The organism is Nocardiopsis synnemataformans, assembly GCF_965343085.1.
Taxonomy (GTDB): Bacteria; Actinomycetota; Actinomycetes; order Streptosporangiales; family Streptosporangiaceae; genus Nocardiopsis; species Nocardiopsis alborubida.
In genome coordinates this window covers 56,167-171,509 of the sequence record NZ_CBDRFA010000003.1, presented here as the reverse complement: position 1 = coordinate 171,509, position 115,343 = coordinate 56,167, and the positions used below count along the sequence as shown (strand labels likewise).

Sequence of the window (115,343 nt, the reverse complement as noted above, 5' to 3'; positions counted from 1 at the left end):
GTGGACGCCGTCCGCCAGGTCGGCGTTGAGCTTCCCCATGTGCCTGTCGAGGTCGTAGAAGAAGGTCAGCACGAACATGACGAGACAGAGCGCCAGAGGGCCGAGGGAGTACAGGGCGATGATCGCGCTCTCGGCCGCGGGCGTCTGGGACTGCGCCGTCCCGTCGTAGGCCACCAGGCCCATGACGGCTCCGACCAGCGCGGGGGCCAGGCCCGCTCCGACCTTCCCGCAGAAGCCGACCACCGAGTTGGCGGCCGCCTCGATCCGTTTGCCGGTCTTCCACTCGCTGTAGACCATCGTCTGGATGACGAAGAAGCCCACGAGCATGGTGATGATGCTCGCCATGCTGCCCATCAGGTGGCCGCCGATGACGGCCGCGGGAACGCGGGGGAAGAGGTAGACGATCGCATGGCCGATGATCGCCACGACGAGGCCGATCCGGACGAAGCCGATCCCGCCGATCCTGCGTACCGCGAGTGAGAACAGCAGGAAGGTGAACGGCACGATGAGGGTGCCCAGCGCACCGAAGCTCAGCAGGCCGATGTCGCCGAGGATGTACTTGAAGTAGTAGGTGCCGACGATGCTGCCGCTGTGGACGACGATGTTGGCGACGAGGACGATCGCGGCGAGCAGGAAGGCGTACTTGTTGCTCAGCGCCGCGACGAGGATGTCGCGCACGCTCGGCCGCTCCTCAAGGCCCTTCGTCCCGTCGACGGGGAGCTCCTTGATCACGAGGAACCGCACCAGGCCGAGAACCATCATCGGGACGCCGTAGAGGACGGAGATGAGGGTCCACCCGCCGGGCTCGTTGCCCCAGTTCGCGATGAGCTGGGGCAGCAGGACGTTCGCGCCACCTGCGGCGAGGGTGATGAACAGGCCCTGTCGGCCCAGGACCTTGGCGTAGCGCTCCTCGCCGTGCACGGCCCTCTTGAGGTAGACGGCCTCACATCCGTTGAGGGCGGTCTGGCACACCGCGCTGATCAGCGTGAACAGCACGAAGATGTAGGTGGCCTGCCAGAACGTGTTCATCTCGGGCGTCGAGAAGATGGCGATCGTCAGCAGCCAGATCGGGACGATGAACAGCTCGTACGGTCGCGCCTTGCCCCAGCGGCTCTTCGTACGGTCGATGAGGACACCGATCGCGAGGTCGGTGAACGCGTCGAAGACCTTGGAGACGAGGAAGAGGGTGCCGACGAGTGCCGCGGGGAGGCCGAGGGTGTCCGTCGAATAGAACGTCAGCTGCATCATCACGATGGTGTTGACCGCGAGCGCGACACCACGCGTGGAGAAGACCAGCGAGAAGAACGGCGGAAGCGCCGTGCCCTCCTTCTGCCGGGGGTCGGGGGACTCCGGCCCCCCGTCGGCGGTGGCCACGCCCAGGGGTGGTGCCGTGTCGGGAACGCCGCCCGCCCGCCGCGAGGCGTCGTCAGGGTGTTCGGTCATGCGGATTGCTCCTCGCGTTGGCGCGGCACCCCCGTACACAGGGCGCTAGTAACGCGCGTTAACGGATGCTACACCCAAAAGTAACGCGCGTCACTAGGGCCAGTGACGTACTCATCCAGATGAAGGGGATAAACCCGCCGGGCACATCCACCCCTACGGACTCCCCACCCCCACCGACACACGTCCGCATCACACGACGCGTCGGGGCGCGTGCCGGACCCGGGTCCGGCACGCGCGCTCAGACCCGGGACTCCCACCCCAGCCGCCACCCCATCACTGGTTGACGGGTACCACCCGCTTGCATAGGTTCAGATAACGCGCGTTACTAGAGTTCGGTCCGGACACCCGGGTCCGGTGCGTGGTGGCTCCCCCTGTCAGCGCCGCCAGCGCCGGGGCCCCGGCCGACCGGTGGAGACGGTCATGTGCGGGTCCGTGCCAGGCGCGATCCGCCGGGGTCCGGACACAGCGGGCCCATGGCTTCCCCCCGCCCCCGCACACTGACGCACTCCACGAAGCCCCTGGGAGGATTCATGACCACGTTCGTCAGCGGGCCCCGGCCGTCGGCCGGTGACCCCGCCGTCTACTTCCGCCGCCCCTTCGACGTCGGGGCCGGACTGGTCCGGGCCACGTTGCGCGTCACCGCGCTCGGCATCGTCGTGCCGTACCTGAACGGCGAACGCGTCGGTGAGGACGTGCTCGCGCCGACCTGGACGTCGTACCGTCACCGGGTCCACCTCTCCCGTTACGACGTCACCGAGCGCCTTCGCCAAGGGGAGAACGTGTTCGGCGCGGTCGTCGGCGAGGGCTGGGCGGTCGGCCCGCTCACCTGGGACCTCAAGCCCCACAACTACACCGACCGGCCCGCCCTGTACGCCGAGCTCACGATCGAGTACGCCGACCGCACCGAGGTCGTCGGCACGGACGGTTCGTTCCGCGTCGGTTCGGGCGCGGTCCGCGAGAACGGCGTCTACGCGGGCGAGTCCTACGACGCCCGGTTGGAGGAGCCGTGGTCCGAGCCCGGCTTCGACGACCGCGGTTGGGAGACGGCGCAGCCGTTCGAGTGGGACCTCACCGCGTTGGAGGAGGGGGCCGCGCCGCCCGTCCGCCGTGTCGAAGAACTGGAGCCGGTCTCGATCACGACGAGTCCGGCGGGGCGGACCATCGTCGACTTCGGCCAGGTCCTCTCCGGTTGGGTGCGGATCACCGTCTCGGGCTCGGCGGGCGACACCGTCACTCTCTCCCACGCCGAACTGCTCACCTCCGAGGGCGAACTGGAGCGCGAGACTCTGCGCAAGGCCGCGGCGGTCGACCGCTACACGCTGCGCGGAGGCGCGAGCGAGACGTGGCAGCCGGAGTTCACCTTCCACGGCTTCCGCTACGTGCAGGTCGACGGATGGCCCGGCGAACTCACTCCCGACGCGCTGCGCGCCGTCGTCGTGCACACCGACATGCGCCGCACCGGCTGGTTCGAGAGCTCGCACGAACTCGTCAACCGGCTGCACGAGAACGCCGTGTGGTCGATGCGCGGCAACTTCGTGGGGCTCCCGACGGACTGTCCCCAGCGCGACGAGCGCCTCGGATGGACGGGCGACATCAACGCCTTCGCACCGACGGCCGCGTTCCTGTACGACGTGCGGGACGCCCTGGGATCCTGGCTGCGTGACCTGGCCGCCGAACAGGCCGCGACCGGCTCGGTGCCCTGGACCGTGCCCGACGTGATGGACATGCCGAACATGCCCACGGCGCTGTGGAGCGACGTCGCGGTGAGCCTGCCGTGGGAGCTCTACCAGGAGTACGGCGACGCCGAGATCCTGCGGCGGGCGTACCCGTCGATGACCGCGTTCGTGAGGCAGGTCGAGGGGCTCCTCGACGAGGGCGGGCTGTGGTCGAAGGGCTTCCAGTACGGTGACTGGCTCGACCCCGACGCGCCGGCCGACAACCCGGCGGGCGGCAAGACCGACCCCCACCTCGTCGCGCAGGCCTACCTGTGCAGGACGACCCGCGAACTGGCCGACACCGCCGAGGTACTCGGTGAGGGGAAGGACGCGGAGTACTACCGCGAGCTCGCGGAGCGGGTGCGGACCGCCTTCCGGGACGAGTACGTGAGCCCGAGAGGGCGCGTCACCAACGAATCGGCCACCGCCTACGCCCTGGCCATCGTCTTCGGGATCCTCGACGAGGCGCAACTGCCCGTCGCGGGCCGACGGCTCGCCCAGATCGTCTCGGCCGCCGGTTACACGATCCAGACCGGCTTCGCCGGCACTCCGGCGGTCACCGACGCCCTCACGCTGACCGGCCACACCGACGCCGCGTACCGCCTGCTGTTGCAGACGCGAAGCCCGTCGTTCCTCTACCCCGTGACCATGGGCGCGACGACCGTCTGGGAGCGCTGGGACTCGGTGCTGCCCGACGGCACGGTGAACAGGACCGGTATGACCTCGTTGAACCACTACGCGCTCGGGGCCGTCACCGGCTGGCTGCACCGTGTCGTCGGTGGCCTGCAACGCCTGGCGCCGGGGTGGAGGCGCATCCGGATCGCTCCCCGCCCCGGCGGTGACCTGCTGCACGCACGCGCGACACACGACACCGTGCTCGGGCGGGCGGAGGTGCACTGGCGCGTGGAGGAGGGCACGACGCGGATCGACGTCACCGTGCCGGAGGGTGCGACGGCCGTGGTCGAACTGCCGCTGCACCCCGAAGGAACGGTCGAGGAGGTCGGTGCCGGGCGGCACACCTGGGAGTACCCGGCGCCCGAGGGCTACGGTTCCTCGACTCGACTCACGCTCGGTTCGACGCTCAACGACATCGCCGCGGTCGACGGCGCGTGGGAGGCGGTGCGGAAGGTGATCCTCCAGGCGCATCCGGACATGCCGATCGACGCGGGCCTCCAGCACGCAGGCGACGCCACACTCGACAGCCTGCTCGGGCGTCTGCCCGGAGACGCGGACCAGGTCCGCGCACGCCTCCAGGACGCGCTCGCCGCCGCCCAGGCGTGACACCGGGCGACGACCGGTCGGTCATGGACCGAGGGCCTTCCGTGCGTGTGCCCCCGCCCGTGTGAGAGCGGGCGGGGGCACGCCCCTCGACGGCGCTTCTCCGGCCTCGGAGCCGGTCCCGAGCCGTGGCGAGGCTCGGGACCGGCTTCTCCGACGGGAGGCCACGGATCGGGCCGTCACCACTAGGCGACGCCCTTGAACACGTCCCCCCACGGTGTTCCGTCGGCGACGGCTTTGCGCCAGGCGCGCAGGGCTCTGGGAGAAATGCCTACCGCCAGGATGCCGGTGAGACGTTCACCCCTCCGGTAGGCGGCGACGAACCCGTCCGGGCCGAGTTCGCCGTCGACCACCGCGACCTCCTCGTGCCCCCGCAGGTAACCGTAGGCCTGGATCTTCATGTCGTACTGGTCCGACCAGAAGTAGGGCACCGGCGCGAACGCCTTACCCCCACCGGGTGCCAACAGGTTGCGTGCGGCGGCCATGCCCTGCTCGGCCGCGTGCGTGCGGTGTTCGACGCGCATGGAGACACCGAACAGCGGGTGCCGCCAGCGCGCCACGTCCCCGGCCGCGTACACGCCGGGGGCCGCCGAGCAGTGGGAGTCGCAGACCAGGCCGTCGGCGACCTTGAGCCCGCTGCCCTCCAGCCACTCGGTGTTGGGCGTCGAGCCGACCGCGACCAGGACCTCGTCGGCCGCGACCACCTCGCCGCCGTCCAACACCACTCCGTCCGAGCGGACCTCGGCCACACCCACGCCGGTGCGCAGCCGGACTCCGCGGTCGACGTGGACCTGGGACAGCACCCGTCCCACCGCTTCGCCGACCGCGTGGGCCAGCGGCACCGGGGCGGGCTCGACCATGGTGACCTCGCACCCCAGCCCTCGGGCCACGGCCGCCACCTCGGCGCCGAGGAACCCGGCTCCGACCACCGCCAGGTGACGCTCCGGCGCCAGGCGGGACCGCAGTGCCAGGGCGTCGTCCAGGGTGCGCAGCACACGGCCGCTGTTGCCGGGCAGCCGCCGCGGGCGCACACCGGTGGCCACGACCAGGCCGTCGTACTCCACGTGACCGCCGTCGGACAGAGCCACGGTCCGCGCCGCCGTGTCGAGCCCCGTGGCGGCGACGCCCAGACGGATACGGACTCCGAGGCCCTCCAGGTCGGCCGTCGAACGCAGCGGGAGCCGGTCGGGTTCCCAGTCCGCGGCCAGGATCTGCTTGGACAGCGGCGGCCGGTCGTAGGGAGGGTACGGTTCGTCGCCCAGGAGCGTGACCTCACCCTCGAACCCCTGTCGTCGGAGCGTCTCAACCGCCGCCAGTCCGGCGGCCGAGGCTCCGACGACGACGATGCGCCTCACTCCCGTACCAGGCGCAGGGCCGCGGCCGGGCAGACCGCCACGGCTTCACGCACCTCGTCGAGTTGGTCCTGGGGAGGGTGCTGTTCCAGGACGACCGCCACTCCGTCCTCGTCCCTCTGGTCGAAGACGTCGGGGGCGGCGACCACGCACTGCCCCGAGGCGACGCACTTGGGTTCGTCGAGTTCCACACGCATGCGGATCTCCTCCTCACTGTTCACCTGGCTTCCCGGAGGATGCCCCGGCCTTCAGGCCAGGGAGGAATCCGGAACATGGCTTACTCATACAGCCAACACCTGTAACTTTGGGTGCATGCGGACGGCGTACAAGTGCCGGGCCTACCCGGACCCCGAACAAGCGGCCCAACTGGGCCGCACGTTCGGATGCGTGCGCCTGGTATGGAACAAGACCCTCGCCGAACGCCACACCGCCTACCACCAGCGCGGCGAGAAAACCTCGTACCAGCAGACCGACGCCGCGCTGACCCAGTGGAAGAAAACCGAAGACCTGGCGTTCCTGGCCGAGGTGTCCTCGGTCCCCCTGCAGCAGACCCTGCGCCACCAACACAGCGCGTTCGCGAACTTCTTCGCCCAACGCGCCCGCTACCCCCGGTTCAAGTCGCGCGACGCCCGCCAATCGGCGCACTACACCCGCAGCGCGTTCCGCATACGCGACGGACGACTGTGGTTGGCCAAACAGGAAGCGCCACTTCGCCTGGCCTGGTCCTTCGACGACGTCGACCTCGCCTCGCTGAAGCCGACCACCGTCATCGTCTCCCGCGAGGCGGACGGGCGCTGGTACGCCACCTTCGCCGTGGAGACCACCGACCCCGAACCCGCCCCACATACCGGGCGCGAGATCGGCCTCGACCTGGGCGTGAAGGACTTCGCGGTCACCTCCGACGGGGAGAAGATCGCCAACCCCCGCCACCTGGAACGCAAAGCCAGGAACCTGGCCCGCTACCAGCGCCGCATGGCCCGCAAGCGGCGCGGGTCGGCCAACCGGCGCAAGGCCAAGGCCAAGGTCGCCGCCGCCCACCGCAAAGTCCGCCACGCGAGGCAGGATTTCCTGCACAAGACCACCACACGGCTGGTCCGCACAGCGGACCTGATCGCGATCGAGGACCTCAACGTCGCGGGCATGGTCAAGAACCGGCGTCTCGCGCGCGCCATCTCCGACTGCGGGTGGGGTGAGTTCCGCCGCCAGCTGGAGTACAAGTGCGCGCGGGCCGGTCGCACCCTGGTGGTCATCGACCGGTGGTTTCCCTCCTCCAAGACCTGCTCGGCGTGCGGATACCTGCTGGCCACACTCTCTTTGGGCACCCGGCATTGGACGTGCCCTGCCTGCCGCACCCGACACGATCGGGACCACAACGCGGCCAAGAACACCCTTGCGGCTGGTCGAGCCGCAGCCCGGGAGACAGTCTCGGGTGATGCCTGCGGAGCTGGTGTCAGACGGCAGGGGTCCTCCCTTCCGCGGTCGGCGAAGAAACAGGAAACCGCTGTCGTGAGACAGCCCGCGTGAGCGGGACCGCCCCGTCAGGGACGGTCGGAATCCCCCTCCTTCAGGAGGGGGAGAAAGTCAAGGGTAGGGCGGTCACCAGGTGACGGGCAGGGAGTGCAGGCCGTAGGCGACGCCCTCGAAGGCGAAGCCGACCTCCTCGAAGGGGACGGCCAGCCGGAGTGTGGGGATTCGCCGGTACAGGGTGCCGTAGACGACCTGCAACTCGACGCGGGCGAGCGTCTGTCCCAGACACTGGTGGGCCCCGTAGCCGAAGGCGTGGTGCTGACGGGCCGCGCGGCCCAGGTCGAGCCGCTCGGGCTCGGGGAACTCCGACGGGTCCCAGTCGGCCGCGGACAGGTCGAAGACCACCCCGTCCCCGGCACGGATCACCTGGTCGCCCACCTCGATGTCCTCCAGGGCGATGCGGCGCACCCCGGTGTGCACGATCGTCAGGTAGCGCAGCAACTCCTCGACCGCCTTGGCGATCGTCTTGGGGTCCTGCGCCGAGCGCAGCGCGTCGAGCTGCTCGGGGTTGCGCAACAGGGCGAGCGTGCCCAGGGAGATCATGCTGGCACTGGTCTCGTGTCCGGCGATGAGGATGGCCATGCCCATCGAGAGCGCCTCCTCCCGCGCCATCTCACCGGAGGCGACGTAGGCCGCCAGCTCCGAGAGCACGTCGTCGGCGGGCTCGACCGTCTTCTGGTCGAGAAGCCGGCTCAGGTAACCGCCCAGGGCGCCGCCAGCTTCGGCCATCTGTTCCTCGGTCGCCGCGTGGCTGACCATGACGTTGCTGTTGCGCTGGAAGAACGCGTGGTCCTCATAGGGGACACCGAGCATCTCGGTGATGACCAGGGTGGGGACCGGAAGGCCCAGCGCCGTGACCAGGTCGGCGGGCTTGGGACCCGCCAGCATGTCGTCGATCAGTCCGTCCACGACCTTCTGGATGGCGGGACGCCGCGCCTCGACGCGCTTGACCGTGAAAGGGCCGTTGACCATACGGCGCAGCCGGGTGTGCTCGGGTGCGTCGGTGTTGGTGATCAGCGGCGGCGTGTGCTTGGCGGCCTCGGACCTGCCGCGGGTCATGTGCGGGTAGTTGGGCAGCTTCTCGTTGATGCTCAGTCTGGGGTCGGTGAGCAGGCTCCGCTGGTCGGCGTGGCGGGTGATCAGCCACGGTGTGCTGCCGTCCCAGATCCGCACTCTGGCCGCGGGGGTCCCCTCCGTCATTCGCCGCACTGTCGCCGGCGGGTGGAACGGACAGCGGCTCTCCCTGGCCTGGGGGTACTCGGGGACCGGTTGTTCGTCCCCTTCGGCCGGTGCGCCGATGGTCTCAGCCACGTGTGTCTCCGTCTCGTGGTCGTCACAGGCAGGTGGGGGAATGCCTAGGGTCTGTTTTTTGAACCGGCCCTCAGCCCGTGGGGGTTGGTTCGGGCGTCCACGGGGTTCTGGAGGTGGCGGAGGCGGGTTTCCGTGGGAGGACTGCGCCGTAGGCGTCGGTTGAGGGTGGTGGTGGGTGACGGGTGGGCACGAGCGAACCCGCTGGAGACACCACCGTGCCTGCTACAACCCGATTCCCGTGCTTCGGGCGCCCGAACACAAGAAGGACCGCGCCGTAGGCGTCCGTTGAGGGTGGTGGCGGGCGACGGGTGGGACGAAGCGAAGCGGAGGTCCAAAAAACACTGCCTAGAGGCAACCAGTGCCGCCTGACCCGCCCCGGACTCACACCTGACAGGGAGCTGACATGGCGCACGTCACACGAGGGGCCCGGAGTACGCTCCCGGTCTCGGGGCAAAGCGCCTGTTCGGTCCCAGGACGGGGCACGGAGCTGGGGCGACGCTCCCGTCAAGAGCGCACCGCGGCGTATCCCCGCTCCGGAACGAACCGGCGCGGAGCCGGGCACGCCTTCGGCCGCTGCCTCCCTGGGGAGGCCCGTTCGTTCTCAGCGCCGCGGACGGCCGATGGTGTAGCCGAAGCCGCGGTGGGTGCGGACGAGTTCGGCGCCCGTGTCCCCCACCTTGCGCCGCAGGCGCGAGATGAGGCGTTCGATCGCGTTGTCGCCCCGGTACTCGCCCCACAGGTGGTGGGCGATGTGCTCCTTGGACAGGACCCGGCCCGTGTTGAGCAGCAGGTACCGGAGGAGGCGGTACTCGGCGGGGGTGAGGACGAGTTCGCTGTCGCCCCGCCAGGCCCGGCACATGGTGTCGTCCAGGAACAGTTCTCCGTGGCGCAGAACCGGTACCGGCCGGCCCTCACCGCGGCCACGGGTCAGGAGCCAGACCCGGGCCAGGAAGTCGGTGACGCGGAACGGCTTGGTGACGTAGTCCTTCCCGGCCAGACTGACCTCCGGCAGGAGCACCTCCAGCGAGGTGCTCTCGGCCAGGAAGAGCATGGGCGTGTCGTTGTTGCCGTGCCTCCGGCGCGGGATGTCCAGCAGGTCGGAAACGGTCACGTCCACGACGATGAGCCCGTACGGAACCAGTTCCATCCGTTTCAGCGCGGCCGAGGCCGTGGCGACCGTCTCCGCGCTGTAGTGGGCCAGGTCCAGGGTCGGCTCGGCCAGGCCCACCGTGTCGGCGTCGTCCGACACCAGCAGCACACGCACTCCGTCACCGCAGGACAGCGGCCACTGACCGCCCCTGCCCGTGTCGGTGGGAGGAGGATGCGCGGAGTCCGCCGGTCGGCTGGGGGGCGGGGCGTCGTTGAGCCGGTCACGTCCTGGAGCACGGTCGGAGGCGGTGGACGGTACGGCCCGAAGGGGTGCTCGGGTGCGGGTTCCCATGGCAGCCTTTCCGACGAGGTGGTGAGACCCGTGGACGCGACGCCAGCGCCCGCTGAGGCGTTGGTGGCACGGGGGCGCTCCGGCGGAAACGCGACGGGGCCGCCGTGGTTCCCGCAGAGGACGGGACAACTGTAGTGACGACGTACCCGACCGTACGAACGTTCCCCCTCCCGACGCCGATCCCTGTGCACGGAACGGCCGTGTCCGCCCCGCGCGGCTCTCCGCTCGATCAAGGGCGGAGAGCCGGACTTCGCGAAGGCGGGCACGGATCACGGGCGCTCACTGCGCCGTCCCTGTGCTTCCAAGCCCCGTCGTCAGGTCATGAGACCGTCTGCGGGGGTTGGGGAGAGGAGACCGGCCGCCTGAGCACCGCGATGGTGCGCAGGAGATGGGCAACGCTCTCCCGCAACCGGTCGAGCGGCAGGCGACCCGAGGCGACGGCCTCGACGATGGGCCGCGTGTACGTGTCGTCGCGGCTGCCGGGGGTGATCCAGTTGTTGCCGCCGAGCACCATGTCGACGACGTCGCACGTGTCGTAGGACCCCCAGTCGGTCATGACCGCGCCGTCGAACCCGAACTCCTCGCGGAAGACGCCCTCGATGAGTTCGGGGTCCGCGGCGGTGTGCACGCCGTTGACGGCGTTGTACCCGGTCATGATCGTCCTGGCCGGGTGGATACGCATCGCGACCTCGAAGGCCCTGAGGTAGAGCTCGCGCAACGCCCGCTCCGGGATGACCGACTGGTTGCGCTTGCGCGAGGCCTCGGCGTTGTTGGCCGCCACGTGCTTGTAGCAGGCCCCCACACCGGTCGACTCCAGGCCCTCGGCGTAGGAGCCCGCCATGACGCCGGCCAGGATCGGGTCCTCGGAGAAGTACTCGGGGTGGCGACCGTTCAGGGGGTGCCGGTGCAGGTTGAGCGCGGGCGCGAGGATGACGTCCACGTCGAACGCGCGCGCCTCCTCGCCCAGAATGCGGCCGACCTCGCGCGCGAGGTCGCGGTCGAAGGTCGAGCACAGGACGACCGTGGTCGGGAAGCCGATGTTGGGCGTGTACACGTTGACGCCGGAGTTGCCGTCGGCGACCTGGAAATGCGGGATGTCCAGACCCTCGGGTTGGAAGACGATGCCAGCGACACCGGTGCCCTCCATACCCCAGCCGTCCTGGGCGCAGACGGCGAGGCGGGCGAGCTCCTCCACACTGAGGCCGTCGGCGAACACCCCGGCCAGGTCGGGGGCGGAGCACACGTCGGCGAACGTCACCGGTCCGTCGCCATCGCGGGCGGGGCGGGGAGCGGGCTCGAACGGCGGGAGAGGACGTGCCGGAGTGAAGCCCGTCGCGCCCTCCTTGACGCCCGAGCGCTCACCCGTGGGAAACGTGCCCTCGGGGTCGTGCTTGGAGAGCACCGTCACCGGTTCGACCGGCAGCATGCGGTGTTCGACCTCGCGCACGACGACGGGGGCGTCGAGCGTGAACCGTCCCGCCTCCGCGGTGTCGGCGACCGACCTGCCGACGCGGACCACGTACTCCCCCGCGGGGGCCACGAAGGCCGCCGTCGACTCGTCGTAGCTGGTGAGCGTGTCCGCCGGGACCGTGAAGGAGAGGGTTTCGGTCTCGCCGGGGCCGAGCGGGCCGGTCTTACCGAAGTCGACGAGTTCGAGCGCGGGCTGTTCGATCGCGCCGTCGGGCTTGGAGACGTACACCTGCACGACCTCGCGCCCGGCGACGCCGCCGGTGTTGGTGACCGTGGCGGTGAGGCCCAGGGCACCCAGACCCGCGTCCCCGAACGCCGGGGCCGCGAATCCGCCCGACTCCACCGAGAACGTCGTGTAGCTCAGCCCGTACCCGAAGGGGTAGGCCGGTTCGACGTCGAAGGTCGAGAAGTAGCGGTATCCGACGTAGATCCCCTCCTCGTAGACCGTGTCGATCCACACCTGGCTGTCGGCGGTGTAGCGGGGGCTGCCGTCGGCGCAGTCGTGGAAGTTGCGGCTGGCGGGGATGTCGTCGTACGCCCTGGCCCACGTGTCCGGGAGCCTGCCAGAGGGGTTGACCGTGCCGTCGAGCACACGCAGGAGCGCGGGTCCGGCCAGCATGCCGCCGACCCCGGCGAGCACCAGCGCGTCGACGCCGTGGCGGGCGACGAAGGAGGTGTCGATCGGATAGGGCGTGTTGAGGATGACGACCGTGCGGCCGAAGGTCCGCGTGACGGCGCGGACGAGGCGGTCCTCGTCGTCGGACAGGTGGAACTCGCCAGGGGCGGAGCTGTTGTCCATGTTCTCGCCGGACGCCCGGGTCAGGACGACGACGCCGACGTCGTTGGCCGCCTTCGCCCTGGCCAGTACCTCCCCGTCCGGCACCGCGTCACCCGCCGTCTGGTAGAACGCGGACAGTTCCTCGTTGAGCGTGAAGCGCTCGCTGGCCCGGACCGCCTCGCGGAGGCCGATGACGTACCGGGCGTTGATCTTGCCCGCGCCCACCACCGCGGTGCGGTAGGCGTGCAGGGCGTGGCCGAAGACGTTGAGCTGCCCCGGAGCGAGCGGCAGCGTGCCCTCGGCGTTCTCCAGCAGCACGACGCCCTCTTCGGCGACGCGCAGGGCGACCGCCTCGTTCCCGGCGAACGCCGGGTCGGGCTCGCGTCGAGGCCGCGTCCGGATCGTGAGGTCGCGGGGTTCCATGCGGTTGCCGTCGGTGTCGGTGAAGCCCTCGACGCGGAGCGCGTGCTCCCTGCCCGGCACGATCAGCCGTCCGAAGACCTTCACCGCCAGCATCCACAGGCCGCCGACGTGAGCGACGGACTTCAGCGCGTACTCGGCGGGCTCACCGTCGACGGTGACGGTGCCGCGCACCGACGGGTCCATGGGCTTGGAGAAGCTGACGGTCACCGCTCCCCCGAAGTCCCGGTCGAGCATGAACAGCCGCCCGTCCACGTCGTCGACGTCGAACTCCAGCACGGGTTCGCGGGTCAACAGGATCGGGGCGTCGTCCCGCCCGCGCGGGATCGCGGAGAGGAAGTCCATCATCTTTCCCTCTGTTTCTTTCGGTGCTACGGCGAGCGGTGTCGGCTCTGACCTTATTAACGCGCGTTACTAGCAACGTATCGCGCGTCACTTCCCTCCGCAAGCGCTCGTAGGACCGCGCTGCCTCGGGAGATCACCTCCTGCGGGAAGGCATGAGGCCACAGGTCAGACAGGCGTGGTGTTGGCGAGGGGGCGCACGTGCGCCCCCTGGCGACAACGGCCAGCCCGGCGACAAAAGCTCAGAGAGCCTGGGCCTTTGGAAGGAGGGTTCTGACGTCGCGCCGATGATCTGCCCGCAGCCTGACCGCTACCGGCCTGTGCAGGGGTTCGTCTCCCAGGCCGGACGCCAGAGCCCGACGCACGGACGGCTCGGCGTCCGAAGCCAGACGCTCCCCCAAAAAGGGCCACAGATGGGAAACCCGAACCCAGATCACGGCTGAACCGGCACGGACATCGCGGTCGGTGTGAGCGGACAAGAGGGAAAGATCCGTCCGAAAGAGTTCGGCCGGCAGGCGGCTGAGGGTCACGGCGAGCCGATTGCAGGTGAGGCTGTCGGCGTCCCGCAGGAGTGGAGAACGGCGTTCTTGAGAGTGGCGAACTGTCCTTCGTCCGAAGCGAGTGTTTCCGCGGTCTCCCGTGCCTGAGCAGCCAGGGGCGATGGACTCGAGGTGGTCCGAACGAAGGCCGGAGGATCCGCAGAGGAGGCTTCTCGACAGCTCCGGGTCCTCGTAGAGCAGCCGGAGCCCTTCTCCCAGTGCTTCTCTCCCTGTGATGTCTCCCAGAAGAACACCCCGGCATATACACCGAAGCGCCTCCGTCTTGAGGCGGGGGTGAGCACGTGCTGTCACCGCAACCGCCCTCAGCAGCTCCTTGTCCCGCTTGTGGTTCTTCCCCTTGGGCCGATCCAGGCGTGAGAAGGCGTAGTCAAGACAAGCTCGCACGCCTTCCTCAGGCAAGGCGTCCACCAGGGCGGCCACGAGGTCTCCGGTGTTCAGTTTTCTGGTCGATGAACCATCCACCGGAGACCTCACCTACTTCACGGTCACGGCACGTCCGTCACACCGGGCTTCCAGGCGGACCCGGATACCTGGTGCCGAGGCGTAGCTGGTGAGCGTCAGAGTGGGTTGAGGCAGACCTGAGCAGGCAGAGCTCATCGCCTTCGGGGTCAGCTAGGACATGCCACTGCTCCTGCCCCTCCTGCCCGATGTTGACCGGGCGCGCACCGAGCTTCAGGAGGCGTTCGGGCTCTGCGTTCTAGCCGCGGCCGGTGGCGTTGACGTTGATGCCTCGCGCGAGGAGATGTTCGACGGTCAGGCGGCCGAGGCGTCAGGTGGCCTCGGTGACGGCGATGGTCACTTGATCACGCCCAGTCCGCCGGTCCAGCCGATCTGCCCGGTCGCGGCGAGGGACAGTTGCAGGTAGCCGACGGCCTCGAGCTCGCGGGCGCGCGCCAGAGGGCCGGCGTCGGTGGCGTGCACGCCACCCGCAATGATTGCCGTGGTCAGTGCCGTCTTGGCGTCGGCGTCGTCACCGGCGACCAGGACGGTGGTGGTCGTCGCGCCGACGGTCTTGGTGGCGAGCGTCGCGGCGAAGTTCGTGTTGAAGGCCTTCACGACCTTTGACTCCGGAAGCTTGGCGGCAAGGTTTGCAGCACCGCTGCCCGCGGCGAACTCGACCGGAGTGAAGGTCGCGAAGTCGACCGTGTTGGTGATGTCGACGACCGTCTTGCCCGCGAGGTGCGTGCGGTGCTTCTCCGCGATCTCGGGCAACGCCGTGTAGGGGACCGCGAGAACGACGATGTCACCGGCGAACGACGTGGGCTCATCAGAGTGCGCGATGGATTCCACGGTGGCGCCGCCGTCGACGAAGATGCCGGCGATCGCCGTTCCCATGTTGCCGGTACCGAGGATGCTGATGCTGGCCATGATGCTCCTTGGATGGTGTTGTGATGGAGCGCGGGCGTTGTCAGCGCTTGATCGCGCCAAGGCCGAAGAACACGGCGGCGGCGACGACGACGTGCATGAGGGCGAGCGAGATGAAGCCGAGAGCGGCGAAGCCACCGGCCGCCGTCATCGCGATGGTGACGATGGCGAGAACGGATCCCACCCATTGGCCGACGGTGAGCAGCCGCGGCCACCGGCGCGCCAGTAGGGCCGCGACGCCCATGCCGATCAGCATGGGCGCGATGGTCATGAGCAGGACGTTCCCCACTCCGACCGGCGCGGGCATGGTGGAGGCCTCGTAGCTGGCGCCAGCAGCCGCGAACGCGAAGAAGATCGCGACGTTCACGACGGCGGAGGCGAGGATCGCGATAGCGATCGGCAGGACGGCGCCAGGCCGTTGCGTGGCGGTCGCTTCGGGGGTGGTGGTGTGAGACATGATCTCTTCCCATGATTGGTTTGTTTCTGCGGAAAGTAACTATGCCTGGTCCTTAGTTTCCGTGTCAAGTAACATGGGGGCATGAGCCACAACCAGCACCAGCAGCCGAGATGGCTGGGCCAGGAACAGTCGAAGGCGTGGATCGAACTCGCCGGGATGATGATCGCGCTCCCGAGCACCCTGGACGCACAGCTCCAGCGCGACGCCGGCATCAGCCACGTCGAGTACCAGGTGCTGTCCTGGCTCTCGATGTCTCCTGAGCGCACGGCCCGGATGAGCCAGATCGCTGAAATGGCCCACGTCAGGCTTTCACACCTCTCGCGCATAGCGTCTCGGCTCGAGGGCCGTGGCTGGCTCCGGCGGAGGCCGGACCCCGATGACGGCCGAGCCACCCTCGCCGTCCTGACCGACGACGGCTGGGACAAGGTCGTCGCCACCGCTCCCGGCCACGTCGAGGAGGTGCGGCGTCTGGTGTTCGACAACTTGTCGGCGACCCAGGTGCGCCAACTCCAGCAGATCGGCCATCGCGTACTGGAGGCCATTCAGCCGGGCTACTGCCCTCGGCTTCCTCCGGCCACTGCCGACGGGGACTGAGAACCGGCACGGACTCCTAACCGACACGGGCCCCTACCGACCTGCCCGCACATGCGTGCCCACGGAGCAGGCGAGACGACGGCCGGGCAGGGCTCGCTCGAACGGGTAGGTCACGGATCGCGCGGGGGCTCTTGGTGATGTTGTCCGCCCCGTCCACCTTCAGGACGCCGCTGGCCAGGTTCCGCGGGGCCGCCATCGCGCCAGGCGCGCTCCTGCGGTGAACTCGTGGTGGGTGCGCGACTGCCCGACCAGGGGTGGAAGGGTGAAACGAAGGCGGTGAATTCTCGGCTTCAGGCTATTTCGAAGGACCTTTTGGAGAAACCGGACATGTAGCCCTCGATGACGGTCCGGGCGGGCCTTTCGGGATTTTCCGCGGCGCCAAGAGTGATGAAGATCGGGAGGAAGTGGTCCGGGGTGGGGTGGGCGTAGGGCATGCCGGGTGCGCGGGTGGCGTAGGCGGCGAGTTCGTCGACGTCCGCGCGGGCGAGGGAGTCCGCGGTCCACGCGTCGAAGTCGGAGGACCAACTGGGCACGACACCTTCGAACAACATCTCGGGGGTGGCGAAGCGCAAGCCGTGGGTCGTGAATCCGGAGCCGACGACGAGAACGCCTTCGGCACGCAGGGGGGCCAGGCGGCGGCCGAGCGCGAGGAGTCGTCCGGGATCGTGGGTAGGCATGGACATCTGGAGGACGGGGATGTCGGCGAGCGGATACATGGCCATCAGCGGAACCCAGGCGCCGTGGTCCAGGCCCCGGGAGGGGTGCTGGTACAGGGGCTCGCTGTCGGGCATCATCGCGGTGATGCGAGCGGTGAGGCGGCTGGCGTCGGGGGTGCCGTAGCGCATCTGGTAGTAGCGGGGATGGAAACCGCCGAAGTCGTAGACCAGGGGCGTCTGGGCCGCGGGGGCGGACAGCAGAAGCGGGGCGTCCTCCCAGTGCGCGGAGACGATGACGATGGCCTTGGGTTTGGGCATCGACTGGGCCCAGTCGAACAGTTCACGGATCCAGACGGCGTCGTCGAACAGCGGCGGGGCGCCGTGGCTGAGGTAGAGGGAAGGCAGGGGGCCGTCGGCCGGGGTCCACTCCGGTTGGGTGGCCGCCCGGGTGAGGGCTTCGGGGAGGAAAGCGTCATAGGCGCCGGCGGGTGTCTCGGGGCGGAACGGGTCGGTCACGGTGGTCTTCCCCATCTACTGAGGGCACATGTGTGCGGTGGTTCGGGTCTGCTGCATGGTGAGGACTGGTCCTCGTGGCTTACGCTCCGTCGACCGACGGCCGCGCCGGTCAGGTCGTACCCGCTCCCGGACAGGTGCTCTGGGGGCCGATCGCGTTGTTGACGCGGAGGCTGATCTCCCTCAGCTGTTTGTACTGTGCCTTCGTCAGTGAGTCGATGAGGAGGCGTCGTACCTCCGCGACGTGTCCGGGTGCGGTGGCGACGACCTTGTCCCAGCCCGCGTCGGTCAGGACGGCCAGGGTGTACCGGCCGTCCTCGGGGTCGGGCGTGCGGGTGAGCCACCCTTTGCTCTCCAACCGCCTGGCGGTGTGGGAGAGGCGGGAGAGGGAGGATTCGGCGAAGTCGGCGAGATCGCTCATCCGAAGAGTGTGTTCGGGAGCCATGGAGAGGCCCGCGAGGACCTGGTAATCGAAGTGGGAGATACCCGCGTCGCGCTGGAGTTGGGAGTCGAGAGCGGCCGGGAAGCGGACCAGCATACTGGCCATGGCGAGCCAGGTCTCCTGTTCCTCAGCGTCAAGCCAGCGGGGCTCGTCAGGATTCATACCCTTCACCCTAACTTGACAGTTCAAGTCCCACGTGGGTCTGGTCCGAGCCCTGCCCTGCGGACTCGCACCTGCCGCGGAGGCGAACATCCCGTTCTTGTGCCGGGCTCGCCCGCCGGGGCGGGCCCGAACGGCTCTGCCGGGTCTCAGTTGACGAGCGCCTCGGCGAGGGTCTCGCGGAGCGGGGTGGTGGGCCGGTCGATGAGCCGGGACAGGTCGCCGCTGGTGTCCGCCAGCGATCCGTCGGCAGTGCTCGCGTCCATTGCCGCGAACATCTGTGCGACCTCTGGGGGCAGACCGGCCTCCACGAGGGCCTTCACGTGGGTCTCGGCGGGGACGTCGCGGTAGACGACCGAGGTGCCGGTGATCCCGGTGACGTCGGCGGCGAGGTCGGCCATGGTCCAGGAGGTGTCCCCGGACAGTTCGTGGACGGTGTTGCCGTGACCGTCAGAGGTGAGGACCACCGCTGCCGCAGCGGCGTAGTCGGCGCGCGAAGCCGAAGCGACCCGACCCTCGCCCGCACTGCCGATGATCGTGCCGGACACCGTTCCCTGCTGGGCGGCGGGGATGTAGTTCTCGCTGTACCAGCCGTTGCGCAGCAGGCTGTAGGACAGACCGCTGGCCTTGATGGCTTCTTCGGTGGCTTTGTGCTCGGCCGCGACGGCGAGGGTGGAGGTGTCGGCGTGCAGAACGCTGGTGTAGGCGAGCAGGGAGACCCCGGCGTTCCTGGCCGCGTCGATGACCGCCTGGTGCTGCGGGACCCGGCCGCCGATCTCGCTGCCCGAGATCAGCAGGATCCTGTCGGCGCCGGCGACTGCGGCCTGGAGTGTCTCGGGGCGGTCGTAGTCGGCTTCGCGGACCTGCACGCCGCGCTCGGCGAGGTCTGCGGCCTTCGCGGGAGTGCGAACGGCCGCGACGATCTGTTCGGCGGGGACCTTGGTAAGCAGGTTCTCCACGACGAGGCGGCCGAGTTGGCCGGTGGCTGCGGTGACGACGATCATGGTGGAAGGTTCCTTTCGCGGGTCTTGCCCTCAGTCCGCTCCGCGGTCGGGGCGGACTGCGTACTGTCCGGTATCGGACGGGGGTGCGCTCAGTCGTTCACGCTGAAGACGGTCCTTCCGCGCGCGGAGCCGTCGGTGGCCTCGGGGACGGGCGGATCGGAGACGGCGGACCTGGCCTCGCGCGCGGGAGCGTTGCGTGCGCGCACGACAGGCTCCAGAAATCGGTCCTGTGCCGCTCGGGACGTGGTCCTGTCAGGATCAGAAGGAGTAGGGGCCGAACCTGCCCCAGGCCACGACGGCCGCCAGGAGCAGCAGGACGGCGTTCACGGCGACCATCTGGTTCTCCTTGCGGCGGGCGTGGACGATCGCGGCGCCGAGCATCATCACTCCCAACCCCGCAGCCGCCAACGGCGCCAGGATCGGCACGACGCCCAGGACCGGGGGAAGGACCAGCCCGATCGCGCCGAGCACCTCCAGAACACCGATCCCCTTCACCGCACCGGCGGAGAAACCCTCCGTCCAGGCCATGCCCGAGGCGGCCAGCTTCTCCTTCGACTGGATCACCTTCATCAGCCCGGCCAGCAAGAATGTGACGGCCAGCAGACCAGCGATGACCCACAAAACGACGTTCACGAGTGTCGACCCCTCTCCGAATGACTTGAAGCTTCAACAGAAAACTAGAGGAGTTCACTTGAACTGTCAAGTGACTCCTGTCGACACCGCGGACGAGATCCCCGCGATCCACGTGTGCACGTCGGTACGCGGCGACGGGGACACCAAGACCCGACGGTCACGGTGCTCCCGGATCTGCCCACCATCGCCGTCACGGCGGTCAACGCCCATCGGGTGACGCAGGCCCGTGAACGCCTCGTGGCGGCCGGGGGCTGGTGTTCTGCACTGGCAACGGAACACCGCTGGATCGCCACAATGTCCTACGGGATCTGAGAAGGATCAGCAGAAGGGCAGGACTCAACGACAAGGAATGGACCGCGCGCGAGCTGCGGCACACGTTCGTGTCCCTGCTGTCGGACCACGGTGTGAGCATCGAGGAGATCTCACTGCTCGTGGGACACGACGGCACCGACACCACCGAACGCGTCTACCGCCACCAGCTGAGACCGGTGCGCCGCTCCGCAGCTAAGGCCATGGACAACGTCCTCAACGACGTGGGCTGACGGTCCGCATGCCCCGGTTACAGCCCCGCTTCCACCCCACCGGGAACGCAGAAAGGGGCCCACCTTCCGGTGGACCCCTCGCTGACCTGCTACTTCTTTGTCGGGACGGCGGGATGTGAACCCACGACCCCTTGACCCCCAGTCAAGCTGCACCAAGCCGCTGGGGGGCGGGGAAGGTCGCTCGACAACACGAAAAACCCGGCCAGGACGCCGCGAGTCCTGTCCACCGGACAACGGGAACGGTCACCGAGGGGCGCCCACGGGCGTCCCTCTTTCAACCCCACCTCCACCCCACCAGGAGTTCTCCTGTCTTCCACTTGGCGGGCAGAGGCCTCATGGAACGCTGCGTCATGCGATGGGTGACAGTCGAGGGTGACCGAGCGGCCCTGGCACACCTGTCATCCCGTTATGCCTGCGCAGAAAGTGCTCAGACGTCCCCGCGGGGCGGCCCCGTCCTGCCAGACCGCCCACAGCCAGACCCGTGCTGCTCCACCAGAGCCCCTCAACAGGTTTTCCCACCTCTCCGACAGCGTCTCTAGGGCTTGAGGCGGCGGATCGCCAGCACGGATCCGTCTGGCCGCACAGAGACCGCACCCTCCCAGGACCGGTCCCACCGCGCGTAAGGATGACGCTCGTACTGGGCATCGACTTCGCGTCGGTACTTGTCCACGCGGCCCTGCGCAAGGGCGTTGAACAGGTCTTCGGCGAGTCCAGAAAAGGCCTCGACGCGGTCACCGTTGAGGCGGAACACGTGTTCGGTTCCCACACAAGGGATACCGAGAAGCGTGTCTTTTATGTTTCGGACACTGCTGATAGCGGCATGCGACTGCCGTGTGTAGTACTCACGCCCCTGATGCTTGGTGAGGTGGGGCGCGGTAGCACTACTGTCACCGGTGAAAGCCACCAGTCCGGCGGCGTCCGTACGGGCCAGGACCGTCCGGAACCACCCGGTGTGCTGGGAGAGCACGTGAAAGCCGGGCAGACCTTCCTCCGGGGTGCCGCCTTCGGCTGGTTTGGTGATCTGAGGGGGCATGGAGCGGTCACGCGACGAGGAGTTCAACTCCTCCTCCCCTGCCGGAAGGACTCCCCCGTCGCCGTCCGCGGCAAGCGCGTGTACGACGATCGACCCCTTCATGCTCAGTTCCGTGCTCAGAACCAGGGCCGGGGTCTCGTTCCACGGGCCGATGTGCACCGCCTCCACGTGGGCCGAAGCGGAGGCCAGTTGCGGATACGAAGAACTCTGACGACCGTGGTGCCCCTTGCAGACGACGGGGAGGACCTTGGCCCGCTCCCCCGGCCTCCACACCTCGGCGAAGAAACGAGGACGGTACCGCAGACCCGTCAGCGGCCATCCGGCACGCAGGGCGACTTCCGCGGGGACGATGGAGACACGGTGGTCTCGATAGCGCTCCCGGAGGATGTGTTCGGCGGCCACGACCCCGAAACCGACGCCGAGTTCGTGGGCCTGGACTGTCTTGTGCTGGCGCTGGGTGGACCGCCCCTCCGATGACAGGGTCATGTGGTCCTGCTTCCGGCTCCCGTCCAGTGCCAGCACGTACTTCAGGCAGCCCCAGTGCTCGGCGAGCCCCCGGGCCGATCCCTGCCTGTCCAGAGAGATCGCCCTTCCCAGAGCATGGAGAACGCTCAGAGGAGCCACACCAACGGATGCCCTCTTCATCTGGGGAAGAGGGGCGAGTCGTGGTTTCCGGCGCGGCGGTTCCTGTTGCTTTTCCTTGTGGCGCTCGTCGTCCCGGGTGATCGCCGTTCCCACCTTTCCAGCGAGGTGGTCCCCTGAACTCACTGCCACGGACGACGAATCAACAAGACGTCGCAGGGTCGCTTCCAGCTCAGACAAAGAGGCTCCTGACGCGCTACCGGTTCACCAGCTTCAGAGCGAGATTATGTGACCGACAGCAGGAATCCACAAGAGCAGACGAGGAACATAACCCGCATAAGCAATGGCCCATATTGAAGTATGGCCAACTTCAGACTACTTCCGCCCCTGCAACACCATCAGCCTCATGCTTCTCAAAAGCTCATTCCGAAGTCTCTGTTGGGCGATGCCTCGAGCGATTACTCACGCCGTGGCATCTATACGGCACGAAGTCCCCAGTCAGCCCACTAGAGGCATGACTGGCCGACATCCAGGAATTATCCACCCATGTCATGACAAGGCAGCATTGATGTCTCATCATGAAGACCGCTGCGCTCTTTGATGGCCGTGACATACAGGGTTATGGCCGCTGTCACGCTAGAAGCACTGCTTCACAGTAACCAAACAGAGAACTCCCATAGAAATAGACTGCGATTTCCAGCCTTCCACGAAAAGACGACAGTTCGCCACCTACTCGCGCTGTTCAACTGCGAGGAATGACTCCGCGGCGCACCAGACAGAGACGAAAGGGCCACTCTTCGCACTGGCGAGAAACGCTCTCTCTCCATCCAGAGCACATCAGGCATCCATGAGCAAGCTTCCCGCCTTGCTATTCCCTGAACGATTTCCGCAGAGATCAGCGCGAGCGCCTTGGCGCTGCCCCTGTTGTTTGACCAACCGACCCCAGCGCTCCTTACGCTCGAAGCGCGCCGCGATCTCTCGACCGCTCGGCAACTCACCCGTTTCCCGTTGGCGTTCCAGAGCCCACCGCCATGCCCGAGCCTGGAACGGCGACAGGACCGTCTCCTCAGAAACCGCGGCATCTCTACCGTGCAGGACTTGGAGATCAGCGCTCCGCGAAGTACCCGATCCGACAGCGGTGTGTTCTTCCGGAGCCTCCGTCCCTGAGGCCAACGAGCGAGCCTGCTCATCGTCTGTGGACCCAGTGCGTACGCTCCGCGCCACGGTGCGGAACTCGCGCATGAGCAGTTCGTACGCACCGATCAGCGCGAAGCTCGGCCAGGCGTGGATGATCCTAGACCACAGTGTGGGGTCGGCCACCGCGACATTGGCAGCCAGGGAGGCGCCCGACCCGACGATCAACAGAGTCCACGGCAGCAGACCGCCCTTGCGGCCGTTGCGGGCGTCGCTCAACAGCGTCATCGACGCGCCCACGATCATCCCGTCCACCGACAGCGGAAACAGGGCCGCGCGCCACTCGGGCTCACCATGACGCAGCGCGAGTTCGTACATGTGGGAGTAGGACACCACCGCGGCGATCAGTGCCAGGACCAGCACCGCGCCCACCGTGACCCATCGCGACCATGTGGAGGCCGCCATCGTCATTCACCATCCCTCACAGGTCAGGGACCGTGTGAGGGAGCCATTCGCAAGGTGAGTACTACCTTGTTGGGTCTGTCCCTGCCCTTTCCGGGCCGGGATGGAGACAGCCGCACCGCCTCCACACCATGGAGACGAAATGGAGACCGCAAGATCTCCCAACCGCTCCTAACAGCCTCGAACGGCTCCCGGGGACGGCCTCTGAACTGCTCATACGCGGAATGGCGCAGGTCACCCAAACCCCGAACCTACCTTGACACGGTAGAGGTCACAGGTTCGAATCCTGTATCGCCCACCAGCATCACCCCGGGTCAGAGGGTTATCTGACATGTAGGTAAAGAACGTTCGGCCCAGACTGGGAGATGTCTGGGAGATCGTCTTCGAAGCGGGTTCCTCTCGGAGCCCGCTTTCGCTGTTTCCACGGTAGAGCTCTTCGAGGGCGCCTTCAGCAAGCCCCTGGGTTGACGGGTGCTCCGCCCGGGGACGGGCCCCGACCCCACACGGGTGGGCGCGGCTCGGTGTTCGGGAAGCGTGAGCCCGATCGTGGGAGGGAAGAAGGAACCGGGGACACTCGTGGCCCGTCCCGCCCCCTGGAAGGAGCCACTTCAACATGACGAGAAGACGACGGCGCTTCGCCGGCATCGTCCTGGGCATCGTGGTCCTCGGAACCCTCATGGCGGGGATCTCTCTCATCCCGGACCCCTCGGGGATCTGGCCCTACGTGATCGCCGGTGCGGCGTTCCTCGTCGCCCTGCCCACCCAACCCCTGGGCACCCTGTTCGAGGGATGGATGGAACGCCGTCGCAAGGAGATGGAGACCGAGCGCAGGGCTGAACGGGTCCCCGAACGCGACCGTGTCCGGGACTGGACGGACGGGTGAGCGCTCGGGGTGCGCAGGGCGAAGCAGTCCGGCGCGCGGGAGGAGCCGATGCCCTCCTACGTACCGCGCTCCTTCGACGCGGCGCTGGACCGCGCGATCCTGGCGGGCGGACTGGTCGTCCTCGAAGGCGAGTCCGTGTAGGGCAAGACGCGGTCGGCCTACGAGGCGATTCGCCGGACCGTCCCCGACCGCCGCCTGATCGTCCCGAGCGACGAACAGTCCCTGACGGCCATCGCCGATCTGTCCGCGTCGCCCCGGAACACGGTGGTGTGGCTGGACGAGGTGGACCGCTACCTCGCCGCAGGCTGTCTGTCCCGCGTGGGCGAGAGGACCTACGAGCCATTCCACCACCTGGTCTCCCACGTACTCCAGGAACCGGACGCGGCCGAGGTCCCCGAGGTGGTGTGGAGCCTGATCCCGCACCGGATCCCGTTGGCGTACCTGTCGACCTTCGGCTTCGCCGCCTACGAGACCGAACGGTTCACCGTCGCCGAGCACGCCTGGGCGCGGTTCCTCGAACGCTTCCCGAAGCACCCGGAGGCCAACCTCGGCAAGGCCCTCCTGACGTTGAGGTCGGGTGACCGGTCGGGGGCCCTCCCCTTCCTGCGGCAGGCGGTCGCGGACGAGGATCCCCGGGCGATGGCGCGTCTGGGTGCGGTGCTCGCGCGGATCGCCCTGGACGGAGAGGACCCTTCCGCGGCGGACGAGGCCGGCGACTGGCTGCGCCGGGCCCACGACGCGGGAGAGAGGACAGAGGCCCACCTGGCGGGGCTCCTGGCCTACCGGGCGTGCGACGAGAGCGGGGCGCTGTTCTGGTTCGACGTGGCAGCCGAACAGGGCGACGGGAACGCGATGTTCCTGCACGCCTGCTTGGAGACGTGGGGGGTCGACGAACGTCGGCTCCTGCGGCTGCTCGACGAGTTCCTGGGCGAGGAGGACAGGCCCGAGAAGCTCCACGAACTCCTCGCGGGCCTGCCCCATAACCGGGCGGAACGTTCAGGCGACCGGCTCTCCTTCCGGAAGAGCAGGTGGGGAAGCAAGGCCGCCGCTGGAAACGTGCACGCTATGTACCTGATGGGCCGCTCCCTGGAGGCCAGAAGACGTTGGAAGGGCGCGCTCATCCTGCACCAGAGGGCGGCGCAGAAGGGATCCCTCGCCTCGGCCCGGCGCGTACCCCCCGTCTACAGGGCGTTGAACCAGCATCAGCGCGCCAGCGCCTGGAGGGAGGCCGTCTCCCGTACTGCCGCCACGGGCGCGGCGGTCAGCGGTGTGGGCGCTCTCGCCGAACAGATCTTCCATGAGTACGAGAACTCCGGTTCCAAGGGCGGCGCGGAGACGATCACTGTCGCCGACGCGGAGGAGTGGACCGCCGGGCGCGCGGGGTGGGGTGGTGGGACCCCGTCGTACCCGGGTCACCGGTCGTCCAGGGGTTCCTCGGTCTCCGGCGACTCCTCGCACAGTTCGCCGTACGCCTCCGACAGCTCCCCGTTCCACGAATCCCCGTACTCCGGCGGCTCCTCGTCCCGCGACTCGTCGTCCTCCTCCGGGGGTTCCTCGTCCTACGGAGGCGATGACTACTGAGCCCTGCTCCCCGCGAGGGGAGCGGAACCGGGTCCGCCCGGGGCACGCTGGGCGGACGTGCCCGACCATCATGAAAGGCCCCGCGACGGAACGGCGGATGCTCATCGGCACCGGCCCCTCCCCCGGCCGGTCAGGACAGGCGCGGGGTCCGGGGCGGCTCCTGACGGCGGTTCCCGGTCGCCTCGAAGGCCGCCGCGATCCTGAGCAGGCGCGCGTCGTCGTAGGCGCGTCCGGCGAAGGTCAGCCCCACCGGCATGCCCGTGTCGGGCATCGTGCCCATCGGCACCGTCACCGTGGGGATGCCCAGGTGGCGCCAGACGAGGTTGCCGTTGGCGACCCACACACCGTTGCGCCACGCGATGTCGGCGGACTCGGGGTTCACGTCGGAGTCGGCCGGCGCGACGTCGGCCACGGCGGGGAAGGCGATCGCGTCCAGCCCCAGGCGGTCCAGCCAGTCCTCGAAGTCGACCCGGCGCGTCCTCTCCAGGCCTCTGAGCCCCTCCTCCAGGTGCGGGATCTCGGTGAGGGAGGTGGTCCCCGTACGGCGCGCGAACTCCGGATAGACGGCGATGTCGTCGTCGAACCCGTCGTAGCGGTCCGGGAGGGTGCCCGGCTCGTGCGGGAAGATCCGGGCGCCGTCGACCTGCTTCAGGTCGTTCAGACGGGGGTCGCCGTTGGCGCGCAGGAAGTCCTGCCAGGCCCAGGCGGAGAGGTCGAGGATCTCACGGTGGAGGTACTCCGGGCTCACCAGCCCGCGGGTCCTGATGGTGGGGGCGCCCGGCCGATCCCCCTCGTAGTTGGTCACCACGGGAAGGTCCGTCTCCCGCACGAGGGCGCCGAACCCCTCCAGGTCGGCCCGCGCCCGTTCCCACAGCCGCAGCACGCTCGGCCGGGTGAGCACCGGTCGTCCCGTGGGACCGCCGATGCCGGGGTGCTCCGCGGTGCCGGCCGCGGGGTCCTCGCCGATGTAGAGCCGCGGGGCTCCGATCCGCAGGCCCTCCAGGACCGTCCGCGCCCGCTCCGGGCCCTCGCAGCCCAGGTCGGTGAAGGACTCCGGCCGGACCCGCGAGGCCGCCGGGACGTCGATCCAGGGCTGGCTGCGCCAGAAGTCCCCGCGCGGTTCGGCGTCGTCGGCGACGATCACCTCCAGGAGCTCCAGCATGTCGGTCATGGTGCGGGTGTGGGGCACCACGACGTCCATGGTGGGCACCAGCGGCCAGTTCCCCCGGATGGAGATCACCCCCCAGGACGGGGTGTAGGCGCAGAGGGCGTTGTTGGAGGCGGGCGCGCGCCCGGAGGACCAGGTCTCCTCCGCCAGCCCGAAGGCCGCGAAGCTGGCGGCCGTGGCCGTGCCCGAGCCGTTGGAGGAGCCCGAGGCGAAGGCCGAGGTCAGGTAGTCCCCGTTGTAGGGGCTCTCGGCACGCCCGTAGACACCGCGCTGCATGCCCCCGTTGGCCATGGGCGGCATGTTGGTCAGTCCGATCAGCACGGCCCCGCTCTCCCGCAGGCACTGCGCCGTGAACGAGTCGCGCTGGGCGACGAGGTCCTCGAACGCGGGCGACCCGGCCGCGACCGTCAGCCCGCGCACCTGGTAGCTGTCCTTGGCGGTGTAGGGAATCCCGTCGAGCGGCCCCAGGGTCCGCCCGCGCGCCCGCCGGGCGTCGGAGGCACGGGCCTCCTCGATGGCACGGGGGTTCATCACCACCACGGCGTTGAGCGTGGTCCCGGCGTGGTCGTAGGCGGCGATGCGCGCCAGGTAGCAGTGCACCAGCGCCTCACTGGTGACCCGCCCCCGCTCGAGGTCCTCGCGCAACCGCGGGATCGTGGCCTCGACGACGTCGTAGGGCTCCATCAGAGTGTCCTCCCCTGCTCGCGGCTGGTCGGCTGTTGTTGGGTGATGCAGTGGATGCCGCCGCCGAAACGGAAGATGTCGCGGGCGTCGACCTGTGCGATGTCGCGCCCCGGGTAGGCCTCGGCCAGGATCCGCGCGGCGTCCTCGTCCCGCGGGTCGTCGAAGGCGCACAGCACCACGACCCCGTTGGCGACGTAGTGGTTGATGTAGGACCAGTCGACGAACTCCCCGTCCTCGTCGGTCAGGGTCTCGGGTGCCGGCACGTCGACGACGCGCAGCGGGTTGCCGCGCCCGTCGACGGCGCCTTCCAGGACCCGGCGCAGGCACCGCGTGACCTCGTGGTCCGGGTGTCGGGGGTCGTCCTGCCGGTGGAGCAGCACGGTGCCCGACTCGGTGAAGCTCGCCACGATGTCGACGTGTCCCCTGGTGCCGAACTCGCCGTAGTCGCGGGTCAGCCCCCGGGGCAGCCAGACGGCGTGACCCGTGCCCAGCCTCGCGTAGACCTCCGCCTCGATGTCGCCCTTGCTCAGCCCCGGATTGCGCGCCGCGTCCAACTGGACGGTCTCGGTCAGCAGGACCGTGCCGGAGGCGTCGACGCAGAAGCCGCCCCCCTCGTTGACCAGGCTGCTCGGGATCCGGGGCACCCCGGCGAGCTCGGCCATCCCGCGTCCCACGAGCCGATCCGACTCCCAAACCGCCCACCGCTGGGCGCCCCAGCCGTTGAAGGTCCAGTCGACGCCGAGCACCCGCCCGTCGGGACCGTGGACGAAGGTCAGGCCGGTGTCCCGGAGCCAGGCGTCGTCCAGGGGCACCACCGCGGTGTCCACGCCCGGACCGAGCAGCGCTGCGGCCTGCTCGGCGTCCCCGGGCGCGACCACCACGGTCACCGGCTCGTACCCGGCGACCGTGCGGGCCACCGCCGTCCAGGCCGCGCGCGCACGGCTCAGGGTCTCGCTTCCGGGCGGGCCGAAGGTCTCGTTGGCCGGGGGGAAGGCCATCCAGGTGCGTTCGTGAGGCGCCCACTCCGGGGGCATCACCGTGGCGGACGGCTCCTCGGCGCAGCTGTGAGCGAACATGTCAGTCCTTGTCGTCGAACGGGGCGCCGGAGCGGTGGGGTCCGGGCCGGGGCGTCAGTCCTGCGTGGGGTACTCCGTGGTCACGAACCGGCGCCGGAAGAACTCGGGGCTGCGCAGGTACTGGACGACCATGGCCACACCCCCCAGGGCGAAGATGGCGACGCCCAGGACGAACACCAGCCCGACGCCGCCGATCTGCGATCCGGAGCCGTAGGAGGGGTCCATGGAGTCCCAGGCGGTCTGGAAGAAGAAGACGAGCAGCAGGAGCCCGCCGAGCAGGGGTGCCACCAGCTTGGTCACCAGGCTGCCCAACGACGCGGTCGCCTCGCGTCGGAAGTACCAGACGCAGGCGAGGGCGGTCACCCCGTAGTAGAAGCAGACCATCATGCCCAGCGTGGTGATCGTGTCCCACAGGACGTTCTCGGAGAGCACCCGCATGACCGCGTAGAAGACGGAGGCGATGACCACCGCCACGACGGTGGCGTAGCCGGGGGTGCGGTGCACCGGGCTGACCCGCGCGTACCTGGGGGAGAGTGCTCCGTAGTGGCCCATGGCGAGCATCGTCCGCGCCGGCGAGATCATCGTGGACTGCAGCGAGGAGGCCGACGAGGACAGCACCGCCAGGGACATCAGGACGGCGAAGGGGCCCATGACCGGGCCGGCCAGCGCGGCGAAGACGTTCTCCTGGATGTCGGGGTTGCCCAGCCCGAACTCACCGGTGGAGACCCCCGCGAAGGAGAGCGTGGCCACGGACACCACGGTGTAGAGGGCGACGATCACGAGGATGGTGACGATGGCGGCCTTGCCCGGGGTCGTCGTCGTGCCGCGGCTCTCCTCGTTCATGGTCACGACCACGTCCCAGCCCCAGTAGACGAAGACCGAGAGGGCGACACCGGCGGCGAAGGCGGAGAAGGACTCGACGCCGAACGGGTTGAACCACTCGAGCCGCACGGCCGTGGCGTCGAACCCGGACCCGGAGGTGGCCTGGGCGAGCGCGGCGACCGAGAACCACACCAGCACGACGACCTGGAACGAGACCAGGACGTACTGGAACGTCTTGGTGGCCTCCAGCCCCCGGTAGGAGATCCAGGCCGCGAGGGCCATGAAGGCCAGGCAGGTCACGATGTTGACCGGGACGTTGCGGGTGAGGCCGGCGATCCACTCCTGACCGCTCAGCTGCGAGATCGCCAGGTAGAAGAAGTCGACGGCGATCCCGGCGAGGTTGGACAGCACCAGGATGGTCGCTGCCAGCAGACACCAGCTGGCCATCCACCCCACCCAGGGGCCGAAGGCCCGGGAGGCCCAGGTGAAGGTGGTGCCCGAGTCGGGCATCGCCCTGTTGAGCTGGCGGTAGCCGATCGCCACCAGCAGCATCGGGACGAAGCCGACCAGCAGGATCGCGGGCAGGTGCTCACCGACCGCGGAGGCCGTGGGGCCCAGGGTCCCCGAGAGGGTGTAGGCCGGGGCGATGGTGGAGACGCCGATGACCAGGCCTCCCAGGAGCCCGATCGCTCCCTTGCTGAGGCCCTTCTGGTGGGTCGGGGCGTCGCCGCCCGCCTTCGCGGGCTGTCCTGTCGTGTCCGTCATGGGTTTTCCTGTCGTCGCCGGAGTCGGTCTCGGCGCCGGTGGGCCGGCGCCGCGGGAACCGGTGAGCCGCGCGGAGCGCGCTCACCAGGGGGTGGGGTTCGTGCGCGGTGCGCCGGCCCCGGGAGCCGATCACCTGACCGGCGCCGCACCCGCGCCGAGGGGAGCACCGAGGACCTCCTCGGCCGCACGCCTGCCCTGGCGGAGGGCGCCGTCGACGTGCTGGTAGCCCTCGGCCGCGAGGTCCGAGCAGGCCCAGTGGAGGGGGCCCACGGGCTCCCTCTGGTCGGCTCCGTAGCGGTGCAGGCCTCCGAGGTCGAAGCTGGCCGCGTACGCGCCGCGGGTCCACTCCTCGGAGGCGAAGTCGGACTCGAAGTAGACGAGGGGCTCGAGCGCCTCGTCGCCGAGGTAGTTCGCGAGCGAGCGCAGGATCGCGCTCCGGCGCTCCTCGGCGTCCTGACGCAGGAGGCCGTCGGCGAGCTCGTCCGAGACGAAGGCGACCAGGGTCCCGCGCGTGTCCCCGTGGTTGGTGTTGTCGTAGACCTCCTGGCACAGCTCCTTCGCGCCGAAGCCGGTGCCGGAGAGCCCCCGGTCCCGCCAGAACGGGGTCTCGTAGACCGCGTGGACCTTGATGACCAGGCCCATCGAGGTGTGCTGGTGCATCTGCTGCTGCAACCACGGGAGCGCGGGCTCGAAGGAGATGCGCGAGTAGAGGTTGGGCGGCACGGCCACGACCACGCGGCGGGCCCGCACGGTGACGCGGTCGGACCAGACCGTGACCCGGCCGCCGTCGTCCCCGTCGTGCCCGGCGCCCTCGCTCCAGCGGATGGTCCTGACCGGACTCTCCAGGAACACCGTGCCGTCCTCGAGCGCGTCGGCCATCGTCTCGGAGACGGACTGCATGCCCCCGACGACACGGCGGTCGAGGATGAAGTCCTCGTCCACGAGGTGGGAGAAGGATCCGGCCGAGGCGGCCATGAGGACCGCCTGCAACGCCGAGAACGCGTGGGCGGGCTTGGTCAGCATGCCCCCGGCCATGAAGATGCCGATGTTCTCCCGGGCGGCCTCGTCGTCGCTCTGGCGGCGCAGCCACTCGGTGAAGGAGACGGTGTCGAGCTCACGGGCGCGGGGGTGGTCCCAGGGGCGCTCCGCGCCGATGTCCGCGGCGAGCTCGTCCAGGGCCGCGATGATGCGCTTGGTCTCCGCCACGGTCGCCTCGCCCGCGGGGAACATGTCCCCCGTGTACTCGTGCCGGGAGCCGTCCGGGGCGAGGTAGACGTTGGCCCCCTCCCGGTGGCGCGGGAAGGTGCTCATGCCCAGCTCGTCGAGGAGGCCGAGCAGCTCGGTCTGGTCGGGCGAGACCCACTGTCCCCCCACCTCCAGGAAGGCGCCCTCGACCTGCCGGGACCATGTGCGGCCGCCCACGCGGTCTCGGGCCTCCAGGACCGCGACGGACCGGCCCGCGGCCTGGAGTGTGCGCGCGGCCATCAGTCCGGCCGGTCCGGCGCCCACGACCACGACGTCGCGTTCGAGCGTCTCGGCGCTGCCGATGACGTGTGTGCCACTCATGGGTGTGTTCCTCCGTACATCAAAATGAACATGATTCATTAATGGACAAGACGGCTCCGCTGTCAAGAGGTGTGAGCCGAAGAAAACGGTCGATGACATGGGCCGATGGCACGGGTTGGCCGCCGGGCGCGGTCATCCGACCGCCCAGACCCGGTGTGGTTACGGCGCTTCTAGACTTGGGGAGGACCGTTTCGGTGCCCCACGGCGACAACAGAGGGAAGGCGTCATTGAGTCAGCAACCGCCCAGCGGACGAAGCAGGGGCAGACCTTCCTCGCCGATCCTGTCCCGCGAACGCGTCGCGCAGGACGCGATCCGCATCGTGGTCGACCGGGGCTACCAGCACCTGACCATGGCGTCGCTGGCGCGTGAGCTCGGGGTCTCCGCCTCGGCGCTCTACAACCACGTCTCCTCCAAGCGTGACGTGCTGGTGCTGGTCCAGGACCGCATCAACGAGCAGATCGACTGCTCCTCCTTCGCCACGAAGTCCTGGGACCAGGCGCTGCGGGACTGGGCGCACTCCTACCGGCTCTGCTTCGCGCAGCACACCGAGCTCATTCCGCTCATGGCGGTCCTCCCCGTCGCGGACTCGCCCCAGACGCTGCGGATGTACGAACGGGTCGCCCGCGGCCTGAGTGAGGCCGGGATCGTCGGCGCGGACGCCGTGGACATCATCGTCGGCATCGAGGCGCTCGTCTTCGGGGCCGCCTACGACGCGTCCGCACCGACGGACATCTTCGACCCCGGCGACCTCCAGGACCTGGCTCCGACCTTCACCCGGTTCGTGGCGCAGCGGCCGCGGGACCCCCGCGCGGCCGCCGACCGGGCCTTCGAGCTCGCGCTCGACGCGCTGATCGGCGGTCTGCGCGAGAGGTTCGCCGACGCCACCGGCTGAGGGGCGGTACCGCCGCGGGCGTGCCGTCTCAGACCTGGAGCGCGTGCATGACGTGCTTGACCCGGGTGTACTCCTCCACCGAGTACAGCGAGAGGTCCTTGCCGTACCCGGACGACTTGAAACCGCCGTGGGGCATCTCCGCGGTGAGCAGCACGTGCGTGTTCACCCACACGCAGCCGAAGTCGAGCGCGCGCGTGAGGCGCATCGCGGTGCCGTGGTCGGAGGTCCAGACGCTGGAGGCCAGCGCGTAGTCCACCCCGTTGGCCAACGCCACGGCCTCCTGTTCCGACTCGAAGGCCTGCACCGTCAGGACCGGGCCGAAGGTCTCCTCCTGGACCAGCTCGTCGCTCTGGCGGACACCGGTGACGACCGTCGGCTCGAAGAAGTAGCCTTCGGCGCCGTCGACCGGTCCTCCCCCGGTCACCACGGTGGCGTGGTCGGGGAGCCTGCTCAGCTTGTCCCTGACCGTCTCGAAGTGCCTCGCGTTGTTCAGCGGGCCGAAGTCGTTCTCCGCCTCGTCGGCGTGCCCGGTGGCGGTCCCGCGGGCCGCGTCCGCGAGCAGCTCCACGAGCCGGTCGTGCGCGCTGCCCTCGACCAGCACACGGGTGACGGCGGTGCAGTCCTGTCCGGCGTTGAACGTCGCGAATTCGACGAGCGCCTTGGCCGTCGCGGGCAGGTCGGCGTCGGCGAACACCACGGCGGGCGCCTTGCCGCCGAGTTCGAGGTGCCCCCGCTTGAGGCCCTTGGCCGCGGACGCGGCCACCTGGCGGCCCGCGCGCACCGAGCCCGTGAGCGAGACCATGGCCGGTTCGGGGTGCTCCACCATGAGCTCCCCGGTGCCGGCGTCGCCCAGGACCACGTTGACCACCCCCGGGGGGAAGATCTCCCCGATGAGCCGCGCCAGGACCAGCGTCGACTCGGGGGTGGTGTCCGAGGGCTTGAGCACGACGCAGTTGCCCGCGGCCAGCGCCGGTCCGAGCTTCCACACCGCCATGAGCAGGGGGTAGTTCCACGGGGTCACCTGCGCCACGACGCCGACCGGCTCCCGTCGGACGTAGGAGGTGTGGCCCTCCATGTACTCCGTCGCCGCGCGCCCCTCCAGCGTGCGGGCGGCGCCCGCGAAGAAGCGCAGGTGGTCCACGCCCATCCCGACCTCCTCCTCGGAGATCACCCGGCGCGGCTGGCCGGTGTTGCGGTGCTGGGCCTCGACGAGCTCGCCGGTGTGGGCTTCCACCGCGTCGGCGAGCTTCAGCAGCAGGCGCTGCCGCTCGGCCGGAACGACGTCCCTCCAGCCGTCGAAGGCGTCACGGGCCGCGGCGAACGCGCTGTCGACGTCGACGTGGTCGGAGACGGGCGACACCGCGACGACGCTCCCGTCCGACGGGTTGACGACGTCGATGCTCCCCTGCCCGTGGGCGTCGACGAACCCACCGTTGACGTAATTCCTGAGACGGCTGCCCATGAGGTCTCCTCGGCCGCGTAGAAAAATGATCCTCGTTCATTTTAGGGGCGCGCGGAGTGATCGGCAACACATCGTCCGGTGCGGATCAATCGTCACCCGTTCGCCGGACCGGGCAGGCAGGGCACGAAACAAGGCCTGGGGCCTCTACCTGACCCACGCCTGAGCCGCCCGCAGACGGGCCGGGCGCCGCTGGGAGGCCGTACCGGCGCGTCCGGGACGACAGTGTGGTTACACGCGCGGCCGGAGGGTACACGAACACCACCCCGACCCCCCGGAGGCAACCGTGTTCGCCACCATCGCCGCCGTCCTGTTCGGACTCGCCCTGCTGCTGGAGCTGCTCGGAGAGAACATCCAGGACCTGGTCACCACCACGACCCTCACCCTCGCCGGGCTGCTGTTCCTCGCGCTGCACGCGGGGGGCTACGGCTCGGGCTGGGGACGCAAACGCCGGTGAGACCGCGGGACCGCCGGGGCCCCGGGGCTGACGACCCACGCGGCGGCGGCTAGCGCAGCGAGGTCACGGTCCTGCGGACGGGGCGGCGGGGCTGTCCGTCCGAGAAGAACTCCGGTGACGCGGCCCGGATCCGCCCGACGTCCTCGAACACCGCCCGCAGGTGGGAGCGCAGCGCCTCCACCGCCGTCCCGGTGTCCCCGGCCTCGATCGCGTCCACGACCAGCGTGTGCTGGTCCACCAGCTCCCCGATCGGACGCGTGTCGATCAGGCTCAGCCGCCGCGCCCGGTCCAGGTGGGCCTTGGCCGCGTTCACCGTCCGCCAGGCGCTCTCGTTGCCCGCCAGCGCCAGCAGCGAGCGGTGGAACTCCTCGTCGAGCTCGAAGAAGCGGTCGTGGTCGCCGTCGCCGCCCGCCTTCCGCTGCGCGCCGAGCAGGACGCGCAGGTCGCTGACGTGGTCCGCCGAGAAGGGGGGCCGGGCCTGGGCGAGGGAGGTGCACTCCACCGCCTCCCGGATGAACTGCGCCTGCCGGACGCGCTCGGGGTCCACGAGTGAGACGAACGTGCCGACCTGGGGATAGACCTCCACCAGCCCCTCCTCGCGCAGCAGGATGAGGCTCTCGCGCACGGGTGTGCGGCTCACCGCGAGCTCGGTGGCGAGCTCGTTCTCCGACAGGGGCGTCCCCGGCTTGAGTTCCAGGGTGATGATCGCGCGGCGGATGGTCTCCAGGGTGCGGTCCCGCGCGGACAGCAGGGGTCCCCCGGACCGGTTCTGGTCGGCCATGAGGGGAGTCTACCGGCATTGACGCCACTGGTATGGCAGTGCTTGTATGTCAGTTGCCAACATGTTCACGTACGGTTTCCCCGATACTTCTTCGCAGGTGGAAGCCCTTCACAAAGGACCGGCCGATGACCGAACAGGCACCCCCCGCGCCAGCCGGACAGGGGGAACGCAGCACCCGGGACCTCACCAAGGCCTCGGTGTCCGGGTGGCTGGGGACCGCCATGGAGTTCATGGACTTCCAGCTCTACTCCCTGGCCGCCGCCCTGGTGTTCAACCAGATCTTCTTCCCCGACCTCAACCCCGCGGTCGGCCTGATCGCGGCGATGGGCACCTACGGCGTCGGGTACGTCGCCCGGCTCGCCGGAGCGGTCTACTTCGGCCGCATGGGCGATCGCCTCGGCCCCAAGAAGGTCCTGTTCATCACCGTCGCCCTGATGGGCGTCTCCACCACCCTGATCGGTGCCCTGCCCACCTACCAGCAGGTGGGCCTGCTCGCCCCGGTCCTGCTCGTGGGGCTGCGGCTGCTCCAGGGCTTCGGCGCGGGCGCCGAGATCGCGGGCGCCACCGTGATGTTGGCCGAGTACGCCCCGGCAAGACGGCGGGGGTTCATCGCCTCCCTGGTGTGTCTGGGCACCAACTCCGGCACCCTGGGCGCCTCCGCGATCTGGGCGGTGCTGGTGTTCGCGCTCTCCGAGGAGCAGCTCCTGACCTGGGGCTGGCGCCTCCCCTTCCTGGCGAGCTTCCTCCTGCTGCTCCTGGCACTGTGGATCCGCTTCTCCGTCAAGGAGAGCCCGGTCTTCGAACAGCGTGAGGACCTCGTCGACGGTGTGGCGATGTCCCGGAGCGAACTGGCCGCGGCCGCGGTGGAGGAGGACAGGAGCGGTCTGGAGACCGCCCTGCGCCAGCGCAAGGGCCGCGCCTTCCTGCTCGCCCTCGGCCTGCGCTTCGGCCAGGCGGGCAACTCCGGCATCGTCCAGACCTTCCTCGTCGGCTACCTCAGCGCCAACCTGCTGCTGAACGACGCGGTCGGCACGTCCGCGATCGTCTACGGCTCCCTGCTCGGCTTCGTCACCGTCCCCCTGGTCGGCGTGCTCGGCGACCGCTTCGGACGCCGCCCCGTCTACCTCTTCCTCACCGTGGCGAGCATGCTGTTCGCCGTGCCCATGATGCTGATGATCGAGACCGGCGACACCGTGCTCGTGACCGTCGCGATGGTCGTCGGGCTCAACCTGTCGGTCCTGGGCCTGTTCTCCGTGGAGAGCGTCACCATGGCCGAGCTGTTCGGGGCGCGCACCCGGTTCACCCAGCTGGCCCTGGCCAAGGAGATCGGCGGCGTCCTGGCCACGGCGATCGGCCCGGTGCTGGCCGCCACGCTCACCGCCGCCACCGGCTCCTGGTGGCCGCTGTCGGCGATGATCATCATCTACTCCCTGATCACCCTCGTCTCCGCCTACCTGGCCCCCGAGGTGCGCGGACGCGACCTGGTCCGACTGGAGGACGCCGTATGAGGGCCGTGACCGTCCACGGAGCCGGAGACCTGCGCGTCGACGAACTCCCCGACCCCGTCCCCGGCGAGGGGGAGGTCGTCGTCGCCGTGGAGTGGGGCGGGATCTGCGGGTCCGACCTCGCCTACTGGCGCCACGGTCGCTCGGGAACGGCCGTGCTGCGCGAACCCCTCGTGCTCGGCCACGAGATCGCCGGACGCGTCGCCCGGGTGGGCCCCGGCGTGACCGGCGTCGAGGAGGGGCGGGCCGTCACCGTGCACCCGGCCGAACTGGTCGGCGACGGGCGCATGCCGGAGCGGCTGGCCGGGCGCACCAACCTCTACCCGAGGGTGCGCTACTTCGGGTCGGCCGCGTTCTCACCGCACACCGACGGCGGCTTCTGCGACCTCAGGAAGGTCGCGGCCCGGCAGCTGCGGCCCCTGCCCGAGGGGGTGGACACCCGCAGCGGGGCGCTGGCCGAACCGCTCGCCGTGGCCTGCCACGCCGTCAACCGGGCAGGGAGCGTCGTGGGAGGTGGCGCAGAAGGTGCCGCGAGGGGCGCGGGAGGTGTCGCGGGCCGGGACGTGTTCGTCAACGGCGCGGGACCGATCGGCTCGCTCGTCGTCGCCGCGCTCAGGCACGCGGGGGCGGCGCGGATCACCGTCGCCGACGTCGGGCAGGCCCCGCTGGAGGTGGCCCGGGCCATGGGCGCCGACGACACGCGCGACCTCTCGCGCGGGGACACGCTGCCCGAGGACGCCGAACTGGTCTTCGAGGCCTCCGGAGCCCCCGCCGCCCTCGGCGGGGTCCTGCGCGCGACCGCGCGCGGCGGCACCCTCGTCCAGGTGGGCAACCTCCCCGGAACGCAGGCCCCGGCGGCGCTGGGCGAGCTCGTCACCAGGGAGATCACCTGGATCGGCTCCTACCGCTTCGTCGAGGAGATCGACGAAGCCCTGGCCGCGATGGCCGCGGGCCTGGACGTCACCCCGCTCATGACCCACTCCTTCCCCGTCGGGGAGGCGCACGAGGCGATGCGGACGGCGGCCGATCCCGCCTCCGGCAGCAGCAAGGTCATGCTGCGCTTCGCCTGAGCCGTGCCACGGACGCCTCCCGCTCCCCACCCGGGAGCGGGGGCCTCCCGTGCCCTGCCGGAGCGGGCGCTTCCCATCCATCCCAGAAAGGGCATTCCGTGAAGATCACCGACGCACGTGTCGTCGTGTCCTCACCCGGCCGCAACTACGTCACCCTGGTGGTCGAGACCGAGGACGGCGTCACCGGCATCGGCGACGCCACGCTCAACGGCCGCGAGCTCGCGGTCGCCTCCTACCTGCGCGACCACGTGTGCCCGCTGCTCGTCGGACGCGACGCGCGGCGGATCGAGGACACCTGGCAGTACCTGTACAAGGGCGCCTACTGGCGCCGCGGCCCGGTGACGATGACCGCGATCGCCGCCGTGGACGTGGCGCTGTGGGACATCAAGGGCAAGGCCGCGGGCATGCCCCTCTACCAGCTCCTGGGTGGGGCCTCGCGCGAGGGCGTCCTGGTCTACGGGCACGCCAGCGGCACGACGCTGGACGCCCTCTCCGAGGACTTCCAGTGCCACCTGGACCTGGGCTACCGGGCGATCCGGGTCCAGGCCGCGGTCCCCGGGCTGGAGAAGACCTACGGGATCGCCCCGGCGGGCGGCCGGGTGTACGAGCCCGCCAGCGGCCACCGGCCCCAGGAGGACACCTGGGACACCCCGGCCTACCTGGACTTCGCGCCGACCATGATCGCCCACGTCCGCGAGCGGTTCGGCTACGGCGTGCACCTGCTGCACGACGTGCACCACCGGCTCACCCCGATCGAGGCGGGCCGCCTGGGCGCGGCGCTCGAACCGTACCGGCTGTTCTGGATGGAGGACCCGACCCCGGCGGAGGACCAGTCCGCGTTCCGGATCCTGCGCCAGCACACCACCACCCCCGTGGCGGTGGGCGAGGTGTTCAACTCGATCTGGGACTGCCAGCAGCTCATCACCGAGCGGCTCATCGACTACGTCCGCGCCTCGGTGTCGCACACCGGCGGCATCACCCACCTGCGCCGCGTGTTCTCCCTCGCGGAGCTGTACGGGGTGCGTTCGGGCTCACACGGCGCCGGGGACCTGTCGCCGGTCGCCATGGCCGCGGCGCTCCACCTCGACCTGGCCATCCCCAACTTCGGCATCCAGGAGCACATGGGGCACACCGGCCCCCACGCGGAGGTCTTCCGCACCTCCTACTCCTTCTCGGACGGGTACATGCACCCCGGAGACGCCCCGGGCCTGGGCGTGGAGTTCGACGAGGAGGCCGCGGCCCGCCACCCCTACGAAGCCAGGTACCTGCCGGTCAACCGGCGGCTCGACGGAACGGTGCACGACTGGTGAGCGAGCACGGACCGGTGAGCAAGTACAGACCGGTGAGCAAGCACGGACTGGACGTCGTCGTCCTCGGCGAGGTCCTGCTGGAGGTGGCCACCGACGTCCCCGTCGCGCACGGGGTTCCGGCCAGGCTCGGTGTCTCGGGCGACGCCCTGAACGTCGCCGCGGCGGCGTCCCGGGCCGGGGCCAGGGTCGGTCTGGCCGCCATCCTGACCGACGACGAACTCGGACGGGCCGTCGCCGACCGCGTCGCGGAGCTGGGCGTGTCCACCGACATGCTGCGCTTCCGCCCCGGGCAGCAGGGCGTGTACCTGGTGCACAGCGACCCCGAGGGCGAACGCGCCTTCGCCTACGCGCGCACCGGGAGCGTGGGCTCGACCCTGTCCCCGGAGGACCTGGACGAGGAGACGGTCGGTGCGGCGGGGGCGGTCGTGGCGGGCGGCATCGCCTGCGCGGTCTCCGACAGCGCGCGCCGGGCGGTCCTGGCCGCGGCGCGCCTGGCACGCAGGTTCGTGTTCGACCCCAACCACCGGCCGCGGCTGGCCTCGCGGGAGGAGGGCGCCACGACCCTCGCGGAGCTGGCCCGGCACGCCTACCTGGTGACCCCCTCCCACCCCGGCGAGACCTCCGCCCTCCTGGACAGCGCCACCCCCGCGGAGGCGGCCCGGCGCCTCCTGGAGGCGGGCGCCCGCAACGTCGCGGTGACCTGCGGGTCGCGCGGCGTCCACCTGGCCACGCCGGAGGAGGAGTCCTGGATCGACGCGGTCCCCGCTCCCCGGGTCCTGGACCAGACCGGCGCGAGGGACGTGTTCGTGGGTACCCTGACCGCGCGCCTGACCCTGGGCGACCCCCTCGCTGAGGCCGCGCGCCTGGCGGCCGCCGCGGCCAGCCTGAGTGTGGGCGGGCGCGGCGGAACCGGTTTCCTGCCGACCCTGGAACAGACCCGCGCACACGCGCGGGGAAAGAAGAAGGAGGCGACGCGATGACCCGGCTGGACCTGGCAGCGCTGCGGGCCGCGGGACGCACCACCGCCCTGGACCGCGCCGACCTGCGCACCGGGGTGGTCCACCTCGGGATCGGCGCGTTCTACCGCGCCCACGGCGCGGTCCTGACCGAGGAGGCCATGCTCGCCACGGGCGAGACTGCCTGGGGCATCAGCGCGGTGACCGGGCGCTCGGCCCGGGTGTGGGAGCAGCTGGCCCCGCAGGACGGACTGTTCACGGTCACCGAACGCGGTGGGGGCGCCCGCCCCGTGCGGGTGGTCTCCTCCGTCCGCGAGACCCTGTCCGGTCCGGCCGACCCGTGGGCCGTGGTGGAGCGCATCGCCCACCCCGACACCCGGATCGTCACCCTCACGGTCACGGAGAAGGGGTACCTGGCGCACCCGGTCACAGGGCGCCTGGACATCGGCGACCCCCGGATGCGCGCCGACCTGGACGGCGGCCCGCCACTCACGCCGGTGGGGCAGATCGCGCGCGGCCTCCAGCTGCGCCAGCTCCGGGACGCCGGTCCGGTGACCGTGCTGTCCTGCGACAACCTGCCCGACAACGGTGATCTGACGGCCGCGCTGGTCGCCGACTTCGCCGACGCCCTGCCGGGCGCGGAGGGCGAGCGGCTGCGGTCCTGGGTCGAGGCGCACGCGGCCTTCCCGAACACGATGGTGGACCGGATCGTCCCGGCCACCACACCGGCGGACCTGGACGCGGTCGAGGCGGAGCTGGGCCTGCGCGACGAGGCCGCCGTGGTCGCCGAGCCCTTCCACCAGTGGGTGATCCAGGACCGCTTCGCCGGTCCGCGCCCGCGGTGGGAAGCGGCCGGGGCGACGATCACCGACGACGTGCGGCCGTGGGAGGCGGCCAAGCTGCGCGTGCTCAACGCCAGCCACTCCCTGCTCGCCTATCTCGGTCTGTCCGTGGGCCACACGACGATCGCCGCGTGCGCCGCCGACGACGCCGTGTCCGCGGCGGCCCACCGTCTCGTCCACGAGGAGGTCCTGCCCTCGCTCACTCTGCCTGACGGATTGGACGGCGAGGCCTACGCCGCGTCGGTGCTGCGCCGGTTCGCCAACCCCGCGCTGGGACACACCACCGCCAAGGTCGGGGCCGACGGCTCCCAGAAGCTGGGGCCTCGTGTGCTTCCCACGGTCCGGGACGTGCTGGCCGGGGGCGGCGAGCCGCGGTGGAGCGCCTTGGTGGTGGCGGCGTGGATGCACCACATCGCCACGGCCGGTCCCGGGGTGGAGGACCCGCTGGCCGACTCCCTGCACGCGTTGCTGCCCGAGAGCGGCGGGGCGCGGGAGGTGGTCGCCGCGCTGCTGCGTTCGGAGGTCTTCCCCGGGGACCTGGCGTCCCATCCCGTGCTCACCGACCTGCTGGTCCACTGGTACGGAGTCGTGTCCGCCGGGGGCGGCGCGCTGGCGGCGGAGGTCGCCCCGTGAACGAAGGACATCCCGTGAGCGAAGGACACCCCATGAGCGGAGGCAACAGGGACGACGGAAGCGACGGCGTCGGGGCCGTGCTGGCGCTGTCGCCGGTCGTTCCCGTGGTGACGGTGGACTCCCCCGGACGCGCGGTTTCCCTGGCGGAGGCTCTGCTGGCGGGTGGAGTGGGCGTCGTGGAGATCACCCTGCGCACGCCCGGCGCCCTGGAGGCGGTCCGGGCGGTCGCGAGGGAGGTGCCGGACATGGTGGTGGGCGCGGGAACCGTGCTCTCCCCCCGCCAGGCCGACGAGGCGGCGGAGGCCGGGGCGCGTTTCCTGGTCACGCCCGGCACCACGGACCGGATGCTGCGCCATCTGGTCGCGAGTGGGATCCCCGCCCTGCCGGGGGTGGCCACCGTCAGCGAGGTGCTGGCCGCCCGCGAGGCGGGGATGCTCGCGCAGAAGCTCTTCCCCGCGTCGGTTCCGGGAATCCCGTTCCTGCGTTCGGTGGCGGGCCCGATCCCCGACGTCGTGTTCTGTCCCACGGGCGGGATCACGGCCGCCACGGCCGCCGACTACCTGGCTCTGGACAACGTGGCGTGTGTCGGGGGGAGCTGGCTGACCCCCGAGGACGCGGTCCGGGCGGGGGACTGGGCGCGGATCACCGGGTTGGCCGCGGAGGCGGTGCGCCTGGGCGGAGGCGCTGTCTAGGTCGGCCGTCCCAGCCGTCTGTGGTCATGCGTCAGCCCGGGCTCTACGGGTGCCTGGTTCCCCATCAGCCCGGGCCCTACGGGTGCCTGGTTGCTGACGCAGGGATGCTCTACAACGTGCGGACCCCCTACGACGCCCGGTCACGTGCGGGGCTTGGTGGCTGATGCTGGTCTGGACCGTGTTGCCCCCCTTTCCGGGTGGCTGAGGGGTCACTCCCGGTGGGCGCTCCACCTGGCACTCTCCCGAACCCCTGAGTGGCGCCCACCAGACCCCTGAAGTGACCGGAGACAAGGGATCTCCTTCGCCAAGTTCGCTAGGCGAACTTGCCCTCAGTCGGTCCCCGCCCCCAACACTGAACCCTGTAGCCAGAACCCACCACGACCACCCACCCCCCAGGGGCGAACGGGGAACCCGCACGCTCTACGGGTGCCCGGTTGAGGTCGTCTGGAGAGGGGCACCGCCTGGGGCGGAGCGCTGCTGTGCGCTCTACGGGTGGACGCCTGAAGAGGGGCGCCCCCACGGTGCCGGTGTACGCAGACGCGCGGCCCGTGAGATGGGCCTGACGGGTGTTCAACGCCGACACCGTGCTGGAGGTGATGCTGGACCTGTACGCCCCCTGATCCAGCAGCAGGTCGACGCCTGCGCCGCCCAGCCGAGCGAGCCGTGACCTCGCCGGGGCCTCCGTCTGGTAAGCCGGACGGTGTGAACAGCGCGAGAGAGTTCGAAAGACGGGGCGAGCGGCGGGCCGCGTCGAGGGAGAGGATCGTCCAGTGGCTCTGGCCGCTGACGGCCGTGGTGGTCGTGGTCGTGGGCATGGTCCTCGGCTACGCGTTCTTCAGCTGAGTCCGGCGGAGCCCTCCGGTCTCAGGCGCCTCCCAGGGAGGTGCCCGGCAGACGGGTGGCCACCCACTGGTCGTCGGAGTCGCGGCGCATCTCCAGGGGGCCGTGGTCCTCGCCGGGGTAGACCAGGGCGACCGTGGCGATGGGGACCTCCCCCTCCAGCTCGGTGTTCATGGTGACCTCGCCGACCTCCATGCCCTCGCCGCCCTGGAGCGACTCGGCGTAGAGGGGGAAGGCCGCCGGGCAGTCCTCGGCCCCGTGCGCGTCGGCCACCACCGTGCGCGCGGCCTCGTCCATCAGCGCGCAGCCCGCCTCGCCGTCGGCGGCCATGAGGGAGGCGAGGAAGCCCTCCGCGGCGCGCCGCACGTGGGTCTCGGCGTCCGGGTCCACCGCGGCGGCGCTCTCCTCGGCCTGCCCCTCGGTCTCCTCGCCGGAGCAGGCCGTGGCGGCCAGGAGCAGGGCCAGCAGCGGGGCGGACAGCGGAAGTCGTCTCATGGCGGGCGCCTTTCGAGGGGGCGGGGCGTCGTCCGCACCATTGTTACCGTATCGGCCCGCTCCGTGACCAGCGGTGTCCACGCGGCTGGGCGTCATGGCGAACCCGGGGGTTGTCGGTGGGGCCGGGCTCTGGTGATATGGGAACGCGGTCCCCTCCCGACGGAACCGCTCCGGACTTTCTGGCGCACAGAGCACGCGCGGGCGTGCCACGGGCGGCTCCGCCGTGCGTCCGCGCCGGAGGTGACATGACCTACTCCCTGCGGGAGAGCCGTCCGACGGACCCGTTCGCCCGTATACCCCCGGAGCTGGGCGCCCGGCTGCGCCCGCTGGTGCCGTCGCTGGCGGAGGAGGCCCTGGAGGGCATCCGGCGCCGGGCGGAGCTCCACGCCGCGCCCCTGGAGCCCGCCGACGCCGAGGGTCTTCGGCGGACGGTGGAATCCGGACTGCGCGCCTTCCTGGACCGGGTGGAGGGCGGCGGCCGCTCCCCCGGGCACGTGGACGCGCTGGCCGCCGAGTTCCGTACCTTCGGTGCGGGCGAGGCCCGGCACGGGCGCACCCTGGAGTGCCTGCACACGGGGATGCGTACGGCGGCGGCCGTGGCGTGGCGGCGGCTGGCCGACGCGGACGCGCCCACCCGCGACCACATGGCGGTGCTGGGAGAGGCGATCTTCGTGTTCCAGGAGGAGATCTCGACCGCCGCGGCCGAGGGCCACGCTCGGGTGCGCGGTGCCGGGGTGGACGCGCTGCGCAGGCGCCGGGCGCGGCTGCTGGAGGTGCTGCTGGCCGAGACGGGCGCGCGGCAGGAGGCCGGGTCGGTGCCCGCGCTGGCCCGGGCCGCCCGGTGGCGGCTGCCCGAGCGGGTGGCGGTGGCGTTGCTGTACCGGGGCACGGACGGCGCGACGGGGGCGTTCTCGCATCTCACCGCGCTGCCGACGGACGTGCTCGTGGGCCTGGACCGCGTGGAACCGTGCGCGGTCGTGCCCGACCCCGGGGGACCGGGGCGACTGCGGTCGCTGGAACGCTCGCTGCGCGGGTCCTGCGCGGTTCTGGGGCCGAGCGTGCCCCTGGATCGGGCGCCGGTGTCGCTGGCCCGGGCCCGGGACCTGGCGGAACTCGTACGGACGGGCGTGGTTCCGGGCGGGGGCGTGGTGCGGTGGGACGACCACCTGCCCGCGCTGCTGCTGTCGCGCGACCCCGGACTGGTCGCGGAGATGGCGCGGTCCCGGCTCGCTCCGCTGGCGCCGCTGCGTCCGCCCCAGCGGGAGCGGATGGCCGACACCCTGCTGGCCTGGTTGGAGTCGGGACTCAACGCCAACGAGGCGGCGGAGCGGTTGAGCATCCACCCGCAGACCGTGCGCTACCGGCTGCGCCAGTTGGAGGAGCTGTTCGGCGACCGGCTGCGCGAGCCCGGCGAGCGTTTCGAACTGGAGCTGGTCCTGCGGGCCCGCCGCCTGCTCGGTCCCGTGGAGGAGGGTGCGGCGCGACCGGACGGCGGGTGACGGGCGTTTCCGCGTCACGGAATCACTGCCAGGTGGCTGTCTCCGGGTCGATCCCGTGAGTGCGGGCGCACTCGTCGACGCTCTGCCGAAACCAGGAAGCCAGCCCGGACCGGATTCCGTCGTAGTGGGAGGAGAAACCGGGGTCGGACTCGAACATTCTTCCCAGACACACCTGCATCTGCCGCGTGAGCGGGAAGAAGTCGGAGAACACTTCGCGATGGCGTTCGACGAGCGCGTCCGCTTCCGGGCTGCCCGGGACGACACCCCGGTCGAGAGCGTCGCCCAGATCGCGCTGCAACGTGGACATCGCCGAGGAGAGCGACCGCCACTGCTCCCGCGTGCGGGAGGCGGACCGCTCGGCGAACTGCGCCCATTGCTCGGAATCCCCCCACACGGTGCGGGCCTTCCGGGATCGGTGAGCGTCCCAGTCCGCCCCGAAGACCTCCGACTGCGCTTCGTCGTCGAGAAGGATCCCCCGCTCGTGAGCCTCGGTCATCCGTTCCAGGCGCTCGTCGAGCCGTCGCAGGTCCTGGATACGCTCGGCGAGCCGGGCGCGCTGCTCACGCAGGGTGGCGCCGATCTCCGCTGTCCGGTCGTCGAGGACCTCACGCACCGCGTCCAGCCCGAGACCGGCCTCCCGGTACGCGACGATTCGACGGAGCCGTTGCAGGTCCGCGTCGGTGTACTGGCGATAGCCGGCGGTGGTGCGCGCGGACGGCGACGCCAAGCCGATCTCGTCCCAGTGGTGGAGCGTGCGGACGGTCACCCCCACCAGCCCAGCGGCCGCGCCCACCGTGACACCACCACGGATGTCACGCTCGCGTTCGACCATGGACACCATTGTGGCCCTCCTCCTTCGATCCCGGGGCGACGATTCCGACCGAGGCGAGATCACGCGCCTCCTGGCTGTCAGGATCGAACTCCTGTGCCGCGGTGAACACGACCCGCACTCCCTCAGGGGTGGTCACCTCGACGTCGCGGGTACGCCACGGTGTGTCCCGCGGCCCGGTCACGCTGCCCGGCACGAGATCCGAACACGCCTCGACGAGCGGATCGACCTCGCTCAGCACGCACAGGAAACTCACGCTCATCGCCGGTGCTCCGGGCGGCTCGGCACCGGCCTCCGCAGGGACGAGCAGGACGTCCTGGAACGCCCACCGGCGCAGGTGGACCACCTGCCCCGGGACGCCGAACAGTTCGACGAAGCCGAACCCCCGTACCCAGAAATCCGTCGACGCCGCCAGGTCCGACGTCGGAACCGTCACGAACACCGGCATCGCGTAGATACCGCGGAACACCTCTGGCGCGACCGCCTCCGGTCCACGCTCGGATACGGGTCCCATCTCGAACGCGTTGAAGAAATCACTCATGTGGACCACCGTCCTGCCTCACGCGGCGTGAGGGTCAAGCCCGACCCGTGAACCCGACGACATCAGGCGGTGTCGCCGTCGTCGACCGAGCCGCTGACGTCCGCGACGCCGGCCTCACCCGGACACGGCGGTGACGGGCGCTCCGCGCGCCCGTCACCGCTTCCGGGGGCGGCCGTGCGGTTGTCCACAGGCGAAAGACGGGCCTTCCTCGGCGGATCCGCCGAGGACTAGCGTGGTGAACGGGGGGTCCCCGGGGCCCTCCTGCCTCGTGCTGCCCGCACCCCGGACCCTCAGTCCCGCGGCGCCAACGCCCGCACCACCGCGGCCGGGTCCGCGTTCGGCGGGCCGATCGGCGCGATCACCGGGGTGGTCACCCCGTTGTCGGCGTAGGCCCGGATCCGCTCACGGCAGTGCTCGGCGGGGCCGTGCACGATGAGCTCGTCCACCACCGAGTCCGGGATCGCGGCCAGCGCGCCCCTGCGGTCCCCCTCGTCCCACGCCTTCCACATCGGGGTGAGCTCCTCGCGGCCCAGCCACTCGTGGAACGCCCGGTAGACGGGGACGTTAAGGTAGGCCGAGATGGCCCACCGGCCGATCCCGCGGGCGGTGTCCGGGTCGGCGTCGGGGACGGCGAAGATCCGCGCGACCACCTCCTTGTCCTCGCCGTACTGGCGCACATGGGGCACCACCGTGCGCACGTCCTCCGGCGAGAGCCAGTTGATGACGGCACCGTCGCCCTCGCGTCCGGCGAGCCGGAGCATGCCCGGCCGCAGCGCCGCCACCAGCAGCGGAGGAGCCTGCTCGGGGACCGCGCCGAGCGTGAAGCCGTTGACGCTGAAGGTGTCGTAGCTCTCCTTGACCTTCGCTCCGGTGAGCGCGGCGCGCAGGAAGCGCACGGTGTCGCGCACCTTCTTGTACGGCTCCTCGAAGGGGATGGAGTTCCACCGCTCCACGATCACGTTGGAGGACGTGCCGACGCCCAGCGCGAAGCGGCCCGGCGCGGCGGCGGCCAGGGCTGCGGCGCTCATCGCCAGGGTGGCCGGACCGCGCGTGTAGGCGGGCACGATCGCGGTGCCCAGGCGCAGCCGGGGCGCCCACACGCTGGCCAGGGCGAGGGGGGTGAAGGCGTCGGTGCCGTTGGCCTCGGCCGACCAGACGTCGGTGTAGCCCAGGTCCGGCAGCTGCTCGACGAGGGTCCGCTGCTCGGAGAGCGGGACCCCCTCCAGCGGGATGGTGATGCCCCAGCGAGTGGTCATGGCGACTCCCTGTCGGTGTGGAACCGAATCCGGTTCTTGTGCCGTGCTGGCAGCACCGTACCGCCCGGTCGGTCTGTCGTCTCGGGGCGCCTCCCTCCTTCGCGCCGTCGGCACCGGCACGCCGCCCTCCTCCGGACCGGCGCACTGCCGCCGCCCTCCGACACGGCCCGCCACCCCGGGACGCGCGTGCCCGCTGGGGCGTATGTTCGTAGGGCCCGGACCGGAGTCCCGCCAACGGCGGGCGCCCCCGGCCGGGCCGCACGAGCGCATCCCAGACGAACGAAGGAGGCCCCTTCGTGGCCACGCCATCCTCCCCCTACGACTTCCTGCCCCAGGTCGCGTCGTTCACCGTCACCAGCAACGACGTCACCGACGGACAGACCCTTCCCCAGGCCCAGGTCAGCGGGATCATGGGCGCCGGAGGCGGGGACGTCTCACCGCACCTGTCCTGGAGCGGTTTCCCCGAGGGGACGCGCAGCTTCGCCGTCACCTGCTTCGACCCGGACGCACCCACCGCCAGCGGCTTCTGGCACTGGTCGGTGGCCAACATCCCGGCCGACGTCACCGAGCTGGCCACGGGCGCCGGGGACGGCTCCGGCCTCCCCGAAACGGCCGTGACCCTGCGCAACGACGCGGGCGGACACCGCTACGTCGGCGCGGCCCCGCCCGCCGGGCACGGCCCGCACCGGTACTTCTTCGTGGTGCACGCGGTGGACGTGCCCCGCCTGGAGGTGGACGAGTCGGCGAGTCCGGCCTTCCTCGGCTTCAACCTGTTCTCGCACGCGCTGGGCCGGGCGATGATCACCCCCGTCTACGAGGTGAAGTAGCCCGCGAAGGCAGCGCGAAGCCCGGGCCGGGAACAGGACCCGGGGCCACGGGAGACGTCGAGGGCGGGCCGTGCGCGGCCGCGCCGCACCGCTCGCCCTCGGCCCTCTCCTCCCGGGGCCGAAGGATACACGCGCAGTGGGCCCTTCCGGTTGTCCTGACAACCGGATTCGGCCATTTCCGGGCCATCGGGCACCCCGCGGTCTAGGCTCGGTAACCATCCCCCAGTCCGCCGTCCACGTCGGAAAGGGTTCGACCGGTGCCACAGCAGCCTGCGAGCAAACCAACCGTCGTGGTCACGACAGCGGGATCGGCTCCCACACCCGGGACCATCCTCCACCTGCGGGAACAGGGTTTCCGCGTGGTGGCGACCGATGTGGACCCCGCCGCGCCGGGCCTGTACCTGGCCGACCGCGGGTACCTGGTGCCGCCGGGCGACAGCGAGGCCTTCCTGCCCAGGATGCGGACGCTGTGCGCGGACGAGGGGGCCGTCGCGGTCATCCCCCTGGTCGACGAGGAACTGGTCCGGGTGGGCGAGCTCGCCAAGGACGGCGTGGAGGTGCTGCTGCCCCGGCTGGACTTCGTCACCACCTGCCTGGACAAGTACGTGCTGATGCGGGAGCTGGAGGACGCCGGGATCGGCGTGCCGCGCACCTGGCTGGCCTCGGAGTGGCCGAGTGGTGCCGCGGACTCCGCGCCCGGCGGCCTCATCGTCAAACCGCGCTGCGGACGCGGGAGCCGCGGGGTGGTGGTCATCGACTCGGTCCGAGACATGGCGCGGGTGGTGTCCGAGGGCGGCTACGCGGCGGACGAGCTGATCGTGCAGGAGCTGGTCGGCGGCCCCGAGTACACGGTGTCCGTGGTGGTGTGGCGGGACGGCGGGGTCCAGGCCGTGGTACCCAAGGAGGTCGTCCTCAAGCAGGGCGTGACCAAGTACGCGGTGACCAGGCGCCACCGCGAGGTGGCCCGCGTCTGCCGGGCGGTCCAGGCCGCGCTGCGCGCCGACGGCCCCTTCAACGTGCAGTTGTGCCTGGACGCGGACGGCAGGCCGAGGATCTTCGAGATCAACCCGCGCTTCTCCTCCACCGCCTCGCTCACCGCGGCGGCCGGGGTCGACGAGATCACCGGACTGCTGCGGCAGGCCGTCGCGGACGGGCCCCGCCTGGAGGACGACTGGCGCGAGGGGGTGGCGATGGTGCGGCGGTGGACGGACGAGTTCGTCAGCGAGGCGGAGTTCACCTCCCACGGCATCTCCCCCGCCCCCGCGGGCGCCCCGGAGCTGCCCCGACAGCTGTCCCCCGGTGGCACGGGCCCGATTCCCGTCGTTCCGGTGCGTGTGCGGTGACGGGCCCCGGAACCGGGGCCGGTGGCGGCGGGGTCCGCGGTGACGGGGACACCCCCGGGTCCGCCGGAACCGTGACCGTCGGCGGTGTGGATAAGGACGGTGCGCTCGGGAAGTCCGGTACGAACGGTGCTGTCGGCACTGCCCGTACGGACGGTGCGACTGGTGCTGTTGAGGCTCCCGGTGGCGCCGGTGCGCACCCGCTGGCCGAGGCGATGGCGGCGGCGGTCGTGGAGGTCGGCGGCCTGCTGCGCGGGTGGCGCTCCGACGCGGACGCGCGTAGCGGGGTGTGGGAGGGCAGCCAGTTCAAGGCCCGGGCCGACGCCATGGCGCACCGGGCCCTGTCCGAGCGACTCACCGCGATCGACGGACGGATCCCGGTGGTCAGTGAGGAGGACCCCGAGTCGCTGCGCGGGGAGCGGCCGCCCCGGTACTGGCTGATCGATCCCGTCGACGGGACCGCCAGCTACGTCCACGGGTTCCCCGGGTACGTCACGCAGGTCGCGCTGGTGAGCGGGGGACGGCCGGAGGCGGCCGCCGTGTTCGCCCCCGAGACCGCGACCCTCTACACGGCCGCGCGCGGCCGTGGCGCGCGCCGGGACGGACGCCCCCTGCCTCCCCCGATGCCCGCCCGGCCGGGAAGGGGCGTGCTCACCGACAACACCCCGCGGCCGGAGGGGGTCGCCCGCCGGGTCCGCGACCGCTTCGGCTACGGCGGGTACCTGGAGAGCGGCAGCATCTCGCTGAAGCTGTGCCTGGTCGCCGAGGGGTCCGCGCACCTGTTCGTCAAGGACGTGCCGGTCCGCGACTGGGACGTGGCGGCGCCCGCCCTTGTCCTGGAGGAGGTGGGCGGCCTGGTCACGCGGCTGGACGGCAGCCCGTTCGACTACCGGGGGTCCTACGAGCACACCGGGCTGGTGGGCGCCGCCGACCCCGCCGCGTGCCGGGCCGTCTCCGCCTGGCTGGCTCCCTGAATCGCGTCCCGCGGGCCGTCCCGGGACCGCGGACCCAGGGTGGCGACTCACTTTCCGTGTATCCCTTTTCCACACCGGGTGCGGCGCGTATCGTGTGGTCACCAACTCGCGCCTTTGGGGGTGGGAAGTGGAGGACGAACGCCTGCCGCTGCACCAGATGCGCGCCTCGGACGCCGAACGCGACCTCACGGTGGACCGCCTCACCACCGCGTTCGTCGAGGGCCGCCTGGACCACGAGGAGTACGACCGCCGGGTCGGTCTGGCACTGGGCGCGCTGCTGCTCGGCGAACTGCGCCCGCTGACCGCGGACCTGCCGGTGTCCCCGTCTTCGGTGCACGGGGTCCCGTCCGCGCGGACCGGCGCCGATCCGCGGCCCGTGCCCCCGTCCGGGGCGGCCCGCACCGATCCGGGGTCCCAGCGCGGCCTCCGGGACGGCCACGAGCCCCCCGACGCGGGCGACCTGTCGCTCCTGGGCGCCCCCTGGCGCGAATGGGGCGACGAGTGGCGCTGGTGGACGGGTGTGGCGGTGATCCTGACGAGCGTGTGGGGCGTGGTCAGCCTGATGGGCGGCGAACTCGTGCCCTACTGGCCGCTGGTGCCGCTGGGCATCTGGGCCGCGGTCCTGCTCGCCTCCGCCATCTGGCCCAGTGAGGGGGAGCCGCCCTGACGCGGCACGGTCCCCGCCCCCCGTGGGCGGCCGACGCTTCGCGCGCGGCCGGGCCCGCGGCGGAAGGGGGTCAGCCCGCGGCGTGGAGCCAGCGCACCGGAGCGCCGTCGCCCGCGTAACGGAAGGGTTCCAGCTCCTCGTCCCAGGCACGGCCGGTGAGGCGTTCGATCTCGGCGGCCAGCTCGGTGCCGTCGGCCGCGGCCCGCTCCACGGCCATGCGCAGTCGGCCCTCGGGCACGAGGACCTCCCCCGCCGCACTGGTGAGGGCGGTGAACATACCGAGGGACGGCGTGTAGCTGTAGCGCACGCCGTCGCAGCCGGGCGACCCCTCCTCGGTCACCTCGAACCGCAGGCGCTGCCACGTGTTCAGCGCCGAGGCCACCGAGCCCGCGGTGCCCGGCTTCCCCTGCCAGTTGAGCTCGGCGCGGTGGTTGCCGGGTGCCGCCGGTTGGGCGACCCAGTCGAGTTTCACGGGTACTCCAACGACGCCCGCGACCGCCCACTCGACGTGTGGGCACAGCGCCGCTGGCGCGGAGTGGACGTACAAGACGCCACGTGCGGACACCGAACCTCCTGATACGAACGAGTGCGCTTCCCCGACGCCCTCGTACCACGAGAAGGTTGCATACCCGCCTGAATGCTTTTGCCCCATTGTGCCCCAAGGGCACCTTGAGAACCAGCGATCACTTTGCTTTTTCCAGCGTTCCTCCTACCTCCTGGAGCCCCAGAAGCTAGCGTGAGCCCCGGCGAGCGGGAGTCTGATCATAGTGGGGGCGGGTGTGCCAGACCAGTCACACGAGGACATCCATGACAGCCAGACACCTCCTCAAACCGTACTTTCGACCTTTTCTGGGGAGGAAGCACCCCCACCTTTGCCGGTTCCGGCCACAACCGGCGGTGATACAGCCGGGCCCAATCCGGCCAGGGACCACGGCGAGGCCGACGCGGCCGCTCCCAGCGACGCCGAGCTCGTACGGGGCGCCTGCCGGGGCGAGCACAGGGCGTGGGAGGCCATCGTGGACCGGCACCTGCCGGTCGTGAACGCGATCGCGCGCTCCTACCGCCTGTCCGCCCCGGACCGGGAGGACGCGGTGCAGACGGTGTGGCTCACCCTCAACCAGCAGCTGCCCCGCCTGCACTCCCCCGAGCGGCTCCGCGGCTGGCTGCGCCGGGTCGCCCACGACGCCTGCGGCCGACAGCGCCGCCACAGCGCCCGCGACCAGCCGGTCGATCCCCAGAGCCTCACCCGGGTGTCCCTCGCGGAGGTCCCGGGCCCCGAGGCGCAGTACCTGCGCAAGGAGGAGCACGAGGAGCTGCACCGCGCGATCCGGCGGCTCACCGACCCGGGAGAGCGGCGGGCCGCCCTGCGCTACCTCGACGGGGCCGCCGGGCTGCCCGTGCCCTCCACCCCCTGCGACCCGGAGGCCGCCGACGGCCTGGTCCACCCCCGGACCGCCGCGAACCAGCGCCGCCGCATGCTCCGCAGACTCCGCCGCCTCCTGGAGGAACCCACATGAGCGACCACGACGACCCGGCCCGGGCCCTGGCGGGGCGCGCCGCCGCCCTGGCCGCCTTCGACCGCGGCGACGACGGCGCCGACGTGGCGGCCCTGACCGGGGAGAGGGCTCCGGCGGGCGAGGTGCTGCGCTCGGCGGACGAGGGCGCGAACGGCGTGCTGGTCACCTCCCTGCGTTTCGAGCACGGGGACCTCACCGTGGACCTGCGGGTCCACACGCACGGTCGGCTGCGCTCGCTGTCGGGGCTGGCCACGGGGGAGTACGACCACGCGGTCCTGCGCGTGCGCCGCCCCGGCTCCGGGGAGGACCTGCGGATCGGCGATGACGGCGGGTTCGCGCTGTCCGGCCTGGCCCGCGGCCCGATCAGCCTGGCGCTGTTCAGGGCGGGACGCCCGCCGGTGGTGACCGGCTGGTTCACCGTCTGACCACGCGGGCTGCCGGGGCACCGGTGATCCCATGCGTCACAGAAAAGGGAAAGGCCGAACCCGGATTGCAGACAGACGCGAACCGGCTCCTGATGATGGCCCTTCGACCGGCTTCGTCCGGGTTCGCGTCAGCCGAGTTGTCCACAGGCGGGCGCAGCCCCTCCCGTGCGCCCTCCGGCGCTGCTATCACTGGGTGCGGCCCGCCCCCTCGGTGAAAGGCATCGGACGTGTCCCTGCGCGCCCAGCCATCCCCCCTCGCCCCCGAGTCCCCCCTCTCCACCGCCTGCCCCGACCACCACGCGCTGCGGTCCGGCAGATCCCTGCTCGCTCGCGTGAGCCACGGGGTACGGCTGGCGCAGGGCGGCATGTTCGAACAGACCGCGGCGCTGCTGGACGAGGCCCACCGGCGCCTGCGCGGCCACCCGGTGGCCGAGTCCGCGACGGTGATGCCCGGAGTCCTGCTCAACCTGGGTCTGGCGCAGACGCTGTGCGGCCGCTTCCCACAGGCCGAGGAACACCTGCGCGAGGCCCGGTCCCTGGCCCGGGAGCGCCGGCTGCCGCTGATGGACCTGGTCATCCGACAGAACCTGGGCTGCCTCAGCCTCTACCGGGGCGACGCCTCCACGGCCATCGCCACCTTCCACGGTCTGACCGACCGGCTGCCCTCCGACCGCAGGGAGGCGCTGCACGTGGACCTGGCCGAGGCGCTGTTGGCCGAGGGCCTGGTGGAGGAGGCGGCGACAGCGCTCGCGGACGGCCCCTGGGCCGGGAGCTCGTCGGCGAACACCCTGCTGGTGGAGGCCAAACTGCGGCTGCTGCGGGGCGACCACCACCACACGGTCGAGCTCACCCGCCGGGTACGGCACTCCTTCGGCACGGGCTCGCTGTGGTACCGGCTGGCCACCCGCCTGGAGAGGATGGCGCTGCGTGAGGGCCGGACCGCCTCCCCCGTGGCCCGGGCCAGGAACGCCCTGGCCGTCCGCACGCCCCTGGCCGCGCCGCGGCCGTCGGGGACCGGAGCCGCCCAGCTGGCCCTGGACACCCTGGACGCGCACACCTCCCTCGCGCCGGGCCCCTGGCTGGCGGGCGCGGTGAGCGACCCCCACGTCGTCCGCGCGGGCCTGGAGAGCGCCTTGCGTGCCGGGGAGGCGACCACCGCCCTGGAGTGGGCGGAGCTGGCCCGGGCCTGGGCCGCGCCCCACGTCCCCGGTCCCCGCGTGCACACACCGGCGACGGCCTCACTGGCCGACCGCTACCGTGCGGACCTGGTCCGCGGCCGCGACCCGCACGCCCTGGCCCGGCGCCTGGAGTCGGCCCGCTGGCAGGCGCACCACGGGGTCCCGGGCGCGCGCCGCGCCCCCGCACCTGCGCCCGTGGCCGGTGCGCTGCTGGAGCGGCTGGGCGACCGGGCCTTCGTGCGGTACACGCGGGCGGGCGGGGACGCCGTCGCGCTCGTGGCCGCGGCCGGACGGGTCCACGCCCGCGTCCTGGGGCCGCTCCCGCGCGTGGCCCGGACCCTGGGCCGGTTCGTCCATCCCGTGGCGCTTCCCCGGCACGCGGGCGAGGCGCGGGAGGCGGCCGACGGTGCCGCCCGCGTCCTCCTCGAACCGCTGTTGGCACTGGTCGGCGACCGCCCGCTGGTCGTGGCCGGTGACGCCTACCTCGGCGATCCCCCCTGGGGCATGCTCCCCGCGCTGCGGGGCCGTCCGCTGAACCTGGTGCCCGGCGCCGGGTTCTGGCTGGACCGGACCCGCTCCGGCGTTCCCGCGCCCCGCCCTCCGGAGCGGGTGCTGCTCGTGGCGGCGCCCGAACCGGACGGGGCGGCACGCGAGGTGGCCGCGCTGGCCGACGTGTACCCGGGGGCGCGCGTGCTCTGCGCCGACCGGGCCCTGCGCTCCGACGTCCTGGCCGCCCTCGACCGTGCCGACCTGGTCCACCTGGCGGGGCACGGGCGCGTCCCCGGCCGCTCGCCCATGCTCGCCTCGGTCGGCCTGGGCGACGGACCGCTGCTCGCCTGCGACCTGGCCGGACTGCCCCGGGCCCCGGACACGGTGGTGCTGTCGACCTGCTGGAGCGGCCGGGGCTTCGCGGACCGCGCCGGGGCCCCGCTCGGGTTCACCGGCGCGCTGCTCGCGGCCGGGGTCCGCACGGTGGTGGCCAGCCCCGTCCCCGTCCGGGACGCGGGGACCGTCGAGGCCATGCGCCTCTTCCACCGTGCGCTCGTCGCGGGCGTCCCCGCGCCCGAGGCGGTGGCTGTCCACCTCGGGCGTACGGGGTTCTGCTGCTTCGGTGCCTGAGGCCGCTACCAGCCGCGCTCGCGCCACTCCCCCAGGTACGGGCGCTCGGCGCCCAGGGTGGTGTCGCGTCCGTGCCCGGGATAGACCCAGGTGTCGTCGGCCAGCACCCCGAACAGGCGCTCCTCCACGTCCGCGAACAGGACGCGGAAGTCGTCGTCGGACCAGGTGCGGCCGACGCCTCCAGGGAAGAGGGAGTCCCCCGTGAACAGGTGGGTGTGGCCCTCGGGGTCGTCGTAGCGCAGGGCGATCGACCCGGGCGTGTGCCCGCGCAGGTGGATGACGGTGAGGTGGCACTCCCCGACCGGGACGCGCGTCCCGTGCACGACGGGCTCGTCCACGGAGACCGGGAGCTCGTCGCCGTCGTCGGGGTGGGCGACCGTGCGGGCCCCGGTCTGGCCCACGATCTCGGCGAGGGCCTGCCAGTGGTCCTGGTGGCGGTGGGTGGTGACCACCCGCGCCAGGCCCTCCTCGCCGATCAGCTCCAGGATGCGGTCGGGCTCCGCCGCCGCATCGATGAGGACGGCCTCGCCCGTGGCCTGACAGCGCAGCAGGTAGGCGTTGTTGTCCATGGGGCCGACGGCCAGTTTGGTGATGGTCAGGTGCGGTAGTCGTCGCAGGTCGGCGGGACCGCCGACCCTGGTATCTCCGGAGTAGCTCACCCGACCATTGTGGCCCGCGTCCGGGAGCGGACGCACCCGGGTGGCACGGGTGTGCGGCCGCGGCGGGCCCGGGCGGGGCGCGCCGCGGCCGGGGTCACCTGGCCCAGCGGGGCGCACGCTTGTCGAAGAAGGCGGCACGGCCCTCTGCGGCGTCCTCTCCGGCGAAGAACTCGGCGGACAGCTCGCCCATCCGGGCGAAGGCCCCGGCGCGCCGGTCCGGGGCCGCCAGCGCGCCCGAACCCAGTTCGCCCAGGAGCTCCTTGGTGCGCGACAGCGCGCGCGGCGCCGAGCCCCGCAGTCCTTCCAGGATCGCGTCCACGGCGTGCGGCATGTCGCGGTCGGGGACGGCCTGGGTGAGGAGGCCGGCCCTGGCGGCGGCGGAGGCGTCGAACAGCTCGCCGGTGAGGAAGTAGCGGCTGAGCTGGCGCGAGTGCATCCGTGCGGACACCGGGACGGAGATGATGGCGGGGACCACGCCGATGCGCACCTCGGTGAAGGCGAACGTGGCGCTCTTGGGCGCCAGGGCGATGTCGGCGGCGGCCACCAGCCCGATGCCCCCGGCGCGGGCGGCGCCGTTGAGCACGGCGACCACCGGTTTGGGGGCGCCCATGATCTGCTCGAAGATCTCGGGGAGCTCGGGCGCCGGTTCGACCGGGACGCCCCGGAGGGCCGCGCCGACCTCCTTCAGGTCGGCTCCCGCGCAGAACACCGGGCCGGTGGCGGTGAGCACGACGGCGCGCACCTCGTCGTCGGCCACCGCCTCGGCCAGGGCCGCGGACAGCTGCGCGCGCAGTCGCGCGGACAGGGCGTTGCGGTTGCGGGGGGAGTCGAGGGTGACCGTGGCGATGGAGCGCTCGACGGCCAGGCGTACCAGGGGCGTGTCGTCCGAGGGGGTCGGGGACGGGTGCTGCGTCATCGCAGGCGGGCCTTTCTCAGGGTCCAAATTCGCGGGTGCTGGAGAGGGGGGAACGCGCGCGTGCCTGTCGCGGCGCGCGTACGCGCCCGGCTCGTGGCCGGACGCGTCCCGCTCTGTGGCGTCGTGCACGAATCCGGTTCCACCCTAGACAACCGGATCGTCAGGACACCACGTCTGTTCACACCCTGCTTGTTAAGTCCCGCTCACGGGTGGCCGCGCGTGTGACGCGACGGAGCGGCGCCCTCGGGCCGTCGTCCCCCGCCACCGGCTGCCCGGCGCGCGGCGCCCGCGCCGCGGCGGACCCCGCCGCCGGTCGGCCCGACCCATCCCGGAGGAAGCGGTCGAGGCCCCTCCGCGATCCCGGCGCTCTCAGGGGCGGGTGGTCGCCTCGGACAGGGCGTCGGCGAAGTGCATCATGGCCGACACCGCCCCGGCGCCGTCCGCGGCCTCGCTGACCCTCAGGGTGAGGGGCTCGGCGGTGATCGCGCCGGTGTACCCGTGGTCGAGCTCGCACTCCTCGTCGGCGCAGGCGGCCGGTTCGAGGTCGATGTGAGCGATCGCACCCCAGTTCACGGACAGGTTGACGCTCAGCACCAGCTCGCTGGGCATGCTGCCCGGCGTGTACTGGGCGGGGTTGGGCACCACGCGGGTCAGGGCGACCGACTGGATGTTGCCCAACTGGATGCTGTCGGTGGTGGTGGAGGCGTGCGAGGTGCCGCCGGGCTCGGTGGGCGGGTGCTCGTCGGTGTGGCACACCACGAGGCGGGTCGCGGTCAGCAGCATCACCGTGATGTGCCGCCGCATCTCCATGGCCGGGTCGAAGGTCGCCTCGTGGTGCACGATGAACGCCTCGGCGCCCTCGTTACCCAGGGCGGTGGCGACGGCGTCGATCACGAGCGCGGGGTAGTACCCGCTGCGTTCGATCTCCGTCCGCCAGTCCGTGGACACGGCGCGTGTTTTCCTCATACTCCTATCCTGCCCCTTTCCCGTGACACTTCGCGACCGGGACGTGAAACGGGATGCCCATCCCATGATCAGAACGTCACCCCGCGCAGTCGCCGGGGCCCGGCGTCGGGCCGCACGTCGGGGGCCTCGCGCAACCAGATGCGCGCGCCCAGCACGTGGGCGCCGGTGGCGTTGACCAGGACCGGGTCCAGGTCGACGTAGCCGATCTCGGGGAAGGCCTCCACCAGGCGCGAGACCCGGACGAGGAGTTCCTCCAGGGCCTCCACGTTGGGCTGCTCGGCGAGCGAGGTCGCACCGGCGGGCAGCCCGAACAGCAGCGGGGCGGCCCGCACGGCGTGGATGAGGTCGGCGGCGTCCATGTCGGTGAGCGGCGCCAGCCGGAACGCCCGGTCGTCGAGCAGTTCGGCGGTCACGTCCGCCAGCCCGAAGGAGACCACCGACCCGAAGGACTGGTTGTCGCCCGCCCGGATGACCGTGGGCACCCCGGGGGCCACCATGCGCTGCACGACCAGCGAGGCCTCGTCGCCGAAGCGGTCGTGCAGGGCCGCGAAGGCGCTGCGCACGTCGTCGGGGGTGCGCAGGTCGGCGCGGACGAACGTGCCGCCCGCGCGCAGGCGCAGGTCCGGCGAGTCGGCCTTGACCACCGCCGGGTAGCCCAGCTGGCCCGCGGCCACCACGGCCTCCTCCTCCGAGGTCACCGGGATGTCGGGGTAGGCGGAGATGCCGTAGCAGGCCAGCAGGTCACGGGCGTCCTCGCCGGAGATCGCCTTCTCCTCGTCGTAGCGGCGCTCGCCGCCGAACCAGGCGACCTCCTCGGCCGAGGGCGTGGCGTTCTTGAGCGCGCGGACGATGGTGGCGCGGGCCCGGGCCCCGTCGATGTCGGGCAGTTCGGGGTGGCGTCCGGGCCTGCGGTCGCGCCACTGGGCGTAGCGGGTGGCGTAGGCCAGGGCGCGCACGGCGTCCTCGGGCGAGGGGTAGGAGGGCACCGAACCCCGCAGGGTCTGGCCCCGCTCGCCGACGCGGCGCAGCTCCTCGGGGACCCCCTGGCGGGCCAGGTAGGTGGTGACGACGGGCTTGGTCGAGTCCAGGGAGCGGGCCCGCAGCACGCGGGCGACGTCGTCGGAGATGGGGTGCAGCGCGGGGACGAACACGACCACGACCGAGTGCACGTCCTCGGCGGCCAGGGCCGTCTCCATGGCGCGGTCGAAGTCCTTCGCGGTGGCCTGGGGGCCGAGGTTGACCGGGTCGTGCGGCTTGAGCCCCTGACGGACGGCCGCGTCCTTGACCAGCAGCTCCAGGGAGTCGGAGTTGCCGATGATGCCCACGCGGGGCCCCTGGGGCAGGGGCTGGTAGGCGAACACCTGGGCGGCGTCGAACATCTGCGTGATGTCGTCCACCCGCACCACCCCGGCCTGCTGGAACAGCGAGGTGACCGCGTAGTCGGGCAGGGAGAGCCCGCCCGCAGCGTGGCCGGTGGGCGTGGTCCGCGCCGAGCCGCCGCTGCGCACCGCCACGACCGGCTTCTGCTTGGCCAGGCGCCGGGCCAGACGGGTGAACTTGCGCGGGTTGCCCAGCGACTCCAGGTACTGGAGCACCACCTCCGTGGCCGGGTCCTCCTGCCAGTACTGCATGAGGTCGTTGCCGGACACGTCGGCGCGGTTGCCCGCCGAGACGAAGGTGGACAGGCCCATGCCGCGCTCTGCCACGCGCTGGAGGATGGCCCGGCCCAGGGCGCCGGACTGGGAGAAGAACCCGATCGTGCCCGCGGGCGGCAGGTCCGGGGACAGGGTGGCGTTGAGCGAGATCCCGGGGTCGGTGTTGGCGATGCCCAGGCAGTTGGGGCCGACCACGCGCATCCCGGCCGCGCGGGCGGTGCGCACCAGCTCGTCCTGGCGGGCGCGGCCCTCGGGTCCGGTCTCGCCGAATCCGGAGCTGACCACGACCAGGCCGTGCACGCCCTTGTCGGCGCACTGCTCGACCACGTCGACGACCATGTCGGCGCGCACCGCCACGACGGCGAGGTCGACCTGGTCGGGGATGTCCAGGACCGAGGGGTAGGCGCGCACGCCCACGACCGCCTTGGCCTCGGGGTGGACCGGGTAGACCGGGCCCTGGAACTCCCCGCCCAGGAGGTTGCGCAGGGCGGTCTGGCCGATGGTGTGCGCGGTGCGGCTGGCGCCGATGACCGCGACCGAGTTCGGGAAGAGCAGGCGGGCGATGGAGCGCGACTCGGCGCGCTGTTCGCGGGCCCGCATGACCTCGGTGGAGTCGTCGGTGGGCTGGAGGTCCAGGGTGAGGCGGATGACGCCCTCGTCGAAGGTCTGCTGGGCGGTGTACCCGGCCTCGCGGAAGACGTTGATCATGCGCCGGTTCTCGGGCAGCACGTCGGCGATGAAGCGGCGCATGCCGCGCTCACGCGCGGCCGCGCCGATGTGCTCCAGCATGACCGAGGCCAGGCCGCGGCCCTGGTGGGCGTCCTCCACGACGAAGGCGACCTCCGCCTCCTCCGGCGCCACCTTGTCGTAGCGCACCACGGAGACGAGGGAGTCGGAGATGGTGGCGACCAGGGCCACGCGGTCCTCGTAGTCGACCGTGGTGAAGCGTTTGACGTCGCGGTCGGAGAGCTTGGGGTAGGGAGCGAAGAACCGGTAGTAGATGGTCTCCGGGGAGAGGCGGGCGTGGAACTCGCGGAGCAGGTCAGCGTCTTCGGGGGTGATGGGGCGCAGGTGCGCGGTGCCTCCGTCGGTCAGGACGACGTCGGCTTCCCAGTGGTTCGGGTAGGACTGCACGACTGCGAGACTAGACGACAAACGGCCGAATCCGGGGAAAGTCCGTGCGGGCGGCGCGAAAACCCCGCTCGGGACCGCGCACGGTGTGTCCCCTGACTCCCGGAAGTCGCGGGCCGGGGCCAGCGTCCCCGGCCGCGGACCGGATCGGCCGTCCAGTAGGCGATCGCGGCTCCGCGGGATGTCCGGAGGCGGTGTGGCCGGGGTGCTGTCACTTCGTTACACGCCGCTGACGGTTGACCTGTTAACGTCGTGCGAGCACGGATTCTGATAACCCTCGGTGGTGGCTGGCGAAATGACACGAGTGGTCGTGATCGGTGACCTGATGACCGACGCCGTCGCGCGCGCGTTCCACCCGTTGGCCCGCGGCAGCGACACTCCGGCGTCCGTGATCATGTACGGCGGCGGGTCGGGGGCGAACATCGCCTCGTGGCTGGCCGTGGAGGGCACCGACACCACGTTCGTCGGCCGCCGCGGCTCCGACATCACCGGGCGCACCCGTGAGATGGAACTCATGGGCTACGGCCTGGACTCGCGGATGGTGATGGACCCGGAGCGGCCCACCGGCACCTGCGTGGTGATGATCACGCACCGGGGCGACCGGACGATGCTGAGCGACCCGGGCGCCAACGCCCGCCTGCAACCCGAGGACCTGCCCCGCGACGTGTTCGGCCCGGACGGGCACCTGCACGTGTCGGGGTACACGCTCATCAACGACGACTCCCGGCGCGCCGCCCGGGTGGCGCTGCGGATGGCCCGCGAGAGCGGGATGTCGATCTCGGTGGACGGCGGTTCGCACGCGCCGCTGGAGCGCGCGGGCGCGGAGAACTTCCTGGACTGGACGCAGGGCGCGCGCCTGCTGTTCGCCAACGTCGACCAGGCCCGGGTGCTGACCGGCCGTGACGAGCCCGAGGCCGCGGCCAAGGTGCTGACCGCGTGGTACCCCAACGTGGTGCTCAAACTCGGCGGGCAGGGCGGCCTGTGGGCGTCCAAGACCCGCGACGACTGCGTGACGGCGCCGGCCGAGCCGGTGGACCCGTCCCCGGGCTCGGTGGGCGCCGGTGACGCCTTCATCGCCGGGTTCCTGCCCGCGTGGCTGCTCGGCCGCCACCCCAAGGAGGCACTGGGCCGGGCGCACCGTCTGGCGGCGCGCGCCCTGCACCAGCCGGGCGCCCGCCCGGACCTGGGCGAGGGCCAGCCGGTGCGCCGCGGCGCACCGCGCGGCCAGCGCATCCGCTGAGTCCCAGCGACCAGGGCTTCGGGAGCCCGTCCGCACGGCCAACGCGTCCGCCCGCGGCGGGACACCCCCGTGGGACTCCCGCCGCAACCGCGGCCAGGCCGTCGCTCACCCCCCTGCGGTGGCCAGGGTGAGCGGCAGCACCTGGGGCGCCCCGGCTCTGCGGAGCAGGGCGGCGCCCACCGTGAGGCTCCAGCCGGTGTCGGTGATGTCGTCGACCAGCAGCACCGGCCCGGGGGTGTGCTCCTGTAGCCGTGCCATCCGCTCGGTGAGCTCCTCCCCCGCCACGAGGGCTGCGTGGACCTGTTCCAGACGCATGGCGCTGTTGTGCCTGCGCGGCCCGGTGCCCCGCTCGGTGCGGTACTCCAGCGCCCCCACGGGCGTCAGCCGCCCGAGCCGGGACAGCCGCTCGGCCAGGTCGGTGATCATCCCGGGGCGGGTGAGCGAGGGCATCGCCACCACGCCGACGGGGCGCCGCTCCCAGTTCCAGTCGGCCAGGACGCGCACCACGCCCTGGAGCACGCGCTCGTCCACGGGCGCGTCGGGGGCGTCGGCGGCCAGGACGCGGCGCAGCTCGTTGCCCCAGCCGATGTCGGTGATGCGGCCCAGGGCACGGCCCTCCCCCGCCCGCAGCCCCTCGGGGATCTTGCCGGACAGGTCCACGCCCAGGGTGGCCATCCCGGTCGGCCACTGGCGCCGGGGCGCGATGGGCGTGCCGGGCCGGTCCAGGTGCTCGGCCGCGGCCTCGCGCCGGGTGGAGTCGACGTCCGCGGGCCAGTACTCGCCCGTGCACACGTCGCAGCGTCCGCAGGGGACGGCCTGGGGGTCGTCCAGCTGGCGGCGCAGGAACTCCATCCGGCAGGTGTCCAGGTCGAGGTAGTCGAGCATGGCGCGCTGCTCGCGCTCGCGCGCCCGGCTGACGGCCGCGTAGCGCTCGGCGTCGTAGGTCCACGGCTGGCCGGTGGCCTCCCAGCCGCCCCGCACCCGGCGGACGGCCCCGTCCACGTCCAGCACCTTGAGCATCTGCTCCAGGCGGGTGCGGCGCAGGTCCACCCGGGTCTCCAGGTGCGCGACGGACAGCGGCCCGCCCGCCTCGGAGAGCGCGTCCAGGGTCTGGCGCACGGTCTGCTCGGGCGGGAAGGACAGTCCGGCGAAGTACTCCCAGATGCGGGTGTCCTCGCGGCCGGGCAGCAGGACCGCCTCGGCCCGCCGCACGCCGCGCCCGGCGCGGCCGACCTGCTGGTAGTAGGAGATCGGGGACTGCGGGGCGCCCAGGTGGACGACGAAGCCCAGGTCGGGCTTGTCGAAGCCCATGCCCAGCGCGCTGGTGGCGACCAGCGCCTTGACCCGGTTGGCGAGCAGGTCGTCCTCGGCCTCGCGGCGCTCGTCGGGATCGGTCTGGCCGGTGTAGGCGCGCACCTCCATGCCCTGCTGGGCGAGGAAGCGGGCGGTCTCCTGGGCGGCGCTGACGGTGAGCGCGTAGACGATGCCCGAGCCCTGGATCTTGGGCAGGTGCTCGGCCAGCCAGCTGAGCCGGGCGGTGGGGTCGGGCAGCCTGACGACGGCCAGGCGCAGGCTCTCGCGCTCCAGGGACCCGCGCAGGACCAGGGTGTCGCCGCGCTCACCGCCCGCCTGGAGCTGCTCGGCCACGTCGCGGGTGACGCGCTCGTTGGCGGTGGCGGTGGTGGCCAGCACCGGGACGCCCTCGGGCAGGTCGTGCAGCAGGGAACGGATGCGCCGGTAGTCGGGGCGGAAGTCGTGCCCCCAGTCGGAGACGCAGTGGGCCTCGTCGATGACGACCAGGCCCGCCCCCGCGGCCAGTTCGGGCAGGACCCGGTCGCGGAACTCGGGGTTGTTGAGGCGCTCGGGGCTGACCAGCAGAACGTCGACCAGGCCCGCGGCCACGTCGGCGTAGGCGTTCTCCCAGTCGGTGGTGTTGGAGCTGTTGATGGTGCGCGCGCGGATGCCCGCGCGCTCGGCCGCGGCGATCTGGTTGCGCATCAGCGCCAGCAGCGGGGAGACGATGACGGTGGGGCCCGCCCCCTCGGCGCGCCGCAGGGCGGTGGCCACGAAGTACACCGCCGACTTGCCCCAACCGGTGCGCTGGACGACGAGGGCTCTGCGGTGCTCGGCGGCCAGGGCGTGGATGGCGGTCCACTGGTCCTCGCGCAGCCGGGCGGAGTCCCCGGCCAGGGCGCGCAGGTGCGCCTCGGCGCGCTCGCGCAGCGCGCCGTCGGACGCGGCGGTGGAAATGGTGCTGTCAGGGGTGGGTGTGGCCATACGTCCCTTGGTACCAGAGCCGGGGGGCGGTCGAGCGGTTGTCCACAGGCCCGGTTGCGCGCGACGGGGACCCAGCCCGTGTACCCGTCCCGCCTCGCCCCGCCCCACCCGGCGCCGGTACGCCCCGGAACGGACACGCGGCCGACCTGGGACGGAGTCCCCCGTAACCCTCACGGGCACTCCCGGTAACAGAAGGGATACTTTCCACTTTCCTGGCATTGCGCTCCTCCGGCCGGGACTGAACACTCATTTACCAAGGCTCAGGCCTGGGAGCGCTCCCGCCCGCAGAGGGTGGACGCTCTCCCGCGGAAGCGAGCGAAAGGCGCAGTATGCGGCACCCTTGGAGTCGACCGTCCCCCCACCATCCCCCCAACGGACCGACGACCGCACGGCGCGCGCGGTCCCCGCGCATGGGCGTCCTGGCCGCCGCCACGGCCCTGGTCTGCGCCGCGGGCGTGGCCTCCGCCCCTCCGGCCGCCATGGCCGCCGAGGTCCCCGTCGGCTCCGGCGGCTACAGCGACACCCTCCCCGCCGGAGCCCCCGGGCCCTCCGACCTGAACGGCGCCCCGGTCGACCCCAAGGTGACCGACGACTTCGAGGGGCACGCCCCCACCAACGAGTGGTGGTCGTCGCTGATCTTCCAGCGCTACCCCGACAGCCCCCACGGTGAGAACCTCTTCGCCCACCCCGCCAGCTTCCACCCCCACGAGGGCGGACTGGAGATGGGCTACCCGCAGGACCCCCAGATCGTCGCCGACGGCCTCAAGTACGAGCACCCCCACACCGCCGACCTGTCCCTGGGGGTCCAGGGGCTGTCCTCCCCCGACACCCGGGTCGCCGACCACGGCGACTGGACCGTCACCGCGCGCTGGGAGGGCTCCGGCCGGACCCTGCGCGTGACCATCGGCCAGGGCCTGCCCTTCGCCTACGCCGACACCGCGGGCGGCGACGCCCAGGTGACCTTCTCCGGCACCCCCGAGGTCTGGCACCAGGACGGCTCCGTGGTCGGCGCCAGCGTGGGCGGCCGCCACTACGCGCTGTTCGCCCCCTCCGACGCCCCCTGGACGCGCTCGGGCGACACCTTCACCGCCCCGACCGGCGCCGAGGGCCACTACTCCGTGGCGGTCCTGCCCTCCCCCGAGGACCTGGACACGTTCGCCCCCTACGCCCACTCCTTCGTCACCGGCTCCCGCGTGGAGTACGACTACGACGAGGCCGCCGCCACCCTGACCAGCACCTACCGGGTGGAGACCGAGCCGCGAGAGGGGAGCGGGGAGGGCACGCTCATGGCCCTCTACCCGCACCACTGGCAGGAGGCCGCCACCCCCGTCACCGACCTGTCCTACTCCTCCCCCCGGGGCGAGATGCGCGTGGCGGAGGGCGCGAGCTTCACCACCGAGCTGGCCACCCAGGGCATCCTGCCCAGCCTGCCGACCGTGGACAGCGCCGACCACGACCGCATGCGCCAGCTCATCGACGAGGTCCTGACCGAGCAGGAGCACTTCCCCGAGCCCGGCGACACCTACTGGGACGGCAAGGCGCTGGGCAGGCTGGCCCAGCTGGTGCCCATCGCCGACTCCATCGGCTACGCCGAGGGCCGCGACGCGCTGTTGGACCTGGTCAGGGGACGTCTGGAGGACTGGTTCACGGCCGGAGGGACCCGGCAGTTCGCCTACGAGGCCGACTGGGGCACCATGCTCGGCTACCCGGACAGCTTCGGCTCCGCCACCGAGGTCAACGACCACGACTTCCACTACGGCTACTTCGTCTCCGCGGCGGCCGTCGTCGCCCGCTACGACAGCGCCTGGGCCGCCGAGGACGCCTGGGGCGGCATGGTACGCCTGCTGATCCGCGACGTGGCCGAGACCGACCCGAACAGCGACATGTTCCCGCGTCTGCGCTCCTTCTCGCCCTACGCGGGGCACGGATGGGCCTCCGGGCACGCGGGGTTCGCCGCCGGGAACAACCAGGAGTCCTCCTCCGAGGGCATGCACTTCGCCGCCGCCACCGCGCTGTTCGGCGCCCTGACCGGCGACGAGGAGCTGCGCGACCTGGGCGTGTACCTGCACACCACGCAGGCCTCCGCCATCACCCGCTACTGGCAGAACCACGGCGGCGACACCTTCCCCGAGGGGTTCGAGCACGATGTCGTCGGCATGGTGTGGGGCGACGGCGGCGACTACCGCATCTGGTGGGACGGCGGCGACGAGGAGCACTACGGCATCAACTACCTGCCCATCACGGCGAGCTCGCTGTACCTGGGGCACGACCCCGAGCACGCCGGGGCGATGTACGAGTCGCTGGTGGACCGGCTGGGCCGCGAGCCGCAGATCTGGCGCGACATCCACTGGGAGCACCGCGCCCTCTCCGACGGCGACGACGCCCTGCGCATGTTCGAGGAGCAGTGGAGCACCTACGAGCCGGAGGCGGGCGAGTCCAAGCCGCACACCTACCAGTGGGTCTCGACCCTCGCCGAGGTCGGCACCGTGGACACCTCCGTCACCGCCGACACCGCGCACTACGCCGTCTTCACCGACGGCGGGGAGCGCACCCACGTCGCCTTCAACCCCTCCGGTTCCCCGCTGACCGTCACCTTCTCCGACGGCGTCGAGCTGGAGGTGGAGCCGCGCTCGCTGGCTTCCACCACGGGCGAGGGCGGCGGCGGTGACCCCGGAGGCCCGGGCGACCCCGGCGACCCCGGCGACCCGGGTGAGGGCAACGTCGGCGACGGCGGCCTGCACCTGACGCCCTCCGCGCTCTCGGACGCCCCGCACGGCTCCGCCGACGAGATCACCGTGGCCTCCGCCGGGGGACGCAACCAGGACGGCCTGCCGCCGGGCGACCGCGTGGTGCTGCGCGCCGACGACCTGACCGGCACCCACACCGGCGGCGCCACCGCGTTCTCACTGCCCGTGGACTCGGGGAACGCGGTCGGCAACGCGGTCCAGGTCCGCGTGGTCTACGACCTGGACGGCGACGGCACCGACGACCGCACGGAGACCTACCGCTACTTCGCCACCAACGACCTGGACGGCTGGGAGGAGTACACGCAGGGCCAGGGCGCGGCGAGCGCCGACGGCTCCCTCGGCGACCTGGAGGGCGGCTCCGTCCGCGTCGAGCTGTGGAGCGCCCTGGGCAACGCCTCCTCGCGGGTCCTGGTCGGCCCCGACGGCGGCGCCTCGGTCACGATCCCCTTCACCGACTGACGGCCCCGGTGCCCCGGCGCCCCTCTCGGGCGCCGGGGGCACCGGCCGTCCCGGCCCGGGACGCGCGAACCGAAACGGGCCGCGCCCGCGGCTCCGTTTCGGGAGTTCTGGGCATGATCGGTGCGTTGTGCGACCGTCCGGCACCGAAGCACAGAAACATCGCGGACCCGCCCATCGCCATACAACCCGCACGTCGCACGGGTACGCGCGACGCCGCGTCACGAGACTCACACTCGTCCGGCGACGCGTCCTTGTACGTTTCAGTCTCTGGCACAGGCCAGAATTACGGACATGGCCCGTACTACTTCCCGTCCCCCCGAGGATCTCGCCGAGAAGATCATCGACATCGACGTCTCCGAGGAGATGCGCGGCAGCTTCCTGGAGTACGCCTACTCGGTCATCTACCAACGCGCGCTACCGGACGCGCGCGACGGTATGAAACCGGTGCAACGGCGCATCCTCTACCAGATGAACGAGATGGGGCTGCGGCACGACCGCGGCCACGTCAAGTGCGCCCGCGTCGTCGGGGACGTGATGGGCCGCCTCCACCCCCACGGCGACAGCGCCATCTACGACGCGCTCGTGCGCCTGAGCCAGTCCTTCGCCATGCGCGTGCCCCTGGTGGACGGCCACGGCAACTTCGGCTCCCTGGGCGGCGACGACGCACCCGCCGCCATGCGCTACACCGAGGCGCGCCTGGACCGCGCCGCCGAGCAGCTGGTCGCCTCCATCGACGAGAACGTCGTCGACTTCCGGCCCAACTACGACGGCCAGGAGACCGAGCCCGAGGTCCTGCCCGCCGCCTTCCCGAACCTGCTGGTCAACGGCGCCTCCGGCATCGCGGTGGGCATGGCCACCAACATGGCCCCGCACAACCTGGGCGAGGTCGTCGCGGCCGCCCGCCACCTGATCGCCAATCCCGAGGCCACCCTGGAGGAGCTCACCGAGTTCGTACCGGGCCCGGACCTGCCCACCGGCGGCACCATCGTCGGCCTGGACGGCATCCGCGACGCCTACCGCAACGGCCGGGGCACGTTCAAGACCCGCGCCACCGTCGCCGTCGAGAAGGTGTCCGCGCGCCGCACGGGCCTGGTGGTCACCGAGCTGCCCTACAGCGTGGGCCCGGAGAAGGTCATCAGCCGGATCAAGGAGCTGGTGCAGTCCAAGAAGCTCCAGGGCATCTCGGACCTGAAGGACCTGACCGACCGCACCCAGGGCCTGCGCCTGGTCATCGAGCTCAAGAACGGCTTCAACCCCGAGGCGGTCCTGGAGGAGCTGTACCGGCTCACGCCGATGGAGGAGTCCTTCGGCATCAACAACGTGGCCCTCGTGGACGGCCAGCCCCAGACGCTGGGCCTGCGCGAGCTCCTCGACGTCTACGTCAACCACCGCATCGACGTGGTGCGCCGCCGCAGCGAGTTCCGCCGCGCCAAGCGCCAGGAGCGCCTGCACCTGGTGGACGGCCTGCTCGTGGCCCTGCTGGACATCGACCGGGTCATCTCCCTGATCCGCGAGGCCGAGGACACCGCCGCCGCCCGCGAGTCGCTCATGGGCGCCTACGACCTGTCGGAGATCCAGGCCCGCTACATCCTGGAGACCCCGCTGCGGCGCCTGACCCGCTTCGACCGGATGGAGCTGGAGACCGAGCGGGACAAGCTCAACAGGGAGGTCGACGCCCTCACCGCGGTCCTGGAGTCGGACAAGAAGCTGCGCCGCCTGGTCTCCAAGGAGCTGGGCGACGTCGCCAAGGAGTTCGCCACCCCGCGCCGCACGCAGCTGCGCGAGAGCGACGGCGTGGCCCGCAGCGCGGTGGTCCCGCTGGAGATGGCCGACAAGCCCTGCCACGTGCTGATGGGCGTGGACGGCGCGATCGGCCGCAGCAAGGGGGCCACCGTGCCGCGCGTGTACGAGGGTCTGCGCACCCGGCACGACGCGGTCCACGTGTCCGTTCCCACCACCTCGCGCTCCGACGTCGGCCTGGTCACCGACCTGGGGCGGATGATCCGCGTGCCGGTGGTGGAGCTGCCGGAGCTGCCCGACGAGGGCGGGGACAGCCCGCCGCTGGCCTCGGGACTGGACGTGTCCGAGTTCGTCCAGCTCGACGGGGACGAACGGGTGGTGTCGGTGGTGTCCATGGACACCTCGGGCCCCGGCTTCGCCCTGGGCACGCGTAGCGGCGTGGTCAAGCGGGTCTCCCCCGACTACCCGCCCAACAAGGACGACTTCGAGGTCATGACGCTCAAGGACGACGACCGCATCGTGGGCGTCACCCAGCTGTCCACGGGCGAGGAGGACCTGGCCTTCATCACCTCCGAGGCCCAGCTGCTGCGCTTCTCCGCGAACACCGTGCGGCCCCAGGGTCGGCCCGCGGGCGGCGTGGCGGGTGTGCGTCTGTCGGAGGAGGCGCGGGTGCTGTGGTTCGGCGCCGTGCCCAGCCCGCAGGACTCGGTGGTGGTCACCGTCTCGGGCTCCTCGGGCGCCCTGGACGGCACCCAGGCCGGTTCGGCCAAGGTCACGCCCTTCGAGGCCTACCCGACCAAGGGCCGCGCCACCGGCGGCGTGCGCTGCCACCGCTACCTCAAGGGCGAGGACACCCTGCTGTTCGGATGGATCGGCCGCTCCCCCGCCCGCGCCGCGCGCGCGGACGGCAAGCCGGTCCGCCTGCCCGACCCGATCGACCGTCGGGACGGGTCCGGTGACGCGCTGCCCCGCGCGATCGTTACTGTAGGTAGCGGACAGACCGACTCCGGGATCACCGTTCCCGGAGCGTAAGCCTGACTCGTCTCGGAGAGCGCCGCGCGCACCGGATCCGCCCGGTGCGCGCGGCGCGTCCGCGACCACGGGACAAGGGAGCGCCTCCACGTGAGCGACAACAGCGGTACCACCCCCTCCAGCGTCTTCGAGGACCTCGTCGAGGCCAACGAGGACTACGCCGAGTCCTTCTCTCTCGGCGGGCTCAAGCCCGTCGCCGCGCGCGGCCTGGGCCTGGTGACCTGTATGGACTCCAGGATCGATCCGCTGGGAATCCTCGGCCTGAAGCCGGGTGACGCCAAGGTCCTGCGCAACGCGGGCGCCCGCGTGGACGACGGCATCCTGGACACGCTGGTGCTGGCGGCCTACCTGCTGGAGGTGGACCGCGTGCTGGTCATGCCGCACACCCGCTGCAAGATGGCGTCGGTGGCCAGCGACAGCGTCGTGCACGACCTCATCGAGGAGGAGCACGGCGTGGACACCCGCAGCCTGGACTTCCACACCGACAGCGACCAGATGGGGGCGCTGCGGCGCGGGCTGGAGCGCATCCGCCACCACCCGCTGCTGCCCGAGGACCTGCCGGTCGCGGGCGCGCTGTACGACGTGGACACCGGCCGGATCACCCTGACGGACCTGTGACCCCTCCCGAGCGGAGGCGGTGACCGCGGCCGACCACGTGTGCGCCGCACGTGCGCGGGGATCTCTTCAGTGGGGGCGGAGGCGCCAGGAGGGCCCGGCGGGCTCCTCCCGGCGCCTCCGCCCCACACGCCCCACACGCCCCACCAGGGAATGCGACCGGCACACCGGCCGTTGTGATCCGGGACGGCCCCGCGCCGTCGGAAGGAGCACCGTGGAAGAGAACACCTACGACACCTTCAACCGCGCCCGCATGTTCATGGAACTGGGCGACCCCATCTACGCCGCCCGCACCCTCGAACCGATCGTCGAGGACGAGCCCGACAGCCGCTCCCTGCTGGAGCTACTGGGCCGCGCCTACTTCCACTCCGCGCAGCTCAACAAGGCTGAGCGGACCTTCCGCAGGATCATCGAGCTCGACCCGGTGGACAACTGGGCGCACATCGCCCTCGCGCGCACGCTGGAGCGCCAGAGCCGCCACGAGGAGGCGGCCACCTACCGGCGCATGCACGCGGTGATGTCCGGCGGCTCACTGGACTGAGCGGCCTCCCCGGGCCGCCGCACCCGCGTGCGCACAGGGCCGGGAAACCCCTCGTCCCCGAACCGCTTCCCCGCGGCCGGGCCAGCCGGAGACCCCCGTCCGAGGCAGGAGCGAGGCCGGGCCCCGTGGGGCCCGGCCTCTCCCGTGTGCGGGCTACGCTGCTGGGCATGGCATCCTCACCGACAGGTCCGCGGCCCGGCGACGACACCCCGTGGGTGGACCGGTGCGACGACAGCGCCCGCTCCTGGGCGGACGAGGCGGTACGCAGGGTCGTCGCCGACGCCAACCGCTCGGCCGACACCCACCTGCACGTGTTCCCGCTCCCACCGGAGTGGGGCATCGACCTGTACCTCAAGGACGAGTCCGTGCACCCCACGGGCAGCCTCAAGCACCGGCTGGCGCGCTCGCTGTTCCTGTACGGGCTGGCCAACGGGTGGATCCGGGAGGGCACCACCATCGTGGAGGCCAGCTCGGGCTCCACCGCGGTGTCGGAGGCCTACTTCGCCCAACTGGTCGGCCTGGACTTCATCACGGTCATCCCGCGCAGGACCAGCCCGGAGAAGATCGCCCTGATCGAGCGCTACGGCGGCAGGTGCCACTTCGTGGACGCCCCGCCCGCGATGTACGCCGAGGCCGAGCGGCTGGCAGCCGAGACCGGCGGGCACTACATGGACCAGTTCACCTACGCCGAGCGGGCCACGGACTGGCGGGGCAACAACAACATCGCCGAGTCGATCTTCGAGCAGCTGGCCATGGAGCGCCACCCGTGCCCGGAGTGGGTCGTGGTGGGCGCGGGCACCGGCGGCACCTCCGCCACCATCGGCCGCTACCTGCGCTACCGCCGTCTGGGCACCCGGCTGGCGGTGGTGGATCCGGAGAACTCGGCGTTCTTCCCCGGCTGGGTCACCGGCGCGCCCGACTACGCCACGGGCATGCCCTCCCGGATCGAGGGAATCGGCCGCCCCCGTATGGAGCCGAGCTTCGTGCCGTCGGTGATCGACCTGATGATGCCGGTGCCCGACGCCGCGAGCATCGCCGCGATGCGCCACCTGCACGACCGCACCGGGCTGTCCGCCGGAGGCTCCACGGGCACCAACCTGTGGGGTGTGTGGCACCTGGTGGCCAGGATGCTCCGTGAGGGGCGCAGGGGCAGTGTGGTCACCCTGATCTGCGACGGCGGCGAACGCTACCAGCACAGCTACTACAACGACGCCTGGGTGTCGGAGCGGGGCCTGGACCCGAAGCCCTACCGCGCGACCATCGACCGGTTCCTCACCGAGGGGGTCTGGGAACCGCCCCAGACCCCCTGAGGGGCCCGGTCAGGCGTCGATGCGGGCCACGTCCAGCTCCTGGGCGCCCTGCTGGATGAAGCGGCGGCGCGGGGCGACCTCGTTGCCCATCAGCAGGTTGAACACGGCCGAGGCCTCCTCGCCCTGCTCCACCCGGATCCGGCGCAGGGTGCGGTAGCGCGGGTCCATGGTGGTCTCGGCCAGCTGGTCGGCGTCCATCTCGCCCAGACCCTTGTAGCGCTGCACCGGCTCCTTCCACGAGATCTTGCGCTTCTCCAGGTCCAGCAGCGTGCGGGAGAGCTCGGCGTCGGAGTAGGTGTAGATGTAGCGGTCCTCGGGCTTGCTGCCGCGCTTACGCCGGGTGTTGGTCAGCTCGATGCGGTGCAGCGGCGGCACGGCCGCGTACACCCGCCCGGCCTCCAGCATCGGCCGCATGTAGCGGTAGATGAGCGTGAGCAGCAGGCAGCGGATGTGCGCGCCGTCCACGTCGGCGTCGGCCATGAGGATGATGCGGCCGTAGCGGGCCGCGTCGATGTCGAAGGTGCGACCCGAACCGGCGCCGACCACCTGGAGGATGGCCGCGCACTCGGCGTTCTTGAGCATGTCGGTGACCGAGGACTTCTGCACGTTGAGGATCTTGCCCCGGATCGGCAGCAGCGCCTGGAACTCCGAGTCCCGGGCCAGCTTGGCGGTGCCCAGCGCCGAGTCGCCCTCGACGATGAACAGCTCGCTGTGCTCCAGGCCCTCGCTGCGGCAGTCCACCAGCTTGGCGGGCAGCGCCGAGTTCTCCAGGGCGGTCTTGCGCCGCTGGGTCTCGCGCTGCTGGCGCGCGGCCAGGCGGGCCTTGGCGGCGCCGACCACCTTCTCCAGGACGCTGCGCGCCCTGGCCTTCTCCACCTTCTTGGTGGAGGTCAGGAACTCGCGCAGCTCCTTGCCGACCACCTGGGAGACGATCCTGGTCGCCGCGGAGGTGCCGAGGATCTCCTTGGTCTGGCCCTCGAACTGGGGCTCGGGCAGGCGGACGGTGACGACCGCGGTGAGCCCCTCCTGGGTGTCGTCCTTGGTGACGGGGTCGTCGCTGTTCCTCAGCAGCTTGGTGGTGCGCAGCTGCTCGTTGATCACCCGCACCAGGGCCCGCTCGAAGCCGTTGATGTGGGTGCCGCCCTTGGGGGTGGCGATGACGTTGACGAAGGAGCGCACGGTGGTGTCGTAGCCCGTGCCCCAGCGCAGGGCGACGTCCACGTCCAGGCGGCGCTCGACGTCGGCGGGCACCATGTGCCCGGCGTCGTCCAGGACCGGGACGGTCTCGGTGAAGTTACCGCTGCCCTGGATGCGCAGCACGTCGCTGACCGGCTCGTCGGGTGCCAGGAAGGTGCAGAACTCGCCGATGCCGCCGTCGAAGCGGAACTCCTCCTCGTAGGCGGGCTCCCCCTCCACGCGCTCGTCGCGCACGGAGATGGTCAGCCCCGGCACCAGGAACGCGGTCTGGCGGGCCCGGTCCAGGAGCGCCTCGCGGGCGATGTCGGCGTCCTTGAGGAAGATCTGCATGTCCGGCCAGAACCGGACGCGGGTGCCGGTGATCTTCTGGGCCACCTTGCGGACCTGCTCCAGGCCCGAGACGGGCGTGAACTCGGCGTCGGGGCCGGCCCCGGCGAAGCGGCCGGGGATACCCCGGCGGAAGCTCATCGCGTGGGTGTGGCCCTGGCGGTCGACCTCGACGTCCACGCGGGCCGACAGGGCGTTGACCACCGAGGCGCCGACGCCGTGCAGGCCGCCGGAGGCGGTGTAGGAACCGGAGCCGAACTTGCCTCCCGCGTGGAGCTTGGTCATGACCAGTTCCACACCGGACAGGCCGGACTTGGGCTCGGCGTCCACGGGGATGCCGCGTCCGTCGTCGCTCACCGACACGGACCCGTCGGAGTGCAGTGTGACGTCGATCCGGAGGCAGAAGCCGCCCAGGGCCTCGTCCACGGAGTTGTCGATGATCTCCCACATGCAGTGGGTGAGGCCGCGGCTGTCGGTGGACCCGATGTACATGCCCGGCCGTTTGCGCACCGCCTCAAGACCTTCGAGGACCGACAGGTGTCGGGCGGAGTAATCCTCGGGGTCGTGGACGGCTGCGGTCAAGGCGGTCACTCGGACATCTCCTGCGTCTTCAGGGCCATCAGGGCGCTGTGCGGTGCGTGCCCTTTGTACCGCGCCGCACTGACGAATGGGGGGGCGGCGTGCCGGTCGCTTGCTACCGCCGGGACACGGCGGGAGGACGGGGGCCTGCCCCGCGCGAGACTACCACCTCCGGTGGATGCGACCCGGATGCTCCCCTTTTCCTGGGATGCCAGACCAAGAGGCGGGTACAACAAGGACATGAGACGACATCCAGGCATCAACCAGGCAGATTCCGCTGTCGGCGTACACGGGGCCAGGTTGGGAACGTCCTGGTCGGGTTAAATGTTGTCAGAGGTGACTAACGCCGAGTATTGAGGATGGCGAAGTGACTGGAACCCTTGCCCCCACCCAGCCGCTGACGGCTGCTGACCGTTGCGACCGCTGTGGTGCGCAGGCTTACGTCCGGGTGCTGCTGAACTCCGGCGGCGAGCTGCTGTTCTGCGCCCACCACATGCGCAAGCACGACGACTCTCTCCGCAAGATCGCCTCGGACATCCAGGACGAGACCGACAAGCTCACCGAGAGCAAGACGGACGAGCGTTAGCCACAGAGCACAACAGAACAGGCCTGAACACCGGCGGCGGCTCCCCTCAGGAGCCGCCGCCTTCGCGCGAGCCCTCCCACACACGGCTGTGGTACCGGGACACCTCGGTGAACCCCGCACGCCCGTACAGCCGCAGCGCCGGGACGTTGTCGGCGACCACGCACAGGTAGGCCCGCCGCGCGCCGCGGTCGTACCCCCAGCGCAGCAGGTCGGCCAACAGCCCGGCGGCCACGCCGCGTCCGCGCGCCGCGGGGTCGGTGAACATGGCGCAGACCGCCACCGACTCCCCGTCCAGCACCGCGGCGCCCCGTCCCAGGCCCCGCTCGGCCACCCCGTAGGCGGCGTCGACCCGGCCGAGGATGCGCGCGGCCTCGGGAGCAGGCCATCCGGGCCCGGGTGAGGCCGACACCGAGGACGTGCCCGGGGCCTCGGGGCGCTCGCCGAGGTCGCGGGCCAGGACCAGTGAGGACTCCACCACCGCGTAGCCGTGCTCCGCCAGCCTCCGGTCGACCTCCTCCTCGCCCGGCCACACCTGCACGCAGGGCCTCAGCCCGCGCCCGGTGTAGTAGGCGGTGACCTCCGCGACCCGCGCGTCCGGGTCCAGCACGAGCGCGCAGTTGGCGCGCTTGGTGATCCCCTCGGCGAAGCCGAACCGCCAGCCGCCGCGCTCCTCCACCTCGAACGGCGGCCAGTCCCGCGTCACCCGCCGCGCCCACTCGTGCACGTCCGCTCCCCTCTCCCGAAGCCGCTGATGCTACCCGGCGGGCTCACGGCGCCCGGAGGCGCGCCCCCGGTACGGGCACTCGGCGGACCGTCGTGCCAGCGTTCCTGACACGGCGCCCTCCCGATACCTAGGATGGCGGCATGCGCCCCACTCGCCGAAAGGGCCCTCGTGTGTCCGAATCCCTGAGGACGGCCCTGCTCCGCGACCTGCCGGGACGGGCCGAGACCCCCGTGCCCGGCCCCTTCCCCGGCCGCTGGCCGACCGCCGTCTCCCTGGCGGCGGCTCCGCCGCTGCTCCTGGCGGGCGAGCTGGCCAAGGCGCCGCACCACTTCTTCTTCCCGGACCAGATCGCGGCGTACTCCAGCGCTCCCGGCCAGATGACCTGGGGTACGGGCTCTGGTTCGCCGGGCTGCTGTTCCTGGTGCCCGCCTTCGCCGGACTGGCCACCGCGATCGCCAGGACCCGGCCCGTGCTGGGCACCGCCGCGGGGATCGTGTGCCTGCTCGGCCTGATGGCCGCGGCCTTCTTCGAGGGCGCCAACTTCGTCGCCCTCCAGCTCGCCGGCGCCCACTCCCCGGAACTGGCCACCGCGTTCGTCGAGTACCTCTACCCACGGTCCCACGTGGTGTACGCGCTGGTGTGGGCCCCCAACCTGGGCTGGGTGCTCCTGGCCGCGGGGGGCTGCTCGCGACCCGTTGCGTGGGCCCGGTCCGCTTCCTGTGCGTCCTGTCGATGGCACTGCACGCCAACGGCATCCTCAAGGGCTTCAGCGTCGCGGGCACCGCCTTGGACGTCCTGCTGTGCGTCGCCTTCGTCACCCTCGCCGTGCAGGTCCTCCGCCGCCGGACGCGGGCCCCGGACACGCCCTAGCATGGGCGGGTACCCGACCACCGCCTCCACCTGGGAAGTTCCACCATGCTCATCCTGCTGCCGCCGTCCGAGGGCAAGGCCGCCTCCGGCGAGGGACCCCGTCTCGACCTCGGGACGCTGACCCTTCCGGAGTTGACCAGGGCCCGCGAGCGGGTCATGGCGGCGCTGGCGGACCTGTGCTCGGGGCCCGAGGAGACCGCGCTGGAGACCCTGGGGATCAGCGCCAGGCAGGCCGACGCGCTCAAACGCAACCTGGACCTGGCCACCGCGCCGACCCTGCGGGCGGCCGACCTGTACACGGGCGTGCTCTACGACCGGCTCGGCCTCCCCGAGATCCCCGACGCCCGGGTCCTGATCTTCTCCGGCCTGTGGGGTGTGGTCGGACCCGCCGACCGGTTGCCCCCCTACCGCCTGTCCATGGGCGTGAAGCTGCCGCCCCTGGGCGGCCTGGGCACCTACTGGCGCCGCGCGGCGACCGCGCCCCTGGACGAGCTCACCGGGGGACAGCTCCTGGTCGACTGCCGCTCGTCCACCTACGCCGCCGCCTACGCTCCGGGCACCGGCGTGGCCGTCAGGGTGCTGCGCGAGCGCACGGTGGACGGGGTCACCAGGCGTACGGTGGTCAGCCACATGGCCAAGGCCACCCGTGGCGACATCGCCCGCTCCCTGCTGTTGGAGGGCGTGGACGCCGCCACCCCCGAGGAGCTGCTGTCGGCCCTGCGCGACCTCGGGCACACCGTGGAGCTGCCCGACCAGCGCGTCCTGAACGTCGTCGTCCGCGACTGAAGGACGGCGCTGAGGAACCACACTGGGGAAACGGGCGCGGGCCGCTGCGGCGGGTCCGCGTCCGTCAGCGTGCGCCCGGAGCAGTCCCTCGGGCGCACGGAAACGGGGAGCAGCCAGAGGCCACTCCCCGTCACATAACGACTCAGTATCGCGACTTTATGTCGCACCTACAGTACGTGCGGCACGATGGACACCGTCGGATGGATGACACAGCGCCCGGGAGAACAAGGACGCTCCCGAGCGCGACTGGCACCCCGGAGCACCAACGGGGGCTGCTCCGGCACACGCGGACGTCGCCACAGCCGCGCGGACCTGGGGGCACCGGTCCCGGGCCAGCGCCCCGCCTTCGGGTAGGGGCGCGGACCCGGGACCAGCCCGGTCCTCCTCGGCCGCGGGTCAGCGGTCACAGCCGCCGACCGGCCGACCACCTGGGCGGACCTAGTCCAGGTAGTCGCGGAGCACCTGCGAACGCGACGGGTGGCGGAGCTTCGACATCGTCTTGCTCTCGATCTGCCGGATGCGCTCACGGGTGACCCCGTAGACCTTGCCGATCTCGTCTAAAGTCTTCGGCTGGCCGTCGGTGAGACCGAAGCGCATGGACACCACGCCCGCCTCGCGCTCGGACAGCGTGTCCAGCACCGAGTGCAGCTGCTCCTGGAGCAGGGTGAAGCTGACCGCCTCGCCCGGCTGGATCGCCTCGGAGTCCTCGATGAGGTCACCGAACTCGCTGTCACCGTCCTCGCCCAGCGGGGTGTGCAGGGAGATCGGCTCGCGGCCGTACTTCTGCACCTCGACGACCTTCTCAGGGGTCATGTCGAGTTCCCTGGCCAGCTCCTCCGGGGTGGGCTCGCGGCCCAGGTCCTGGAGCATCTGGCGCTGGACGCGGGCCAGCTTGTTGATGACCTCGACCATGTGCACCGGGATGCGGATGGTGCGCGCCTGGTCGGCCATGGCCCGGGTGATCGCCTGGCGGATCCACCACGTGGCGTAGGTCGAGAACTTGAAGCCCTTGGTGTAGTCGAACTTCTCCACCGCGCGGATCAGACCGAGGTTGCCCTCCTGGATCAGGTCCAGGAAGAGCATGCCGCGGCCGGTGTAGCGCTTGGCGAGCGAGACCACGAGCCGGAGGTTGGCCTCCAGCAGGTGCTTCTTGGCGCGGCCGCCGTCCTCGGCGATCCACTCCAGCTCGTCGTGCAGCTCGACGGTGAGGAGTTCGGCCTCCTCGGCCAGCTTCTCCTCGGCGAAGAGGCCGGCCTCGATCCGCTTGGCGAGCTCGACCTCCTGCTCGGCGTTGAGCAGCGGGACCTTGCCGATCTGCTTGAGGTAGTCCTTGACCGGGTCCGCCGTCGCACCCGCGGCCACGACCTGCGCAGCGGGGGCGTCGTCATCGTCGTCGTAGAGGACGAAGGACTCGTCCTCGTTGGCGGGCTTGGCCGGGGCGCCCACGGCCTCGGGCTTGGCGGGCTTGAGGTCCTTGTCCGCCGAGTCCGGGGTGTCCTCGACCAGCTCCAGCTCGGCGCCGGTGTGCTCGAGATCGTCCAGGCCGTCCTCGTCCTCGTCGAACTCGCCGTCCGCCGCGAGTCCGATCTCCTTGGCCGCCGTCTTCTTGGTGGCGGCGGCCTTGAGGCCGGTGGCCTTGGCGGCCGGACCCTTGGCCGCGGTGGTCTTGGCGGCCTTGGCCGCGGTCTTCTTGGGCGCCGCCTTCTTGGCGGGCTTCTTGGCCGCGGGCTTCTTCTCCGCCTTGCTGGCGTCGCCCTCGGTGTCCTCGACGGAGCCGACCACGGCGGTGACCGTCTCGGTCTGCTCCTGGGCCGCCGCCGCGCGCACGGGCTTGGCGGCCCTGCTCGCCGCGGTGGTCTTGGTGGACCTGGTCGAGGTGGACCGCGTGGCCGCCGCCTTGCGCCGCGGTGCCTTGCGCCGGGAGGAGGCCGACTCGGGAACGAGTACGGTCACGCCCTCCTTCGCGAGGCTGCGGAGCACGGACTGCGCCTGCGACATCGGGATTTCGGCCTCTTCGAAGGCACGGCGCACGTCCTCGGGCTCAAGGAAGCCCTGGGACCGCCCACGCTCGATCAGCTGCTGAATGACGGGCTCTTGCAGTGACTCGGACTGCTTCGAGCGAGTCGAACTGGCAGATGACACAAACACCTCTCGAACGGACGTGTGGCGAGATTGTCGGACCCGGTGGTCCGCCTGGCCGGGACCGGGCACTGCGCCCTCTCCCACCTGCGGCCTGGGATCGTCCCCACTGGGGCGGGGAAGCCGTTGGTCTTTCAAGCGTATGCGCTCTCCAGGGTCGTCCCCGTCCAGCGTATGCGCTCCTGGAGGTCACCCCCGCAGAGGATCACCCCCGCATCGCGGGGCGGAACGGCTTCTTCACTGTAGGCAAGGCAATGGACTTGTTCGTACGGTCTGTCATCGGTCTACCGCCGGTCCACCGGCACGGCGCGGACCGGTGCGCACCGGTCCGCCACAGACCGGTGTCCACCAGTTCGCCTCGAACCGGCACTATCGCCCCGGCACGGAGTCGATCACCGGAAGCTGGACGGCGAGCAGAGTGACGTCATCGTCCTGCTCATACCCATCGAGCATGCTCTCAACAAGGTACTCCAGCATCTGCTGTGGATCGCCCACCACCTCCGGAGGGGCCGAGGACGCCACGTGGACGAGCTCGTCGAGTCCGGAGTCGACGGACCGTTTGCGGTTCTCAACCAGTCCATCGGAGTACAGGGCGACAGTGTTACCGGGTTGGACGAAGAATTTGTGGTGGCCCCGCGGGGAGCTGACCCCGAGCGGCGTGTCGGGTTCGGTGTCGAGCAGTGACGGCCGCGCGCCGCCCGCCACGACCAGCGGCGGGAGGTGTCCCGCGTTGCTGAGGTCGAGCTGTCCGGTGACCGGGTCGAGCACGAAGTAGACCAGCGTGGTGACCTGGTCCATACCCTCCGTGGCCGAGAACATGCGGTCCAGGCCGGCCAGGACGTCGGCGGGTTCGGGCATGGAGAAGGCCAGGGCACGCAGCGCGTTGCGGATGCGGCTCATCCCGGCCGCGGCCGGGATGCCCTTGCCCATGACGTCGCCGAGCACCCCCGCGACGCGTCCGTCGGGCAGCGGGAAGGCGTCGTACCAGTCGCCGCCGACCTGCACGTTCTGCGACCCGGACCGGTAGTAGGCGGCCAGGCGCACGCCGCGCACCTCGGGCAGTTCCTCGGGCAGCAGGCTGCGCTGGAGCTCCTCGGCGGTGCTGTGCTCCTGCTCGTAGAGGGTCGCGCGGCCGATGGCCAGCGCGCACTGCCCGGCCAGGGCCTCCAGGAACACGCGCTCGTCGTCGGAGACCTCGCGCGGGGTGGAGAAGGCGAAACGCAGCGCGCCGATGGGGCGCCCCGCGGCCATCATCGGCAGCGCGATCCAGGCCCGCTCGGGCGTGGACCCGACGAGTTCGTCGACCTCGGGCGCTCCGTCGAACAACGCGCCCAGCTCGGCCGGGTTGGCGGCCAGGCGGGGCAGCCGGTCGGCGACCGCCAGGGCGGCGATGTCGGGATGGTCCGCGGGGAAGGAGGAGCGGGGCAGCTGGTGGGCGTGCGCGGCGGCGATGGTGCGCAGCCGCAGGCGGTCGCGGTCCAGCAGCACGACGCAGGTGTGGTCGGCCCCCACCCCGGAGCGGCCGATCTCGGACATGGCGTTGACGACCTCGTCGGCGGTGAGCGCCTCGGCCAGGTCGGAGGTGGCCTTCTGGAGGCGGGCGGTGCGCATGGCCGCCTCGCTGAGCTGCTGGTTGAGGCGCTGGCGGAGTTCGTCGGCCTCGCGCTCGTTGGTGATGTCGGCGAGGGTGCCGACCCACTCGGCGGTCCGCGTCCCCTCCATGACCGGGTGGGCCCTGGCCCGGTAGTGGCCGTAGCCGCCCGAGCGGGTGCGCACGCGGAACATGGCGTCGAAGGGGGTGACGTCGAGGACGGAGTCCTCCCAGGCGCGCTCGACTCGGGGACGGTCCTCGGGGTGGAGGGCGTCGAGCCAGCCCCGGCCCAGGTAGTGCTCCAGCTCCTGGCCGGTGACGGCCCGCCACTGGGGGCAGTCCTCGCGGATCTCGCCTCCGGGTCCGGCGGCCCAGACGATCTGGTTGCCCGCCTGGAGCAGGGCGCGCAGCCGCTGCTCGTCGCGGCGCACGGCGGCGCCGTCGTCGACGGGTTCGGCCCCGTCACCGCCGGGGACCGCGATGAGGGCGACGTACTCCTCGTCCGTACCCGGTTCGGTGACGGGGAACCAGGTCAGGTCCCACAGCTGCCCCGCGGGAGCGCGGTGGCGTCCGCGGACGGCCTGCCCCCTCTCGCGCACCTGGGCCAGGCGGGCCCGGTGGTCGGCGGCCGCGTCGTGGTCACCGTTCTCCTCCAGCAGGTCGCCGGGGTCGCGGCCCAGGCACTCGGCGGGGGCGAGCCCCAGGACGTCGGCGGCCAGGCGCTGGTTGATCGTGCCGAGGAGGTCGTCGGGGTCGAGCAGCGCGAACCCGATCGGGGAGTCGGTGAGGAGGGATCTGACCGCGTCGGGGAGTTCCGCCCTGCTGACCCGGGGCGGCGGAATGGACGTCTCGGCGCTCAACTGCTCGACACCTCCGGAACCGTCGATTCCCCAGCCGTGTTTCGTTGGGGGTGCTGCCTGGGCCGCGCGGCCCCTGTCGACCGGCCGCCCATGGCGTGAAAGCCGGAAGTCGCGCGGCGCCGAAGGTGATCGGGGGGCTCCGCGGCTCCCGGGAATCACGCTCGATGACTCCTCTCGGCCGCTGTCACGGCTCAAGCATAAGACACAGCCGTCCACACGCAACGGCCGTCGTGGAGGGACGCCGTCCGCGGACGTGGAAGGTAAACAATAAGCCACCCGCCGGTCGCGTCACAGCGGACGAGGGGTTTCGGCTGCGTGTTTTCCGTCAATTCCCGGCGATGGGTGTTCGCGGGAGGTTTGCGTTCACCACTCGGGGCCAGGGACGTTATGTGCCCGAAACACCCTTTTCGCCTTGTTGAGCTGCGGTGATGGTGGTGTTCGGGTAAACGGTGCTTCCCGGAGGTTTTATCAACAGCGTGCCGGGAGAGGGGTTGACACTCCGTCCAGAACAAGTGAAATGGGTGGAGGTCACCGTCCAGGCCATCTTCAGCTAGGGGTGTGAGCGAGAATGCTCCAGACCTTCCCGGTCCAGGATCTCAGTCGGATCTCGGCACGGCTCCACGACGAGTTCAGTGCCCTGTCCCACCGATGTGTCGAACGCTGCGTCAGCGACACCTGGAACTGCGTCGAACACCTGGGCATCACGGTCACGCCGCACCTGGTCGAGCGGGTCGCCCGCGAGCACCTGGAGGCGATGGTGAACTCCGTGCCGCCCTCCCCACCGGCCAGGAAGTCGGCGCGCAGGTCGGCCGCGGGCCTGTTCGGCGGCCACCGGGGCCTACCGAGACCGCGCTGAACCCGGCGGTCACCACGGGGGGCGCTACCTCCCCCCGAGAGGAGCCGCGCCCCGGTCGTGCCCGGCCCCGCCGGGGCGCTGCCGCCGGTTCGCGGGAACGGAAGAGCGCACACCCGGGGCTGGCATACGCTCGGGTGGTGCCCTCCCCGATGTCTCCGTCCCCAGGTTCCGAACCGGTTCCCCGCGCCGTCTTCGACGAGATGCTGCGCGCCGCCAGAGCGCTGCTGGCCATGCGCCACCCCCTCGACGCCGAGCTGGCCTTCAGCGAGCTGCTCGGCACCTGGTGGGGGGAGCGGGTCCCCGGCGTGGACGTGGAGAGGCTGCTCGGCGAGGGCCTGGTCGCGCACGCCACCGCCTCCGGCAAGCCCGCGGGACTGGGCGTGCTCGCGGCGGTCACCGCCCTGGGCACCTCGTCCGAGCAGCGGAGCCTGGCCGAACAGGGGATGATCGCGCTCCGCGAGCGCGGCCTCCAGGTGCCGGTGTGGGCCTCCCAGCTCGGCGTGGTCACGCCGGTGGCCGTCTACGTCAGCACCGACCAGTTCGGCGACACCGAGGACTTCGTGTGCGTGTTCAGCCGCGACGGCGACCACCCCGGCCACCCGGGGTCGCTGCCACCCGAGCACGCGCTGATCCTGGTCCTGGACCACAACGGCGGCGGCGTGCTGCGGGACGCCTGGGTGACCACCAAGGTCGAGCAGCTGCTGGAGGGCTGCCGGACCAGGGCCGAGACGGACGAGTTCGCCCGGTTCACGCAGGTGGAGCTGACCGAGGCTCGCGCCCTGCTGTCGCGGGCCCTGGAACGCACGGAGCAGGTGGTGGCTGGCGCGTCGGCCGACCGGGCCTCGGGAGCGCTCGTGGAGCCGGTGGGGCTGAAGGTCTCCGACCTGACCGGGGGGTCGCTGGCCGCGCACTTCGCGCTGGCCAACGCGCGGGTGCGGTCCCTGCCCGCGCCTCCCGAGGGGGTGGACCCCTTCCCCGCCCCGGTGTGGCGGCGCGACCGGCGAGCGGTGCTGGCCGCGCGCTTCCTGGCCTCGGACGAGGCCGCCGAGCTCTCCGACTCCTACGCGGCGAGCCGCTGCGCCGACCACATCATCGCGCACGGCTGCGACGTGGACGGCGGTCGGCCGATGCGCGTCAGCCCGCGCAAGGTGGAGTCCTTCCTGCTGCACTGGCTGCCCGGCCGGGTCGTGCTGCTGCCCGAGGAACAGGAGGCCATGCCGCACGTGCTGGCGGCGTGGGTGCGCTGGGCGGGCGGACGCGGCGGACTGCCGGAGGTGGCGGTGGGCGCGGCGCTGGACGCGGTGTGGGAGTCCACCTCGGAGTTCACCCGCACCTACCGCGATCCGGCGCGCCCGCTGGGGCTGCGCCAGGAGGCGGTGCGGCGGCTGATGCCGGACGGAGACTTCGCGTCGCTGGCACGGCGGATGTTCGCGTTCCCGCTGCTGGCGAGCGAGCTGGTGACGTGGGCGCCGGAGGAGTTCGACCCGGACACGGCCCGGGGCCGAAGGGCGCTGCTGCGGTTGGACCACTACGGCGAGTACGAGGCGGCCACGCCGCACAGCGGCCGCCACTCCAGCGGGCAGGACCGGTGGTACCGGCCGGTGACCGGCGACGACCCCGAGCGGGAGCGGGAGCTGGACCGGCACGAGCGCCTGGCCCGGCGGCTGTGGCACGGCAGGCCCGCGAACCTGTGGGCGGCGGCGCGCCGGATGCTGGACCGGGGCGTGGACCGGCCCAGCGTGCTGGCCGCGCTGGGCGAGGTGCTGGACTCCGCCTCGGGCGAGAGCGACCTGCGCCGCCGCCTGGACGCGCTGTAGGCGGCGCCCGTCTCAGGACCGCGCTCCGCCGGTGCCGCCCTACTCCAGCATGCGCTCGCGCAGCTGCTCGACGGTGGCGTCGGAGAGCTTGAGGCCCTCGGTGACGTAGGCGTCGAAGGAGCCGTGGACCTCATCCACGTGGGCGAAGGCGGTCTCCAGGTACTCGGCGCGCACCCGCGTCATGGGGATGACCTCCTCCCAGGTCAGGGCGCTGTGCTGGGCGAGCCTGCGCATCCACTCGTCGGTGTTGGCCTGGCGCTCGTTGCTGGCCAGGTAGTCGGCGACCACGGCCTCGCGATCCACGCCCAGCAGGCCGAGCAACAGTGCGGCGCCCCAGCCGGTGCGGTCCTTGCCCGCGCTGCAGTGGAAGACCAGGGAGGCCGGTCCCCGGGCCGCCCGCTCGACCAGCTCACGGTACCCGGTGAGCGCCTCGGCGTCGGTCACGAGCTCGCGGTAGACGCCGTGCATGAAGCGCTCGGCGGCGCCGTCGGCGAACATGAGGCGGGCCTTCTCGGGGTCGGCGAGGGCCAGGGAGAAGTTGGCCCCGGCCGCCTCGGGGTCCTGCACGGCCACGACCGCGTACTCGGCGCCCTCGGGGACGATGTCGGGCAGGGTCTCGCGCTCGTGCGGGGTGCGCAGGTCGACGAGCTGGCGGATGCCCAGGCCGTTGTAGACCGGCAGCTCGTCCGCGGCGATCGCGTGCAGGGCGTCGGAGCGGTACACGAGTCCACGGCGGACCGTGCGGCCCGAGGCCGTGCGGTGCCCGCCGAGGTCGCGGAAGTTGGGGGCGCTGGAGAGGAGGAAACCGTCGTTCGTCACCTTGGTGACGATACCCATCCTCCCCGGCGCCCCGTCAGCCGACGTCCGCTCTCCCCCGGCCGGGACCGGGGTCAGGCGCCCCCGCGCATGGCGGTGATCTGCTCCCCCGCCTCCTTGACGTCCTTGGCGGTGTCCACTCCGCGCCAGAAACCGTCGATGCGGTAGGCGGCCAGGCGCCCCTCCTTGGCCAGGTCGGGGAAGGTGGAGGACTCGTGGTCGCCCTTGGTCGGCAGCAGCGGGGTGATGCCCGGCTCGAACAGGTACACCCCGGCGTTGATCCACACCGGCAGCAACGGACTCTGGGTGAATCCCTCGATCCGGTCCTGGTCGTCCACGTCCACGATGCCCCAGGTCGTGCGGAACTGGGCCAGGGCCAGGGTGGCCAGGCCGCCCCGCTCCCGGTGGTGGGCGGTCATCTCGTCCAGGGGGAACCAGGTAAGCACGTCGCCGTTGAGCGCGAAGTAGGGGGCGTCCGGGTCGTGCAGGCCGGTGGAGGCGAAGCGCAGGGCGCCACCGCGGCCGAGCGGCTCGTCCTCGACCAGGAGCGTGACCCGCGGGCCGCCCTCGCGGGCCTCCAGGTGCTCGCGCAGGACCTCGGCCTTGTAGCCGCAGGAGACGACGACGTGTTCGACGCCGTGGCCCGTGAGCCACTCCAGCTGGTAGTCGATGATGGGCCGTCCGGCCACCTCCACCATCGCCTTGGGGCGGGTGTCGGTGTAGGGCCGCAGCCGGGTGGCCTGGCCGCCGGCGAGGATGAGCGCCTGGGTGACGGGGGGCGCGGAGGAGGAAGTGGGTGAAGCGGTCATCTGTTTGTTGGGCGTGGACGCTCCGGCCCTCAGGGCGGGGAGGACACGCCCTCTCCCTTCTGTGACTTTCTGTCAGGTTTCCCTCACACGACCGCGGAGCGGTCGCTACGGTGTGTTCCATGACCAGGATGAGTGTGAAGCGGGCGTTTCGGTACCGCTTCTACCCCACTCCCGTGCATGCGGCTGAGCTGTCGCGCACGTTCGGGTGCGTGCGCCTGGTCTACAACCGGCCCCTGGCCGAACACACCGCCGTCTGACAGCAGCGCCGGGAACGGGTGGGCTACTCCCACACCTCGGCCATGCTCACCGCCTGGAAGAGGACCGAGGAGCTGGCGTTCCTCAACGAGGTCTCTTCCGTCCCGCTCCAGCAGACGCTGCGCCACCTGCACACCGCCTTTCGCAACCTCTTCGACCGCCGCGCGAGGTACCCGCGGTTCAAGTCGAAGAAGAGGTCCCGGGCCTCGGCGGAGTACACCCGGTCCGCCTTCCGCTACCGCCAGGGCCGCCTGACCCTGGCCAAGCTGGCCGAACCCTTGGACGTGGTCTGGTCGCGGCCCCTGCCCGAAGGAGCAAGGCCGTCCACGGTGACGGTCTCGCGCGACGCGGCCGGGCGCTGGTTCGTCTCGCTCCTGTGCGAGGACATCGTCGAGCAGACCCCGGCCGCCAACAAGGCGGTCGGTATCGACGCCGGAATCACCTCCGTGGTGGCGTTGTCCACGGGGGAGAAGGTGGCCAACCCCCGCCACGAGCACCGCGACCGGGCCAGATCGGCCCGAGCCCAACGGACGCTGGCCCGCAAGGCCAAGGGCAGCGCGAACCGGGACAGGGCGCGCCGGAAGGTGGCGCGGGTGCACGCCCGCATCACCGACCGGCGTAAGGGCTTTTTGCACAAGCTCACCTCTCGACTCGTCCGCGAGGACCAAGTGGTCGTGATCGAGGATCTGGCGGTGCGCACCATGGTTGAAAACCGCAGGCCCGCTCGGGCGATCTCGGACGCGGCCTGGCGTGAGCTGCGCACGATGTTGGAGTACAAGTGCGTCTGGTGTGAGACCTCAACGGGAGCCTTCCCGGACGGGGCGACCGGCGACGAAGCAGGAAGGCCACGGGGCGACCCGTGACGAGGCCCTGGCCTCGAACCACCGGTAGGTGGTTCCGCGATCTCCTGCCCTCAGACAGGAGAGGAAGTCAAGGGTCGGACACTAGCAGCACGCGTGTCCGCGGCCCCTCGGGTCTACTGCGTCGCCTCGGCATAGGCCTTGCGGACGTCGACACTGGTCAGCACGGTGAGTTCGGCGGCGGTCGCGGCCTCGCCCAGCTCCTGGGACACGCGCAGGTCGCGGTGGGAACACGCCTTCTCGAACAGGGAGCGGGCGAAGCGGCCGTTGCCGAGCTCGTCGATCCACCCGGCCTCGCACACGTGCGCGAAGATGCTGCGCAGGTCCTCGCGCGCGGTGTCGTCGAAGGCGTCGCCGGTGCGGGCGGCCACGGCCTCGGCAATCTCGGTGAGCTCGTCGGCGGTGTAGGAGGGGAAGCGCACCCGCACGTTGAAGCGCGAGGACAGTCCGGCGTTGGAGGCCAGGAAGCGCTCCATCTCCGCCGGGTAGCCCGCGAGCACGACCACGAGCCGGGAGCGGTCGTCCTCGGCCCGCTTGAGCAGGGTCTGGATGGCCTCGGAGCCGAAGGCGTCACCGCCGCTGTAACCGGGGTTGACCAGGGAGTAGGCCTCGTCGACGAACAGCACGCCGCCCAGCGCACGGTCCACGAGCCGGTTGGTCTTGACCGCCGTGGCGCCCAGGTGCTCGCCGACCAGGTCGGCGCGCTGGGCCTCGACCACGTCGGCGCGGCCGAGCAGGCCCAGCGCCGCGAAGACCCGGCCGAGCACCCGGGCGACGGTGGTCTTGCCGGTGCCGGGCGGGCCGGAGAACACGAAGTGCCGCATGGGCGCCTGGTTGAGCAGCCCCTGCTCCTCACGGAGCTTGGCCACCCGCAGCTGGGCCACGATGGAGCGGACCTGCTCCTTGACCGGCTCCAGGCCGATCATGGCGTCCAGTTCGGCCAGCGCCTCCCCGATGCCGGGCGCCTCGCCGAAACCGGGCAGGCGGGAGGTCAGCTCCCGGTGGGCGGCCTCCACGTCCGAGGCCCGGACGGTGATGAGGTCCTCGGCCTCGGGGCGGGGCGCGGGCTCCGCGCCGTCCACCCCGGCGGTGACCACGCGCACGTCGCGGGCCTGGGCGGCCTTCTCGACCACCGAGCGGGCGAAGCGGCCGTTGCCGAGCTCGTCGACCACCTCGCGCTGGACCACCTGGTCGAACCTTCGCCGCAGCGCCTGGGCGGCTTCGTCGTCGAGGGTGTCGCCGCGCTGGTGGACGAGGGACTCGGCGATGCGGAACAGCTCGTCGGCGCTGTAGCTGGGAAAGCTGATGCGGGTGGCGAAGCGCGAGGCCAGACCGGGGTTGGAGGCCAGGAAGGCGTCCATCTCCTTCTCGTACCCGGCAAGGACCACGACGAGCTGGTCCCGGTCGTCCTCGGCGCGCTTGAGCAGGGTCTGCACGGCCTCGTTGCCGAACCGGTCGGCCTGGCCGTCGCCCTCGTTGACCAGGGAGTAGGCCTCGTCCACGAACAGCACGCCGCCCAGCGCCCGGTCGATGAGCTCGTTGGTCCTGATGGCGGTCGCGCCCAGGTACTCCCCCACGAGGTCGGCGCGCTGGGCCTCGACCACGCGGGAGGTGGGCAGCAGCCCGAAGGAGTGGAAGATGGTGGCCAGGGTGCGGGCGACGCTGGTCTTGCCGGTGCCGGGCGGGCCGGAGAAGACCAGGTGGCGCAGGGGACGCTCGACGGGGAAGCCCGCGTCGGCGCGCAGGCGGGCCGCCTCGATGGAGGCGGCGATCCCGCGCACCTGCTGTTTGACCGGGTCGAGGCCGACCATGTCCTCCAGTTCGGCCAGGGCCTGGTCGACGGGGACGGGCTCGTCGTCGGTGTCCGCGGCGGATGCCCTGCGGGAGCCGACGCCGGTGCGCCCGCGCAGCGGCCGGGTGCGGCCCTCAGAGCCGTCCTGGCCCCCGGACGCGTTCGAAGGACCCGAACCGCCGTTGCGGCGCGACACGGGCATGGACTTGGCGGTCTCGCGCCGGTTGGCCTCGCTCTCCCGGTGGATCTGACGGGAGGCCGACAGCCGCCACAGCAGGCAGGCGCCCGCGGCGGCGTAGAGCAGGATGATCCCCCAGGAGCCGGGGAAGGGCTCGACGACCAGTCCGACCAGGGCCAGGGAGAACCCGGCGATGAGACCGGCGGTCAGCGAGAGCACGGTGGTGTGCCAGACGGGGAACTCGCGCGCCCGCCCGGCGGCCAGGACCACGAGCAGGGGCAGGGGCAGGACCAGCAGTGTGACGGGTTCGCCGGCGAGGGGGATCTGGAAGAGGGGAACGGACACCGCGAGCCAGAGCACGCACACCATGACGGTGGCGAAGGCGTCGACGGAGCGCATGAGGGCGGCCAGGACCGCCAGCAGGACCAGGGCCGCGGTAACCGCGCCGAAGACGGATGTGCCTGTGACGAACGCGACGACGGCGACCACGCTCAGCAGGACCAGGGCGGACACGAGCCGTCGCCCGAGGGGAATCCGGTGGTAGAGGGCGCGCAGGCGGTCGAGTCCCGAGGCGCGTCCCGGCTCCGCGGCGGCGGTGGAGCGCATCTCACGCGTCATCCATGCACCTTCCTGCGTGGGGGTCCGTGGCGGTCGGCTCTCCTGACCGGCGGGGGTCGGGGCGGGGGGCGTCGGGGGGCCGACGTCCACAGCCACAGCCTTGCCCCAAGTGGGGCGGATGTCCAGTACGGGACCGCGTGTCGTGCCCCCTGGCCGGGGGCGGCCCGGGGCCCGCGGGTCCGGTGCTCACAGCAGGGGGAGCTGCCCGCCGGGAGCGGGGCGGACCCTGCGCAGGTGCTTCCATCGGGGCAGGTCCTCGAGGTAGGCCCAGCTCATGCGGTGGTGCGGGGTGGGTCCGGACTCGGCCAGGGCGGCGCGGTGCACGGGCGAGGGGTACCCGGCGGCCCGCTCGAACCCGTAGCCCGGGTGGTCGGCGGCCAGGTCGGCCATGAGGGCGTCGCGGTGGACCTTGGCCAGGATCGCGGCGGCGGCGACGCTGACGCAGGCCAGATCGCCCTTGACGCAGGTGCGCACCCGCCAGGGGTGGCCGATGAAATCGTGCCTGCCGTCGAGGATGACGGCGTCGGGCCGCGGGGAGAGCGCATCCAGAGCACGGCGGGAGGCCCGGTGCAGCGCCTCGGTCATGCCGACCTCGTCGATCTCCTCGGGGGCAGACCAGCCGAAGGCGTGGTCGGCGACCCAGGGGCGCAGCTGGTCGGCGATCTCCCGACGGCGTTTGGGGGTCAGGCGCTTGGAGTCGGTCAGTCCGGAGGGCGGGGCGCCCTCGCCGGGGACGGCGGCGCAGACCAGGAGCGGCCCGGCCCAGGCGCCGCGGCCCACCTCGTCCACTCCGGCGACCACCCGCGCGCCGGAGGAGCGGAGTTCGTCCTCCAGCTCGTAGGTGGGTGCGGCGGGCGGCGGGGCGGGCGTGGATGTGGTCGGCACAGTATCCACCTTAGGGTGTGCCGCGCGGACGCCGTGCGGGGCAGGGCGTCCGCGCGCGGGACCCCGCCCCCCGGGGGGAGGGCCTCGCGGGGGAAGGCCTCAGACCCGCTTGGGCCGCCGTCGGGGCCGCCCGCACACTGGCACACGGCCCGGCACGCGAAGGGCGCGGACCGCGACCCCGGAACCCGCGCGCTCGGAGCCGATCCCGGACGAAGAAGACCTCGCACGCACCCTTTTGCACGACTCGCCGACCACCACAAGGGGTTATCGGTCATGACCTTGTGTAGTTTCCGCTTGTCGGGACCGCCGGTCGCCCGAGAGGAATGGACATGCAGCGCGCCAGGCCGTATCCGCGGCCACGGATCTCCCGGGGACGCCTCCACGACGTCGCCGCCGCCCTCGTCCGGGTGGGCGTCGGATGGATGTTCACCGAGTACGGGCTCGCGCTGCGCGACCGGGAGGCCGCGGTGGCCGAGCACCTCGCCGCGGCCGGACTGGGCGTGCTGTCCCCGACCGCGGGGGCGCTGCCCGCCCTGCTCGTCGCGCTCTCGATCGCCTTCGCCGTGGGCCTGCTCACATGGCTGACGGGTCCCCTGCTCGCCGCCGCGGCCGTGCTCGGCGCCCTCACGGCGGGCGCGCCCGACCTGGCACCCTTCTCCTCGTGGGGCACGACGTCACTGGTCACGGCGGTGTGCGTGCTGATGGCGGTGAGCGGCGGACGCTGGTCCTGGGACCACCTCGTCCTCTCACCGCGCGTCAACGTGCGGCACCGGAAACACCGCCGTCAGCCGTCCGGAACCCGCGGGAAAGACGGCGGCGTTTCCCCGCGTCTCCCCGAACACGCCCCGCCACTGCTCTATCCTGTGGAACAGGCCGTGCTTCGACGGCCGTATCGACTGTGACGCGGCCCCCTGCGGCCCCTCTTCCCGTTCGCTCCGGGTCCGCGTCCCCATGACACGGATTCGGTGGGGGGAACGCCATGTCCGCCGCAGCTTCCGGCCCGACCCCTGACAGGTCCCTGGCCAAGCTGATCGAGATCGCGGAGAAGCCGACGCTCGGCCAGCGCCTGATCAGCTGGGCCTCCCGTCCGCCCGGCCGGCTCTACATCCCCGCCTGCGGCGTGGTCGGCTTGGTCCTGCTCTTCGAGGACAGCGTCCCCGGCGGACACCTGCCCACGTTCTTCGCCGCCCTGGTGGGCGGCCTGCTGCTCGCCGGGATGGGCGCGCTGCGCCTGGGCATCGCCCTGGCGGTGGCCCGCCCGATGATCCGCCACTACTGGCTGCGCTGGGTGTCCGCTCCGGTGATCGCCGCCGCCGCGATCGGCCTGGCCGTGGCCGACGTCCCGCTCCAGAGCCGGATCAGCGCCTCCGCCGACCAGCTGCTCTCGCTGCGCGAGGACACCGACGGCCGCACCTCCATCCCGCTCAACGGCGAACGGGTGGGGCTGTACTCGCTGCGCAGCGTCTCGGCGCACGAGGGCGTCACCCACTACGCGGTGGAGGGCTCGGGGCTGTTCAGCCCCTCAGGCCTGGCCCACAGCACCGAGCAGATCCCCGAGGGCGTCTTCGTCCCCGGGCAGGGCTCCAGGATCTACGAGCACGTGTCGGACGACTGGTACGTCTGGGTCAACCACTGACCTGACCGCGCCCACGCACCCGTGACCCGCCCGCCGCGCCACCGCGCGGCGGGCGGCCGCGTTCTCACAGCCGGGAAACTGACCCTCACCTTGCCGTTCCTTGTCCCCCTCCAACCCTGCTCTCACCCTCGCCGGGTACACAGGGACGCGACCCCCCCGGGGGAGAGCCGCAGGTCCTCCCTCTCCGGCAGCGCCGCCAACCCTGAGAAGAGGCCCCATGCGCGAGTTCGCGCTCACCCTCCACGTGCGCATCCACGACTCGATCACCGCGCTGCGCCGCGCCCACGCGCTCGGCGACGACGACCTGGCCAGCGCACAGGCGGGCGAGGTCGAGGACCTGGTCGAGATCGCCGCGCGGAACGGGATCGACCTCGCCGGGGGCTACTCCTCCCTCTCCCCCGTCGCCTGAGCCCAGGACAGAGGAAGGACCCGCGACCGCTCCCGGTCGCGGGTCCCCACCTCGTCTCCGGTCCCGCCCAGCGGTCCGGCCGCGGGGCGGAGCCGTCGGGGCTAGCTGCGCCCCTGCCCGCCGTACCCCTCACCGCGCTCGAACTGCTCACGCATCGCGGCGCCCTGCTGGCGCTGGTACTCGTCGGCCATCTGCTGCTGGCGCTCGGCGGCCGCGGAGATCGCGCCCTGCGCGGAGTCCAGGACGTCCCTGGCCCCGCCCGAGCCGCCCGACCCGCCCAGCGGCGCCCGCGCGCCCCGGCCCTCCATCACCTGGGGCAGCAACTGCGCGGTCAGCAGCGTCGACAGCGCCGAACCGTCCCCCGCACCGGCCTCGGTCTGCACCACCACCGGGCGCGGGGCGCGCCCGGCCAGGGTGGCGCCCACGTCCAGGCGGCGGCGGGCCAGCTCGTACTCCAGCACCGCCCGGTTGTCCCGGTAGGCCGTGGCCAGGCGCTCCTGCGCCTTCGCCTCGTTCTCGGCGGCCACCAGGTCGGCGCGCCCGCGCGTCTCGATCTCGTAGCGCACCCGCTGCGCCTCGGTCTCCTGCTCCTCCAGCATCTGCGCCACGTCCTTGCGCGCCTTGTTGAGGGAGGCGTTGACCTCGACGATCTTGGCGTCACGGGTCTTCTTGGAGCGCTCGATGTCCATCAGCAGGGTGTCGATCCGGCGCTTGCGCGTCAGCTCCCACTCCTGCTCGTAGGCCACCAGCTCCTTGGCCACCCGCTCCCGGGTGGACAGGTGCTGCTGGTACTGGCTGGGCAGCTGCACGTCGGGGATGTTGCAGCCGGTGATCCGCACACCGTACTTCTCCAGCTGCCCGTTGAGCAGGCGGCGCATGTCCTCGACGTTGGAACCGCGCAGGTCGTAGGCGGACTCGGTGTTGACCAGGCGGCTGCGCTGGCGGATGGCGTCCTGCACCGCGCTGGAGAGCACGAGGTCGAAGTTGCTCGCGCCGATGATCGTCACGAACCGGATCGGGTCGGTGATCTGGAACTTGAGGAAGAACTCGATCGACTTCAGCGGCACGTTCTCCCGCGTGGGACAGGCCAGGACCGGCGCCGTGTAGGGGATCTCCGTGCGGGTGTCCACCACGAAGTCCACCCGCGACCACGGGTGCCACAGGTAGTGGCGGCCCGGGCCGATCGGCTTCACGATCGCGCCGTACTTGGTGAGGATGCCGTGCGTGCCCTCCTCGATCTCGACGATCGAGCTGCGCCACCACCACAGACCCGCCACGACGATGCTGAGGAGGCCGACGATCAGGGTTGGCACGGCCAGCACGACGTAGGCGACCCCGAAGGCGAACCCGCCCGCCGAGGCGTTGAGGGCCATCATCAGCGCCGCGCACAGGGCGAACAGGCCGAACCAGACCAGAACGGTCCACCGCAGGCCGCGGTTGTCGCGCGGGATGACCACGGGGACGATCGCGCCCTGGTCGCCGCCGCGTAGCAGACCCGCCAGGTCGCCCCAGGAGGCGAGGGACTCCTTGATGCTGGAGCCGCCGCCGGCGTTCACTGACTGGCTCATCTACTGACCTCCCTCGTCGGGGCCGAAGCCCTGGGTGCCGCGCGACCACGGCGGCGGGGGCGGGTCCTCGGGGGACCGTTGGGGGGCGTCCGAGGGTGGCGGTGCGCCGACCGACGGCCGGGCGGGGTCCTGTTCCTGCGGGGCCTCGCGCCGACCGTGCGACTCCTGGGACTCCTGGGTTGCCTGAGGCGCCTGGGGTGCCTCGGACATGCGCTCGTCGATGGCCTGCTCGGAGACGGACTGGCGGATCTCCTCCACCAACTCCTCCCCCGGGTCCTCGCCCCGGCCCCGCTCGGCCCTGGGGTCGTCGGCGTCCCGGACCAGCGCACTGATCTCCTGCTCGCGCTCGGCGATACGGCCCCGGATGGCGCCGAGGCGGGAACGGATGGCCTCCATGTCCTCCTGCGAGAACAGGGCGGTGTCGGCCTGGCCGATGATCTCCTGCGCGATGCGCAGGTAGTCGACGCTGGCGGAGTCACCCGACCCGATCCGCAGGACCTGCGGGAGGCTGTCGGCGACCCCCTCCAGCTTGTCCAGGAGGGTCTCGCGGAAGCGGTAGTTGAGGATCTCGGGGGCGTCGGCGGCGCTGACCGCGCGGATGTCCAGGGCCTGGGCCTGCAACAGGGCCGCGTTGGCGTTGGCCTCGGACTCGGCCTCGACGAAGCGCTGGTGGGCCAGGGAGCGGGCCCGGTTGGTCTCGCGCTCCAGGGCGGTGTCCATCTGCGCCTGGTACTGGGCGATGTCGGCCTGGATCGCGGACAGGGTCTCGTTGAGGGTCGCCAGCTCCTTGTTCAGGTCACCCTCGTTCTGCTCCTTGCGCAGCTGGAGCTCGTACTCGAAGGTGTAGGCGTCCTTGGCGACGCGGACCATCTCCGGTGCCGCCAGGTCCATCCGGTACTCCTGGTTGGAGGGCTCGGCGTGGGTGATGTTGGCGCTGGTCAGCTCCACGATCCCGCTGAACTGGCGGTTGAGCTGCTCCACCAGGCTCTGGGTGTTGTCGCCGACCATGTCGTAGATGGCCGAGGCCTGCTGCTCGTAGATGAGGCTCCGGGTGGTCTCGCTGATCGCGTTGTTCAGCTTCTCCTGGAAGCCGTTCACGCCGCCCAGCGTGTAGACGAAGTCGGTGGCGTTGACGATCCGGAACTGCACGAACAGGTCTATGGAGGCCTGCACACCGCTCTTGGTGGGTGCCGAGCGGATCGGCGCGTTGAAGGGGTACTCGCGGGTGGTGTTGACGATGTAGGAGACGCGCTTCCAGGGGTTGAAGAGCGTGACCCGCCCGGCCTTGAAGACGTTCTCCATCTTGCCGAAGCGGGTGACGATGGCCTCGCAGCCCTCCGGCACCATCACCATGCCCTGGCGCCACCACATGAACACGGCCACCGCGATGGTGACCAGCCAGTAGTGGATGCCGAAGACGGGGTTGACCAGGGGGTTTCCACCGATGACAGCTTGGGGGACCAGGACGAAGACGGCGCCCACCACTCCGAGGGCGACCAGCGCGATGGCCGGGAGCATCGTCACGAAGGTGCGCCCGCGGGGGATGACCATGGGGCAGATGACGTGGATCGGCCCGCCGTCGCCGCGCTCGTAGTAGCTGCGGTTGATCGCCTCGCCCGCGTTGTTGAGGGAGGTGCTCTTCTGCTCGATGCGGGTGCCGACGGAGTCACCCTGTTCACGGGCGGCGACGAAGTCCCTGGGGTCGAGGCCACCGCCCTCGGTGGCCTGTTGCAGCGCGTCGGACACCGCCTGGCGCGGATCGCCCCCCTGGGCGACGGCACCGGCCGCGCCGCGCACGGTCTGCGCGAACGACATAGGCATGGGCTCCTTGGTCGGAGGTCGGGAACTATCGGCTACGACGTCGCGTACCGCGGTCCGGTTCCAGGTGGGAGCCTGTTTCGTGACCGGAGGGGCCGTAGCGGACAGCACCAACCCTGTCATGGGACGCGTCCGGAACCCAGGGCTGTACACCGGAGCGTAACGGGGACGCCCCCCGGGACCGGCCCGCGCGGGCCGGATGGCACCGCCGCCGGGCGGCGGATAACGTCGTTGGCGCACGCAGCCACCGGCTCCGGCCGCAGCGAGAGGGGACCCCACCGATGCCCGCAGTACCCAGCTCCGTCCTGACCACCACGGGCCTGATCGGCGGCTACACGGTGGCCCGCGCGACGGGCAACCGCCCGCTGGGCGGAGCCGTGCTGGCCGCGTTCGGCGCCGCGGCCTTCGAGACCTGGCGCCGCCGCTCGGGGGTGGGCACGGCGGTCGCGCTCACCGGCGTGTACGTGGGCGCGTTCGGGCTGTCCCACCCGCTGGCGAAGAAGGTCGGCGCCTGGCCCGCCGTGCTGGGGGTGACCGCCGTGACCGCCGCGGTCGCGGCCGCGTCGGGGGACTGCGACCGCGGCTGACACGGGACCCGTGCGCCGGGGAGGGGTGCGGATCCGCCCCCTCCCCGCGCCGTCCGTCAGCAGCCCTCGATCCAGTACCGCTGGAGTCTACCGACGGCCTCCTCCTTGCTCATTCCCGCGATCTCGGCCTCGTCGAGGCCGAGATTGGAGATCAGCAGGTGGACGAGGTCCGCGGGCAGAGCCCCTGGAGAAGGCGCGGGCGCTCCACGGGCAGGCATGGCTCCGTCCCGGACACACGACCAGAACGTGGCCTCGTCGACGTCGAGTTGGTCCCGGAGGACATGCGCCCACATACTCCTGCCGTAGTCGGTCCTGTCCGCAGGCCGGGAGACCCGGGTCCTCAGGATTCGACCGTCCGGTAGATGCAGTTCGTAGGTGATGTGGTGCGTGCCCGTGCCACCACGGGCGTCGCGTACCAGCCGCCACCCTTCCGTCTTGCAGAAGCGGTCGTGGTCTTCGCGCGTGGGTCGCGGCCAGCTCACCGTACCTTCCCCACAAGCCAGTCGCGGAGCTGCTCGTCGTCACTGAGGCTGATCAACTGGACCAGCCCCCAGTTCTCGCGATGGTTGGGCGCGTCGAGCAGGTGGTCCTGCCAGTCCTCCGAGTACTCCCGCAGGGCATCGACCATTTCGGTGAGGGCCTCGTCGAAGGAGGCTCCGTCCGCGGCGACGGGCAGCCCCGGGATGAAAACGGACCATCCCTCGGCCTCGGGTACCACCTGCGCACGGGACGACGTGACCGTCGCGAGGTAGTGGCGCAGTCTCTCCACGTCCACGACCGCCGTTCTGGCCGAGTCACGGCGCACCGTGGCGACTCTGCCTCTCTCCGCCGCGTCCAGAAGCGCCTTGAGATGCGCGCGGGCCTCGGTGTAGCTGTCGTAGTGCACGGTCGTCATGGCGATACCTCCATCGGGACGTACCCCCAGCGTGCCATCGTCGGTCAAGTACGTCAAGTACGTGACGTACTCATGCTGGCGACAGGACCGCGCGCACGCCGCACCGTCACAGCACAGGGCACACGGTGCGTACGCATCACCTGCGGCAACGCCACACCTGCCCGGGGCGGAGCGGGGCACGGCGCCGCGCGCAGCACCCTGCTCCGCCCCCTCCCCGCGCCGTCCGTCCGCCGCGGATCAGCTGCAACCGCTGGTGGCCCCGCAGCCCTCGCAGGCGTAGCAGCTGCCCGACGGACGCATCTTGGTACCGCAGGTCACGCACAGCGGAGCGTCCGCCACGAAGCCCTTACCCTCCATCAGCTCCGCGGTGGAGTGCGCCCGGGTCGGCCGCTCCGCCGCCGCGTGCGGCTCCTCCACCGGGGCCGCCGGAGCCTCCTCGGCGGCGTCCGCCCCGCGGGTGGCCGCGGACTGGGCGTAGGACTCCACCTGCGTGGCGACCTGGGCCGGGTCCTCCCCCGCCACCTGCGCCTGGCGCTCGGCGGCCGACAGCACCCCCAGCGCGGCGCGCTCCTCGTAGGGCAGGTGGTCCAGGGCCAGGCGGCGGAAGATGTAGTCCACCACCGACTGGGCCATGCGGATGTCCGGGTCGTCGGTCATGCCCGCCGGGTCGAACCGCATGTTCGTGAACTTGTCCACGTAGGTCTCCAGCGGGACCCCGTACTGGAGGGCGATGGAGATCGCGATGGAGAAGGCGTCCATCACCCCGGCCAGGGTGGACCCCTGCTTGCCGAGCTTCATGAACACCTCGCCCAGGCCGTCGTCCGGGTAGGAGCCCGCGGTGATGTAGCCCTCGGCCCCACCCACGGAGAACGACGTGGTCTCACTCGGGCGCTTCTTGGGCAGGCGGCGGCGGACCGGCCGGTGCACCTCGACGGTCCGCACCTCGGGCTCAGCCTCCTTCTCCCGCGTCCCGCCGGTGGACAGCGGCTGGCCCACCTTGCAGTTGTCGCGGTAGACGGCGAGCGCCTTCAGGCCCATCCGCCAGCCCTCGAAGTAGATGTGCTCGAAGTCCTCGACCGAGGCCTCCTCCGGCACGTTCACCGTCTTGGAGATCGCGCCGGACAGGAAGGGCTGCACCGAGGCCATCATCCGCACGTGGCCCATGGGCCGGATGTAGCGGCGCCCCATCGCGCAGTCGAACACCTCGTAGTGCTCGGTGCGCAGGCCGGGCGCGTTCACGACGTGGCCGTTGTCGGAGATGTACTCGACGATGGCCTCGACCTGCTCGTCCTGGTAGCCGAGGTTGCCCAGCGCGCGCGGGATGGCCTGGTTGACGATCTGCATGGAGCCGCCGCCGACCAGCTTCTTGAACTTGACCAGCGAGAAGTCCGGCTCGATGCCGGTGGTGTCGCAGTCGAGCATGAAGCCTATGGTCCCAGTGGGCGCGAGAAGGCTCGCCTGGGCGTTGCGCCAGCCGTTGCGCTCGCCGATCCTGAGGCACTCGGCCCACTCGCGGGTGGCCGCGGCGTGGACCGGCTCCTCCAGGGTTCCGACGGTGCGCAGGTCGTCGTTGGCGGCGGCGTGCTTGCGCATGACCCGCTTGTGGGCCTGCTCGTTGCGCCGGTAGCCGTCGTAGGGGCCGACCACCCCGGCCAGCTCGGCGCTGCGCCGGTAGGCGGTGCCGGTCATCAGCGAGGTCACGGCGGCGGCGACGGCGCGCCCGCCCTCGGAGTCGTAGGCGTGGCCGGTCGCCATGAGCAGGGCGCCCAGGTTGGCGTAGCCGATGCCGAGCTGCCGGTAGGCGCGGGTGGTCTCGCCGATCTTCTCCGTGGGGAAGTCGGCGAAGGTGATGGAGACGTCCATCGCCGTGATGACCAGTTCGGTGAGCGCGGTGAAGCGCTCCACGTCGAAGGTGTCGTCCTCGCTCAGGAACTTCAGCAGGTTGATCGAGGCCAGGTTGCAGGACGAGTCGTCCAGGGACATGTACTCCGAGCAGTTGGCGACGATGGTGCCGCCCACGATGTAGGAGTGGTTGCGCGGCTCGGTCAGGTTGTATGTGGTCTCGAATCCCGCGGAACGCCTGGAGAGCAGGCGTGTGGTCGTCCTCGTCCTGTACATACGGCGAAAGTCCAACGCCTCTCGGAGCTTCTCGCTCTTGCCCTCCAGGGAGAAGTTGACGAGAGCGGAGAACTCCTGCATGGACTGGGCCGAGATCCGAAGGTCGAAGAACGGACCGTCACTGCTGTAGGTGACCGTGGACCCGTCCTTGCGGGTGTAGGAGAACGAGTCCGGCTTGCTCTCGCAGGTCATGTAGACACGGCTGGCGATGCCGAACGGGGCGAGGAGTTCCTGGACATCGCGCAGGAGCTGGTCCGAACGGCTGCCCAGACCGATGTAGCGCGTTCCGCTGGCTTTCTGGTCGACCGCGCACCCGTCCGCGTCGAACAGTCCTTGGAGGAACTCCAGCACGGTCTCCTCGGGTGCCTCGAAGAGCGACGGCGGCACTGACTTGTCCGCAGCGCGGGCGCCCAGGCCCAGCGCTCGTACGAACTCAACCATCGTGCGACGCGTGATCCTGAGCTGCTGGGTCCCGTTCGACTGGAGGCTCGGTTTGCTCCGGTGTCCGGTGAGGCGCTCAATGAGCGCCTGGTGCCGGGGAAGGACGTTCTCCTGCTCCTCGACCGTGCCGTAGACGGTCACCACCGCCTGGTCACCGACCGAGCCGTCCCCCACGAGCCAGCCGAGGTAGTGCGCGAGGTCGGGATCCTCGTCCCACTTCTCCGGCAGGTGCAGAGGACGAACACCCGGCGAGGCCGCCGCCTTCCGTACGGCTTCCAGGGCCGCACGGGGAATCCGCAGCACCGGGTTCGAACGAGGCGCGTACTGGAAGGACCGGACAACCTGGTCATCAGAAAGCAGCTTCTCAGCGTGCACCCAGCCGCGGTTCTCGGTCCACAGACGGTGGTTGGGGGTGCAGCGCAGGAGAGAGCCGTCAGAGAAACGCAGTTCGAGGATCTCGTTGGTCCCAGTGACCATGTACTGGGTGGGGGTTGTCGCCACCACAGCGTTCTGGGCGTCCGTCTCGGCGGTGATGTCGTTGGTGTACACGGCGAAGGTCTCGCCTTGGGCCGCGCGCTTGACCAGATCACCGATCGGTATGTGTCCGCGATCCGTCAGCACGCGCTGATCAGCCGGGAAACACGGGTTGCTGGCACTGATCCGTCCGCTCTCGGGCGTGGTGTGCCAGTCCTGGATCGTGCCGTCGTACTGGATACCCGGGTCCGCGCACTCCCAGGCGGCCCTGGCCATGCGCTGGAACAGCTCCTTGGCGTCCACCGTGGCGACGACCTCGCCGGTGGTACGGGAGGTCAGGCCGAAGTCCGAGCCGCTCTCCACGGCGCGCATGAACGCGTCGGAGACCCGCACGGAGTTGTTGGCGTTCTGGTACTGGACGCTGAACATGTCGTCGCCGCCGAGGTCGACGTCGAACCCGGCGTCGCGCAGGGCACGGATCTTGTGTTCCTCGCGGGCCTTGGTCTCGACGAAGTCCTCGATGTCGGGGTGGTCGACGTCCAGCACGACCATCTTGGCGGCCCGGCGGGTGGCGCCGCCGGACTTGATGGTCCCGGCCGAGGCGTCGGCGCCGCGCATGAAGGAGACGGGCCCGGAGGCGGTCCCGCCGGAGGAGAGCAGCTCCTTGCTGGAGCGGATGCGCGACAGGTTCACACCCGCGCCGGACCCGCCCTTGAAGATGATCCCCTCCTCCTTGTACCAGTCCAGGATCGACTCCATGGTGTCGTCCACAGAGAGGATGAAACACGCGCTGACCTGGGCTTTTGCACTCGTACCGACGTTGAACCACACCGGGGAGTTGAAGCTGAACAGCTGGTGGGCGAGGGCGTGCTTGAGTTCGTGGTCGAAGACCTCGGCGTCCTCGGCGGAGGCGAAGTAGCCGTGCTCGCGGCCGGTCTCGGTGTAGACGCCGACGACGCGGTCGATGAGCTGTTTGAGGCTCCACTCGCGCTCGGGGGTGCCGACCGCGGCGCGGAAGTACTTGCTCGCCACGATCTGGGTGGCGTTCATCGACCAGGAGGTGGGGAACTCCACTCCGCGCTGCTCGAAGTTGACCGTGCCGTCGCGCCAGTTGGTCATGACGACGTCGCGGCGCTCCCACTCCAGGGAGTCGTAGGGGTGCGTGCCCGGGGAGGTGAAGACCCGCTTCACCCTGATCCCCTTGCGGCTTCCCTTGCCCTTGCGTCCGGCCGGGCCGCTGGCGGTTTCCGTCATCGCCGGCTCTCCCCTCACTCGTGGGCACGGTCACCGACCGTGCCCGGCGTCCTCTGTCCCGGGAGTGGTGTGGCCCCGCGCGGTCGGTGTGCGTCCGCGGGGGCGCTATCCCGTGGTGGCGCCGCTCCGGTCGCCGGTTCCGGCGCCCTTGTCGGTCTCGGCCTCGCGGTCCTGGCGCAGGCTGGCGATCTCGGCCTCGAAGTCGGAGAGGCTCTCGAAGCCGCGGTAGACGCTGGCGAAGTGCAGGTAGGCGACCTCGTCCAGGTCACGCATCGGGCCGAGGATGGCCAGGCCGATCTCGTGGGCCGGGACCTCGGCCACGCCGCGGCCGCGGATCTCCTCCTCGACCTGCTGGCCGAGCTTGGCCAGGGCGTCCTCGGAGACGGGACGGCCCTGGCAGGCCCGGCGAACCCCGGCGATGATCTTGGTCCGGCTGAAGGGCTCGGTGACCCCCGAGCGCTTGGCCACCATCAGCAGGACGGTCTCCTGGGTGGTGAACCTGCGCTCGCAGACGGGGCAGGACCGGCGGCGCCGGATGGCCGCGCCGTCGTCGGTGGACCTGCTGTCGATCACCCTGGTGTCCGGATGGCGACAGAACGGACAGTGCACCCTGGTTCACCTGCTTCTCTCACCGGACGACAACGCCTAGGTACCACTAAACCACAACTTCTGGGCAACCACTCCTGTCGAAACACCAGATGTTGTGGTCGAACCTAGACTTCTTCCTGACCCGCCGCAACCCTGGCACGGGTGTGTTCCGACACGGCCGAGCGGCCGCGCGGCATCGCGACCCGCGGCGGCGGGGTGGGGCGGGGGAGTCGGCGCGGTCGGGCTGCTCCGGGGACCCGGCACCGCGGTCAAGGATAGCGTCGCCGACCGGAGCCGCCGCGCCCCGGCGGCGGGCGCCGGAATCCCGGTGTCACCGGGATTTCGGTCGATCCGACGCCCCAGGATAAGACCCCCGCACCTGGCCGGAACCGCTGTCGCGGGCACGCGTTCGCACATTCCGGGGACAACAGCGCGTGAACGCGTGTACACACGTAAGTGCAGGCCGGAAATTGACCGCGAATACGCGCTGCGGCAATTGTCCCCGGCCTCGAACGCTTGTTTGATATCACCGTGTGCAACGACTAAAGTTGACCTTGATTTCACACCGGTTTCGCCATCACGTGGACCCCCAGGTCGGCACGGTCGCGGACCGGGGGTGGCCAGTCACACAAGCAGGCCCTGACCGAACCGAATGCCGAGGAGGCCCGGCCGTGCCGGAGGAGAATCCCGGAACCGCAGATACCGCCACCGTTCTCGCACCAACGGAGAACGCGGGCGGGTCCACGCCCGAAGCCCCCAAACTCACCGCGCGCCAGCAGAGCGTGCTGAACTGCATCCAGCGCTATGTCCGGGAGCGGGGTTTCCCCCCGTCGATAAGGGAAATCGGGGAAGCGGTCGGCCTGTCCAGCCCGTCCAGCGTGGCGCACCAGCTCAAGGTCCTCCAGCGCAAGGGCTACCTGCACCGCGACCAGAACCGGCCGCGCGCGGTCGAGCTGCGCACGCCCGGGCGCGCCTCGGGGCGGACCCTGGTCCCCGAGGACATCGACCTCTCGCGCGCCGCCGCCGTGCCGCTGGTCGGCCGGATCGCCGCCGGCGGTCCGATCCTGGCCGAGGAGTCGGTGGAGGACGTGCTCGCCCTGCCGCGTCAGCTGGTGGGCGAGGGGCGCCTGTTCATGCTCACCGTGGTCGGTGACTCGATGACCGACGCCGCCATCACCGACGGCGACATGGTGGTGGTGCGCCAGCAGCAGGACGCCAACAACGGCGACATCGTGGCGGCGCTGCTCGACGACGAGGCGACCGTCAAGGTGCTGCGCCGCGAGGAGGGCGGCCACGTGTGGCTGATGCCGCGCAACGAGGCCTACGAGCCGATCAACGGCGACGACGCCACCATCCTCGGCAAGGTGGTCGCGGTCATGCGCCGCGTCTGAGAGCCCGCGTACCCGCGCCTCCGGTCCCTCTCCCCTCGGAGGGATCGGGGGCGCTTCCCCTGTGGACGACGCGGGGCCGACGGGCGCGGGCCGCTAGTCTGAGGAGGTGTTCACACGCGCCTCCTCCCCCGCCGCCCGCTGGCGTACCGCGTTGGTCGGTACGGTCAGCGCCGCCCTGTTGTCCACCGCCGCCTGCGCCCCCGCCGACGACGGGGCCGCCGAGGCACCGGGGGTCGGCGGCGTCGAGCGCGAGGTGGCCTTCGAGGGCGGCGGGCACGAGGTGTCGGGCACCTTCCGGACGCCCGAGGGCGTCTCCGGCACCGTTCCGGGCGCGCTCATCATCTCCGGCAGCGGTCCCACCGACCGCGACGGCAACAGCTCCGTGCGCCCCAACGCCGGTACCAACCAGAACCTGTCCCGCGTGCTCGCCGACGTCGGGGTGGCCTCGCTGCGCTACGACAAGTACGGCAGCGGTCCGGACTTCGAGACGCCGGGTCCCGGCGAGATCGCACCTGTGGACCCCGTGATCTTCGACGAGCAGGTCGCGGCCGCCTACGAGGAACTCGTCGCCCAGCCCGAGGTGGACCCCGATCGGGTGGTCGTCGTCGGGCACAGCGAGGGCGCCCTGTACGCGCTGCGCGCCCACGAGCTCATCGGTGCGGAGCACCCCTCCCCCGCGCTCGTACTCGCCGCGCCTCCCGGTACGCGCTACCTCGACCTGGTCGACCGCCAGCTCACCGAGCAGATGCGTACCGTCGAGGCCTCGGGCCAGGTGGAGGAGAGACAGGTGGTCCAGCTGCTCTCCGACGCCCGCGCCGGACGGGCCGCGATCAGATCCGGACGTGCGCTCAGCGACGTGGAGATGCCCAGCGGGGGCGTGCTCGGTGTCTACACCCTCGCCAACGAGGACTTCCTGGCCTACATGGACGCCTTCGACCCCGTCGAACTGGCGGAGGACCTGCCCGGGGGGACCCCGGTGCTGGTGCTGTGGGGGGAGGAGGACACGCAGGTCTCCCGGGAGGACGTGGACCGGCTGATGACCGGTCTGGAGGGCGCCCGGCGGGTGGACGTCCCCGACACCGACCACGTCTTCCGCCGCTACCGGGACGAGCCCGGGGCCACGGTCCTGGACGAGCAGCGCCCCTTCGCCGAGGAGGTCGCGCCCGCGCTGGAGGAGTTCCTGGGCACGGCCTGGTAGCCGCGCCGGGGCCTCACTCGGGAATGGAGTCCGGCAGCGCCTCCGTCACGGACAGCGCGAGCTCCTCGGCGCCCGCGACCATGCGCTCCCGGTCTCCCGGGTTCTGCGCGTCGTAGCTGGCCGCCACGCTGTAACAGGTCTCCAGGTACAGGTTGGACACCCGGGCGCCGACGCAGGCGACCGTGTACGGGTCCTCCTGTACCCAGGCGACCGCCTCCTCGCCGACGCCTTCCAGCTCCTGCGTCTCGTACCGGGAGGTGGTGGTGCGCAGGTTGTCGACGGCCGTCGTGACGCCGCCCGGGTCGGGGGCGGCCACGGCCACCAGCGTCGCGGTGGCCGGGACCTGCTCGCCCGGGCCGCCGGGGGTCGCCCACCGGCACTGCCAGCCCGAGCCGAACGCCTCCTGCGCGCCGCCGACCGGCTCCTCGACCTCCAGCTCGTGGCCGGGCACCAGTGCGTCCAGCGTCCCGGTCTCGGCGACGGAGCACTCGGGCGCCGCCCCGAAGGCGCCCGTCTCCGGGCTGTCGCGCGCCACCACGTACCAGATCGCCCCGGCGGCGAGCACGGCCAGCACCAGGGCTGCGGCTACCAGGGCGGCGGTGGCGCAGCCCCGGCTCTGCGGTTGGACGGAGGCCACCACCTCGGGTGCGGGCTGCTGGGGGTGGGGCTGCTGCCACGGGGGGTTGGGGGGCGGCGGATACTGCCCCTGCGGGGCCTGGTGGGGGTGGTAGGCCTGTTGTTGTCCGTGGGGTTGTGGTGCCTGAGGCGGCGGAGGCTGCTGTTCCCCATGTGGCTGTGCCGCCTGGGGCGGCTGAGGCGACTGCTGTTCCGCATGCGGCTGCGAAGGTTCCTGTGGCCCCTGCGGCTGTGGCACCTCGTGCTCCCGCTGGGACTGAGGCTGAGACGCCTGCGGAGGCTGGTGTGCCTGGGGCTGCTCGGGGTCCCACGCATCGGGGTGCTGGTCGCTCACAGGGCCTCTCCGAGCTGCACGGCGAACTCCACTGCCAGGTCCCGGGCCTCGCCGAAGCCGACCGGCTCGGTGCCGGAGGTCCCGGCGTAGGACACCCGTACCAGCAGGTTGTCGGTGGGGAAGGCCAGTTCCGCGGTGCCGGGCACCTGACCGCGCCATACCCGGCCCTCCCCGACGGGCAGCTCCACGGTCTCGCCGCGCGCCGGTACCAGGGCGGTGTAGGCCTCCCGCGCCCGCTGGGCGCCGGTGACCGGCTCCTCTCCCGTGGTGTCGGTGAAACGGGCGGACAGGTCCAGCCGGAGCACCCCCTGCGACCCCTCGGCCAGACCGGCGGAGGACCACGAGCACGTGGTGCTGTCGCCGTCCGCCAGGGGACCGTGCTCGGAGGACTCCAGGACCGCGCCTGGCACCAGGCCGGTGACGAGCGCGTCCGAGACCACCGCGCACCCGGGCGCGGCGGCGTGGGCGTCGCCGCTCTCGGGCACTCCCGGGTCGTCCCCGGACAGCCACAGTCCGCCGCCGATCGCCACCGCGGACAGCACCACCGTGCCCGCGCCGATCACGGCCACCCGTGCGAGGGGACCCACCCGGCCACCGCCTCCCTGTCGGTCACCGCGCCGACCGCACACGGGCGGCGGCCGCTGCACGCGGCCGCCGCCTCTGGTGTGCCTGGTCAGCCGACGACGATGTTCACCAGCTTGGGCGCGCGCACGACCACCTTGCGGATCTGCTTGTCGCCGATGAAGCCCTGTGCCTTCTCCGAGGCCAGGGCCAGCCGCTCCAGCTCCGCCGGGTCGATGTCGGGCGCCACGGACAGCTTGTCACGGACCTTGCTCTGCACCTGCACCACGCAGGTCACGGACTCCTGCACCAGCAGGGTCGGATCGACCTCGGGCCAGTTGCCGACGGCGACGCTGCCGGTGCGGCCGAGCTTCTCCCAGCCCTCCTCCGCCACGTAGGGCGCGAACAGGGACAGGGCGACGGCCACGGCCTCGGCGGCCTCGCGGACCGCCGGGTCGGCGGCGCCGGGACCGGAGTCGATGGCCTTGCGGGCGGCCGAGACCAGCTCCATGGTGCGGGCGATGGCCACGTTGAACCGCCGGGACTCGACCAGGGAGGTGATCTGGTCGACGGTTCGGTGGGTGGTGCGGCGCAGGTCGGTGTCGCCCTTGGCGGGGTCGGTGCCCGGCGCGCTGGCCGCGCCCGTCTCGCTCATCACCCGGTAGGCGCGGTTGAGGAACTTCTGCGCGGCGACGACGGAGACGTCGGCCCAGTCCACGTCCTCCTCGGGCGGGGAGGCGAAGAGCATGGTCAGCCGGACCGCGTCCACGCCGTAGGCGTCGATCTCCTTGCCCAGGTCCACGCCGTTGCCCAGGGACTTGGACATGGCTCGGCCCTGGTTGATGACCTGGCCCTGGTTGGTCAGGCGACGGAAGGGCTCGGTGAAGGAGACCATGCCCATGTCGTGCAGGACCTTGGTGAAGAACCGGGCGTACATCAGGTGGAGCGTGGCGTGCTCCCTGCCGCCGATGTAGTGGTCCACCGGCCCCCACTTCTCCACGGCCTCGGTGTCGAAGGGGGCGGTGTCCAGGCGCGGCGAGCAGTAGCGCAGGAAGTACCAGGACGAGTCCACGAAGGTGTCCATGGTGTCGGTGTCGCGCTCGGCGGGGCCTCCGCAGGAGGGGCAGTCGACGTTGACCCACTCGGTGGCCGCGGCCAGGGGCGAGACACCCTTGGGGGCCAGCTCGGCGCCCTTGAGTTCGGGCAGGGTGACGGGCAGCTGCTCGTCGGGGACGGGCACCTCGCCGCAGGAGGGGCAGTGGATGATCGGGATGGGGGTGCCCCAGTAGCGCTGGCGGGAGAGCAGCCAGTCGCGCAGACGGTAGTTGATCGTGCCCTGTCCGGTGCCGCGCTCGACCAGGATCTCGATGATGCGCGCGATGGCCTCGGTCTTGGCCAGGCCGTCCAGCGGGCCGGAGTCGCGCAGGACGCCCTCCCCCGCGGTGGCCGTGCCCGTCTCGACGGGGTCGGGCTCGCCGGTCTCCACCACGACCCGGACCGGCAGGTCGAAGGCCAGGGCGAAGTCCAGGTCGCGCTGGTCGTGCGCGGGCACGGCCATGATGGCGCCGTGGCCGTAGTCGGCCAGGACGTAGTCGGCCGCCCACACGGGCATGCGCTCGCCGTTGACGGGGTTGATCGCGTGGCGGCCCAGGAACACGCCGGTCTTGGGGCGCTCGGTGGCCTGGCGCTCGATGTCGGAGAGCTTGGCGACGTCGGAGCGGTAGGCGTCGAAGGCCTCGCGCTGTTCGGGCGCGCACAGCTCGTCGGCCAGGTCGGCGTCGGCGGCCACGACGAAGAAGGTGGCCCCGTAGAGGGTGTCGGGCCGGGTGGTGAAGACGGTGACGGGCTCGTCGCGGCCCTCGATGGCGAAGTGGACGTCGGCTCCGGTGGAGCGGCCGATCCAGTTGCGCTGCATGGCCAGGACCTCGTCCGGCCAGCGGCCGCCGTCGAGCTGGTCCATGTCGTCCAGCAGGCGCTGGGCGTAGTCGGTGATGCGGAAGTACCACTGATTGAGGCTGCGCCGCACGACGTCGGCTCCGCAGCGCTCACACCTGCCCTGCACGACCTGCTCGTTGGCCAGCACGGTCTGGTCCCGGGGGCACCAGTTGACGTGGCCGTCCTTGCGGTAGGCCAGTCCGCGCTCGAAGAAGCGCGTGAACAGCCACTGGTTCCAGCGGTAGTACTCGGGGTCGCTGGTGTGCAGGCGGCGCGACCAGTCCACGCTGATGCCGTAACGCCGGAACGAGGCCGCCTGGGTCTCGATGTTGGCGTAGGTCCACTCGGCGGGGTGGGAGTTGTTCTTGATGGCCGCGTTCTCGGCGGGCAGGCCGAAGGAGTCCCAGCCCACCGGGTGCAGGACGTTGTCGCCGCGCTGGAGGCGGTAGCGGCTGATGACGTCGCCGATGGCGTAGGCCTCCGCGTGGCCCATGTGCAGGTCGCCGGAGGGGTAGGCGAACATGTCGACGATGTAGGAGCGCGGGCGGCTGTCCGCGGGGTCCTCGTCGGCCTGGAACGGAAGCTCGGCGGCCCAGCGCGCCTGCCACTTGTCCTGGAGGGCGCGGGCGTCGTAGGTGTCGCCCGTCGTCTGGTCGCCGTCTACCGCTGTCATCGCCACGTGTTCCTTAGCCGGTTCGGGGTGTACACGACTCAGGTTAGCGGTTGGCGGGTCGGGGCGCGGACGGGTTTTCCCCGCCCCGTGAGGGTGCGCCCGGGGCGCTGACCCGGGCCCGGAGCGGTGCACCTCGCTCTCTGCTCCCCCGTGCGGACGGGCCCGCTGTCGCCGCGTCCCGCGCTCGGCGGCGGGCTCACGGGGGGCAAAGCGGAAGATCGGTGAGATTACGGACTCTCGCCCCCTCCACACCGACCAGCCGGTTTGTTACTCTGCCGTCAAAGTGGCGCAGAACACGCGATGCGGATCACATCACCCCGAATCGTCGTGCGTTCACTGGACCCATCTGGCTGCGGGAGGCCCCATGCTCAACCTGTCCGTGCTTCTGGAGGACGGCGCCCGGTCGGCTCCGGAGAAGGAGTGCCTGGTCTTCGGCGACCTGCGCCTGAACTACGCGATCACCAACATGATCGCCAACCAGGTGGCCAACCTGCTGGTCGCGCGCGGAATCAGGCCGGGGGACCGGATCGCGCTGGCCAGCCCCAACGTGCCCTACTTCCCCTTCGTGTACTTCGGCGCCCTCAAGGCGGGCGCGGTGGTCGTGCCGCTGAACGTGCTGCTGACCCCGCGCGAGATCGCCTACCACCTGGAGGACTCCGGGGCCAGGGCGCTCTTCGCCTTCACCGGCACCCCGGAGCTCCCGCTGGGCGAACGCGCCTTCGAGGCCTTCGGCCAGGTGGACTCCTGCGAGTTCTACGTGGACCTGCCCGCCTCCCCGGGTGCCACGGAGTCGACCATCGACGGCGCCGAGACCTTCTGGAAGGCGTTGGAGGGCCAGCCCGGCGAGTTCGAGACGGTGCAGGCCGGTTCCGAAGACACAGCGGTCATCATCTACACCAGCGGCACCACCGGCAAGCCCAAGGGCGCCGAGCTGAGCCACCACAACCTGCTGCTGAACGCGGTCGGCTCCGCCAGACTGGTCGAGCCCCACCCCGACGGCCGCGACGTCGCCCTCGTGGTCCTGCCGCTGTTCCACATCTTCGGCCAGACGGTCATGCTCAACGCGGCCCTGTACCGGCACGGCACGATGGTCCTCATGCCGCGCTTCGACGGCGCCGAGGCGCTCAGACTCATGGAGAAGGAGGGCGTCACCGCCTTCGCGGGCGTGCCCACCATGTACTGGGGGCTGCTGGGCGCCGTCCAGGCCGCCGAGCCCGGTACCTACGACCTGGAGACGATCGCGGGCAACGTGGTGGACGCGGTCTCCGGCGGCGCCGCCCTGCCCGGCCAGCTCGCCGAGGACTTCACCAAGACCTTCGGCGTGGGCATCAAGGAGGGCTACGGCCTGTCCGAGACCTCCCCGGTGGTGTCGTTCAACAACCCCAAGGTCAAGGCCAAGACCGGCTCCATCGGGCTGCCGGTGTGGGGTGTGGAGATGAAGCTCATCGACCCCGAGTGGAACGAGGCCGCGGAGGAGGGTGAGATCGCGGTGCGCGGGCACTGCGTGATGAAGGGGTACCACAACCGCCCCGAGGTCAACGCGGAGGTGATCCGCGACGGCTGGTTCCGCACCGGGGACATCGCCCGCCGCGACGAGGAGGGCTTCTACTTCATCGTCGACCGGTCCAAGGACATGATCATCCGCGGTGGCTACAACGTCTACCCGCGTGAGGTCGAGGAGGTCCTGATGACCCACGAGGCGGTCAGCCTGGCCGCGGTCGTGGGCGTGCCCCACGACACCCACGGCGAGGAGGTCAAGGCGTTCGTGATCCCCAAGGAGGGCGCCGAGGTCACCGCCGAGGGGCTCGTCGCGTGGGCCAAGGAGCGCCTGGCCGGGTACAAGTACCCGCGCGAGGTGGAGTTCCGCACCGAGCTGCCGATGACCTCCACCGGCAAGATCCTCAAGCGCGAGCTGCGCGGCTGACTCCCCGCGCGGCGGGGCCGGTCCTCCTTCCCCCCGGGGACCGGCCCCGCCCTCACCCCTTGACGGCTCCCTGGACGAGCCCGGAGACCAGGAAGCGCTGCACGAGGACGAAGAAGACCATGACCGGGATGGTGATGAGGGTGGAGGCGGCCATCACGTGCCCCCAGTCGTTGGCGTACTGGCCGAAGAACTGGCGCAGGCCGACCGCCACCGTGTAGTTCTCGCTCTGGGTCATGAAGGTCAGCGCCAGCACGAACTCGTTCCACGCCACGATGAACGAGAAGATGGCCGTGGCCACCAGGCCGGGCGCCACCAGCGGGAACAGCACCCGCCAGAACATCTGGCCCCAGGAGGCCCCGTCGATGTAGGCGGCCTCCTCCACCTCCACGGGCACGGCGGCCACGAAGCCGCGCATCATCCACACCGCCAGCGGCAGGGACAGCGCCACGTAGACCACGCCCAGGCCGAGCATGGTGTTGAGCAGCTGGAGGTCGCGCACCTGGAGGAAGAGCGGGATGACCAGCGCCTCCAGCGGCACCATCTGCACGATGAGGATCATCACCAGCACCGCGGTGCGGAAACGGAAGCGGAAGCGGGCCACCGCCACGGCGGCCAGCAGCGACAGCACGCACGCTCCGGCCACGGTGATGCAGGCGACCGTGAGCGAGTTGAGCATGTACTGGCCGAACCTGGCCTCGGTGAGCACGTAGACGAAGTTGTCCAGGGACAGCCCGGCGGGCAGCAGCGCCCCGGCCCCCGAGGTGGCCCGGTCCGAGAACGCGCTGATGAGCATGAAGTAGACGGGGAAGAGCGTGAACAGCAGCAGGACGGCCACCCCGGCGGACTTGGCCAGGAACCGTCCCGTCCGCCGGACGTCACCCCTGCGGCGGGCGTCGCGGACGCGGCCCTCCCAGTCGGTGTCGGCGGCGGGTGCCTCTGTGCGCGTGACCACGGGCGTTCCTTCCTCAGCGGTGACCGGAGGTCCGAATCCGGTTGTTCCGGGCTCGGACGGGGCCGTTAGACTGCTCGACTGTCCGGGGCGGGACGTCCTTCGCACCCCGGCGGCGGAGGAGGAGTGATGGCCGTGTCGACAGGGTCGCCGGAGACGGTGGCGTAGCACCGTGCGCGATTCCGCCGGGCCCTCCCCCACCGAGGTCGTCATCAGCTGGATCCCCCATGACGCGCGCTTCCGGGACCGCGCCGTCCGGCACGCCCTGCGCGACGCCAGCGGGCGGCTGCTGCACGCCTACGTCGAGAACCTGGTCAACCGGGACAACGACGACGGGCGTCCGCTGGACGAGTACGACCTGCGGACCATGGGCGCGGTGCGCGAGGACCTCGACCGGCGCTCCCTGGCCTCGGTCGACTGGCGCCGCGTCCGCGACAAGCTGGTGGCGGGGGTCCACGGCCCCGCCAGCTGAGCGGGCCGCGAAGGCCGCCGTGCTCATCGGAGCTCGTCCTCTCGGAAGAGCGCGCGCAGGTAGAACACGGTGATCACCAGGAGCAGCAGGGTGAGCAGCACGGCGATGGCCGAGCCCAGGCCGTAGTCGTTGTGGCCGAAGGAGCGCACGTAGGACCACACGCCCAGGTTGAGCATCTCCGAGCCGCCCACGTCGCCGCCGGGCATGAGGTAGATCTGCGCGAACACCTTGAAGTCCCAGATGGTGGAGAGCACGGTGACCACGGCGAACACCGGGCGCAGCACCGGGAACGTGACGTGCCAGAAGCGCTTCCAGGCGCCCGCGCCGTCGATGCGCGCGGCCTCGTGCAGTTCGCCGGGGACCGTGAGCAGTCCGGCCAGGACCGTGACCGCCACGAACGGGAAGCCCCCGTGCACCACGTTGAGCGTGACGATGGCGTAGAAGAACAGCCGGTCGGCGAACCAGTTGTACCCGGAGGGCTCCAGCAGGCCCAGGGAGGTCAGGGCCTGGGAGACGACGCCGCTGTCGACGTCGAAGATCCAGATCCACACGTAGGTGCCGCTGACCGCGGGCATGGCCCAGGCGACCATGATGCAGGAGACCACGATGATCCGGGGCACCGGACGCAGCGTGGCCAGCAGCAGCGCCACCAGCGTGCCCACGACGATGGTGGTGACCACCGCGACCACCGCGAAGGCCACCGTGTTGAGCAGGGCGACCCGCCACAGGTAGGGGTCGGTGAGCAGGGCGGCGTAGTTGGCGAGCCCGACGAAGTCGGACTCACCCGAGACGAGGTTGCGCAGCTGGTACTCGCGGAAGGACAGCCACACGATCCGGCCGAGCGGGAGCAACAGCAGCAGTCCGATGACCGTCAGCGCGGGAGCGAGCAGCACCCAGGGCAGGAGCGCCCTGCGTCCGCGCTGGCCCAGGAGCGGCGCCCGCCGCCGCGGCCGGGGCCGTCGCGGGGACGGCTCGGCGGAGCGGCGGGCCTTCGGCCCCGGTTCGCTGCTGGCGGTGCCCAACCCGACCGGTGTTCGCACGTGTCTACCCCCCGTTGAGGATGCGCTCGATCTCGTTGGCCGCGTTCTCGGTGGCCTCCTCCACGGTGGCCTCGCCGTTGAGGATGTCCTGCTGCATGCCGACCAGGACCTTCTCGGCCTCGACCTGGGTCCAGGCGGGGGTGACGGGCACGCCCCGGCTGGCCTCGTTGAGCTGGACGGCGAAGGGCTCCAGGATGGGGTCGGCGGAGGAGGAGAAGGTGTCGACCCGGTCGACCACGCCCGGGAAGAAGCCGGTCTCCTCGGCCCAGCGCATGGCGAACTCCTCGCCGGTCAGGTGCTGGACGTACTGCCAGGCGGCCTCCTCCTGGCCGGTGCCCTCGAAGACCGACAGCAGCGAGCCGCCCGCGAAGGAGGGCATGTACCCGCCGTCCTGGCCGGGCAGGGTGAAGGAGCCGAGCCTGCCCTCCAGGTCGGGGTTGGCCTCCAGGATGGCCTTGGGGTTGGCGCTGCCGAGGATGGCCATGGCGGCCTCCTCGTCGGCGACGGCCTCCATGACGGCGATCTCGTTCCAGTTGACGGCGCCGGTGGTGGAGGTGCCGTCCTCCAGGGCCAGATCGGTGAAGAACGCGACCCCGGCGCGGGCCTCCTCGCTGTCGATCTCCGAGACCCAGGTGCCGTCGGACTGCTCGACGGCGATCTCCCCGCCGCCGCCCCAGATCCACGGCATGACCGAGTACTGGGCGTCGCCCGGGACGGGGAAGGCGATCATGTCCTCCTCGGCCTCG

93 protein-coding genes and 2 pseudogenes (2 of these 95 only partly in view) are annotated in these 115,343 nt (G+C 71.4%); 44 read left to right on the top strand and 51 right to left on the bottom strand.

The genetic code is table 11. The annotated features are described in order from the left end of the window. On the bottom strand, positions 1-1,443 hold the 5' portion of the coding sequence (locus tag ACSIH6_RS02825) for an MFS transporter (protein WP_435106238.1). The gene continues 27 nt to the left of window position 1, outside the view; 1,443 of the gene's 1,470 nt are visible here — the first part of the coding sequence; it begins with the start codon at positions 1,441-1,443; its stop codon lies beyond the left edge, outside the window. A gap of 530 nt (positions 1,444-1,973) precedes the next feature. On the opposite strand from ACSIH6_RS02825, the gene ACSIH6_RS02820 reads away from it, so the two are divergent. After that, positions 1,974-4,439: a glycoside hydrolase family 78 protein gene (locus ACSIH6_RS02820; RefSeq protein ID WP_435106236.1), complete on the top strand. Its 2,466-nt coding sequence runs from the start codon at positions 1,974-1,976 to the stop codon at positions 4,437-4,439. A 182-nt stretch (positions 4,440-4,621) separates the two neighbouring features. On the opposite strand, the gene ACSIH6_RS02815 is transcribed toward ACSIH6_RS02820, so the two are convergent. Next, positions 4,622-5,791 (bottom strand): NAD(P)/FAD-dependent oxidoreductase, encoded by a 1,170-nt coding sequence (locus tag ACSIH6_RS02815; protein ID WP_435106234.1) that lies wholly within the window; start codon positions 5,789-5,791, stop codon positions 4,622-4,624. Continuing rightward, positions 5,788-6,009 (bottom strand): ferredoxin, encoded by a 222-nt coding sequence (locus ACSIH6_RS02810; protein ID WP_435106232.1) that lies wholly within the window; start codon positions 6,007-6,009, stop codon positions 5,788-5,790. Before ACSIH6_RS02810 ends, ACSIH6_RS02815 begins: the two co-directional genes overlap by 4 nt. A 91-nt stretch (positions 6,010-6,100) precedes the next feature. On the opposite strand from ACSIH6_RS02810, the gene ACSIH6_RS02805 reads away from it, so the two are divergent. Then, complete coding sequence (locus ACSIH6_RS02805; protein WP_435106230.1) at positions 6,101-7,312, top strand: RNA-guided endonuclease InsQ/TnpB family protein; 1,212 nt, start codon at positions 6,101-6,103, stop codon at positions 7,310-7,312. A 72-nt stretch (positions 7,313-7,384) separates the two neighbouring features. On the opposite strand, the gene ACSIH6_RS02800 is transcribed toward ACSIH6_RS02805, so the two are convergent. The 6 genes and pseudogenes from ACSIH6_RS02800 to ACSIH6_RS02775 form a co-directional block, all read right to left on the bottom strand. After that, complete coding sequence (locus tag ACSIH6_RS02800) at positions 7,385-8,515, bottom strand: cytochrome P450 (RefSeq protein WP_435106228.1); 1,131 nt, start codon at positions 8,513-8,515, stop codon at positions 7,385-7,387. A gap of 712 nt (positions 8,516-9,227) precedes the next feature. Next, on the bottom strand, positions 9,228-9,884 hold the full coding sequence (locus tag ACSIH6_RS02795; RefSeq protein ID WP_435106226.1) for a response regulator transcription factor: 657 nt from the start codon (positions 9,882-9,884) through the stop codon (positions 9,228-9,230). A 502-nt stretch (positions 9,885-10,386) separates the two neighbouring features. Beyond that, entirely contained in the window at positions 10,387-13,083 is a 2,697-nt protein-coding gene (locus tag ACSIH6_RS02790) for a glycoside hydrolase family 3 protein (protein ID WP_435106224.1), read from the bottom strand. A gap of 1,111 nt (positions 13,084-14,194) precedes the next feature. Next, positions 14,195-14,334, bottom strand: a pseudogene (locus tag ACSIH6_RS02785) (VOC family protein); the annotation flags it as partial. Between the two features lie 98 nt (positions 14,335-14,432). After that, the gene (locus ACSIH6_RS02780) at positions 14,433-15,005 is read right to left on the bottom strand and encodes an NADPH-dependent F420 reductase (protein WP_435106222.1); all 573 of its coding nucleotides are present in this window, start codon (positions 15,003-15,005) and stop codon (positions 14,433-14,435) included. 40 nt (positions 15,006-15,045) lie between these two features. After that, entirely contained in the window at positions 15,046-15,459 is a 414-nt protein-coding gene (locus tag ACSIH6_RS02775; protein ID WP_435106220.1) for a DUF6069 family protein, read from the bottom strand. A gap of 81 nt (positions 15,460-15,540) precedes the next feature. Between ACSIH6_RS02775 and ACSIH6_RS02770 the strand changes: the two genes are divergently transcribed. After that, entirely contained in the window at positions 15,541-16,053 is a 513-nt protein-coding gene (locus ACSIH6_RS02770) for a MarR family winged helix-turn-helix transcriptional regulator (RefSeq protein WP_435106218.1), read from the top strand. A gap of 290 nt (positions 16,054-16,343) precedes the next feature. Here the strand turns inward: ACSIH6_RS02770 and ACSIH6_RS02765 are convergent, their stop codons facing one another. The 4 genes from ACSIH6_RS02765 to ACSIH6_RS02750 all read right to left on the bottom strand — a co-directional run bounded on the left by ACSIH6_RS02765 (position 16,344) and on the right by ACSIH6_RS02750 (position 19,460). Beyond that, positions 16,344-17,240 carry a dioxygenase family protein gene (locus ACSIH6_RS02765; RefSeq protein WP_435106216.1) on the bottom strand — a complete coding sequence of 299 codons (897 nt, stop codon included), beginning with the start codon at positions 17,238-17,240 and terminating at the stop codon, positions 16,344-16,346. 94 nt (positions 17,241-17,334) lie between these two features. After that, positions 17,335-17,826 carry a MarR family winged helix-turn-helix transcriptional regulator gene (locus ACSIH6_RS02760; protein ID WP_435106214.1) on the bottom strand — a complete coding sequence of 164 codons (492 nt, stop codon included), beginning with the start codon at positions 17,824-17,826 and terminating at the stop codon, positions 17,335-17,337. A 146-nt stretch (positions 17,827-17,972) separates the two neighbouring features. Beyond that, the gene (locus ACSIH6_RS02755; protein ID WP_435106211.1) at positions 17,973-18,827 is read right to left on the bottom strand and encodes an SDR family oxidoreductase; all 855 of its coding nucleotides are present in this window, start codon (positions 18,825-18,827) and stop codon (positions 17,973-17,975) included. Positions 18,828-19,085: 258 nt separating this feature from the next. Continuing rightward, positions 19,086-19,460 (bottom strand): DoxX family protein, encoded by a 375-nt coding sequence (locus ACSIH6_RS02750; protein ID WP_435106209.1) that lies wholly within the window; start codon positions 19,458-19,460, stop codon positions 19,086-19,088. A gap of 254 nt (positions 19,461-19,714) precedes the next feature. Here ACSIH6_RS02750 and ACSIH6_RS02745 point away from each other — a divergent pair, with 254 nt between their 5' ends. Then, positions 19,715-20,002 carry a tyrosine-type recombinase/integrase gene (locus ACSIH6_RS02745; protein WP_435106207.1) on the top strand — a complete coding sequence of 96 codons (288 nt, stop codon included), beginning with the start codon at positions 19,715-19,717 and terminating at the stop codon, positions 20,000-20,002. Between the two features lie 535 nt (positions 20,003-20,537). Here ACSIH6_RS02745 and ACSIH6_RS02740 read toward each other — a convergent pair. Together ACSIH6_RS02740 and ACSIH6_RS02735 are read right to left on the bottom strand one after the other, a co-directional pair. Beyond that, positions 20,538-21,659 carry a hypothetical protein gene (locus ACSIH6_RS02740; protein WP_435106204.1) on the bottom strand — a complete coding sequence of 374 codons (1,122 nt, stop codon included), beginning with the start codon at positions 21,657-21,659 and terminating at the stop codon, positions 20,538-20,540. 795 nt (positions 21,660-22,454) lie between these two features. Beyond that, positions 22,455-23,216, bottom strand: coding sequence for a DUF2637 domain-containing protein (locus ACSIH6_RS02735; RefSeq protein ID WP_435106278.1), 762 nt, complete (start codon positions 23,214-23,216; stop codon positions 22,455-22,457). A 610-nt stretch (positions 23,217-23,826) separates the two neighbouring features. Between ACSIH6_RS02735 and ACSIH6_RS02730 the strand changes: the two genes are divergently transcribed. Together ACSIH6_RS02730 and ACSIH6_RS02725 are read left to right on the top strand one after the other, a co-directional pair. Continuing rightward, complete coding sequence (locus ACSIH6_RS02730) at positions 23,827-24,096, top strand: hypothetical protein (RefSeq protein ID WP_435106202.1); 270 nt, start codon at positions 23,827-23,829, stop codon at positions 24,094-24,096. A gap of 267 nt (positions 24,097-24,363) precedes the next feature. After that, complete coding sequence (locus ACSIH6_RS02725) at positions 24,364-25,677, top strand: tetratricopeptide repeat protein (protein ID WP_435106200.1); 1,314 nt, start codon at positions 24,364-24,366, stop codon at positions 25,675-25,677. A gap of 130 nt (positions 25,678-25,807) precedes the next feature. On the opposite strand, the gene ACSIH6_RS02720 is transcribed toward ACSIH6_RS02725, so the two are convergent. From ACSIH6_RS02720 to ACSIH6_RS02705, 4 genes are all read right to left on the bottom strand, one after another. Beyond that, positions 25,808-27,529, bottom strand: a complete 1,722-nt coding sequence (locus ACSIH6_RS02720) for an amidase (RefSeq protein ID WP_435106199.1) — start codon at positions 27,527-27,529, stop codon at positions 25,808-25,810. Continuing rightward, positions 27,529-28,605 (bottom strand): agmatine deiminase family protein, encoded by a 1,077-nt coding sequence (locus ACSIH6_RS02715; protein ID WP_435106196.1) that lies wholly within the window; start codon positions 28,603-28,605, stop codon positions 27,529-27,531. Before ACSIH6_RS02715 ends, ACSIH6_RS02720 begins: the two co-directional genes overlap by 1 nt. Before the next feature lie 54 nt (positions 28,606-28,659). Continuing rightward, the gene (locus ACSIH6_RS02710) at positions 28,660-30,192 is read right to left on the bottom strand and encodes an APC family permease (RefSeq protein WP_435106194.1); all 1,533 of its coding nucleotides are present in this window, start codon (positions 30,190-30,192) and stop codon (positions 28,660-28,662) included. A 129-nt stretch (positions 30,193-30,321) separates the two neighbouring features. Further along, positions 30,322-31,758, bottom strand: coding sequence for a flavin monoamine oxidase family protein (locus ACSIH6_RS02705; protein ID WP_435106192.1), 1,437 nt, complete (start codon positions 31,756-31,758; stop codon positions 30,322-30,324). A 227-nt stretch (positions 31,759-31,985) separates the two neighbouring features. On the opposite strand from ACSIH6_RS02705, the gene ACSIH6_RS02700 reads away from it, so the two are divergent. Continuing rightward, positions 31,986-32,651 carry a TetR/AcrR family transcriptional regulator gene (locus tag ACSIH6_RS02700; protein ID WP_435106190.1) on the top strand — a complete coding sequence of 222 codons (666 nt, stop codon included), beginning with the start codon at positions 31,986-31,988 and terminating at the stop codon, positions 32,649-32,651. Positions 32,652-32,679: 28 nt separating this feature from the next. On the opposite strand, the gene ACSIH6_RS02695 is transcribed toward ACSIH6_RS02700, so the two are convergent. Continuing rightward, entirely contained in the window at positions 32,680-34,113 is a 1,434-nt protein-coding gene (locus tag ACSIH6_RS02695; protein WP_435106188.1) for a gamma-aminobutyraldehyde dehydrogenase, read from the bottom strand. A 283-nt stretch (positions 34,114-34,396) separates the two neighbouring features. Here ACSIH6_RS02695 and ACSIH6_RS02690 point away from each other — a divergent pair, with 283 nt between their 5' ends. Further along, complete coding sequence (locus ACSIH6_RS02690) at positions 34,397-34,567, top strand: hypothetical protein (protein WP_017565250.1); 171 nt, start codon at positions 34,397-34,399, stop codon at positions 34,565-34,567. A gap of 49 nt (positions 34,568-34,616) precedes the next feature. Here the strand turns inward: ACSIH6_RS02690 and ACSIH6_RS02685 are convergent, their stop codons facing one another. Further along, positions 34,617-35,348 (bottom strand): GntR family transcriptional regulator, encoded by a 732-nt coding sequence (locus tag ACSIH6_RS02685; protein WP_435106186.1) that lies wholly within the window; start codon positions 35,346-35,348, stop codon positions 34,617-34,619. Positions 35,349-35,473: 125 nt separating this feature from the next. Here ACSIH6_RS02685 and ACSIH6_RS02680 point away from each other — a divergent pair, with 125 nt between their 5' ends. From ACSIH6_RS02680 to ACSIH6_RS02650, 7 genes are all read left to right on the top strand, one after another. Further along, on the top strand, positions 35,474-36,856 hold the full coding sequence (locus tag ACSIH6_RS02680) for an MFS transporter (protein ID WP_435106184.1): 1,383 nt from the start codon (positions 35,474-35,476) through the stop codon (positions 36,854-36,856). Then, a complete protein-coding gene (locus ACSIH6_RS02675) occupies positions 36,853-37,923 on the top strand; it encodes an L-idonate 5-dehydrogenase (RefSeq protein ID WP_435106182.1) in 1,071 nt (356 codons plus the stop codon). Before ACSIH6_RS02680 ends, ACSIH6_RS02675 begins: the two co-directional genes overlap by 4 nt. A gap of 98 nt (positions 37,924-38,021) precedes the next feature. Further along, complete coding sequence (gene manD, locus ACSIH6_RS02670) at positions 38,022-39,233, top strand: D-mannonate dehydratase ManD (protein ID WP_435106180.1); 1,212 nt, start codon at positions 38,022-38,024, stop codon at positions 39,231-39,233. 14 nt (positions 39,234-39,247) lie between these two features. Beyond that, on the top strand, positions 39,248-40,213 hold the full coding sequence (locus ACSIH6_RS02665) for a PfkB family carbohydrate kinase (RefSeq protein ID WP_435106178.1): 966 nt from the start codon (positions 39,248-39,250) through the stop codon (positions 40,211-40,213). Then, positions 40,210-41,664 carry a mannitol dehydrogenase family protein gene (locus tag ACSIH6_RS02660; protein ID WP_435106175.1) on the top strand — a complete coding sequence of 485 codons (1,455 nt, stop codon included), beginning with the start codon at positions 40,210-40,212 and terminating at the stop codon, positions 41,662-41,664. The genes ACSIH6_RS02665 and ACSIH6_RS02660 overlap by 4 nt, the downstream gene beginning before the upstream one ends. 32 nt (positions 41,665-41,696) lie before the next feature. Then, positions 41,697-42,356 (top strand): bifunctional 4-hydroxy-2-oxoglutarate aldolase/2-dehydro-3-deoxy-phosphogluconate aldolase, encoded by a 660-nt coding sequence (gene eda / locus ACSIH6_RS02655; RefSeq protein ID WP_435106173.1) that lies wholly within the window; start codon positions 41,697-41,699, stop codon positions 42,354-42,356. Positions 42,357-43,058: 702 nt separating this feature from the next. Then, positions 43,059-43,199 carry a hypothetical protein gene (locus ACSIH6_RS02650; RefSeq protein ID WP_435106171.1) on the top strand — a complete coding sequence of 47 codons (141 nt, stop codon included), beginning with the start codon at positions 43,059-43,061 and terminating at the stop codon, positions 43,197-43,199. A 21-nt stretch (positions 43,200-43,220) separates the two neighbouring features. Here ACSIH6_RS02650 and ACSIH6_RS02645 read toward each other — a convergent pair whose 3' ends face one another. After that, positions 43,221-43,691: a hypothetical protein gene (locus tag ACSIH6_RS02645; RefSeq protein WP_435106169.1), complete on the bottom strand. Its 471-nt coding sequence runs from the start codon at positions 43,689-43,691 to the stop codon at positions 43,221-43,223. 245 nt (positions 43,692-43,936) lie between these two features. Between ACSIH6_RS02645 and ACSIH6_RS02640 the strand changes: the two genes are divergently transcribed. Continuing rightward, positions 43,937-45,190 (top strand): PucR family transcriptional regulator, encoded by a 1,254-nt coding sequence (locus tag ACSIH6_RS02640; RefSeq protein WP_435106167.1) that lies wholly within the window; start codon positions 43,937-43,939, stop codon positions 45,188-45,190. A 22-nt stretch (positions 45,191-45,212) separates the two neighbouring features. Here ACSIH6_RS02640 and ACSIH6_RS02635 read toward each other — a convergent pair whose 3' ends face one another. The 3 genes from ACSIH6_RS02635 to ACSIH6_RS02625 all read right to left on the bottom strand — a co-directional run bounded on the left by ACSIH6_RS02635 (position 45,213) and on the right by ACSIH6_RS02625 (position 47,816). Then, on the bottom strand, positions 45,213-46,022 hold the full coding sequence (locus ACSIH6_RS02635; protein WP_435106165.1) for a MerR family transcriptional regulator: 810 nt from the start codon (positions 46,020-46,022) through the stop codon (positions 45,213-45,215). Further along, on the bottom strand, positions 46,003-46,560 hold the full coding sequence (locus ACSIH6_RS02630) for a VOC family protein (RefSeq protein ID WP_435106163.1): 558 nt from the start codon (positions 46,558-46,560) through the stop codon (positions 46,003-46,005). Before ACSIH6_RS02630 ends, ACSIH6_RS02635 begins: the two co-directional genes overlap by 20 nt. A 290-nt stretch (positions 46,561-46,850) precedes the next feature. Next, on the bottom strand, positions 46,851-47,816 hold the full coding sequence (locus tag ACSIH6_RS02625) for an LLM class F420-dependent oxidoreductase (protein ID WP_435106160.1): 966 nt from the start codon (positions 47,814-47,816) through the stop codon (positions 46,851-46,853). Between the two features lie 296 nt (positions 47,817-48,112). On the opposite strand from ACSIH6_RS02625, the gene ACSIH6_RS02620 reads away from it, so the two are divergent. The 4 genes from ACSIH6_RS02620 to ACSIH6_RS02605 all read left to right on the top strand — a co-directional run bounded on the left by ACSIH6_RS02620 (position 48,113) and on the right by ACSIH6_RS02605 (position 51,624). Next, entirely contained in the window at positions 48,113-48,643 is a 531-nt protein-coding gene (locus ACSIH6_RS02620; protein ID WP_435106158.1) for a YbhB/YbcL family Raf kinase inhibitor-like protein, read from the top strand. Positions 48,644-48,933: 290 nt separating this feature from the next. Beyond that, positions 48,934-49,986, top strand: coding sequence for an ATP-grasp domain-containing protein (locus tag ACSIH6_RS02615; RefSeq protein ID WP_435106156.1), 1,053 nt, complete (start codon positions 48,934-48,936; stop codon positions 49,984-49,986). Positions 49,987-50,198: 212 nt separating this feature from the next. After that, complete coding sequence (locus tag ACSIH6_RS02610; RefSeq protein WP_435106276.1) at positions 50,199-50,957, top strand: 3'(2'),5'-bisphosphate nucleotidase CysQ family protein; 759 nt, start codon at positions 50,199-50,201, stop codon at positions 50,955-50,957. Between the two features lie 127 nt (positions 50,958-51,084). Beyond that, positions 51,085-51,624 carry a DUF1707 SHOCT-like domain-containing protein gene (locus tag ACSIH6_RS02605; protein ID WP_435106154.1) on the top strand — a complete coding sequence of 180 codons (540 nt, stop codon included), beginning with the start codon at positions 51,085-51,087 and terminating at the stop codon, positions 51,622-51,624. Between the two features lie 70 nt (positions 51,625-51,694). Here the strand turns inward: ACSIH6_RS02605 and ACSIH6_RS02600 are convergent, their stop codons facing one another. Next, positions 51,695-52,189 carry a DUF3145 domain-containing protein gene (locus ACSIH6_RS02600; RefSeq protein ID WP_435106152.1) on the bottom strand — a complete coding sequence of 165 codons (495 nt, stop codon included), beginning with the start codon at positions 52,187-52,189 and terminating at the stop codon, positions 51,695-51,697. A gap of 307 nt (positions 52,190-52,496) precedes the next feature. On the opposite strand from ACSIH6_RS02600, the gene ACSIH6_RS02595 reads away from it, so the two are divergent. The 3 genes from ACSIH6_RS02595 to ACSIH6_RS02585 all read left to right on the top strand — a co-directional run bounded on the left by ACSIH6_RS02595 (position 52,497) and on the right by ACSIH6_RS02585 (position 55,863). Continuing rightward, the gene (locus ACSIH6_RS02595) at positions 52,497-53,141 is read left to right on the top strand and encodes an RNA polymerase sigma factor (protein ID WP_435106150.1); all 645 of its coding nucleotides are present in this window, start codon (positions 52,497-52,499) and stop codon (positions 53,139-53,141) included. Beyond that, positions 53,138-53,566 carry a hypothetical protein gene (locus tag ACSIH6_RS02590; RefSeq protein WP_435106148.1) on the top strand — a complete coding sequence of 143 codons (429 nt, stop codon included), beginning with the start codon at positions 53,138-53,140 and terminating at the stop codon, positions 53,564-53,566. The genes ACSIH6_RS02595 and ACSIH6_RS02590 overlap by 4 nt, the downstream gene beginning before the upstream one ends. A 227-nt stretch (positions 53,567-53,793) precedes the next feature. Further along, entirely contained in the window at positions 53,794-55,863 is a 2,070-nt protein-coding gene (locus ACSIH6_RS02585) for a CHAT domain-containing protein (protein WP_435106146.1), read from the top strand. A gap of 5 nt (positions 55,864-55,868) precedes the next feature. On the opposite strand, the gene ACSIH6_RS02580 is transcribed toward ACSIH6_RS02585, so the two are convergent. The 4 genes from ACSIH6_RS02580 to ACSIH6_RS02565 all read right to left on the bottom strand — a co-directional run bounded on the left by ACSIH6_RS02580 (position 55,869) and on the right by ACSIH6_RS02565 (position 61,193). After that, positions 55,869-56,522: an MBL fold metallo-hydrolase gene (locus ACSIH6_RS02580; protein ID WP_435106144.1), complete on the bottom strand. Its 654-nt coding sequence runs from the start codon at positions 56,520-56,522 to the stop codon at positions 55,869-55,871. Between the two features lie 94 nt (positions 56,523-56,616). Next, entirely contained in the window at positions 56,617-57,438 is an 822-nt protein-coding gene (locus tag ACSIH6_RS02575) for an enoyl-CoA hydratase-related protein (RefSeq protein ID WP_435106142.1), read from the bottom strand. Positions 57,439-57,807: 369 nt separating this feature from the next. Then, the gene (locus ACSIH6_RS02570) at positions 57,808-58,386 is read right to left on the bottom strand and encodes a DUF5998 family protein (RefSeq protein WP_017565276.1); all 579 of its coding nucleotides are present in this window, start codon (positions 58,384-58,386) and stop codon (positions 57,808-57,810) included. A gap of 86 nt (positions 58,387-58,472) precedes the next feature. Then, a complete protein-coding gene (locus ACSIH6_RS02565; protein ID WP_435106140.1) occupies positions 58,473-61,193 on the bottom strand; it encodes a bifunctional acetate--CoA ligase family protein/GNAT family N-acetyltransferase in 2,721 nt (906 codons plus the stop codon). A 301-nt stretch (positions 61,194-61,494) separates the two neighbouring features. Between ACSIH6_RS02565 and ACSIH6_RS02560 the strand changes: the two genes are divergently transcribed. Next, complete coding sequence (locus ACSIH6_RS02560; RefSeq protein WP_435106274.1) at positions 61,495-62,430, top strand: carbohydrate kinase family protein; 936 nt, start codon at positions 61,495-61,497, stop codon at positions 62,428-62,430. A 105-nt stretch (positions 62,431-62,535) separates the two neighbouring features. Here the strand turns inward: ACSIH6_RS02560 and ACSIH6_RS02555 are convergent, their stop codons facing one another. Beyond that, complete coding sequence (locus ACSIH6_RS02555; protein WP_435106138.1) at positions 62,536-64,707, bottom strand: RecQ family ATP-dependent DNA helicase; 2,172 nt, start codon at positions 64,705-64,707, stop codon at positions 62,536-62,538. Between the two features lie 410 nt (positions 64,708-65,117). Between ACSIH6_RS02555 and ACSIH6_RS02550 the strand changes: the two genes are divergently transcribed. The 5 genes from ACSIH6_RS02550 (at position 65,118) to cds1 (ending at position 73,151) form a co-directional block, all read left to right on the top strand. Then, on the top strand, positions 65,118-67,913 hold the full coding sequence (locus ACSIH6_RS02550) for a glycosyl hydrolase (RefSeq protein WP_435106136.1): 2,796 nt from the start codon (positions 65,118-65,120) through the stop codon (positions 67,911-67,913). A gap of 291 nt (positions 67,914-68,204) precedes the next feature. Next, positions 68,205-70,685: a DNA gyrase/topoisomerase IV subunit A gene (locus ACSIH6_RS02545; RefSeq protein ID WP_435106134.1), complete on the top strand. Its 2,481-nt coding sequence runs from the start codon at positions 68,205-68,207 to the stop codon at positions 70,683-70,685. Positions 70,686-70,775: 90 nt separating this feature from the next. Beyond that, positions 70,776-71,303 carry a beta-class carbonic anhydrase gene (locus ACSIH6_RS02540; protein ID WP_435106132.1) on the top strand — a complete coding sequence of 176 codons (528 nt, stop codon included), beginning with the start codon at positions 70,776-70,778 and terminating at the stop codon, positions 71,301-71,303. Between the two features lie 211 nt (positions 71,304-71,514). Next, entirely contained in the window at positions 71,515-71,841 is a 327-nt protein-coding gene (locus tag ACSIH6_RS02535; RefSeq protein WP_017565283.1) for a tetratricopeptide repeat protein, read from the top strand. 167 nt (positions 71,842-72,008) lie between these two features. Continuing rightward, positions 72,009-73,151, top strand: coding sequence for an L-cysteine desulfhydrase Cds1 (gene cds1, locus ACSIH6_RS02530; protein WP_435106130.1), 1,143 nt, complete (start codon positions 72,009-72,011; stop codon positions 73,149-73,151). Between the two features lie 9 nt (positions 73,152-73,160). On the opposite strand, the gene ACSIH6_RS02525 is transcribed toward cds1, so the two are convergent. Then, positions 73,161-75,266: a DNA gyrase/topoisomerase IV subunit B gene (locus ACSIH6_RS02525; protein WP_435106128.1), complete on the bottom strand. Its 2,106-nt coding sequence runs from the start codon at positions 75,264-75,266 to the stop codon at positions 73,161-73,163. 355 nt (positions 75,267-75,621) lie between these two features. Between ACSIH6_RS02525 and ACSIH6_RS02520 the strand changes: the two genes are divergently transcribed. Then, on the top strand, positions 75,622-75,840 hold the full coding sequence (locus ACSIH6_RS02520) for a DUF7455 domain-containing protein (RefSeq protein ID WP_013154321.1): 219 nt from the start codon (positions 75,622-75,624) through the stop codon (positions 75,838-75,840). Between the two features lie 46 nt (positions 75,841-75,886). On the opposite strand, the gene ACSIH6_RS02515 is transcribed toward ACSIH6_RS02520, so the two are convergent. Then, positions 75,887-76,564 (bottom strand): GNAT family N-acetyltransferase, encoded by a 678-nt coding sequence (locus ACSIH6_RS02515; protein WP_435106126.1) that lies wholly within the window; start codon positions 76,562-76,564, stop codon positions 75,887-75,889. Between the two features lie 170 nt (positions 76,565-76,734). Between ACSIH6_RS02515 and ACSIH6_RS02510 the strand changes: the two genes are divergently transcribed. The 3 genes from ACSIH6_RS02510 (at position 76,735) to yaaA (ending at position 78,220) form a co-directional block, all read left to right on the top strand. Continuing rightward, on the top strand, positions 76,735-77,076 hold the full coding sequence (locus ACSIH6_RS02510; RefSeq protein WP_435106124.1) for a hypothetical protein: 342 nt from the start codon (positions 76,735-76,737) through the stop codon (positions 77,074-77,076). A gap of 220 nt (positions 77,077-77,296) precedes the next feature. Then, entirely contained in the window at positions 77,297-77,434 is a 138-nt protein-coding gene (locus tag ACSIH6_RS02505; RefSeq protein WP_435106122.1) for a hypothetical protein, read from the top strand. Between the two features lie 45 nt (positions 77,435-77,479). Then, the gene (yaaA, locus tag ACSIH6_RS02500; protein WP_435106119.1) at positions 77,480-78,220 is read left to right on the top strand and encodes a peroxide stress protein YaaA; all 741 of its coding nucleotides are present in this window, start codon (positions 77,480-77,482) and stop codon (positions 78,218-78,220) included. A 438-nt stretch (positions 78,221-78,658) separates the two neighbouring features. Here the strand turns inward: yaaA and ACSIH6_RS02495 are convergent, their stop codons facing one another. Both ACSIH6_RS02495 and ACSIH6_RS02490 read right to left on the bottom strand, forming a co-directional pair. After that, positions 78,659-80,362, bottom strand: a complete 1,704-nt coding sequence (locus ACSIH6_RS02495; RefSeq protein WP_435106117.1) for an RNA polymerase sigma factor — start codon at positions 80,360-80,362, stop codon at positions 78,659-78,661. Between the two features lie 366 nt (positions 80,363-80,728). Continuing rightward, the gene (locus ACSIH6_RS02490; RefSeq protein ID WP_435106115.1) at positions 80,729-82,810 is read right to left on the bottom strand and encodes a SpoIIE family protein phosphatase; all 2,082 of its coding nucleotides are present in this window, start codon (positions 82,808-82,810) and stop codon (positions 80,729-80,731) included. 568 nt (positions 82,811-83,378) lie between these two features. Between ACSIH6_RS02490 and ACSIH6_RS02485 the strand changes: the two genes are divergently transcribed. Together ACSIH6_RS02485 and ACSIH6_RS02480 are read left to right on the top strand one after the other, a co-directional pair. Continuing rightward, positions 83,379-83,666, top strand: coding sequence for a hypothetical protein (locus tag ACSIH6_RS02485; RefSeq protein ID WP_017565293.1), 288 nt, complete (start codon positions 83,379-83,381; stop codon positions 83,664-83,666). A 200-nt stretch (positions 83,667-83,866) separates the two neighbouring features. Continuing rightward, positions 83,867-85,483, top strand: a complete 1,617-nt coding sequence (locus tag ACSIH6_RS02480) for a hypothetical protein (RefSeq protein ID WP_435106272.1) — start codon at positions 83,867-83,869, stop codon at positions 85,481-85,483. Between the two features lie 39 nt (positions 85,484-85,522). On the opposite strand, the gene ACSIH6_RS02475 is transcribed toward ACSIH6_RS02480, so the two are convergent. Further along, on the bottom strand, positions 85,523-86,320 hold the full coding sequence (locus tag ACSIH6_RS02475; RefSeq protein WP_435106113.1) for a tyrosine-protein phosphatase: 798 nt from the start codon (positions 86,318-86,320) through the stop codon (positions 85,523-85,525). 53 nt (positions 86,321-86,373) lie between these two features. After that, positions 86,374-87,108, bottom strand: coding sequence for a nucleotidyltransferase family protein (locus tag ACSIH6_RS02470; RefSeq protein WP_435106111.1), 735 nt, complete (start codon positions 87,106-87,108; stop codon positions 86,374-86,376). A 119-nt stretch (positions 87,109-87,227) separates the two neighbouring features. Here ACSIH6_RS02470 and ACSIH6_RS02465 point away from each other — a divergent pair. Beyond that, positions 87,228-88,254, top strand: a pseudogene (locus ACSIH6_RS02465) (RNA-guided endonuclease InsQ/TnpB family protein). An 85-nt stretch (positions 88,255-88,339) separates the two neighbouring features. Here ACSIH6_RS02465 and ACSIH6_RS02460 read toward each other — a convergent pair. Together ACSIH6_RS02460 and rnhB are read right to left on the bottom strand one after the other, a co-directional pair. Continuing rightward, the gene (locus ACSIH6_RS02460; RefSeq protein WP_435106109.1) at positions 88,340-90,811 is read right to left on the bottom strand and encodes an AAA family ATPase; all 2,472 of its coding nucleotides are present in this window, start codon (positions 90,809-90,811) and stop codon (positions 88,340-88,342) included. Positions 90,812-90,997: 186 nt separating this feature from the next. Beyond that, the gene (gene rnhB / locus ACSIH6_RS02455; protein WP_435106107.1) at positions 90,998-91,696 is read right to left on the bottom strand and encodes a ribonuclease HII; all 699 of its coding nucleotides are present in this window, start codon (positions 91,694-91,696) and stop codon (positions 90,998-91,000) included. 329 nt (positions 91,697-92,025) lie between these two features. On the opposite strand from rnhB, the gene ACSIH6_RS02450 reads away from it, so the two are divergent. The 3 genes from ACSIH6_RS02450 to ACSIH6_RS02440 all read left to right on the top strand — a co-directional run bounded on the left by ACSIH6_RS02450 (position 92,026) and on the right by ACSIH6_RS02440 (position 93,741). After that, entirely contained in the window at positions 92,026-92,598 is a 573-nt protein-coding gene (locus ACSIH6_RS02450; protein ID WP_435106105.1) for a DoxX family protein, read from the top strand. 77 nt (positions 92,599-92,675) lie between these two features. Next, on the top strand, positions 92,676-93,332 hold the full coding sequence (locus tag ACSIH6_RS02445) for a hypothetical protein (RefSeq protein ID WP_435106103.1): 657 nt from the start codon (positions 92,676-92,678) through the stop codon (positions 93,330-93,332). A 217-nt stretch (positions 93,333-93,549) separates the two neighbouring features. After that, positions 93,550-93,741: a hypothetical protein gene (locus ACSIH6_RS02440; protein WP_435106101.1), complete on the top strand. Its 192-nt coding sequence runs from the start codon at positions 93,550-93,552 to the stop codon at positions 93,739-93,741. A gap of 101 nt (positions 93,742-93,842) precedes the next feature. Here the strand turns inward: ACSIH6_RS02440 and ACSIH6_RS02435 are convergent, their stop codons facing one another. Together ACSIH6_RS02435 and ACSIH6_RS02430 are read right to left on the bottom strand one after the other, a co-directional pair. After that, positions 93,843-95,309 (bottom strand): SPFH domain-containing protein, encoded by a 1,467-nt coding sequence (locus tag ACSIH6_RS02435; RefSeq protein WP_435106099.1) that lies wholly within the window; start codon positions 95,307-95,309, stop codon positions 93,843-93,845. Continuing rightward, the gene (locus ACSIH6_RS02430; RefSeq protein ID WP_435106270.1) at positions 95,310-97,124 is read right to left on the bottom strand and encodes an SPFH domain-containing protein; all 1,815 of its coding nucleotides are present in this window, start codon (positions 97,122-97,124) and stop codon (positions 95,310-95,312) included. A gap of 284 nt (positions 97,125-97,408) precedes the next feature. Here ACSIH6_RS02430 and ACSIH6_RS02425 point away from each other — a divergent pair, with 284 nt between their 5' ends. Next, positions 97,409-97,714, top strand: a complete 306-nt coding sequence (locus tag ACSIH6_RS02425) for a hypothetical protein (RefSeq protein WP_435106096.1) — start codon at positions 97,409-97,411, stop codon at positions 97,712-97,714. Positions 97,715-97,770: 56 nt separating this feature from the next. Here the strand turns inward: ACSIH6_RS02425 and ACSIH6_RS02420 are convergent, their stop codons facing one another. The 4 genes from ACSIH6_RS02420 to nrdR form a co-directional block, all read right to left on the bottom strand. Next, positions 97,771-98,196, bottom strand: coding sequence for a cytotoxic translational repressor of toxin-antitoxin stability system (locus tag ACSIH6_RS02420; RefSeq protein WP_435106094.1), 426 nt, complete (start codon positions 98,194-98,196; stop codon positions 97,771-97,773). After that, the gene (locus ACSIH6_RS02415) at positions 98,193-98,609 is read right to left on the bottom strand and encodes a prevent-host-death protein (protein ID WP_435106092.1); all 417 of its coding nucleotides are present in this window, start codon (positions 98,607-98,609) and stop codon (positions 98,193-98,195) included. The genes ACSIH6_RS02420 and ACSIH6_RS02415 overlap by 4 nt, the downstream gene beginning before the upstream one ends. Before the next feature lie 237 nt (positions 98,610-98,846). Then, positions 98,847-102,896: a vitamin B12-dependent ribonucleotide reductase gene (locus tag ACSIH6_RS02410; RefSeq protein ID WP_435106090.1), complete on the bottom strand. Its 4,050-nt coding sequence runs from the start codon at positions 102,894-102,896 to the stop codon at positions 98,847-98,849. A 105-nt stretch (positions 102,897-103,001) separates the two neighbouring features. Then, complete coding sequence (nrdR, locus tag ACSIH6_RS02405) at positions 103,002-103,505, bottom strand: transcriptional regulator NrdR (RefSeq protein ID WP_435106088.1); 504 nt, start codon at positions 103,503-103,505, stop codon at positions 103,002-103,004. Between the two features lie 650 nt (positions 103,506-104,155). Between nrdR and lexA the strand changes: the two genes are divergently transcribed. Both lexA and ACSIH6_RS02395 read left to right on the top strand, forming a co-directional pair. Further along, positions 104,156-104,875 carry a transcriptional repressor LexA gene (gene lexA, locus ACSIH6_RS02400; RefSeq protein ID WP_435106086.1) on the top strand — a complete coding sequence of 240 codons (720 nt, stop codon included), beginning with the start codon at positions 104,156-104,158 and terminating at the stop codon, positions 104,873-104,875. A gap of 106 nt (positions 104,876-104,981) precedes the next feature. Next, positions 104,982-106,073 carry an alpha/beta hydrolase family protein gene (locus tag ACSIH6_RS02395; RefSeq protein ID WP_435106084.1) on the top strand — a complete coding sequence of 364 codons (1,092 nt, stop codon included), beginning with the start codon at positions 104,982-104,984 and terminating at the stop codon, positions 106,071-106,073. A gap of 13 nt (positions 106,074-106,086) precedes the next feature. On the opposite strand, the gene ACSIH6_RS02390 is transcribed toward ACSIH6_RS02395, so the two are convergent. The 3 genes from ACSIH6_RS02390 to leuS form a co-directional block, all read right to left on the bottom strand. Next, positions 106,087-106,713, bottom strand: a complete 627-nt coding sequence (locus ACSIH6_RS02390; protein ID WP_435106082.1) for a hypothetical protein — start codon at positions 106,711-106,713, stop codon at positions 106,087-106,089. A 326-nt stretch (positions 106,714-107,039) separates the two neighbouring features. Beyond that, entirely contained in the window at positions 107,040-107,630 is a 591-nt protein-coding gene (locus ACSIH6_RS02385) for a hypothetical protein (RefSeq protein ID WP_435106080.1), read from the bottom strand. 86 nt (positions 107,631-107,716) lie between these two features. Then, on the bottom strand, positions 107,717-110,212 hold the full coding sequence (leuS, locus tag ACSIH6_RS02380) for a leucine--tRNA ligase (RefSeq protein WP_435106078.1): 2,496 nt from the start codon (positions 110,210-110,212) through the stop codon (positions 107,717-107,719). 364 nt (positions 110,213-110,576) lie between these two features. On the opposite strand from leuS, the gene ACSIH6_RS02375 reads away from it, so the two are divergent. Then, the gene (locus ACSIH6_RS02375; protein WP_435106076.1) at positions 110,577-112,136 is read left to right on the top strand and encodes a long-chain-fatty-acid--CoA ligase; all 1,560 of its coding nucleotides are present in this window, start codon (positions 110,577-110,579) and stop codon (positions 112,134-112,136) included. 52 nt (positions 112,137-112,188) lie between these two features. On the opposite strand, the gene ACSIH6_RS02370 is transcribed toward ACSIH6_RS02375, so the two are convergent. Further along, a complete protein-coding gene (locus tag ACSIH6_RS02370; protein ID WP_061078901.1) occupies positions 112,189-113,088 on the bottom strand; it encodes a carbohydrate ABC transporter permease in 900 nt (299 codons plus the stop codon). A 169-nt stretch (positions 113,089-113,257) separates the two neighbouring features. On the opposite strand from ACSIH6_RS02370, the gene ACSIH6_RS02365 reads away from it, so the two are divergent. Next, on the top strand, positions 113,258-113,557 hold the full coding sequence (locus ACSIH6_RS02365; RefSeq protein ID WP_435106074.1) for a hypothetical protein: 300 nt from the start codon (positions 113,258-113,260) through the stop codon (positions 113,555-113,557). Positions 113,558-113,580: 23 nt separating this feature from the next. Here the strand turns inward: ACSIH6_RS02365 and ACSIH6_RS02360 are convergent, their stop codons facing one another. Together ACSIH6_RS02360 and ACSIH6_RS02355 are read right to left on the bottom strand one after the other, a co-directional pair. Then, positions 113,581-114,486: a carbohydrate ABC transporter permease gene (locus ACSIH6_RS02360; RefSeq protein WP_435106268.1), complete on the bottom strand. Its 906-nt coding sequence runs from the start codon at positions 114,484-114,486 to the stop codon at positions 113,581-113,583. Between the two features lie 115 nt (positions 114,487-114,601). Continuing rightward, a protein-coding gene (locus ACSIH6_RS02355) for a sugar ABC transporter substrate-binding protein (protein WP_435106072.1) crosses the window boundary here: on the bottom strand, positions 114,602-115,343 show its 3' portion. Its footprint extends 542 nt past the window's final position; 742 of the gene's 1,284 nt are visible here — the last part of the coding sequence; its start codon lies beyond the right edge, outside the window; its stop codon occupies positions 114,602-114,604.

What these genes read in the sequence shown, in the direction of transcription:
- ACSIH6_RS02820 (WP_435106236.1), top strand. Translation starts at nt 1,974, where the DNA reads ATGACCACGTTCGTCAGCGGGCCCCGGCCGTCGGCCGGTGACCCCGCC.
- ACSIH6_RS02805 (WP_435106230.1), top strand. Translation starts at nt 6,101, where the DNA reads ATGCGGACGGCGTACAAGTGCCGGGCCTACCCGGACCCCGAACAAGCG.
- ACSIH6_RS02800 (WP_435106228.1), bottom strand. Translation starts at nt 8,515, where the DNA reads ATGACGGAGGGGACCCCCGCGGCCAGAGTGCGGATCTGGGACGGCAGC.
- ACSIH6_RS02790 (WP_435106224.1), bottom strand. Translation starts at nt 13,083, where the DNA reads ATGATGGACTTCCTCTCCGCGATCCCGCGCGGGCGGGACGACGCCCCG.
- ACSIH6_RS02780 (WP_435106222.1), bottom strand. Translation starts at nt 15,005, where the DNA reads ATGGCCAGCATCAGCATCCTCGGTACCGGCAACATGGGAACGGCGATC.
- ACSIH6_RS02775 (WP_435106220.1), bottom strand. Translation starts at nt 15,459, where the DNA reads ATGTCTCACACCACCACCCCCGAAGCGACCGCCACGCAACGGCCTGGC.
- ACSIH6_RS02770 (WP_435106218.1), top strand. Translation starts at nt 15,541, where the DNA reads ATGAGCCACAACCAGCACCAGCAGCCGAGATGGCTGGGCCAGGAACAG.
- ACSIH6_RS02765 (WP_435106216.1), bottom strand. Translation starts at nt 17,240, where the DNA reads ATGGGGAAGACCACCGTGACCGACCCGTTCCGCCCCGAGACACCCGCC.
- ACSIH6_RS02760 (WP_435106214.1), bottom strand. Translation starts at nt 17,826, where the DNA reads ATGAATCCTGACGAGCCCCGCTGGCTTGACGCTGAGGAACAGGAGACC.
- ACSIH6_RS02755 (WP_435106211.1), bottom strand. Translation starts at nt 18,827, where the DNA reads ATGATCGTCGTCACCGCAGCCACCGGCCAACTCGGCCGCCTCGTCGTG.
- ACSIH6_RS02735 (WP_435106278.1), bottom strand. Translation starts at nt 23,216, where the DNA reads ATGGCGGCCTCCACATGGTCGCGATGGGTCACGGTGGGCGCGGTGCTG.
- ACSIH6_RS02730 (WP_435106202.1), top strand. Translation starts at nt 23,827, where the DNA reads ATGACGAGAAGACGACGGCGCTTCGCCGGCATCGTCCTGGGCATCGTG.
- ACSIH6_RS02720 (WP_435106199.1), bottom strand. Translation starts at nt 27,529, where the DNA reads ATGGAGCCCTACGACGTCGTCGAGGCCACGATCCCGCGGTTGCGCGAG.
- ACSIH6_RS02715 (WP_435106196.1), bottom strand. Translation starts at nt 28,605, where the DNA reads ATGTTCGCTCACAGCTGCGCCGAGGAGCCGTCCGCCACGGTGATGCCC.
- ACSIH6_RS02710 (WP_435106194.1), bottom strand. Translation starts at nt 30,192, where the DNA reads ATGACGGACACGACAGGACAGCCCGCGAAGGCGGGCGGCGACGCCCCG.
- ACSIH6_RS02705 (WP_435106192.1), bottom strand. Translation starts at nt 31,758, where the DNA reads ATGAGTGGCACACACGTCATCGGCAGCGCCGAGACGCTCGAACGCGAC.
- ACSIH6_RS02695 (WP_435106188.1), bottom strand. Translation starts at nt 34,113, where the DNA reads ATGGGCAGCCGTCTCAGGAATTACGTCAACGGTGGGTTCGTCGACGCC.
- ACSIH6_RS02685 (WP_435106186.1), bottom strand. Translation starts at nt 35,348, where the DNA reads ATGGCCGACCAGAACCGGTCCGGGGGACCCCTGCTGTCCGCGCGGGAC.
- ACSIH6_RS02680 (WP_435106184.1), top strand. Translation starts at nt 35,474, where the DNA reads ATGACCGAACAGGCACCCCCCGCGCCAGCCGGACAGGGGGAACGCAGC.
- ACSIH6_RS02675 (WP_435106182.1), top strand. Translation starts at nt 36,853, where the DNA reads ATGAGGGCCGTGACCGTCCACGGAGCCGGAGACCTGCGCGTCGACGAA.
- ACSIH6_RS02660 (WP_435106175.1), top strand. Translation starts at nt 40,210, where the DNA reads ATGACCCGGCTGGACCTGGCAGCGCTGCGGGCCGCGGGACGCACCACC.
- eda (WP_435106173.1), top strand. Translation starts at nt 41,697, where the DNA reads ATGAGCGGAGGCAACAGGGACGACGGAAGCGACGGCGTCGGGGCCGTG.
- ACSIH6_RS02645 (WP_435106169.1), bottom strand. Translation starts at nt 43,691, where the DNA reads ATGAGACGACTTCCGCTGTCCGCCCCGCTGCTGGCCCTGCTCCTGGCC.
- ACSIH6_RS02640 (WP_435106167.1), top strand. Translation starts at nt 43,937, where the DNA reads ATGACCTACTCCCTGCGGGAGAGCCGTCCGACGGACCCGTTCGCCCGT.
- ACSIH6_RS02635 (WP_435106165.1), bottom strand. Translation starts at nt 46,022, where the DNA reads ATGGTCGAACGCGAGCGTGACATCCGTGGTGGTGTCACGGTGGGCGCG.
- ACSIH6_RS02630 (WP_435106163.1), bottom strand. Translation starts at nt 46,560, where the DNA reads ATGAGTGATTTCTTCAACGCGTTCGAGATGGGACCCGTATCCGAGCGT.
- ACSIH6_RS02625 (WP_435106160.1), bottom strand. Translation starts at nt 47,816, where the DNA reads ATGACCACTCGCTGGGGCATCACCATCCCGCTGGAGGGGGTCCCGCTC.
- ACSIH6_RS02610 (WP_435106276.1), top strand. Translation starts at nt 50,199, where the DNA reads ATGGCGGCGGCGGTCGTGGAGGTCGGCGGCCTGCTGCGCGGGTGGCGC.
- ACSIH6_RS02590 (WP_435106148.1), top strand. Translation starts at nt 53,138, where the DNA reads ATGAGCGACCACGACGACCCGGCCCGGGCCCTGGCGGGGCGCGCCGCC.
- ACSIH6_RS02575 (WP_435106142.1), bottom strand. Translation starts at nt 57,438, where the DNA reads ATGACGCAGCACCCGTCCCCGACCCCCTCGGACGACACGCCCCTGGTA.
- ACSIH6_RS02555 (WP_435106138.1), bottom strand. Translation starts at nt 64,707, where the DNA reads ATGGCCACACCCACCCCTGACAGCACCATTTCCACCGCCGCGTCCGAC.
- ACSIH6_RS02550 (WP_435106136.1), top strand. Translation starts at nt 65,118, where the DNA reads ATGGGCGTCCTGGCCGCCGCCACGGCCCTGGTCTGCGCCGCGGGCGTG.
- ACSIH6_RS02545 (WP_435106134.1), top strand. Translation starts at nt 68,205, where the DNA reads ATGGCCCGTACTACTTCCCGTCCCCCCGAGGATCTCGCCGAGAAGATC.
- cds1 (WP_435106130.1), top strand. Translation starts at nt 72,009, where the DNA reads ATGGCATCCTCACCGACAGGTCCGCGGCCCGGCGACGACACCCCGTGG.
- ACSIH6_RS02505 (WP_435106122.1), top strand. Translation starts at nt 77,297, where the DNA reads ATGGCACTGCACGCCAACGGCATCCTCAAGGGCTTCAGCGTCGCGGGC.
- yaaA (WP_435106119.1), top strand. Translation starts at nt 77,480, where the DNA reads ATGCTCATCCTGCTGCCGCCGTCCGAGGGCAAGGCCGCCTCCGGCGAG.
- ACSIH6_RS02485 (WP_017565293.1), top strand. Translation starts at nt 83,379, where the DNA reads ATGCTCCAGACCTTCCCGGTCCAGGATCTCAGTCGGATCTCGGCACGG.
- ACSIH6_RS02480 (WP_435106272.1), top strand. Translation starts at nt 83,867, where the DNA reads ATGCTGCGCGCCGCCAGAGCGCTGCTGGCCATGCGCCACCCCCTCGAC.
- ACSIH6_RS02475 (WP_435106113.1), bottom strand. Translation starts at nt 86,320, where the DNA reads ATGGGTATCGTCACCAAGGTGACGAACGACGGTTTCCTCCTCTCCAGC.
- ACSIH6_RS02470 (WP_435106111.1), bottom strand. Translation starts at nt 87,108, where the DNA reads ATGACCGCTTCACCCACTTCCTCCTCCGCGCCCCCCGTCACCCAGGCG.
- ACSIH6_RS02460 (WP_435106109.1), bottom strand. Translation starts at nt 90,811, where the DNA reads ATGACGCGTGAGATGCGCTCCACCGCCGCCGCGGAGCCGGGACGCGCC.
- ACSIH6_RS02450 (WP_435106105.1), top strand. Translation starts at nt 92,026, where the DNA reads ATGCAGCGCGCCAGGCCGTATCCGCGGCCACGGATCTCCCGGGGACGC.
- ACSIH6_RS02445 (WP_435106103.1), top strand. Translation starts at nt 92,676, where the DNA reads ATGTCCGCCGCAGCTTCCGGCCCGACCCCTGACAGGTCCCTGGCCAAG.
- ACSIH6_RS02440 (WP_435106101.1), top strand. Translation starts at nt 93,550, where the DNA reads ATGCGCGAGTTCGCGCTCACCCTCCACGTGCGCATCCACGACTCGATC.
- ACSIH6_RS02435 (WP_435106099.1), bottom strand. Translation starts at nt 95,309, where the DNA reads ATGAGCCAGTCAGTGAACGCCGGCGGCGGCTCCAGCATCAAGGAGTCC.
- ACSIH6_RS02430 (WP_435106270.1), bottom strand. Translation starts at nt 97,124, where the DNA reads ATGTCGTTCGCGCAGACCGTGCGCGGCGCGGCCGGTGCCGTCGCCCAG.
- ACSIH6_RS02425 (WP_435106096.1), top strand. Translation starts at nt 97,409, where the DNA reads ATGCCCGCAGTACCCAGCTCCGTCCTGACCACCACGGGCCTGATCGGC.
- ACSIH6_RS02415 (WP_435106092.1), bottom strand. Translation starts at nt 98,609, where the DNA reads ATGACGACCGTGCACTACGACAGCTACACCGAGGCCCGCGCGCATCTC.
- ACSIH6_RS02410 (WP_435106090.1), bottom strand. Translation starts at nt 102,896, where the DNA reads ATGACGGAAACCGCCAGCGGCCCGGCCGGACGCAAGGGCAAGGGAAGC.
- leuS (WP_435106078.1), bottom strand. Translation starts at nt 110,212, where the DNA reads ATGACAGCGGTAGACGGCGACCAGACGACGGGCGACACCTACGACGCC.
- ACSIH6_RS02375 (WP_435106076.1), top strand. Translation starts at nt 110,577, where the DNA reads ATGCTCAACCTGTCCGTGCTTCTGGAGGACGGCGCCCGGTCGGCTCCG.